This is a genomic window from Rubellimicrobium thermophilum DSM 16684 (assembly GCF_000442315.1).
GTDB lineage: Bacteria > Pseudomonadota > Alphaproteobacteria > Rhodobacterales > Rhodobacteraceae > Rubellimicrobium > Rubellimicrobium thermophilum.
The window spans coordinates 1-81,391 of sequence record NZ_KE557323.1 but is presented as its reverse complement, the minus strand read 5'-3'; the positions used below and the strand labels follow the sequence as shown (position 1 = coordinate 81,391).

Here is an 81,391-nt window from a genome sequence, read left to right as displayed (position 1 = left end):
CGCCCTGCTGCGGCCCGTGGCGGGGCGTGGCGATCTCCGTTCCGGTCAGGCGCGGCGCCGTCCGCCGGCGCGGCGCTGGCGGCCCTCGCCTTCGGCCTGCGCGGGACGGTTGAAGCGGATCCATTCGGCGCCCGAGGGATCGTTGTTCATGAGGAAATTCGCGGCGCGGATGGCCTGCATCTCGCCGCCGGGGCGGGGCGGGTGCTGCCCAGGCCGAACAGGCGCACGAAGGTTTCGTCATCCATGCCCTCGGGAAGGATGACACCGGCCGCTTCCACCTCGGCGCGCTTCTCGGCGATGGCCTTCTGCGTCACGGGCAGGGCGACGGGGTTCATGATGGCCGATGTCATGCCGGAGGCGATCGCCATCGGCAGGAAGGCGTTGTTGATCCCGTGCCGGTTGGGCAGGCCGAAGCTGATGTTGGAGGCGCCGCAGGTGGTGTTGACGCCCAGCTCCTCGCGCAGCCTGCGCACGAGGGAGAAGACCTGCAAGCCGGCGGTCGCCATAGCCCCCACCGGCATCACGAGGGGGTCCACGACGATGTCATGGGCCGGAATGCCGTGGTCGGCGGCGCGCTCGACGATCTTCTTGGCGACGGCGAAGCGCACATCCGGATCCTCGCTGATCCCGGTATCGTCGTTGGAGATCGCCACCACCGGGACGTTGTACTTCTTGGCCAGCGGCAGGACGAATTCGAGCCGCTCTTCCTCACCGGTGACGGAATTGAGCAGCGGCCGCCCCTTGCAGACCTGCAATCCCGCCTCGAGCGCAGCCGGCACCGAGGAATCGATGCACAGCGGCACATCCACGAGGCTCTGGACGAGCTCGATCATCTTCCGCATCAGGGGCGGTTCGGTTTCGTTGGGATTGGGGTTGGAATTGTAGACCACCCCGGCATTGACATCGAGCATCGAGGCCCCGCAGGCGACCTGGGCCAGGGCATCGGCCTCGACGGTGGAGAAATCCCCGGCCTCCAGCTCGGCGGCAAGCTTCTTGCGTCCGGTGGGATTGATGCGCTCGCCGATGACGCAGAACGGCTGATCGAAGCCGATGATGACGGTCTTCGTGGCGCTTTCGACGATGGTGCGGGTCATTCTCTCATCCGTTGATGGCGGGGGCGAGCGTGGTGCCCGTCCGCTTGTTGGCCCAGTCGGCGGCGGCCTTGATGCCACCCAGCGGGAAGATGTGGAGCTGTGCGATACCGAAGTCGGGGTTGGCGGCCTTGTGCGCGGCCACCGCCTCGACGATCTCGTCGGGTTCGTAGGGCAGCAGGAGCTTGGTCACATCCATGGCCCGCTTCTGAAGCACCTGGAGCGACGGCCCCACGCCGCAGGCGATGGCATACTTGATCAGGGTCTGGAGCTTGGCCGGCCCCGCGATGCCCAGATGGATGGGCAGGCCGACGCCCTCGCGCTTCAGCCGCTCGGCCCAGGCGATGACCGGTGCGGCCTCGAAGGCGAACTGCGTGGTGATGGCCATGGCAGCATCCGTGCGTTCGGCAAAGGCGGCCTTCCAGCGCAGCGCCTCCATCACCATGCGGTCCGATCCGTCGGGATCGATGTCGCGATTGCCTTCGGGATGGCCGGCGACATGGAGACGGCGGAACCCGTCAAAGGCCCCGCTCTCCAGAAGCTGCATGGAGGAGTGGAAATCCCCCAGCGGCTCGCGCCGCCCCCCGGCCAGCAGAAGGGCCTGATCCACCCCTGCCTCGCCCCGGTAGCGCGCCACGAGATCGAACAGCGCCTCGCGCGAGGGGATGGAGCGGGCGGGGACATGCGGCATCACCGGAAAACCTTCGCGGGCGATGCGCGCGGCGGTGCGCACCATGTCCTCGGTCTCGGTCCCGTCGATATGAGCGATGTAGACGCGGGTGCCGGGGGGGAGGATGGCGCGGAAATCCTCCACCTTCTCGGCGGTGCGCGGCATGACCTCGATCGACCAGCCCGACAGGAAGGCGGGAACGGCCCCGCCCGGTGCGGCGGCGCTCTCGGACTTGCGGCGCAGGAAGGGCAGCAGCGACATCAGGGCCTCCCGGATATGGCGGTGGACGGACAGGGTTCAGGCCCTGCCCTGGTTGTCGATCAGCGCCTTCAGGCGCGCGGCATCGTATTCCGATTCGATCCGCGCGGCTTCGGCGCGGGCCACGGCTTCGGGCTCGCCCTCGACGACATAGGGCGGGGCCTTGCGCCATTCTGCCAGATAGCTGTCGGTATCGCGGGCTCCCGCCTTCATGGCAGCGCGGTCGATCGCCTGCTCGAAGCGCTCGGAGAGCGGAACCTTGTGCCCGCGCCGCCCCGATCCGACGATGACCTGGGCGGGAATGTCGCGCCAGTAGACGATGGTCACCTCGGGCATGGGGGCGGATCCTGCGGCTTGTCGCAGCGGGTTCTACGCCGGAATGCGACGCATGCAAGGACGCATTCCGACATGACGCGAACAGGGAGCGACCGTCCTTCGCATCCATCGCGTCACCCTTGCGCGAGAAACCGCCGAAGGGCTAGGCTGGGGGCAAGTTCAGATCGGAGGGCGCGACGGATGGCGCCCAGGCGTCCCACCCGCGCGGGCGCATTCCCGGTCCCGGTCGAGTCGCCCGCGCCGAAGGCCCCCGATCCGGCGTCGCTCTATGCGGCACTGGATCTGGGGACGAACAGCTGCCGGATGCTGATCGCCCAGCCGAAGGGTTCGGGCTTTCACGTCGTGGACAGTTTTTCCAAATCCGTCCAGCTCGGGCAGGGGCTCGAGGCGACGGGGCGGCTGTCGCGTGCCGCCATGGATCGCACCATTGCCGCGATGCGCATCTGCCGTCAGAAGCTTCAGCGCCACGATGTGCGGCGGATGCGTCTGGTGGCGACCGAAGCCTGCCGCCGCGCGCGCAACGGGGCGCAGTTCCTCGATCAGATCCGCCGCGAAACGGGCCTTGCCCTCGAGATCATCCAGCCCGAGGAGGAGGCCCGCCTGGCCGTCATCTCCTGCGCGCCGCTGGTCAGCACGCGGACCGAACAGCTGCTCGTGGTGGATATCGGCGGGGGCAGCACCGAGCTTGTCTGGATCGACCTGACCGCCGTGCCGCGGCGCGATCGCCCACGCGCGATCATGCGCCTGCATGCGGGCTTCCGGCAGGATCCCGGCCCCTTTCCGGTGGCACGCGTGGTGGACTGGATCAGCGTGCCGCTCGGCGTGGCCACGCTGCGCGACCAGTTCGCGGACGTCGCCGACGATGCCGCACGCTATGCCCTCATGTCCTGGTATTTCGAGGAAAATCTTGCCAGCTTCGCCCCTTCGGCATCGAACAGTCGCGCGAGGGGTTCCAGATCATCGGCACGTCGGGGACTGTGACCACGGTCGCCGCATCCCATCTCGGCCTGCGGCGCTACGACCGTTCCAAGGTGGACGGGCTGCGCATGACGTCGGATCAGATCGACGCCGTCGTGAAGGATTATCTCGCCCTCGGCCCGGAAGGACGGCGCAAGGATCCGCGCATCGGCAAGGACCGTCACGAGCTGATCATGTCCGGCGCCGCCATCCTTCAGGCCCTCATGCGGCTGTGGCCGACGGACCGGCTCTCGGTCGCCGATCGCGGCCTGCGAGAGGGGCTTCTCTATGCGCAGATGTGCGCCGATGGCGTGCTGGAGGATGTCCTCTGACAGGGCGGGCGGCTGACAGGGCGGGCGGCGACCGGGGCCGCCGGGGCCGGCTCCCCCCGGGGGTGTTGCGCGAATCGGGGGAAGAGCGCGCGTTGCGCGAACCATCTGTTAACCTTTTCCTGCGAGAACGGACCCCGTCACAGCCGCAACCCGCGAGAAGGAGACCCCGAACCGCACAACCAGAACCATCCGGGATCCATCCGCACCCGCTCCGTCCGGGTGGGGGAATCCGGCAGGGAACGATCCCCAGGAGAAGGACAGAGAGAACAGGAAGACAGGACAGCAGACCCGTTGCACCGCCCTTCCAGGGCCTCTACCCCCTCGGCATGGCCAAGCTCCATTTCATGTATTCGACCATGAATGCCGGCAAGAGCACCGTGCTTCTGCAGGCATCCTACAACTACAACGAGCGCGGGATGCAGACCTATCTGCTGACGGCGCGGCTCGACACGCGGGCGGGCGAGGGCAGGATCCATTCGCGGATCGGGATCGATGCGCCTGCGGACACCTATGATGCGGGTGACGATCTGTTTGTTCGCATCCGCGACCGTCTGGCCCGCGGGCCCTGTGCCTGCGTCTTCGTGGACGAGGCGCAGTTCCTCAGCCCCGCCCAGGTGTGGCAGCTTGCCCGGGTGGTGGACGATCTGGGCGTGCCGGTCATGGCCTTCGGCCTGCGGGTGGATTTCCGGGGCGAGCTGTTTCCCGGATCGGCGGCCCTGCTGGCCCTCGCCGACGAGATGCGCGAGGTGCGCACGATCTGTCATTGCGGGCGCAAGGCGACGATGGTCGTGCGGCGCGATGCCACAGGCGCCGTCCTGCGCGAGGGGGCCCAGGTGGAGATCGGCGGCAACGAGCGCTACGAATCGCTCTGCCGCCGCCACTGGCGCGAGGCCATGGGCGACCGCTAGCCGGGCTCAGACCGGATTGGGCAGCGCCCGCCCCTCGGCAAAGGCGACCAGGTTGTCGAGCGCCATCCGCCCCATCGCCTCGCGCACGCTGTGCGTCGCCGTGCCCAGATGCGGCAGCAGGACGACATTCTCCATCGCGCAGAGCCGGGGCGATACCTCGGGTTCGCGCGGATGGACATCGAGGCCCGCCCCCGCGATCCGTCCCGCTTCCAGGGCGGCGATCAGGGCCTCTTCGTCCACCACATCGCCGCGGGCGACATTGATGAGAAAGGCCGTGGGCTTCATGGCGGCCAGTTCGGCGGCCCCGATCAGCCCCTGCGTTCCTGCCCCTCCCGGCACGCAGAGCACCACGGCATCGGCCGCCGCCATCAGATCGCACAGCCGGTCCACCGGTCGCGCGGGCAGATCCACCGCCCGGGGCGAGCGGTTGTAATAGAGCACCTTCATCCCGAAGCCGAAATGCCCCCGCCGGGCGACGGCCTGCCCGATCCGTCCCATGCCGACGATGCCGAGCGTCATGCCCGTGACACTGGGTGCCGAGCATCTGGGTCGGCTCCCAGCCGGTCCAGCGCCCGGCGCGCAGCAGCCGCTCTCCCTCGCCCAGGCGCCGGGCCGTCATCAGGATCAGGGCGATGGCGATGTCGGCGGTTGCGTCCGTGACGGCACCCGGTGTGTTGGTCACCGCGATCCCGGCCGCCCGCGCCGCCGCCACGTCGATATGGTTCACGCCGACCCCGAAATTGGCCAGGATGCGGCAGCGGAACGGTCCCCCGGCAAAGACGCTCGCGGGGAAGGCGTCGCCCAGCGTCGGCAGGATCGCGTCATAGTCATGCAGCGCCTGCGCGGCCTCCCCGGGGCTGAGGCCCGAGGCGCCATCGCGGAAGACCGTCTCGAACCGGCTTGCGGCGAAGGCGCGGTTCGCCTCGGGCAGCCGGCGGGTGACAAGCAGCCTCAATGCAGTCTTCCCCCTTCGGGCACGTCGCGGTCCGGGGCGATCAGGACGACCGCGCCATCGGCATCCGGCACGCCCAGAACCAGCACCTCGGAGCGGAAGCGGCCGATCTGGCGGGGCGGAAAGTTGACCACGGCGAGGACCTGGCGCCCGATCAGCTCCTCGGGCCGGTAATGGACCGTGAGCTGGGCGGAGGACTGCCTCTCCCCGATCTCCGGGCCGAAGTCGATCCACAGCTTGATGGCGGGCTTGCGGGCCTCCGGATAGGGTTCGGCGCGGATCACGCGGCCCACGCGGATATCGACCTTGAGGAAGTCGTCGAAGGCGATGGTCATGCGCGTCCCAGCTCCCGGCTGCGGGCCGCCGCAGCGGCGACCGTGCGGCGCATCAGATCCGGCAGCTCTGCCATCAGCACCTCCAACCCTGCCTGTGTGGTGCCACCCGGCGAGGTGACGTCACGACGCAGCCGGGCCGGGTCCTCACCCGTCTGCCGGGCAAGCGTCCCCGCCCCCGCCACCGTGGCCCGCGCCAGCCGGAGGGCGAGATCCGGCGGCAGCCCTTCTGCCTCTGCGGCAGCAGCCAGCGCCTCGATGAGGTGGAAGACATAGGCCGGTCCGGAGCCGGACACCGCGGTCACCGCATCCATCTGTGCCTCGGATCCGAGGCGGACGACCTCGCCCACCGCGGCCATCAGCCTTTCGGCGAGGGCGAGATGGCGGTCCGTTGCAGCGGCATTGCCGATGAGGGCGCTGATTCCGCAGCCCACGGCGGCGGGCGTGTTGGGCATCGCGCGGATGACGGGCGTGCCTGTCCCCAGCCTGGCCTCGAAGGAGGCCAGCGGCGTGCCGGCCGCGATGGACAGGATCAGCGTGCGCCCTCCGCCAAGGCGCGACAGGGTGGGCAGGGCCTCGTCCATGACCTGGGGCTTGACCGCGATGACGGCGACGGCGGGCGCCTCCGGCATCGGGGCGTTCACCGCCACGCCGCATCCCGACAGCCAGTCCGAGGGGCGCGGCTCCAGGACATGGACGGCCGTCGCCGGCAGCCCACCCGCAAGCCAGCCCCGCAGCAGCGCCGTGCCCATCCTGCCGCAGCCGAGGAGCACCAGCCCCCTTGCCGCCACATCGTCCAGCTCCATCCCGTCCCCCGTTCTCCGCTGCCGGAAGACCCTAAGAGGACGGGATCGAGGCTTCAAGCGATCCGGTCAGGCGCGGCCATAGGCCTCGGCGATGGCCACCTCCATCGCGTCCTTCGCACCCCTGCCGCCATGGACGGCAAGCTGCACCGCCGGATAGAAGCGGTCGAAGGACAACATGGCGGCCCGGATCATGGTGTCGATCTGTTCCGGCACGGCAACCTGATCCCCTGCGAGCACGAGCCCGTAGCGGAACACCAGCAGCTTCTCCTCTTCCCACCAGGTAAAGCCGCCGGCCCAGCACAGGTCGTTCATCCGGTTCAGCAGATCGTAAAACACGGCCATCCGGTCGGCCGGCGGGTCGAGCTCGCAGGTGGCGATCAGGCGCAGCGTCTCGTCCGACGGGTTCCAGGCCAGCGTCAGCGCATAGGGACGCCAGATCCCCTCGAGCGTCATGGTGATCTGGTTGTCGGCCACGCGGTCGAACTCCCACTCATAGTGGGTGGCGACCGTTTCCACCACGTCGATGGGGTGGATGTCGCCGTCATCGAGGAAGATCTCGCTGTTCGTCATGGCACGGGCCCCTTGTTGGCGCCACGGGGGGCCGCGCCGGCCCCCCGGGCACGTCGCCTGCTCGCAGGGAGGGCCGGGTTCCGGCCGCTCCCGAGGACATGGTGCCCCCTGAAGAGGGCAAGTTAAAGCGGATTCTTGCGGAGGCTGTCGCGTCCTCGCGGCACAGGGAGCGGCGGTCACGCTCCGCCGGTCCGGCTCTCTGCCTCCGGGCCGGCATCCCCCGGTCCTGCGCCCCCGATGGCGGACTGCCCTCCGTCCCCCGGCTGGCCAGCGGCGGCGATCCGGCCTTCCAGCGCCGCAAGACGGACCGCCAGCGCGTCATTCTCCTCGCGGGCCTTCTGCGCCATGGCGCGCACGGCCTCGAATTCCTCGCGCGTCACGAGATCGCGATCGGCCAGCAGGCGATCCACAAGGCCCTTGAGCGCATTCTGCGCCTCCTCCCGCGCGCCTTGTGCCACGCCCATGGCATTGGTCATGAGCTGCGCGAGGTCGTCGAGGATCTTGTTGCGGCTGTGCATGGGCCCATCTCCGGCATCTGTGCGGGGGCATATGGGGGACGGAGGGGACGGGGACAAGGTTGACACCCCTCGGCAGCCCCGGCAGGGAAGCACCATGACCGGCCTGCCCTTTCCCGACATCTCTCCCGAAGCCTTCGCCTTCGACCTGTTCGGGGTCCATATCGCGCTGCGCTGGTATGCGCTGGCCTATATCGTCGGGATCCTGCTGGGCTGGCGGCTGTCTGTGGCCGCGCTGCGGCGCCCCGCCCTCTGGCGTGGCAGCCCGGCCATGACGCCGGCCCAGCTCGAGGCGCTGCTGACCTGGATCATCCTCGGCATCATCGCCGGGGGGCGGCTCGGCTATGTGCTGTTCTATCAGCCCGGTTACTATCTGGATCATCCCTGGGAGATCCCCGCCATCTGGCAGGGGGGGATGTCCTTTCATGGCGGCTTTCTCGGCGTCTGCCTCGCGATCCTGCTCTTTGCGCGCCATCATGGCCTGCCTCTCGGCGGGGTGGCGGACACGATCGCGCTTGCCTCTCCGCCGGCGATCCTGCTGGGGCGCATCGCCAACTTCGTCAATGCCGAGCTCTGGGGCCGGCCCACGACACTGCCCTGGGGCGTGGCCTTTCCCGGAGAGGCCGCGCAAAACTGCCCCGGAATCGAGGGGATCTGCTTCCGCCATCCCTCCCAGCTCTACGAAGCGGGACTCGAAGGACTGCTGCTGGGGCTGCTGCTGATCCTCATGGCCTTCCGCTGGGGGGCCCTGCGGCATCGCTGGCTGCTCTGCGGCACTTTCCTGCTCGGCTACGGAGTCTCGCGCTTTCTTGTCGAATTCGTCCGCCAGCCGGATGCGCAGTTCGTCTCACCCGGCAATCCGCTGGGTCTGGCGCTGCACTGGAACGGCTGGGGCCTGACGATGGGGCAGGTGCTGACGCTGCCGCTGATCGCAGCGGGGCTCATCCTTGTGCTGCGGGTGCGCCGCAGCGGCCGGGTCGCACCGGCGTGACGCCGCTCGCCGGTCTGATCGCGGCGCGCATCGCCGAAGGCGGCCCCCTGACCGTCGCCGACTACATGGCCGAATGCCTGCTGCATCCGCGCCATGGCTATTACGTCACGCGCGATCCGCTGGGGGCGGGCGGCGATTTCACCACCGCCCCCGAGATCAGCCAGATGTTCGGCGAGCTGCTGGGGCTGGCCCTGGCGCAGGCCTGGCTCGATCAGGGGGCGCCGGCCCCGGTGATCCTGGCCGAACTGGGGCCGGGCCGGGGCACGCTGATGGCCGATGTGCTGCGCGCCACCGCGCATGTCCCCGGCCTGCATGCCGCGCTCTCGGTCCATCTGGTCGAGGCCTCGCCGGTGCTGCGCGCGCTGCAGGCCCGCCGCGTTCCGCAGGCCCGATGGCATGACCGCCTGGAGGATCTGCCCGAAGGGCCCCTGCTGCTGCTGGCGAACGAATTCCTCGATGCCCTGCCGATCCGCCAGTTCGTCCGCAAGGGAGGGGGCTGGGCCGAACGGGTCGTCGGCCTGCAGGATGGCCGGCTGACCTGGGGGCTGATGCCGCCCGTCCCGGTCCCTGCCCTGGCAGCGCGTCTTGCCGACACGGAGGACGGCGACATGGTGGAGCTCTGCCCCGCCCTGCCCGGCATCGTGGCCGAGATCGGCCGACGGATCGCGGCGCATGGGGGTGCGGCCCTGATCGTGGACTATGGCGACAGCCGCCCCTTGGGCGACACGCTTCAGGCGGTCGCGCGGCACAGAAGGGTCGATCCGCTTGCCACGCCGGGCGAGGCGGATCTGACCGCGCATGTGGACTTTGCCGCCGTGGCCGAGGCGGCCGCCCCGGCCTGTGCCACCGGACCGGTGCCGCAGGGGGTGGTCCTGCAACGCCTGGGAATCCTCCAGCGCGCCGCCGTCCTGGCCCGCCGCCTTTCGGGCCCGGCGCTCGAGAGCCATCAGGCCGCCCTCCACCGCTTGACCGCGCCCGAGGAAATGGGAACGCTGTTCAAGGTCATGGGCCTTCACCCTGTCTCTGCTCCTCCGCCACCCGGTCTTGTCCCGTGATGCTCGACATCATCACCTCCCCCCTTCTCGAACCGCTCCGGCACGGCTTCTTCGGCCGGGGGGGCGGAGCCTCTTCCGGTGTGTTCGCAGGGCTCAACTGCGGGCCCGGCTCCACCGATCAGGCCGAGGCCGTGGGCATCAACCGCGCCCGCGTGGCACAGGCGATGGATGTGGCGCCCGAAGCGCTGGTCGGGGTGCATCAGGTCCATTCCGCGGATGTGATCGTCGTGGATGGCCTGCCCTCTCTCCCCCGTCCCCGCGCCGATGCCCTTGTCACGCGGGTGCCGGGTCTCGTGCTCACGGTGCTGACCGCCGACTGCCAGCCGGTCCTTTTGGCCGATCATGAGGCCGGCGTGATCGGGGCGGCCCATGCCGGCTGGCGCGGCACGCTGGCCGGCATCCTCGAGGCGACGATCGAGGCCATGGAATCCCAGGGGGCCGTTCGCGGGCGGATCCGTGCCGTGATCGGCCCCACGATCAGCCAGCGTGCCTATGAGGTCGGCCCCGAACTGATGGACGAGGTCCTGGCCGATGAGGCGGGGGCGGCGCGATTCTTCGCCCAGGGGGCAGGCGACCGTCTCCAGTTCGATCTGCCGGGTTACGGCCTGTGGCGGCTGCGTCGTGCCGGCGTGGCCGAGGCCGAATGGACGCGCCACTGCACCTATTCCGATCCCGCGCGCTTCTACAGCTATCGCCGCTCCGTTCAGGGGCGCGAGGCCGATTACGGCCGCCTGATTGCCGCGATCCGGCTCTGATTGCGGCAGCAGGGGGCCGCGGAAATCCCATCTTCATCCCTTTGGCGTCAGAATGCCGACGCGATCGGCCTTCACTGTGGGGGGGCTGGATCCGTGCGAGTCGGATCCGTCACAGAAGGACGAGATCATGCGCCATCCCCCCCGCTGGATCCGCTCGGCCCTCGAGGCTGCCGCGCTGTGCCGCATCCGTCTGCCCTGGGAACGGGGCCTGCGCCGCGCCGCCATGATCGCCAGACGCGCCGCCACGCAGGCAGGTCCGCTGTCCCTCTCCGCCATGCCGGAGCCGGCCCTCGTCCCCGTCCCGATCCGCCGCGCCTCCTGAGGTGCCCTGGCCTCGCAGACCCGATCTGGTGCAGCCATGACCCGACACGACCCCGCCGTCGCGCTGCATGCCCCGATCGCAGTGCCCCCGCGCCGACCCGCCCCTCCCCTGCGCCGGGTCGAGATTGCCTGGCTTGCACCGGGCGGCAACCCGGAGGAGACGGTCCGGCTGGTTCCGGCCATTCCCCCCTTTGACGAAGCCTTTGCCGCCTTTGCCCGCGGCACGCTGATTCCGACGGCGCGGGGCCCCGTCGCGGTGGAGGATCTCTGGCCGGGGGACATGCTGCGAACCGCAGACGGGACGATGCGGCGTCTGGTCTGGCGGGGCGCGACGATGATCGTCCCCCAGGGGCCTGGGCAGGATCCGGCGATGACCCGCCTCATCCGCATCGCGGCCGATGCGCTGGGCGTGGCGCGGCCCGAACAGGATCTCGTGCTCGGCCCGCATGCCCGTCTGGTTCACCGCCATCCCGGCATCCGCATGCTGACCGGGCGCGAGATGGCCGCCATTCCTGCGGCCGACTTCGTCGATGACGACGGGATTGTCGTCATCACGCCACCGGCACCCGTTCAGGTCTTCCATCTTGGCCTCGAGCGGCAGGAACGTCTGCTCGCCAATGGCGTCGAGGTGGAGAGCTTCCATCCCGGTCCGGCCCATGCCACCCCGCTCCGGGGCGATCTGCTGGATCTCTATCTGTCCTGTTTTCCCGGCCGACTGACGCTTACCGATTTCGGCGAGGTCGAACTGCCGCGCCTGCGGCTGAAGGATCTCGACCTGTTCGATGCGGCCTGAAACGGCTCAGCTTCTCCGCACGGGCTCGCGCAGCAGGACGATCTCCTCCGCCATGGTCGGGTGGACAGCCAGCGTGCGGTCGAAGTCCTCCTTGGTGGCGCCCATGCCCATGGCGATGGCGGCAAGCTGGATCATCTCTCCTGCCTCCGGGGCCACGATATGGATGCCCAGCACCCTGCGCGTCCGGCGGCTGACCACAAGCTTCATGAGCACGCGGTCGGGCCGTCCGGCAAAGGCCGTGCGCATGGGACGGAAGGATGTCGCATAGACGTCGATCGGTTCCTGTTCGCGGGCCTGCTCCTCGGTCAGACCCAGCGTCCCCAGTTCGGGCTGGGTGAAGACAGCCGAGGGCACGAGGGCATGGTCCACCGGCGTCGGATTGCCACGGAACACCGTCTCGACAAAGGCCATGGCGTCGCGGATCGCCACCGGAGTAAGCTGGGGCCGGTCCGTCACATCGCCGAGGGCATAGATCGAGGGCACGGCCGTCTGCGAATAGGCATCCACCTCGACATGTCCGCGCCGTCCCAGCTTCACGCCGAGGCGTTCGAGACCCAGCCCCTCGGTATTCGGTGACCGTCCGGTGGCGAAGAGCACCGCGTCGAAGACCCGTTCGGTGCCGTTGGTCGCCTTGACCTTGACGGGGCCCCGGGGGCGGGAGGCAGGTTCGGGAGAGATCTCGCCTGCCGGCAGGTCGAAATCCTCCTCGGGATGGCCGAGGCAGATCAGATCCGTCCCCACATGCAGGTCGATCCCGCGTGCCTTCAGCGCCTCGGCGACAAGGCCCCGGGCTTCGTCGTCGAAGCCGCGCAGGATCTGGGCGCCGCGGTAGAACTGCGTCACGGCCACGCCCATGCCGTTGAAGATGGCGGCCATCTCGCAGGCGATGTAGCCGCCGCCGACGATGAGCAACGACCGCGGCAATGTCTCGAGGCCGAACATGTCGTCCGAGACGAGGCCGAGCGCGGCCCCCCGCAGTGCCGGCCGTGCGGGCCTTCCGCCTGTCGCGACAAGGATGTGGCGCGCACTCAGCCTCGTGCCATCCGCGAGCTGCACCGTATGGGGGTCCTCGATGGCCGCCCTCTGGTGATGGACGGTCACGCCCGCCGTCTCGAGGAGGCGTCCATAGACCCCCTCGAGGCGGTCCAGCTCGCGCTGGAGGCGGTCGCGGAAGCGTGCCCAGTCAAAGCGCGGTTCCCCCTCGAGCGCCCAGCCGTATTCAGGCGCAAGATCCAGCATCTCCTCGAACTGGGAGGCGAAGACCATCAGCTTCTTGGGCACGCAGCCGCGGATGACGCAGGTACCGCCCAGGCGGCTCGATTCGGCCAGGGCGACGCGCGCGCCGGTCTGCGCCGCCATGCGCGCGGCGCGCACCCCGCCCGAGCCGCCGCCGATCACGAAGAGATCGAGGTCGAAGGCCATGGCCGTCAATCCGCAATGTCGGTGAAGACGTTGTCGCCCTCGGCGAGGTCCACGCGTGTTTCCTCGGTCCCGCCGGAGGCGAGGTCATGCACCTCCACGCGCCCGTCGCCATGTCCCATCACAAGCGTGTCGCAGATATCGAGGAACAGCCCGTTCTCCACCACGCCGGGGATCTGGTTCAGCACCAGCGAGAGCTGACGGGCGTTGCCGATCCGGTTCAGATGCAGGTCGATGATGTAGTGCCCTTCGTCGGTGACGAAGGGCATGTCGCCATTCATGCGCAGGCTGGTCGTCCGTCCCAGCACATCCATCCCGACCAGCACTTCCTCGATCAGGGCACGCGTGGCTGTCCATCCGAAGGGCACCACCTCCACGGGCAGCGGGAAGGCGCCCAGCGTCTCCACGCGCTTGCCTGCATCGGCGATGACCACCATGCGGTCCGAGGCCGTGGCGACGATCTTTTCCTGCAGGAGCGCCCCGCCGCCGCCCTTGATCAGGTTGAGCGAGCCATCCACCTCGTCGGCCCCGTCGATGGTCAGGTCGAGCCAGCGGGCCTCCTCGAGGGAGATCACCTCGATTCCTTCCTCGCGGGCCAGATCCGCCGTGCGCGTCGAGGTCGGCACGCCCCGGAAGCGCAATCCCTCCTCGCGCCATCGCTCGCCCAGGCGGCGGATCAGGAAGGCGGCTGTGGAGCCGGTCCCGAGCCCGACCTTCATGCCTCCTTCCACGAAATCGGCGGCACGGCAGGCTGCGGCGCACTTGGCACGGTCGAGAGGGGTCAGGGTCATCGCGGGCCTCCGGTCGGGGGACAGCCCAAGGCTATAGGCCAGCTTCCCGCCGGGGGCGAGTCCCGCAGGGGGCGATGCCGCTTTTGCAGGCCAAGGGGACGCGGGCATGCGCCGTTTCCCGGTGACCGTGCCTATGATGCACCCGATCCCCTCCGGAGTCTGTGGCGATGTTCCTGTCCGTCTTCGACATGTTCAAGATCGGCATCGGTCCGTCCTCCTCGCACACGATGGGGCCGATGGTTGCTGCCGGCCGCTTTCTGGATCTGCTGCGCGCGCAACCGTTCCGCGTGGCCGGGCTGCGCGCCTCGCTGCACGGCTCTCTGGCCTTCACCGGCGTCGGCCATGCCACGGATCGCGCGGTGATTCTCGGGCTCGAGGGGTTCCTGCCCGAATCCTACGATGCCGACGCGGCCGAGGCCGCGCTGACCCGCATCCGCGAGGAACGGCTGGTCCGTCCCGCAGGACTGCCGCCGCTGCGCTTCGATCCGGCGACCGATCTCCGCTTCGACTACGGCCCCGCCCTGCCCGGCCATGCCAACGGGCTGATCCTGCGGGCCACCGATGCCCAGGGCGATGTCCTTGTCGAGGAGACCTATTATTCGATCGGCGGCGGCTTTGTCCTCACCGCGGCCGAACTGGCCCGGGGCCGCTCAGCCGATGAGGGGCCCCCCGTTCCCTATCCCTTCGACAGTGCAGAAAGCATGCTGCGGATGGCGCGCGAATCAGGCCTCTCGATCGCGCAGATGAAGCGCGCCAACGAACTGACCCGCCGGGATGCGGCCAGCCTCGACCGGGGCCTTGCCCGCATCTGGGAGGTGATGAATGCCTGCATCGAACGCGGCCTCTCGACCGAGGGAATCCTGCCCGGCGGCCTGAAGGTGAGGCGCCGCGCCGCGGCGATCCACCGTTCCCTGCTGGCCGAACGGGGCCTGAACCTGACCGCGCCCCACACGATCAACGACTGGATGTCGGCCTATGCGATGGCCGTCAACGAGGAGAACGCCAGCGGCGGGCAGGTCGTCACCGCGCCGACCAATGGCGCCGCCGGCGTGGTGCCCGCCGTGATCCGCTACTGGCTCGATCATGTTCCCGGCGCCACGGCCTCGCGGGTGGGGGAATTCCTGCTGACGGCGGCCGCGATCGGCGGTCTGATCAAGTACAACGCCTCCATCTCCGGGGCCGAATGCGGCTGCCAGGCCGAGGTCGGATCGGCCTCCGCCATGGCCGCGGCCGGGCTTTGCGCGGTCATGGGGGGCACGCCCATGCAGGTGGAGAATGCCGCCGAGATCGCGCTCGAGCATCATCTTGGCATGACCTGCGACCCGGTGAAGGGCCTCGTGCAGGTGCCCTGCATCGAGCGGAACGGCCTCGGGGCGATCAAGGCCGTCTCTGCGGCTTCCCTTGCGCTGCGGGGGGATGGCACGCATTTCGTTCCTCTCGATGCCGCCATCGAGACGATGCGCCAGACTGGCCAGGACATGCATGAAAAATACAAGGAAACCTCGCTCGGCGGGCTTGCCGTCAACGTGCCGAACTGCTGATTGGCCCGCGATGGCAGAAGGAAGACCCCATGACACCGCGCAGGATCATCATCGACACGGACCCCGGCCAGGATGACGCGGTGGCGATCCTGCTGGCCCTCGCCTCGCCCGAGCTGGAGGTTCTGGGCATCACGACGGTTGCGGGGAATGTGCCGCTGCCGCTGACGGCGCTCAATGCCCGCAAGGTGGTGGAGCTGTCGGGGCGCAGGGTTCCCGTCATGGCCGGCTGTGACCGCCCGCTGGCGCGGGATCTGGTCACCGCCGAATATGTCCATGGCAAGACCGGCCTCGACGGCATCGATCTGCCGGAGCCGGCGCTGCCGCTCGATCCCCGCCATGCCGTCGATTTCCTGATCGAGACGCTGCGGCAGGAGCCCGCCGGCACCGTCACCCTCTGCCCGCTGGGGCCGCTCACCAACATTGCCACGGCCTTCCGCCGCGCCCCGGACATCGTGGGGCGGGTGCAGCAGATTGTGCTGATGGGCGGCGGCCTGTTCGAGGGGGGCAATGTCACCCCGGCGGCCGAATTCAACATCTATGTGGATCCCGAGGCGGCCGACATCGTCTTCCGCTCTGGCCGTCCGCTCACCGTCCTCCCTCTCGACTGCACCCACCAGGCGCTGACATCACGGGCGCGCATTGACCGCTTCCGCGCGATGGGAACCCGCGTGGGCGAGGCCGTCGCCGCCTGGCTGGACTTCTTCGAGCGTTTTGACGTGGAGAAATACGGCTCCGAAGGGGGCCCCCTGCACGATCCCTGCGTGATCGCCTGGCTGCTGCGGCCCGATCTGTTCCGCGGGCGTCTGATCAATGTCGAGGTCGAGACCCGCAGTCCCCTGACCCGCGGCATGACCGTCGCCGACTGGTGGGGCGTCACGGACCGGCCGCGCAATGCCACCTGGCTGCGCGAGGTGGATGCCGAGGGGTTCTTCGATCTTCTGACCGAGCGGCTCGCCCGGCTGTGACCGGCCGGCCGCGCAGGGGGGCCGTCAGCTTCGCCGGTAGAGCACCACCACCACAGGGGCCAGCAGCACCGTCAGCAGGGCGGGTGCCATCAGCGCGAGCCCGATCCCGCCCGGCGTTGCCGTCCCGTCGAACAGCCCGCGCAGGGCTGTTGCGACATGCGACACCGGATTGTGCTCGACGAAGCTGCGCAGCCAGCCCGGCATTGTCTCGGGCGCGACCATGATATTGGAGGCGAAGACCAGCGGAAAGACGAAGGTGAAGCCGAAGGTCATCACCGTCATGGGCGTCCGCACCAGAAGGCCGATGACCAGAAAGATCCAGCCGGTGCCGAAGCCCACGGCGAGCAGCAGCAGGAAGGCCCCGGCCGTGCCGATCAGGCCGGCCGGCGAGCGATAGCCCAGAAGCAGGCCGATCCCCAGGATGATCCCCCCTGCAATCAGGTGGCGCAGGATATCGCCCACCATCAGCCCGGCAAAGGGGGCCAGCGACCAGATCGGCAGGCTGCGGAAGCGGTCGAACAGCCCCTTCTGGCGGTCGGTGCACAGACCGACCCCCGAATAGACGGAATTGAAGATCACCGTCTGCACCAAAATGCCGGGGAGGAAGAACTGCAGATAGTCCCGTGGACTTCCCGCGAGCGCGCCGCCGAACACGAAGGTGAACAGCAACGTGAACATGATGGGCGTCATCACGAGGTCGAAGAGCTGCTCGGGCACATGTCTGAACTTCAACACCGCCCGCCAGCCGAAAGTCAGCGCATGGGTCAGGGGCGAGGGACGCGGGGGACGCCCGACATGGCGCAGTGCGACAGAGCCGATCCGCGGCGGTTCCGTGAGATCCTTCATCTCCGTCCCTCCGGCTTGCCCGTGAGGGCGAAGAACACCTCGTCCAGCGTGGGCTGGCCCATGCGGAAATCCGCGATCCCGATCCCTTCGGCCAGCAGGACGGCCAGCACGGCATGGGCGCGGGCGGCATCGGGGGACGGGAACGGACAGCTCGGCCCCTTCGGCGGATCGCTGCACCGGCTGGCCCGTCGCACGCGTCAGCGCCGCTACCGCCCGGTCCGGATCGGCGAGCGGTGTCACATGAAGCACGCCCGAACCGGTCTGCAGCTTGAGCTGCCGGCTGGTGCCCTCGGCGATCTTGCGGCCATGGTCGATGACGGCGATCCGGCCGGCAAGCTGGTCCGCCTCCTCGAGATACTGGGGCGTCAGCAGGATCGTGACGCCCGTTGCCGCAAGATCCCGGATGAGCGACCAGACCCCTGCGCGCGCCGAAGGGTCGAGGCCGGTCGTCGGCTCGTCGAGGAACAGCAGTCCCGGCGTCACGACAAGCGAGGCCGCGATATCGAGACGGCGGCGCATCCCGCCCGAATAGCTCTTGACCTGTTTGCCGGCGGCCTCCGTCAGGTCGAAGGCCTGGAGCAGCTCATCGGCCCGCTCCCCTGCCGCGCGGCGGCCAAAGCCCCAGAGGCGGGCCAGCAGCACCAGATTCTCCCGTCCCGTGAGATCCTCATCGAGCGAGGCGAACTGCCCGGTCATGCTGATGACACCGCGCACCCCGTCGGGATCGCCGATCAGGTCATGACCCATGATCGTGGCCGAGCCCGCATCGGGGCGCAGCAATGTGGCCAGCATCCGCAGCAGCGTCGTCTTGCCGGCGCCATTCGGGCCGAGAACGGCAAAGATCGTGCCGCGGGGCACATCGAGATCGATGCCGTCCACGGCCGTCAGCCTGCCGAAGCGTTTGACCAGCCCGCGCGCGCAGATGGCCGGTGAGTCGGTCGCGTCGAGGGGCATGGATTCGGTCCGTCGGGGGGGGGAGGGAGAGATCAGAACAAAACGAGCACATTCGGGATGCCGAGTCAATCTCGATCGGCGTCAACCCCTGTGCAGACGTGTTGCGACGGTCACAATGGCAAAGATACCGACGGCCACCGCGACAATGGAGGGCCCCACCGCGGCATCCGCGAGCACGGCCAGCCCCAGCCCGCCCAGTGCCGCCCCCGCGCCGATCCCCGCAGGAAGCCCCAGGCCATGCCTTCGGGCGTGCAGGCCAGGCCCCGGGCGGCGGCGGCCGGGATGATGAGCAGGGCGATGACGAGCAGCGCCCCCACGATGCGGATGGCTGCGGCGACGACCACGGCCAGCAGCAGCGACAGCAGCAGGCTGCCCCGTCGCGGATCCATTCCCGCCGCCCGGGCCAGGTCCGGCGACAGGGTCGATGTCAGCAGCAGCCCCCAGTGCCAGCGCACCAGCCCTGCCACCAGCCCGGCACCCGCCCAGATCATCAGCAGGTCGCCGCGCCCGACCGTCAGGATGTCGCCGAACAGCCAGGCTTCGAGACTGATCCGCGGCCCCGGCAGGATGGCGGCTGCGAAGAGGCCGAGCCCGAGCGCCCCATGGGCGATCACGCCCAGCACCGCATCGGCGCCGATCCCCCGTTCGGCCAGCAGCCAGACCAGCAGGGCCGTCGCTCCGGCCGTGGCCAGGATGCCGGAGACAGGAGGCAGCCCGAGCCCCAGCGACAAGGCCACGCCCAGGATCGAGGCATGGGCGGTGGCATCGCCGAAATAGGCCATGCGTCGCCAGACCACGAAACAGCCCAGAATCCCCGAGGCCAGCGCCACCCCCAGCGCCCCCAGCGCCGCCCTCATCAGGAAATCGTCGAGCATCAGGCGCCCTCGGAAAGCGGCGAATGGTGATGGGCGGCGTGGTCCGTGTGGTCGTGACGATGCCGGTAGAGCGCCAGCGCGCCCTGCGTTCCGGTGCCGAACAGCTCGCGCCAGGCGGGCGCGGCCGAGACGACGGCCGGTGTGCCTTCGCAGCAGATATGGCCGTTGAGACAGATCACGCGGTCGGACGCGCTCATGACCACATGGAGATCGTGCGAGACCATCAGCACCGCGCAACCCAGCCGGTCGCGGATCGCCTCCAGGCGCCGGTAGAAGGCCGAGGCTCCCGGCTGATCGAGGCCCTGCGTCGGCTCGTCGAGGATCAGCAGATCCGGCTCGGGCAGGATCGCGCGGGCCAGCAGCACGCGCTGGAACTGTCCGCCCGAAAGGGCCGCCATCTGCCGTCCTTCCAGTCCGGAGGCCCCGGCCTCCTCCAGCGCGGCGCAGGCGTGTGTGTCCTCCACCGGATGGGGCAGATCGAGGAAGCGGCGCACCGTGATGGGCAGGGTCGGATCGATATGGAGCTTCTGGGGCACATAGCCGATGCGCAGGCCGGGTCTGCGCATCACGCGGCCTGCCGCGAGCGGGACGGCGCCGATCAGGGCGCGCAGCAGCGTGGACTTGCCGGAGCCGTTGGGCCCGACGATGGTGACGATCTCGCCGGGCCGGATGTGCAGCGTCACATCCTGAAGGACGCGCAGGCGCCCCTGCCGCACCGCGATTCCCTCGGCCGCGACCAGGGTCATGCCTTCCCGTTCCGGCAATCGGGGCAGAGTCCCTGCATCTCGACGACGCGGCGTTCCACGGCAAATCCCGGGGTGGTGGGGGTCTGATCCGGCAGGGGCTCCTCGGCGACGCGGCGGCAACGGCGGCAGACGAGAAAGGCCGCTTCATGGGTCTTGCCGGGCCGGGCGCAGGCGACAAAGGCCTGCAGCGCCTCGATCCTGTGCACGAGGCCCTGTTCGACGAGGAAGGACAGCGCGCGATAGGCCACGGGCGGCTGGCTGCCGAAACCATCCTCGCGCAGGCGTTCCAGGACGTCATAGGCGCCCAGTGCCCGATGCGATTCGAGCAGGATCTCGAGCGTCCGCCGCCGCACGGGGGTCAGCCGCTCGCCGCGTTCTGCGCAGGCGGCCTCGGCGGCGGCAAGGGCCTCGCGCCGGCAGGTGGCATGATCATGGCTGTCGAAGGCTCGGGTCATGGGGCGGGGAACTCCTATCAGCCGGTCCGGGGCCACCGCAAGGGTTCCGTTACATCGTAACAAGACGTCTTGTTATACCATAACATCCCCGATAGGAACCGGCCGAATCGACACGGAGGTCCCATGCGACTGCATCTGTCCGTCCTTGCCCTTCTGGCCACCCCTGCCATGGCGGAGAACGCGCCGCGTGTCCTGGCGGATATCGGGCCGGTTCACAGCCTTGTCGCCATGGTCATGGAGGGGGTGGGCGAACCCTCGCTCGTCGTGCCGCCCGGCACCTCGCCGCATGACATGGCGCTGCGTCCCTCCGATGCGGCCGCCCTGACCGAGGCGGATCTGATCGTCTGGACCGGGCCGGTCATGCTGCCCTGGCTGGACACCGCCATCGGAAGCCTGGCGCCGGAGGCCAGGATCCTCACCCTCCTCGAGACAGAGGGATGGGAGCCGCTGATCCTCGGCGCCCGTGCCGATCTGGCCGATCATGATCACGAGGATCACGACGATCACGATGATCACGGCGAACATGAGGATCACGAGGATCACGACGATCACGCCCATGCCGGCAGCCATGACCATGAGGGGGACGACCATGGCCATGACGGCCATCACGACCATGCTCATGGCGTGCCCGGCGAGATCGACCCCCATGCCTGGCTCGATCCGGCGGTGGCCGCCGTCTGGGTCGGGGCCATTGCGGGGGCCCTGTCGGATCTCGACCCCGCGCATGCCGAGACCTACCGGAGCAATGCCGAGGCCGCACAGGCCCGCCTGACGGAACTGGCTGCCGATCTGCGGGCCCGGATGGCCCCGCTCGGGGATCGCCGGTTCCTGGCCGGCCATGATGCCTATGCCTATTTCGAACGGGCCAGCGGCCTGTCCTCGGCCGGATCGGTGGCCGATTTCACGGGCGCGCCGCCCTCCCCCGCCACCATCGCGGCCTTGCGCGATACGGCCCTTTCCGGGGGCGCCTCCTGCCTTCTGCTCGATTCGGAAACCGATCCGGCCTGGGCCACGACCTTGGGCGAGGGGGCGGATCTGCGCACCGCCATGGCCGATCCGGAAGGGGTATTCCTGGAACCCGGCCCGGATCTCTATCCGGCCCTGATCGAAGGGCTCGCCGCAGCCCTGGAGGACTGCCTCGGCGGCTGACGCGACAGGGCCGCCAGGGCGGATGCCCGGCGGCCCCTTTCCTGTCCGCGTGGTCGGGAGGTCACGACGCGGGCAGCAGCACCTTGTCGATGACGTGGATGACGCCATTCGACTGATCCACATCGGCGATGGTCACCATCGCGGTGCCCCCCCTGCTCGTCGGTGAGCTGAAGGCCATCATCGGTCATGCGGGCCTCGATCACGCAGCCCCCCACCGTGGTCACCTTGGCCACACCCCCATTGGCGAGCAGTTCGGCGAATTCGGCCGAGAACAGCTCGTCGGCGACGACATGGCAGGTCAGGATCTTGCGGAGCTGCTCGATGTTCTCGGGCATCAGCAGCGTCTCGACCGTCCCTGCGGGCAGCGCGGCAAAGGCCTCGTTGGTGGGGGCGAAGACGGTGAAGGGGCCGGGGCCGGCCAGCGTCTCCACAAGGCCCGCGGCCTGCACCGCGGCCACCAGGGTCGTGTGATCGGCCGAATTGACCGCATTCTCCACGATGTTGCGTTCGGGGAACATGGGAGCCCCGCCGACCATCGGGTTCTCGCCATGCATTTCGGCCAGGGCGGCCGAGGCGGCGAGCGTCAGGACGGAGGCAGCAAGAAGGGTCTTCATCGGTCGTCTCCCATCGGATTTCTGTCCGGCCGGTCCGGTCCGGCTCCGATGGGCAGTCACGCGGGGCGATGGCCGGAGTTTCGCCTTTCGTCGGCGATCACGGAATCGTGTTCCCCGCCCGGCAGGCCTCGGGCCTTCAGAAATCGGTGGGGGCCCCACCCTCGCGCTTGCGCCGCTCGACGAATTCCGTGAGCTCCTGCCGGATGGCCGGGTCCATCGGCGGCTCCTCGAAATGATGCAGGATCTCCTTGTAGAGCCGATGGGCGCGTTCGGCCGTCCAGACGGCGCCGGCGGCATCGAAGGCCTCCCAGTTGCGCCAGTCGCTGACGAAGGGGGCATAGAAGGCCGTCTCGTAGCGGGCCTGGGTATGGGCGATGCCGAAATAATGCCCCGCGGATCCCACCTCGCGGATGGCGTCGAGGGCGATCGAATCGGGTGTGGTATCCCAGATGGCGGGCTCCATGTAGCGCTGGATCATCTGGAGCATCTCGCAATCCATGACGAACTTCTCGGGGCTGGCGATCAGCCCCCCCTCGAGCCAGCCGGCGGCGTGATAGACCATGTTGGTTCCCGACTGGACCGCCGACCAGAGCGAATTGCAGGTCTCCCACATGGCCTGGGCATCGGGGACATTGGCCGTGCAGGTGCCGCTGGCGCGCAATGGCAAGCCGTAGAAGCGGGCCATCTGGCCGGTCATCTGGGTCGCGCGCATGTATTCCGGGGTGCCGAAGGCGGGGGCGCCGCTGCGCATGTCCACATTCGAGGTGAAGGTGCCGATCACGCAGGGGCAGCCCGGCTGCACCCACTGGAACAGCGCGATGGCCGACAGCGCCTCGGCGATCGACAGCGTCACGGCGCCGGCCATCGTCACCGGAGCCATGGCACCGGCCAGAGTGAAGGGCGTGACGATCACCGCCTGACCCCGCCGGATCATGCGCAGGCAGCCATCGATCATCGGCTGGTCGTGCTTGAGCGGCGAGGTGGAGTTGATGTTGGTATACATCCGGGGCGTCGCGCGGAACTCCTCTTCCGTATAGCCCCCGGCGATGCGCACCATCTCCATCGCATCCTCGATGCGTTCCCGGCCCAGCGAATAGGCGTGGCAGACCTTGTCCGTCAGGGTCAGCTTGTCGAACAGGACATCGAGATGGCGCACCGAGGGATGCACATCCACCGGCTCCACCGGATAGCCGCCCGCGAAATGGATACAGTTGAAATGCTGGGTGAGCCGGAACAGGTTCGCGCAATGGGCCCGCGTGCCCGGCACCTTCCGTCCGATTTCCAGATCCCAGTAGTTGGGCGGGGACGAGACATTGCCGAACAGGAGATACCGTCCGCCGATGGGCAGCGTCCTTTCCGGGTTGCGCGGGGTGATGGAGAATTCGCGGGGGGCACGGGCGACCATCTCCATGACCCAGTCGCGGCCCATGCGGACATTCGTGCCCTCGACCGTGCAGCCGGCCTGGCGGAAGAGGGCCAGCGCTTCCTCGTTCAGGAATTCGATGCCGATCTCCTCGAGCACACGCATGGCGCCGTCATGGATCGCCTGCACGCCTTCTTCGGTCAGGGGTTCGGTCGGGCGGTCGTGGTTGACGGGGATGCGCCAGGACATCTGCTCATGGGCGGCACTGCCCCGCCGCTGGGCGTTGCCGGCGCGCCCGCCGCCGCGGCGCCGGGCCTTCGGGTTCGCGGCCTCTGTCAGATCATTCGCCATGCGCGCCTCCCCCTGTTGCAGGGCAAGCCTAACGCGCCCCCGGGCTGCCGGGCCGACCGGAACGCGACATGTGTCGTCGCGGACGGATCATGAGCAGGTGGCAATCCAGTCCGGCAGTGTCGCGATGCTTTCCAGCACCACCTCTGCCGCCGGGGCCAGCGTCTCGCGCCCGGCGACGCCGGTCAGGACGCCGATCCCCCGCATCCCGGCCGCCCGGGCGGCAGCCAGATCATGCAGGCTGTCACCGACCATGGCGCAGTCCGCCGGATCGAGGCCCGCGGATTCGGCAAAGGCGAGGAGCTGACCCGGCCCGGGCTTGCCGCCCCAGCCGCTGTCATAGCCGGCGACAAAGCCGAACAGATCGTCCACCCCGCCCCGGCGAGATGCACCCGCGCCGGGCCCTCGCTGTCATTGGTGGCGAGGCCCAGGGTCAGCCCCATCGCCTTCAGCCGGCCCAACACCTCGCGCAGGGGGGCGGCCTCGACCTGCGGCACCTGTGCGGCCAGCGCATCCATCCGCGCGCGAAGTGATTCGCCATCCGTCCAGGGCAGGAGCGGCAGCATCGCCGCGGCCACGGTCTCCGTGGTATGGGCGATGGCCAGGCTGTCGGGGCGGAAGCGGCCCGTGGCCAGGTCGTAACCCAGCACCTCGGCCAGTTGCGCCGCCAGGGCAGGATCCCCGCGTGATTCGACCTCGATCAGGCGGCGGGACCACAGGCCCCAGGTGGACTGGAAGTCGAACAGCGTGCCGTCCTTGTCGAAGATCACTCCGGCGATGCGCGGCATCCTGCCGATCTCCTTAACCGGTTCTATACAAAAGTTAGCCTGCTTTCAGGGCCATTCGTGGCGCCGTCCGCCCGGCAGCGCCATGAGCGCCTGCATCGGCGCCTCATAGGGCAGGCCATGCGCATCGCAGAAGGCCATCACCCAGCGATCCTCCTGCAGCAGGAACTCCAGCACGGATGCAAGGAAAACAGGATCTTGCAGGCGATCGCGGGCATCGGCCAGACTGGCCCCCGTGGCCCCGGCAAAGCGGGTGGCCATTTCCTCTTCGGCCGCCATCCAGGCGAGGGCCTGCAGGGCAAGCGTTTCTGCGCGATCCTGAGTCATCGAAACATGCTTACCGTCATCTAAACGGTTTCTTAACGATTTGCTGCCATGCTGCCGATCATGAAACCGATGCGGCCAGTGCGGAGAACCGAATCATGTCGGGCCACATCCTGATTGTCGAGGGCGACCCGCCCCGCCGCGCACGGCTGCAGGAGGCGGTCCGTCGCGCGCATCTGCCGCTGGAGGTCTGTGCGGATCCGGCCCGGGCCCCGGCACGGCTGCGGGCGGGGGGGCGGCACTGCTGCTGCTCGACGCGGGCGAGGGGGGGGAGAATCTCTCTCTGCTCGAGGCCCGGCCTGCCAATGTTCCGGCGATCGTCCTCGTCCCGGCGGGAGAGGGGGCGCTGCGCCTGGCCGCGCTGGCCCGCGGGGCCGAGGATGTGATGCCGCGCGAGCCGCGCGAACGCCTTCTTCAGGCCCGGCTGCGCAGCCTCCTGCGCGCGCGGGAGGCGCAGTTCGATCTCGCCCCGGCCGTGACCGGCCTGGCCGAGGGCGCCTCTCCCTTCGAGGCGGCGCCGACCGGGCGGATCGCCGTGATCGCCGCTTCGTCTTCGGCCATGGCGCCCCATGCCGCCCTGCCCGACCTTGCCGCGCGGCTCGGCTGCATGGAGGCGACAGATGATCGCGACAGCGGGCCGGATCTGGCCGTGCTCGATGCGCATGCCATCCGGGGCGATCTCGAGGAAGGGGCGCAGGTGCTCGAGCATCTCGCGGCACTGCGCGCGCGGGCGGCGGGCGCCATGCCGCGACACTGGTCCTTCTGCCCGAGGAGGCCGTGCAGACGGCTGCGCTCGCGCTCGATCTGGGGGCCGACGATGTGGTCACGGCCTGCGTCGCCCGGGACGAGGTGATCCTGCGCGCCCGGGCGCTGCTGCGCCGCAAGGCGCAGGCCGACCGGCTCCGCAGGGGTCTGCGCTCCCAGCTGGAGGCGGCGCTGCGCGATCCGCTGACGGGTCTGCACAATCGCCGTCATGCCGAACCCGAACTGCGCCGTCTGATGGCCGAGGGACGGCGCACGGGCCGGCCGCTGGCGCTCATGCTGGTGGACATCGACCATTTCAAGGGGGTCAATGACCGTCATGGTCATGCCGCGGGGGACCGCGTGCTGGCCGAAGTGGCACGCCGCCTGCGCAGCCGGCTGCGGCCCGGCGACCTGCTCGCCCGGATGGGGGGGGAGGAGTTCCTGGTGGCCCTTCCGGGAACCGATGCCGCCCAGGCCCGTGCCGTAGCCGAAGGGTTGCGCCGCGCCGTCGAAGACTGTCCGTTCCTGCTTGATGATACGCCGGTTGCGGCGCGGCGCGGCGGGGGCTGGATCGGGCCGGAGGGCGAGCCGGCCCCGCGGCAGGTGCGTGTGACCCTGTCGATCGGCGTGGCCACAGCCACGCCGGCGGATCTGGCAAGCGGGCTCACCGATCGCGGGCTTCAGGACCGTGCCGACATGGCGCTCTATGCGGCCAAGAACGGGGGGCGCAACATGGTCTCGGTCGCCGCCGGAGCCGCCTGAGGGGCGGGGCATAAGGACCGGCTCGGAACCGAAGCCGGCCGGGCCGGCGAGGGGGCGGGGATCATCCCCATGCGATTCGCAGCAGTGCCGCGGCCCAGGCGGCGCCGACGGCAAGCCCCGCCACGGCCACGGCGGCGCTGCCGGCATCCTTGGCCTGCTTGGCGCGGGGCCTTCGCGTCTCGGAGATGTCGTCCACGACGCGTTCGATCGCGGTGTTCAGGCATTCGAAGGCCAGCACCATGATGCCACCCATCAGGATCGCGGCCCGTTCGCCCGGCGTCAGCGGCAGCATCAGCGCGAGCGCGGCCGAAGCCAGATTCGCCCAGATCCACTGATGCAGGCTCCCTTCGGTGCGCCAGACATGCCTCCAGCCCTCCCAGGACCAGACGGCGCGGAGGCGCAGACGCTCCCATTGGCGGCGGATCATCGGCCCTCGTCCTCCCTGTCCCGACGCGACAGCATGACGCCTGTCCGCCGTTCTGTGAAGGCCGCAACCAAGGCCTGCCTGGCTGCGTTGACAGGCAGGATTGCTTCAGGGTTCCCGCGGATGAGCCAACCCCTCCCACCCTCGCCTTACCCCGTGCCGGTGCGGTCCGAACGGATCGCCGATGCGGTGGTCCATGCGCTTGGCGTGACCTTCGCGCTGATCGGGGCCCTGCTTCTGCTGATGGCGGGGTGGCAGACGGCCGATGGGGCGCGCATCGCCGCCCTCTCGGTCTATGCCGTCGCGCTGACGGCAACCTTCCTGGTCTCGGCGCTGTATCATCTGGCGCCATGGGACGGGCTGCGTCCGGCCTTGCGCCGGCTCGATCATGCGGCGATCTATCTCAAGATCGCCGGCACGGCGACGCCCTTCGCGGCCCTCGCGGGGGGAGCTTTCGCCTGGGGTGCCCTGGGTCTGCTCTGGGCGCTTGCCCTCGGAGGGGCGGCGGCCAAGCTGGTCCGCTGGCGCGATCCCTCGGCCAGAAGCACCGCGGTCTATCTGGGCCTCGGCTGGCTTGGCGTGCTGATCCTTCTTCCCGGGCTGCCGCTCCTGCCATGGGGGGCACTGGCCCTCGTCCTCGCGGGAGGGCTGCTCTATACCCTGGGCACCTTCTTCTTCATCCGGGAGTCGCTCCGATTCGCGACCGCCATCTGGCACGGCTTCGTCCTGGCTGCCTCGGGCTGCTTCTTTGCGGCCATCGCGCTGGGCACACTGGCCTGAGACAGGGCGGCCGGAAGGGGGGCGGACCGAAAGCCGCATGACCGCTGCTGCCGATCACTCGTCCCTGGCGCCCCTGCGCCTGCCCTTGTTCCGGAATGTCTGGATCGCCAGCCTGCTGTCGAATTTCGGCAGCCAGATCCAGGCGGTCGGCGCGGCCTGGCTCATGACGGCGATTGCGGGATCGGCCGACATGGTGGCGCTGGTGCAGTCAGCCGTCGCGCTGCCGGTGATGCTGCTCTCCCTGGTGGCCGGAGCGCTGGCCGACAGCCACGACCGGCGCATCGTGATGCTGACGGCCCAGACCGTCATGTTCGCGGTGTCCTTGACGCTGGCTCTTGTGACTTGGGCCGGACTGGCGACACCCTGGCTGCTGCTGCTCTTCACCTTCCTGCTCGGCTGCGGGGCAGCGCTGAACCTGCCAGCCTGGCAGGCCTCGGTGGGGGATATGGTGCCGCGCCCGACCCTGCCGCAGGCGGTGGCGCTCAACAGCATGGGATTCAACCTGGCGCGCAGTCTCGGCCCGGCGCTGGGCGGTGCGGTCGTGGCCCTGGCTGGCGCGGCAGCCGCCTTTGCTGTCAATGCCCTGAGCTATCTGGCCCTGATCGTCGTCCTGCTGCGCTGGCGGCCCGAGCGGCCCGACGACGCGCTGCCGCGCGAATCGCTCGGCCCGGCGATGCTGACAGGCGTGCGCTATGTGCTGCTCTCGCCGGCCGTGCTGCGGGTGCTGGCGCGGGGGGCGATCTTCGGCTTCGGAGCGGTCGCCGTGCAGTCTCTGCTGCCGCTGATCGCGCGCGGGCCTGTGGGCGGGGGGCCGCTGACCTACGGGCTGCTGCTCGGCGCCTTCGGGATCGGGGCGGTGGGCGGCGCGCTCGTCAGCACCCGCCTGCGTGCCCGCCTCTCGACCGAAGGCCTGGTGCGGCTGTCTGCGCTGGCCTTCGCCGCCTCGCTGGCGGTAATGGCACTTGTCTCTCATCCGGCAGCACTGGCGGCGGCGCTCCTGGTCGCGGGAACCGGCTGGGTGCTCGCGCTCTCGAGCTTCAACGTCTCGGTGCAGATGGCCACGCCGCGCTGGGTCGTGGCGCGGGCGCTCTCCCTCTACCAGATGGCAACCTTCGGCGGCATGGCAGGGGGCAGCGCGGTCTGGGGCCTTCTGGCCGAAGGAGCGGGGCTCGGAACGGCCCTTCTGACCGCAGCGGCGGTGCTTGCGCTCTGTGCCGCGATGGGGCTGCAGCTGCCCCTGGCCGAATCCGAGGGACGCGATCTCGGCCCCCTGCGCCGCTGGACGGCGCCCGAAACGGCCGTGCCCGTGGATGGGCGGACCGGTCCGGTCGCCGTGTCCATCGAATGGCGGATCGACCCTTCGGAGACCGAAGCCTTTCTCGCCGCGATGGCCGAACGCCGACGGATCCGCCGACGCGATGGTGCGCATCACTGGTCGCTGCTGCGCGATCTGGGGGATCCCACGCTCTGGGTGGAACGCTATGATGTCGCCACCTGGGCGGACTATGTGCGCCTCAACAATCGCCAGACGCGCGAGGATGCCGCCGTCTACGACCGGATCCGCGCCTTGCATCGCGGTCCCTGGCCGCCGGAAGTGCGCCGCATGATCGAGCGCGATCCCCGCGCGAGCGCAGCCGAGCCCGCCCGCACCGCGCGCGAACTGGCCGCGCCGCTGGCCGAATCGCAACGCCTGTCCTGATGGCAGGGTCCGCTCAGGGCAGCAGGCCGATCGCCGCGGCCGCCCGCCGCACCGTGGCGATCCGCTCGGCATTCGAGGGGTGGGTTCCCAGGAACCGGTTGCCGGGATCGGGGATGCGCAGGAAGAACTCCGCCCCCCGCAGCGGATCGAATCCCGCCCGCGCCGCGATCAGAGTCCCGAGGGCATCGGCCTCGAGCTCGAATTCCTTGGAATAGCTGCGCGCGCCCAGCTCGGCCCCCAGACGCTGGGCCTGGCGGATGGAGGACTCTGTCGCCCCGGCCCGCTGTGCCGCAAGATGCCCGAACACCGTGGCGCCGAGAATCGCATTCTCGTCCTGCCGTGCCAGATGACCGGCGATGTGGTGGCTCGCCTCATGCGCCATGACGAAGGCGAGCTCGTCTTCGTTGGCGATCTCGGACAGCAGGGCAACCGTGATGGCCAGGATCGGGCGCCCGTCACGGCCCAGCGTCTGGAAGGCATTGGGCGGCATGCCGGGACGGTCGTCCACCACGATCAGGAAATCGCAGTTGGCGCGGGGATTGCGGGCGATGCACTCGGCCTCGGCCACCGGCTCCAGTCGCTCCATCACGGAGACAAAGCTGCGGGCCTGCGCGACGACGCTGTCGGGCACCGGCGCGACCGCCGGCGCGGGGGGCATCTGGATCCGACCCGGCACCGGAGCAGGGGGCGCGGCGCAGCCGGCCAGGGCCAGAGCCAGCGCCGCCGCGATTCCCGCCGCCAGACCCCTTGCGTGCATGGTCCCTTCCGTCTCCTCGCGATCCCGTCTGACGGACAGAAGCCTACCCGCCCCGCCGGGCGGCGGCCAGCCGCCTGCCCTGATGCTCACGCAATCGGCACCCGGCAGCCGTTTCCGGGCGGCCCGTCTGGACGTCCCCCGGCCCACCGCCTACCCTGATCCGCATGGTCACCATCGAACATGACTTCGACGCCACCGTCATCACGCTGATCGACGAAGGGGCGGCCCCGCTGGCGGAGGATGTCGTCATCCGCGCCTATGAGGACCGCGTGACGGTCGAACAGTTCGATCCCCATTTCGACGAGGTCGTGACGGTCACCCTCACGCCGACGATGCTGCGCGACCTGCGCGCGGCGCTCGATCTGCCCGAGGGGGCCTACAGGACGCGGTTGCCCTGACAGGCAGGCGGAGAGGGGGAGAGAGCCGGACCCCTGCGGCCCTGCGCTGTCCTTCCGGAGCCACGCCCCCCGGGAATCGCGCCCCAGAGAGGGATTCCTCATTCCCCGGCCTGCAGGAAACCGCCGGCCTTCCAGCCGATCAGCATTGCCGGGGCATTGGTGTTGCCGCCCGGCAGCGTCGGAAAGGCCGAGGCATCGGCGACGCGGAGCCCCTCGACCCCCCTCACCCGCAGCCGCCCGTCGAGAACCGACTCCGCCGGATCCCGTCCCATCCGCGCCGTGCAGGACGGATGATAGACCGTGCCGGACCGGGCGCGGATATCGGCGATCAGGGCCGCGTCGTCCTGCACGGCGGGACCGGGGCGCAGTTCCTCGGCCGCGACCTCGGCAAAGGGGGGCTGGGCGGCGATGCGCCGCAGCATCTTCACCCCCTCCAGCATCTCGCGGATGTCGTCTTCGGTGCCGTAGGCATTGACCGTGATGCGCGGATGGACCAGCGGATCGGGACTGCGCAGATCGATCCGTCCCCGGCTGGTCGGGCGGCAGTTGGACAGCCCCAGCGACAGGCCGGGGAAGGGATCGGGCGAGAGGACGGGGCGTTCTCCCTCGCGCGGGATGAGGGTGGAAAAGGCCTGGATATAGAGCTGCATGTTCGGCCGCTCGCGGCCGGGATCGGTGCGGAAGAACCCACCGCCGTGATTGATCGACATTGCCAGCGGCCCCCGCCCGAGGAGAAGCCATTGCGCCCCGACCCACAGCTTGCCCCACCAGGGGCGGAGCACATCATTGTAGGTGGGTTCCCGCATCCGCCATGTGTAGTTCAGGCCCTGATGGTCGCTCAGATGACGCCCGACATTCGGGTTGTGATGCAGGACCGGCAGGCCCAGGGCGCGCAGCGCCTCGCCATCTCCGATCCCGGAAAGCATCAGGAGCTGGGGCGTTCCCACCGCCCCGGCCGACAGGATCACCTCGCGCCGCGTCCGCAGCGACAGCCGGGCGCCCGCGCGCATCACCTCGACTCCCACGCAGCGCCGCCCCTCCCAGATCAGACGCAGGGCCTGGGCATGGGTCATCACCGCGACCTGTCCACGCCGCATCGCGGGCCGCAGGAAGGCGCGCGCTGCGCTGTTGCGTCGCCCTCCACGGATCGTCATCTGGTAGAAGCCCACCCCGTCCTGCGTCGCGCCGTTGAAATCCGGGTTGAAGGGCAGACCGGCCATCTCTGCCGCCTTCAATGCCCGCAGCACCAGGGGATGGGGATCCCGTGCCCCGGTGGAGACGAAGAGCGGTCCGCCCGTGCCGCGCCAGGCGTCCGCACCGCCTTCGTAGTCCTCCATGGCCCGGAAATCGGGCAGCACATCCGCCCAGGACCATCCCGGCCCCGCCAACCGCCCCCAGTCGTCATAGTCGCCGGGATGGCCGCGGATCCAGACCATGGCGTTGATGGAGGAGGAGCCCCCGAGCAGCCGGCCGCGGGGCCAGTGATCGGCGGTCCCGGCCAGGCCCGGATCGGGCTCGGCCCGGTAGTTCCAGTTCACGCGCGGATCGTAGAACAGCTTGCCATAGCCGAGCGGCATCTGCACGAAGAGCCGCCGGTCGCTGCCCCCGGCCTCGATCACGAGGACCCGGCAGGACGGATCCTCCGACAGGCGCCAGGCCAGCGCGCAGCCGGCCGATCCTGCCCCCACGATGATATAGTCCCAGTCCCCGTCCATAGGCGCAGATCTAACGCTCCGGCAGGGGCCAGGTATGCAGGGAAGCGACCCTCCATGTCGCTCTTGGCGGGCTTCGGCCAGCCTCTCCGATGGGCCGACGGCATCGGCCCTTCCCTCTGCCTCTGCAAAGGCCTAACCCGGGCGCGATCACGGAGCTCATGACCCTCATGCCTGCCAATCCTGCCGCCCTCGACTTCCTCCTGTCGCGCCGCTCGCGACCGGCGCGCACGCTGACCCTGCCCGTCCCCTCTCGCGAGGAGCTTGTGACGCTGCTCACGGCGGCGGTCCGCGTCCCCGACCACGGCAAGCTCGAGCCCTGGCGTTTCCTGGTGTTGACACGTCCGCGCACGGATGCCCTGGCCCGTCTGGTCGAGGAGCGGGGGGCGGCGCTGGGCCTCGCGCCCGAGGCGATCGCCAAGGCGGCCTCCCAATATGCACAGGCCGATCTCGCCGTGGCGGTGATCCAGGTTCCGCGCCCCACCGACCGGATTCCGCGTCTCGAGCAGACCCTCTCCTGCGGAGCGGTCTGCATGCAGCTTCACAATGCCGCGACAGCCGCCGGCTGGGGCGCGAACTGGCTGACCGGCTGGCCGGTCGAGGACGAGATCTTCCGGCGCGACGGGCTGGGTCTGGCCGAAGGCGAACGGGTTGTGGGCCTCATCCATATCGGCACGCCCCGGACGGACACGCCGGACCGTCCCCGCCCCGATCTGGACCGCCTGGTCACCTGGTCGTGATCGGGCACAGCCTCATCCTCGCCCTGTCCCAGATGGGCGATCCCGCCTTTCGCCGGGTTCTGTGGAAGGGCGCGGGGCTTGCGGCGCTGCTGCTTGTCCTCTCGGGCGCCGGGCTTCTGTGGCTCCTCGCCCATCGGCTGCCCGAGACGGTCTCGCTGCCCTGGCTGGGCGAACTGGGCTGGATCGACGAGGCGGGCCTGTGGGTGGCCCTGCCGGTCCTGATCCTCCTGGCGGCGCTGCTGATGCTGCCCCTCGCCGCGGCCATGACCTCGCTCTTTCTCGACGAGGTGGCCGCCGCCGTCGAGGCACGACATTATCCCCATCTCCCCCCGGCCCGTCATCAGGGCTGGGCCGAATCGGTGCGCGATGCCATCCGCTCCTTCGGGGTGGTGATCGGGGCCAATCTGGTCGCGCTGGCGGCCTATCTGCTGCTGGCCCCGCTGGCCCCGCTGATCTGGATCCTGCTCAACGGCTGGCTGCTGGGACAGGAGGGGTTCCGCAGCGCCGCCTTGCGCCGCACGGATCCGGCCGGGGCCGGGGCGCTGGCCCGCCGCCACCGGGGCCTGATCTGGGCGCTGGGAGCCCTGACGGCCCTGCCGCTGGCCGTCCCCGTGGTGAACCTGTTCGTGCCGGTGCTGGCGGCGGCGGCCTTCACGCATCTCCATCACCGCCTTGTCGCCGCCGACTGACCGCGCCGGCCTCAGCCGGAGGGGGGCGACATGCGCCCGAACCAGTCGAGATCGCGCACCCCCCCAGGGCCCCCAGACCACCAGCGACGCGATGACGACCCACAGCACCACGGCGATGGCCGTCGTGATCCAGGCCTTCCTCTTCAGATGGGTGACATGGGGGGCGCCCTCATGCGTGCCGGGCACCACCTCGCCAGCCTCGCCCTGCGTGACGATCCGGATCGGCAGCACCACGAAGAAGGTCATGAACCAGATGACCGCAAAGAGGACAAGGGCGGATGTGATCGTCATGACGGGGGTCTCCGGAACGGGACAGAAGCGGCTCTAGCGCCCTCATCCCCGCGGCGAAAGGGGCGGCAATGCCGCAGCCGTCAGACCTCCTCCAGCTCGATCAGCGTTCCGAGGAAGTCCTTCGGGTGCAGGAACAGGACCGGCCGGCCATGGGCCCCGGTCTTCGGCTCTCCGTCGCCCAGAACACGGGCCCCAGCGGCCAGCAGATGGTCGCGCGCGGCGCGGATGTCCTCAACCTCATAGCAGAGATGATGGAGGCCGCCCGCCGGATTGCGGCTCAGGAAGGCGGCGATCGGACTGTCCTCGCCCAGCGGCTCCATCAGTTCGACCCGGCTGTTGGGCAGATCCACGAAGGCGACCCTCACTCCGTGGGCGGGCAGAGCCTGGGCTTCGCCCACCGAGGCGCCAAGGGCATCGCGATAGCGGGCCGCGGCGGCGGCCAGATCGGGGACGGCGATGGCGACATGGTTGAGACGGCCGATCATGCTTCCCTTCTCGCCCTGCGGCGTCAGCCTGTCCAGATCGTCGTTAACCGCGCATCAACCTTTCCCTGCGATCCTGTCCCCGCAACCATCCGTCAGACAGGGATTCGCGCCATGACCGGTTCTGATCCTCTCCCCCCGCGGCACGCCTGCGCAGGTCAGCCTCTGCTTGGCCTCACCCTTCTTCTGGTGGAGGACAGCCGCCTGGCAAGCGAGGGGGTCCGCCTGCTTGCCACGCGTTCGGGCGCCCGTCTGCGGCGGGCCGATTCGCTGGCCAGTGCGGAACGCCATCTGCGCGCCTGGCGCCCCTCTGCCGCTCTTGTCGATCTGCATCTGCCGGATGGCTCGGGCCTCGATCTGCTGGCCCGCCTGGCCGCTGTCAGACCCCGCATTCCCGCGATCGTCGCCATCAGCGGCGATCCCGCCCTCGAAGCGGCCGCGCGCGATGCCGGCGCCGACACCTTCCTGACCAAGCCTGTCCTGTCGCTGTCCCAGTTCCAGAGGGCATTGCTGGGCCATCTGCCGGCCGACCCGCCTGTCCCTCTCTCCTCCGACTGCGTGAGGCCGGACCCTGCGGCTCTGCATGACGATCTGGCCATGGCGCAGGCCCTGATCCACCGGGCCGGGCGGCAGGCCTATGTCGCCGCCTTCCTGCGCGGCGTTGCCCGCACGGCAGGGGACATCCCCCTGTCCGATGCGGCCGAGGATCTTGCCACCCATCCCGGGGATCGCGCGGCCCTTGTCCGCCTCACCCGCATGATCGAAGGGCGTCTCGATGCCGTGCCTGCCTTCTAGGACCGGATCAGGAGAGGGCGGGATCGCGGGCAACCAGCAGGGGCGCCGTGAGGGTGGACAGCGCCTGCCGCTGCCGCCCGTCGGCATCGAAATTCGCAGGGGCCAGCCAGGCCTCGAAGGCGGATCGCAGCCCTGGCCAGTCCCGGTCCGTGGCCGCGAACCAGGCCGTGTCGCGGTTTCGCCCCTTGACGATCAGATGCTGGCGGAAGGTGCCTTCGTAACTCAGCCCCAGACGCTGCGCCGCCCGGCGCGAAGGCAGGTTGAGGGCATCGCATTTCCACTCGATCCGGCGATAGCCGGCCTCGAAGGCCCATCGCATCATCAGACACAGGGCTTCGGTGGCGGCACGGGTCTGCTGAAGCGCGGGCGAGAGGTTGATATGCCCGATCTCGATCGTGCCATGATCCGGCACGATCCGCAGAAAGCTCGCCACGCCCCCCGCACGCCCTGTCTGCCGATCGCGGATCGCATAGAAGAAGGGGTCCTCCCCCCCGGCGACGCTGTCGGCCCAGGCGCGCCAGCCGGCCTCGTCGTCGAAGGGGCCATAGGGAAGCCAGTCCCAGATCCTGTCCGATTCGCGATTGGCCGCGTGGATTTCGGGGGCATGGCGTGCGGGATCCAGCCGTTCGAGGCGCGCCCAGGCCCCCTCCATCGTCTCCGGTCCCGGCCTCGGCGGAACACGCCAGCCCTCGACCGGGTCGCCTTGCCGCCGCTCCATGTCTGTCTCCCTTTGCTGCGACGCCCCCACGCGCGCTGCACAAGCCGCAGGTCGTGGATTCCGCCCTGTCATCCTGCTGCCATGGCGGATGTCACGACGGCCCCTGTGATCGAGGCCGCCGATCTGCCCTGCCCGGCGGAGCTCATGCCCGAGGCATCAGAGCACACGGCCCTGTCAAGGGTCCCGGTCCGGATTGCGGGCGACGGCTGCGGCCCGGCCACCATCAGGGGGCAGCGCACTGCACCATCCCTTGCCAGTCCGACGGGTTGCCGGTCCGAGGGGGCGCGATGGGCACAGCCTCACCGATGCCGGGTGACCGGGGACAGGAAGCCCTCGGCGATGGGGCCGCATCCCATGCGGCCATGGCCGCCACCGGCGAAGGCCGGACATGAAACGGGCCGCGCGATCACCGCACGGCCCTCCAGGAGGCAAGGGGCCCCGGCCGCGGGGGGACCGAAGACCCTACTTGATCTTGCCTTCCTTGTATTCGACGTGCTTACGCACGACAGGATCGTATTTCCGCACGGTCATCTTTTCGGTCATGGTGCGGGCATTCTTCTTGGTGACGTAGAAATGCCCGGTCCCGGCCGAGGAATTGAGGCGGATCTTGATCGTGGTCGGCTTGGCCATGCTGATCTCCGTCGCGGGCCACCGGCCTGCGTGACTTTCCGTGAAGCCCGCCTTCTATCCGCCATGCCGGAACTGTCAACCGCCCTGCTGCACATCAGGCCAGCGGAAAGTCGAGCGTGAACACCGTGCCGCCGCCCTGGCGCGGCGACCAGCGCGCCTCGCCCCCGATCTCGCCGGCCTTTGACAGGACAACCCTCGTCCCGAGGCCTGATTGCCCCGTCCTCTCGGGCATGCCGCAACCGTCATCTTCGACCACAAGCTGTGCGCGACCGGGCCCTTCGGCAGCGAGGCGGACATGCACGGCGTTGTCAGGCCCCAGCCGGGCATGCCGGAAGGCGTTGGCCACGACCTCGGCCAGGATCAGCCCCAGTGCCACCGCGCGATCGGGCGTGACGGACAGGGGGGCGAGCGTCGTCTCGATCCGTGCACCATCCCCATTGCGCAGGGCGGCGGCGAGATCCGTGCAGAGATGGCCCAGATAGTCGTCGAGCAGGACCGCATCGGGCATCTCGGCGCGGTAGAGCTGGTCATGGACTGCGGCCACGGTCAGCACGCGCTGTGCCGCCTCCGACAGGCAGGCCTCGGCCTCGCCCGCGCTCTGGCGGGCCTGCATCCGCAGCAGCCCGACGATCAGCATCAGGCTGTTCTTGACGCGATGATCGATCTCGCGCAGCAGGAGCCGGCTCTGCGCGAGCGCAACCTCGGCCTCGGCGCGGCGGGTCTCGATCTCCTGCAGGGCCTCCATCTGGGCCGTCACATCGCGCGAGACGGACAACAGGGCCGTGACGCCATCGGCGCCCTCGGCGATCTTGCCTTGACGGATGGGCGCAACCGTCACCTCCCACCATTTGGGCGTGCCCTTCGCTGTCGGGCAGAAGGCCGTGAAGCGCGCCGTCTCTCCTGCCCTGGCGCGGGCAACGGCGCGGCGCAGCTGGTCCTCGGCCTCGGACGGCCAGAGCGTCCACCAGTCGCATCCCCGGATCGCCCCGAAATCGTCGATCTCCATCAGGCAGAGGCCGGCATGGCTCATCGCGATGAGCCGTCCGTCAAGGTCCAGAAGCTTGACGCAATCGGGCAGCGCCGAGAGCAGCGAGACGGCCAGCCCCACCCCGCCTGCCGCTCCGCCGGGAATGCCGGCGACAAAGCCCAGATCATGGGCAAGGGACAGACCGGTTCCATGAGCAAGAGCGGCATCGGCCTGCGGCATGATGACATGGTCCTTTCCGTCCTGCGGCGTGTGGAGCATGATCCCATCGCCCTGCAAGGCGCAAGCCGTGTCGGGCCAACGGACGGAAAGACAAGGCGCGGACGGCCTGTAAGCCGGATTCTGTCCGGGGGGTTGCCCCCCCTGGATGACCATTCCTCTGGGCCCGTCGTTGCCGGCGGGCTCGTGCTGCCTACCCGGGTTCCTCGGGCTCAGGCGACCCTGCCGACCACCCCCTTCGGGGCGGCCGACGCGGAACCCCTATTCGGCATTGCTCCCGGTGGGGCTTGCCGTGCCGGTCCGGTTACCCGTCCCGCGGTGGGCTCTTGCCCCACCGTTTCACCCTTGCCGCCGGCCCCTGTCAGGGGCGTCCGGCAGGCGGTCTGTTCTCTGTGGCGCTTTCCCTCGGGTTACCCCGGCCGGGCGTTACCCGGCACCGTGCCTTGTGGAGTCCGGACTTTCCTCGGGCAGCGCTGCCCGCGGTCATCCGGCCATCCGCGCGTTCCCGATCTAGGGGCCGGGGCGGGCAGGGTCAACCGGAAAGCGGCGGGCCAGATCGCAGGCCATGCCCGCATCGAGCGGGTCCGGCGCCCCTTCGCCCCAGGGCCGGAATCGCAGGCGGAAGGCCCTCAACAGCACCGCCGGCGGCTGCGCAGGATCATAGCCAAAGGCATGAAGCGCGGGGAGAAACTGCGCCGGATCGGCCTTGGCGCCCTCCTCGGGCCAGACCGAGAGCCCCGCCCGTGCCAGGCGCCGCCAGTCGAAGCGGGGGCCGGGATCGGCCTTGCGCGCGGGGGCCATGTCGCTGTGGCCGATGACCCGCTCGGGCGGGATGGCCCAGCGGTCGAGGATCCCCTCCAGAAGCCTTTCGAGCGCTGTCATCTGCGCGGCCGCGAAAGGATGATCGCCACGGTTCTGCAGCTCGATTCCGATCGAGCGGGAGTTCACATCCGTCACCTCTCCCCAGCGGCCGGATCCGGCATGCCAGGCCCGGCGCTCCTCGGGGACCAGGGCCGTGACGGTGCCGTCCGTGTCGATCAGCCAATGGGCCGAGACCTGGGCCGCCGGATCGCAGAGCCGGGCCAGCGAGAGCGCAGCCGATTCCATCGCCGTGTAATGGATCACGACAAGGTCCGGACGCGCGCCCCCGCGCCGCTCACCGTGATTGGGCGAGAGGCTCAGCCGCGAACCGCCGCGCGGAAGGGGGCGGGATCCCATGCGCAGGCGAACCCGTCCCCGTCCGGATCGAGACCGCGGGGATCACGCCGGGGCCCCCCGCGGGCAAGGAAGTCCCGCTGGGCGTCATCGGCGCTGGCGTAATCGGCGCAGTTGCGCTGCATCCGGGCCTGGGTCGAGAAGATGAAGCGCGAATAGAGCGGCTCGCCGCGCTGATTGGTGGTCGAAAGCGCGTATTCGACGATGTTCGGCCCGGTGGGCACGGCCGGCGCGGTGGCGGCCGCGCCGGGCACGATCACCGGCGCCGCATTGGAGGGGCGCGCCTCGAGCCCGCTGTCGCGCAGCGGGTCCGCCTGGGGGTTCCAGGCCGGTTCGGTCGTCGGCGCCGCCGCGGGGGCAGAGGCCGTCGTCACGGCAGGGGCCGATGCGGCAGGCCAGCCCGCAGCAGGGATGGCGGGGGATGTGGCGGGCAGAACGGCCCCGCCCGTGCCGATTCCGGCCGCTGCCAGATCGGCCGAGGTGACCGATCCGCTGCCCGTGGCCATCCCGAAGCTGCCCGACGCCCCGACCGGGGCCGGATTGTAGGCCGGGCCGTAGGCTGCGGGGCCGGCCGTCACTGGATAGGTGGCCGCCGGCATGGACAGGGGCGCCAGTCCCCCGGCGGGTGCACCGGTCAGCGCCGCTTCGCGCCGCGCACGCTCGAGCTCGTATTGCGCATAGTCACCGAAGCCGACGCCCGCCCCGCTGTCGGGGATGGGCTGGGCGCAGGCAGAGAGGAGCACCCCGCCAGAGAGCCCGATTGCGAGGATCGCACGCATGGTATCCCCCGTTCCGTCGTGTCAGCGTCCCGCCCCCTGGACAGGGCTGCCTACCACCACTTCGCCGGCCTTGCCAAGAACCCTGCCCGGGCTTCGATCGCCTGGGCGATGTTCAGCAGATCCCCCTCCTCCCAGGGACGCCCGATGAGCTGGAGACCGAGCGGCAGCCCCTCGGCATCCAGCCCCGCCGGCACGCTGATCCCCGGCAGACCGGCGAGATTGACGGTCACCGTGAACACGTCGTTGAGATACATCTGCACCGGATCCTCGAAGCGCTGCCCGAGGGGGAAGCGGCCGAGGGGGTGCCGGGGTCAGGATCGCATCGACGCCGCTGGCAAAGGCCTGTTCGAAATCCCGCCGGATGAGGGTGCGGACGCGGCGTGCCCGGTTGTAATAGGCGTCGTAGAAACCGGCCGACAGGACATAGGTGCCGATCATCACCCGGCGCTGCACCTCGGGGCCAAAGCCTTCGGCGCGGGTCTTCTCGTACATCTCGATGATGCCGTCACCCTGGGCGAGGCGCGCGCGGCGCCCGTAGCGCACCCCGTCATAACGCGCGAGATTGGACGACGCCTCGGCCGGCGCGATCACGTAATAGGCCGGCAGCGCATACTTCGTATGCGGCAACGAGATGTCGCGGATCGTGGCCCCCGCATCGGCCAGCATCTCGCGCCCGCGCGCCCAGAGGGCCTCGATGGCCTCCGGCATGCCGTCCATGCGGTATTCGCGCGGGATGCCGATGACCTTGCCGCGGATGTCCCCCGTGAGCATCGCCTCGTAGTCGGGCACGGGCAGGTCGGCCGATGTCGAATCCAGGGGGTCATGCCCGGCCATCGCCGACAGCAGGATGGCCGCATCGCGCACGGTGCGGGTCATCGGCCCGGCCTGATCGAGCGAGGAGGCGAAGGCCACGATCCCCCAGCGCGAGACGCGCCCATAGGTGGGCTTGAGCCCGACGATCCCGGTAAAGGCCGCCGGTTGGCGGATCGATCCGCCGGTATCCGTCCCCGTCGCCGCCAGGCACAGCCCCGCCGCCACTGCCGCCGCCGACCCGCCCGAGGAGCCGCCGGGCGTCAGCGGGGTGTCGTCACCCCGCCGCCGCCAGGGATTGACCGCCGGGCCGTAGACAGAGGTCTCGTTGCTGCTCCCCATGGCGAACTCGTCCATGTTGAGCTTGCCCATGGTCACCGCGCCGGCCTTGCGCAACTGCTGTGTCACGGTCGATTCGTAGGGGGGGCGGAACCCCTCGAGAATGCGCGAGGCGGCCTGTGTCGGCACGCCCTCCATGCAGAACAGGTCCTTGATGCCGATCGGGATGCCGCACAGATCGGGGGCCATGCCTGCATCCAGCCGCCGCTGCGCGGCCTCGGCCTGCTGCCGAGCAAGGTCGAAGGTCTCGTGCACGAAGGCGTTGAGAGGACGCCCGGCCTCGATGGCGGCGATCAGGGCTTCGGTCAGATCGGGCGCCGTAATCGACCGGTTGCGGAGCGCATCGCGCGCTTCGGCGATGGTGAGAGCGGTCAGATCGGTCATTCCACCACCTTCGGGACGGCAAAGAAACCCTCGCGGGCATCAGGAGCGTTGAGCAGGACCTCGGCCTGCCGGTTGCCATCGGTGACGACATCGGGTCGCCGCTTGAGGCGCATGGGCGTGACCGATGTCATCGGCTCCACGCCTTCCACATCGACTTCCTCGAGCTGGGCGACAAAACCCAGGATGGCGTCGAACTCGCGGGCCAGTGCCGGAAGGCGGTCCTCCTCGACGCGGATGCGGGCCAGGCGGGCGATCTTGCGAGCGGTGTCGGTGTCGATGGCCATCGGGCTGCGGCTCCCTGCGGGGGCGGGCATGTCGCGCCCGCTTAGCGCCGGCTTGCGGGGGCGGCAACCCCGTGTCGGCCCAGCAGCTCGATCATCCAGCCCAGCATCAGCGCATTGAGAAGATGCCACAGGACATGCGTCCCCATCGGAACCGCCCCGCACAACACCCCATCGAGCGAGCGGAAGACCAGAGAGAGGCACAGGATTCCTGCCCCCGCCGCCAGCCCCTGCGCGAGCGCCGGCCGCCGGCGATACAGAAGCCCGGCATGGATCAGGATCAGCAAGGGCACCGGCCAGTAGACCGCCGAGATGCGAAATCCCGGAAGAGCCGCGAAAACCGGCGCCAGGGCCGCGATCCAGGGCAGGGTCGCCGCCGTCAAAAGCCCCGAGACAAGCCGCCCCTGCCCCCAGAAGCGGCGCTGCGCGGCCCAGACATAGAGCAGGATGAAACCGAGGATCGGCAGGACATCCGCCGCCGCCGCCCAGGATGTGGCGAGGGTGTGGAACAGGAAGCTGCCGATGCCGATCACACCCAGGACCATGGCCAGCGCCGCGCAGAGCGGGTCCTTCCCCCAGCGGCGCCAAGCGAGGAACGCGGCGAGAAGAAACGCCGCATTCGACAGGGCATTGACCGGCTCGGCCCAGAATTCCGGCCCGTCCGTTCGCAGTAGAGATCGACAGGCTCCATACTGTCCCCTTTCATCTCCGACCAGCGGCCGCCTGCCGCTCCGCCGATCCGGAGCGCTTGGCATCTGTCTGACAGGCGCTAGGCTGAAGGCATCCCCGCCCGAGGCCTTCCATGTTTCCCATCCGCGATCACAATCCCTCTGCCGGCACACCCTTCGTGACCTGGGCGTTGATCGTGCTCAATGTGGGCATCCATCTCTGGGTCGTGTCGAGTCTCCAGACCCCGCGCGAACTCTGGGCCCTCTATGACGCCTATGCCCTCGTGCCGGCGCGGCTCAGCGCAGGGGATGGCTGGGGGACGCTCCTGACCTCCACCTTCCTTCATGGGGGCTGGATGCATCTGATCGGGAACATGCTGTTCCTGTTCGTCTTCGGTGACAATCTCGAGGACGTGCTGGGCCATGCGGGCTTTCTGGCCTTCTATCTCGCATCCGGCGTGGGGGCGGGGCTCGTGCACTGGTGGGCGGCGCCCTTCTCCTGGGTGCCGACGATCGGCGCCTCCGGGGCCATCGCCGGAGTGATGGGGGGCTATCTGCTGCTGTTCCCGCGCGCCCGGGTGGATGTGCTGATCTTCATCGTCATCCTGATCCGCATCGTCCCGGTCCCGGCCTGGCTGATGCTGGCGCTGTGGTTCGGGCTGCAGCTTCTGGGCGGCGTGGGGGCCGATCCGGAGGCCGGCGGTGTGGCCTACTGGGCCCATGCGGGGGGATTCGTCGTGGGGCTCGGGCTGATCCTGCCGATCTGGCTCGCGCGGGGCGGTCCGGCCTTCTGGGAGCGCACCCATGGCCACCCGCCCCATCCCGATGCGGCCTATGGAGCGCTCAGCCCGACACGGGTGCCGCGGGTCCGTCGGCGGCGCTGAGGAGGGGTCGGGCGGCCCCTGCCCGCTGCCCCCTTTGCCTGCTGTCAGCCCCGTGCCCGGATGATGGCGGCGAACTTCTCGAAGATGCCGGCATTGGCGGCGATGACATCGCCATGCTCCAGCGGTCTGTGGCCGTCGCGGATAGCCCCGACAAGGCCCCCCCGCCTCCTGCACGATCAGCAGACCCGCCGCCATGTCCCAGGGGTTCAGGCCCCGTTCCCAGAAGCCATCGTAGCGTCCCGCGGCGACATAGGCGAGGTCGAGCGCCGCCGATCCCAGCCGCCGCACCCCCGCGCATTCGGGCATCAGCCGCGCCAGATCCTGCAGCGTCGCAGGCAGGGTGTTGCGCGGGCCGAAGGGGATGCCGGTAGCGAACAGCGCCTCGGACAGGCGTGTGCGCGCACTCACCCGGATGCGGCTTTCGTTGAGCCAGGCCCCCTCACCCTTCTCGGCCCAGAAGGTCTCGTCCTTGACGGGATCGTGGATCACCCCGGCCACGATCTGCCCTTTGTGCTCGAGAGCGATGGAAACGGCCCAGTGCGGCAGGCCGTGAAGGAAATTCGTCGTCCCGTCCAGCGGGTCGACGATCCAGCGCCGCGTGGGATCCTCGCCGGCCGTCCCGCCGCCCTCCTCGCCGAGAAAGCCGTAGGTGGGGCGTGCCTCGGTCAGCATCTGGCGCAGGGTCTGTTCGGCCTGCCGGTCAGCGCGGCTGACGAAATCGCCCGGCCCCTTGATCGAGACCTGAAGCTGCTCGACCTCGGCGAAATCCTTCAGAAGCTGGCGGCCTGCCTTGCGGGCGGCCCGGACCATGACATTGAGATTGGCGCTGGGCATCCGGGGGCCTCCTGTCGGGTCAGGGGGGGGCTATAGGGGGCGCGGCCGTCCCCTGCAAGCGCCTCAGCCATGGCCGATCCGCACTCCCTCCTCCCGGGCCAGACGGATCAGATGGGCCACATAGGGCAGACTGGCCTCCTCGCTGCGCACCGCAGCATGAAGGCGCCGAATCACCGGCCGCCGTCGCGCCGCAGCGGCCGCACCGCCAGACCGCCCGCCGTGCCGCCGGTTCGGGCCGCGCGCATCACCCAGTCCGGCAGCACCGTCACCCCCCGCCCAGCCGCGACCAGAAGCAGGATCATCGCCGTCAGTTCCACCTTCCGCACCGAGGCCGGCTCGACCCCTGCAGGTGACAGAAGTTCGGTGAACAGATCGAGCCGCGAACGCTCCACCGGATAGGTCAGCAGGGCCTGCCCTCGGAAATCCGCCGCCTCGACCCAGTCCTTGGCAGCCAGCGGATGGGTTTCGGCGCAGACCAGGACGGGCTGATAGTCGAAGAGCGGCAGGAAGGTCACACCCGGCAGATCCTCCGGGTCTGAGGACACCACGAGATCCACATCGCCCCGCCGCAGCGCCGGCAGCGCATCGAAGGCCAGGCCGGGGCGGATGTCGATATCCACCTCCGGCCAGGCCCGGCGAAACCGGTCGAGCACGGGCAGCAGCCATTCGAAACAGGCATGGCATTCGATGGCAACATGCATCCGACCTGCCCGCCCCTGCGCCAGTCCCGAGAACTCGGCTTCGAGAGCGGCGATCTGCGGCAGGATCACCTCGGCCGCTGCCAGCAACCGCCGCCCCGCAGGCGACAGGCGCAGCGGCTTGGTCCCGCGCAGGAAGAGCGGCGTGCCCGCCTGCTCCTCGATCGCCCGCACCTGATGGGACAGCGCGGATTGCGTCAGACCCAGCCGCTCGGCCGCCGCAGCCAAACTGCCGGTTTCGTGGATGGCCTGGATCGTTCGGAGATGGCGGAACTCGATATGCAAATTCGCCTCATGAAGATCGTGAGAATTATGAATTTGTCTCATGGGAGAGGATATGGGACAAGCAGCCCGTCACAGGAGTTCGCCGATGTCCGTCGCCGTCAGTTACGAATTCTTTCCTCCCCGCGATCTGGCCGCGTCCTTCCGCCTGTGGGACACGCTTCAGGCGCTGGCCCCCTTCGAGCCTGCCTTCGTCTCGGTCACCTATGGGGCGGGGGGGACGACCCGGACGCTGACGCATGAGGCCGTGACGACCATCCGTCAGACCACCGGCCTGCCGGTGGCCGCGCATCTGACCTGCGTGGAGCAGACGCGGGAGGAGACGCTGGCCATCGCCGAATCCTATGCGGCGGCTGGGGTGAAGGACATCGTTGCGCTGCGCGGCGACCCGCCCGGGGGTGAGGCACGCTTCGTGCCGCATCCGGAGGGTTTCGCCTCCTCGGTGGAGCTGATCGAGGCCCTGGCCGCAACGGGGCGCTTCCGCATCCATGTGGGGGCCTACCCCGAAACCCACCCGGAGGCGCCTGATGCACAGGCCGGGATCGACTGGCTGCGGCGCAAGTTCGATGCGGGGGCTTCGTCGGCTATCACCCAGTTCTTCTTCCGGCCCGAGACCTTCTTCCGCTTCCGCGATGCCTGTGCTGCAGCAGGCCTGCCGGCCGAACGGATCGTGCCCGGCATCCTGCCCGTCCAGAGCTGGGCCGGCGCCCGCCGGTTTGCCGAACGCTGCGGCACGGCGATTCCCCCCGCCACCGCCCAGGCTTTCGAGAATGCCGAACGCGACGGGACGACGCGGCTTCTGGCGCTGGCCACGGCCACCTCGCTCTGCGAAAGGCTGATTGCGGGGGGGGTGGAGCACCTCCACTTCTACACGCTCAACCGGCCGGATCTGACGCGCGACATCTGCCTTGCGCTCGGCCTGCGCCCGCGCGTGCGGCTTCAGGCGGTGGCCTGACGGGCCGGCCTGCCGGGGGGCGGCCTTCACCGGGCCGTTTCAGCCCGTCAGGATATCGAGGCCGAGATCCAGCGTGCCTGCTGAATGGGTCAACGCCCCGACCGAGATGTAATCCACACCCGTTGCGGCGACCGCTGCGATGCGCCCGGGACGCATGTTGCCCGAGGCTTCGGTCGTCATCCGGCCGGCCACCATCCGCACCGCCTCGCGCAGCATGGCTTCGTCCATGTTGTCGAGCAACACCGCATCGGCACCCCCGACAGCCAGCACCTCCTCGAGCTGAGCGAGGCTGTCCACCTCGATCTCGACGCGCAGCGCATGGGACAGGCGGGCGCTCACCGCCATGAGCACGGGCCGGATGCCGCCCGCGGCGGCGATGTGGTTGTCCTTGATCAGGACCATGTCCGAGAGCGAAGCGCGGTGGTTGTATCCCCCGCCATGCAGGACAGCCTGCTTCTCCAGAAGGCGCAGGCCGGGCGTTGTCTTGCGGGTGCAGGTGATACGGGCGCGGGTTCCCTGCGCTTCGGCCACGCAGCGAGCGGTCAGCGTCGCGATGCCTGACAGACGGCCGGCGAAATTCAGTGCCACCCGTTCGGCAGCCAGGATCGAGGCGGCATCGCCGCTGACCTCGAGAAGCCGATCCCCCGGACCGCAGGCCGAGCCATCGGGCCTGTGGATGGTGACGCGCAGTGCCGGATCGACCAGCCGGAAGGCCAGCGCTGCCACCTGCATGCCGGAGACGACCCCCCCTTCGCGGGCATTCAGACAGGCCGTGGCAACGGTTCCGGGGGGAATCACGGCGCGGCTCGTGACATCCCCACCTGCCCCCAGATCCTCGAGCAGCGCCGCCCGCAGCAATGGTTCGATCAGCAGATCCGGCAAGGGGGGGTGAAGGGTCATGTCATCTCCCTCTCGCACTGGCGGCGCAGGGCCAGGGCCTCGTCCAGGGTCAGGCGGCTGCGCTGACCGATCTCGCCCCGGGGGGCGGGAAAATCGCTGCGGAAATGCGCGCCGCGGCTTTCCTCCCGCAGAAGGGCGGCCGCCGCGATCAGCGTCGCCGTGGCACAGATGTTGCGAAAGGCCTCGGACGGCGGCGGCGCCGCAGCCTCGAGCCCGGCGATGGCGGCCAGGGCCCGGCGCAGGCCCGAACCATCGCGCACCACGCCGACATGATCGGTCATCATGCGCCGCAGCGCCCGCAGGCGAGCATCCTCCTGCGCGGCCAGGGCATGGCCCTGCGGCAGGGGCCGCAATGCGGGCAGTCGCAGCGGGGGGGCACCGAGGCAACCCGCAGGGCCGATCGCATCCCGGATGTCGCCGGCACAGGCACGGGCGAAGACGAGCGCCTCCAGCAGACCGTTCGAGGCCAGACGATTCGCCCCGTGCAGGCCGGTCGAGGCACATTCCCCACAGGCCCAGAGACCGCGCAGGCTTGTCCGGCCCCGCTCATCGGTGGCGATGCCGCCCATGTGGTAATGGGCGGCCGCGGCCACCGGCACCGGCTCCTGCACCGGATCGATGCCCGCCCTCGCGCAGGCCGCGACCAGCGCCGGGAACTGCTCTCGCAGGCGCGGGCCGAGGGATGTGGCATCAAGAACCGGGCGCAGGCCGGCGCGGCTCTGGAGGAAGATCGCCCGGGCCACCACATCGCGGGGGGCCAGCTCGGCATCGGGATGGACAGAGAACATGAAGCGTTCCCCGTCCCGGTTGCGCAGCACGGCCCCTTCGCCGCGCAGCGCCTCGGTCGCCAGCGGGGCAGGATCCTCGCCGATGTCGATCGCGGTCGGGTGGAACTGGACGAATTCCGCATCGGCGATCACGGCGCCGGCCCGGGCGGCCAGGCCGATCGCCTCGCCCCGGATGCGGCGCGGATTCGTCGTCAGGGCATAGAGCCCTCCCGATCCGCCACCCGCCAGCAGGACAGCCGGAGCCCGGAGGACGACAGCCTCCGATCCGCCTGGGGCCGCACTCTCGAGGCGAAGGCCGCAGACCTCTCCGCCCGCGGTCTCGAGTGCCACGGCCCGCACCCCTTCGAGCACCTGCACGGAGGGCGTTGCGCGCACCGCTGCCGCCAGATGCCGCATGATGGCGGCCCCGGCTTGATCGCCCCGCACCCGCACGACGCGGGCAAAGCTGTGTGCCGCCTCGCGCGAGAGGACATAGCCGCCCTCCGCGCTGCGGTCGAAGGGGGTCCCGAGATCGGCCAGGATACGAACATGCTCGCCCGCCTCCTGCACGACGCGATGGGCGACGACGGCATCGACCAGCCCGGCCCCGGCCCGGATCGTGTCGGCGGCGTGGATCGCAGGACTGTCCGGCGCCTTCAGCGCCGCGGCCACACCGCCCTGGGCCCAGGCGGAACTGGCCCCCTCGCCCAGCGGTTCGGGAGACAGCACAAGCACCGGAAAGGGGGCCAGTGCGAGAGCCGCCGAGAGCGCGGCCAGGCCGGCCCCGACGATGACGACCCGATCCGTGGCAGCCCCGCCCATGCCCTCAGCCGCGTCCCGTCACAGCCCGAGCCGGCGGCTCAGATCGATCATGCGCTGCACCGCCTGGCGCGCCGGGGCGGCGATCTCGGGCGGCACCTCGACAGTGCCGGTCATGCTGTGCAGCGACCACAGGACCTTTTCCAGCGTGATCCGCTTCATGTGCGGGCAGAGATGGCAGGGGCGGGCGAATTCCACCTCGGGCAGCTCGTCGGCGATGTTGGCGGCCATCGAACATTCGGTGACGAGCAGGGCCCTGGCCGGGCGGCGATCCCGGACCCAGCGGATGATCCCGGCCGTCGATCCGGTGAAATCCGCCTCGGCGACCACCTCGGGCGGGCATTCGGGATGGGCGATGATCGTCAGATCCGGCTGATCCTGGCGGTAGGCGCGCAGCTCCTCGGCGGTGTAGAGTTCGTGCACCATGCAGGAACCCGGCCAGTAGACGATCCGCTTGCGGCTCTGCCGGGCGACGTTCTGGGCCAGATAGCGGTCCGGCGTCATGATGACGGTATCGGCCTCCAGCGCCTCGACGATCTGCAGCGCATTGGCCGAGGTGCAGCAGATGTCGGAGACGGCCTTCACCGCGGCGCTGGTATTGACATAGCTCACCACCGGCGCGCCCGGATGGCGCAGCCGCAGCGCCTCTACGCCCTCGGGAGTGATGCTCTCGGCCAGAGAGCAGCCTGCATCCCTGTCGGGAATCAGGACGGTCTTGTCCGGGCTGAGGATCTTGGATGTCTCGGCCATGAAATGGACGCCGCACTGGACGATGACATCCGCCTCGGTCTCGGCCGCCCGGACAGCCAGCTGCAGGCTGTCGCCGACGACATCGGCGATCCCATGATAGATCTGGGGCGTCATGTAGTTATGCGCGAGGATGACGGCATTCCTCTCGCGCTTGAGGCGGTTGATGGCGACGACATAGGGCGCATGCATCGCCCAGTCCGCGAAGGGCACGACGCGCTTCATCCGTTCGTAGAGGGGCCGGGTCTCCTCGGCCAGGGTCAGGCTGGGCGCCAGGTCGTAATGGCGGCCGAGCTCTGCCCGGATATCGGTGATCTGGTCCATGAGCGGTCCGCCTTCTGCCCCCGTGACCGGACGCGTAGCTCGGGCCCGGCCTTCCCCCAGGGCAGGCTTTCTATCCCCCCTGCGCGGCGACTGCAAATCTGCGTGGACGGCGGCAGGGCCGACCGGCCTCATCCCCCCCGCTTCCGCAAGGCGGGCGAGAGCGCTGCGGATCTGTTCGATCTCGGCCTCCCGCGCGGCCAGGCTGCCCCGCGTCTCCTCCACCACCTCTTCGGGAGCCGAAGCGAGGAAGCCGGGATTGCCGAGGCGGCCACGCAGGGCCGCAGCTTCCGTCTCGGCCTTCCGGAGCGCCTTCTGCATGCGGGCTGTCTCGGCGGCGATGTCGATCAGCCCCTGCAGCGGCAGGGCAAAGACCGCGCCCGGCACGGGCACCGTGACCGACCCGCGCGGCACCGCCCCCTCGACCGGCTCCTCGATCCGCGCGAGCCGCCGGATCAGCGCGCCGTTGCGGGCCAGCGCCGTCCGGGCGGCGGCGTCCGCCTCGGCCATGACCACCGGCACGGTGAGCCCGGCAGGCACGTTCATCTGCGCCCGGACGGAGCGGATCCCCTCGATCAGGGCGACGGTCCAGCGCATCTCGGCCTCGGCCGCCGGATCGACAAGGTCGACCGCGCGCAGATCCGGCCATTCCGCATGCGCCAGGAGGCCCTCGCGCGGGCCGGTCTGCTGCCAGAGCGTCTCGGTCACGAACGGCATGAAAGGGTGCATCAGGATCAGGCAGCGGTCGAGGACCCAGCCCATCACGGCCTGCGTCTCCGCCTTCAGGGCGGCATCTCCGCCGCCCAGAAGCGGCTTGGAGAATTCGACATACCAGTCGCAGACAACCCCCCAGACGAAGGCATGGAGAGCGCGCGCCGCCTCGTCGAAACGGAAGGCGCCCAAAGCCGCCTCGACAGCCTCGGCGGCGCGGGCGGTCTCGCCCAGGATCCAGCGGTTGACAGGGGCGGTCGCAGCCGGCGGAGCGGCACGGCGCGGAATCTCGAAGACCCCGTTCATCTCGGCGAAGCGATGGGCGTTCCACAGCTTGGTGCCGAAATTGCGGTAGCCGGCCACACGATCCTTGGACAGGCGCAGGTCGCGCCCCATCGCCGCCATCGCGGCCAGGGTGAAGCGCACCGCATCAGCCCCGTATTCATCGATCAGCTCGATGGGGTCGATGACATTGCCCACCGACTTGGACATCTTCCGCCCCTTCTCGTCCCGCACGAGGGCATGGACATAGACGGTGCGGAACGGCACCTCGCCCACCAGCGCAAGCTGCATCATCATCATCCGGGCGACCCAGAAGAAGATGATGTCGAACCCCGTCACGAGGACGGATGTGGGATAGTAGCGGCGCAGCGCGGGGGTGTCCGCAGGCCAGCCCAACGTGCCGATCGGCCAGATGCCGGAGGAGAACCAGGTATCGAGCACATCCGGATCGCGCCAGACCGGATAGACGAGGCGCGTGGGATCCTGCGAGAGATTGTAATCGGCGAGCGCGCGGGCAAAGGCCTCGGCCGCGGCATGGCGATCCTCGACCTCGATCACCCGCGCGTGATTGAGGGGCGCCGGCAGATCGGCGATCTCGGAGAGGAAGGATTCGGCCACCGCCTCGAAGGAGCGTCCGCAGCGGTGCACCGGCGTTTCGGCCACGAAATCGCGGTCGAGCAGCAGATCCATGATCTCGATCTCGTCGAGCGCATCGTCCCCCTGTTCGTCGCGGAAGGCACCGGGCGAAAGGTCGAAGCCATACCAGACCGGAATGCGGTGCCCCCACCAGAGCTGGCGCGAGATGCACCAAGGCTCGATGTTCTCCAGCCAGTTGAAATAGACCTTCGCATCGCGCTCGGGCAGGATGGCGGTGCGTCCCTCGCGCACGGCGTCGATGGCGGGCCGGACGATGCGGGCCGTGTCCACGAACCACTGATCGGTCAGCATGGGTTCGATCACGACGCCGGACCGGTCACCGAAGGGCTGCATGATGACCTTCGATTCGACCAGCGGCACCGGCCCATCGGCGCTGTCGGTCATCACCGACAGGCCTTCTGCCTCGATCTGGCTGACGATGAGGCGGCGCGCCTCGAACCGGTCGAGCCCCCGCATCTCCTCGGGGACGAGATTGACCTGCGAGACATCCCCCGCCGGCCGCTCGCCCCGGGCGATGGCCACGGCGATGGCGACGGAGTCCTCATAAGGCAGGCCATCGCTCCGCATCCGGCCCTTCGTGTCCATCAGGCGATAAAGGGGAAGGCCGTGGCGCTGGGCCACCTTGTAGTCGTTGAAGTCATGGGCGCCGGTGATCTTGACTGCGCCCGATCCGAAGGCAGGGTCGGGATAGTCGTCGGCAATGATGGGGATCAGGCGACGCTGCCCCTTGGGGCCCACCGGAATCTCGCAGAGCTTGCCGATGATCGGGGCATAGCGCGCATCCGACGGGTGCACCGCCACCGCCCCGTCGCCCAGCATCGTCTCGGGCCGCGTCGTGGCGATGGCGATCCAGTCGCGTTCCTCCTCGAGGAGGATGCGGCCCTCCGCATCGCGTTCGACATGGAGATAGGTCTCCCCCCCCGCGAGCGGATACCTGAAATGCCACATGTGGCCCTGGATCTCGCGGTTCTCGACCTCCAGATCGGAGATCGCAGTCTCGAAATGCGGATCCCAGTTCACGAGGCGCTGACCGCGGAAGATCAACCCCTCTTCATACCAGCGGACAAAGACCTCGAGCACCGCCTCCTGAAAGGAGGGGTCCATGGTGAAGGCCTCGCGCGACCAGTCGCAGGAGGCGCCGAGCCGGTCGAGCTGGGCACGGATCGCGCCGCCCGAACGGGCCTTCTGCTGCCAGACGAGATCGACAAAGGCCTCGCGCGTGAAATCGGTGCGCCGCCGTCCCTGCTTCGCCAGCTCGCGTTCGACGACCATCTGCGTGGCGATGCCGGCATGATCGGTGCCCGGCTGCCAGAGGACATCGTGCCCCTTCATGCGGTGCCAGCGCACCAGGATGTCCTGAAGCGTGGCGTTGAAGGCATGGCCCATATGCAGGCTGCCGGTGACATTGGGCGGGGGCAGGACGACGGAGAAGGCCTCGGCCCCCGGCCGGGCATTGACACCGGCGCGGAAGGCGCCCGCCTCCTCCCACAGCGCACGAATCCGGGCCTCGGCCTCGGCCGCCGCGAACGTCTTGTCCATGCCCATCGCGCGACTCCTTACTCCTGGCCTGCGCGGGATAGCGGAAGGCGCGCGCGACGGGAAGTCCGGGGCACGAACGGAGCGTTCTCATCGGGGAACCCGAGCGTGCGCCAATTCTTTGACCTTCTGTCAACCGGATCATGCGACACTGGTCGGGCAGACCCGCGTGGGGAAAGGCATCGCAGATGAACCGCGCCGCATCGCGCAGACCCCCCTCCTCCCCCCCTGCGGGGGGCGAGGCGCTGGACCGTCTGTTCGGCCTGTTCGACCGCCGGCCCCGCCACAAGGAACGCCCCGCCCGTCACCGCGGGCCCGCGATGCATGTGATCATCCTCGACGGGACGATGTCCTCGCTCGCGCCGGGCTGGGAATCGAATGCGGGCCTGATCTACAAGCTGCTGCGCGAACAGGGTCTGCGCGCCAATCTGTCGCTGTATTACGAGGCCGGGATCCAGTGGCGCGACTGGCGCTCCTGCCATGAGGTGATCCTGGGCAAGGGAATCAGCCATCAGATCGAGCGCGCCTATGGCTGGCTGGCCAGCCGCTACCGCCCCGGCGACCGGATCATCCTGATCGGCTATTCGCGGGGCGCCTATGCGGTGCGCAGCCTGGCCGGCGTCATCGACCGGGTGGGGCTTCTGCGGGCCGAATCGGCCACGGCGCGCCATGTGCGCACGGCCTGGCGCCACTACCGCCGCGGCCTCGCCGGCCCCGCGACGGAAGCCTTTCGCCGCCATCATTGCCATGAGCATGTGGAGATCGCGGCGATCGGCTGTTTCGACACGGTCAAGGCCCTGGGCCTGCGCCTGCCTGTCCTCTGGCGCTGGGCCGAGGCCCGCCATGCCTTCCACAATCATGCCATCGGCCCTCATGTCGCCCGGGCCTTCCATGCCCTCTCCCTGCACGAGACGCGCGCCGCCTTCGCCCCTGTCCTGTGGCAGACGCCACCGGGCCGCGAAGGGGCGGTGGAACAGGTCTGGTTCCGCGGCGCTCATGGCGATGTCGGGGGGCAGGTCGGCATCCATCCGGCCAGCCGCCCGCTCTCCAACATCCCGCTGGTCTGGATGCTGGAGCGGCTCGAGAGCTGCGGTCTGCCGTTGCCCCCGGGCTGGCAGGCGCGTTTTCCCTGCGATCCCTCTGCCCCGCCTGTCGGCACCTGGCGCGGCTGGGGCAAGCTCTTCCTGTCGCGCCGCCGCCGCCGTCCCGGTTCGGATCCGTCAGAGCGGCTGCATCCCACGGCCCTGTGCGCCCCGCCGCCGCTCGGCCCGCTGCGGCAGGCGCTGCGATCCCTGACGGCGGCAGGACCGTTCCGCAAAGGATCCGGCGGCCCCGACGACGGTCATGGATGCGCGGATGCAGGCCCGTCGTGAGAAAGGGGCCCTTGCGCAGCCAGCCTTTTTCTCTCAAAGCTCTCGCGGCGGCGGTTCGGGCCCGTTCCGGCCCCTGCTGCTGTCGTCTGGTTTCTGAGGATACCGCCTCCGCAGGACGGAACCGGCTTGTCGCGGGGCTTCTGCCCCCGGACCGGGCCGGGGGCGGATCGTCCCTGCCTTCGGAGACGCCATGACCCAGGATGCTGCCTCCCTCTTCGCGCCCCGCCTGCGGGCCGAGCTCGAGGAACTGCGCGCCGCCTCGGCCGGGACGGCCGCCGATCGCGTGCCCGTCGCACTCGATCAGCAGAGCATCGGCCGCCTGTCCCGTCAGGATGCCCTGCAGATGCAGGCGATGGCGGCGGCCCAGGAGGCGCGACGCCTTGCGCGGATCCGCGCCATCGAGGCCGCGCTGCGGCGGATAGCGGCAGGGGAATACGGTTTCTGCGAATCCTGCGCCGCCCCCATCCCGGAGCGGCGCCTGGCCATCGACCCTGTCCTGACGCGCTGCGTCGGCTGTGCCCGCTGAGCTGATCGGACTGCACCATGCCCCTTGCCACGGTTTCCCCTGCCCCGCCCCTGTCCGCGCTGACCGGCCGGCAGATCGCCTGGATCCTGGGCGGCGCCTTGATGACGATGGCGACGATGCCCGGGCAGACGGTCTTTATCGCCCAGTTCAACACCGCCCTGAGGGGGGAATTCGGCCTCTCGCACGGGGAATTCGGCGGGCTCTACACGCTGGCGACACTGCTGAGCGCCTCTGGCCTCGTCTTTGCGGGAAGCCTCGCGGATCGCCTGCCCCTGCGCCGTCTGTCGGTGGCCTGTCTGCTCGGCCTGGCGGCCACGACCCTGCTGATGGCACAGGTGGGCAATATCCCGCTGCTGATCCTGGCGCTGGCAGCGCTGCGCTTCTTCGGACAGGGCATGCTCTCGCATGTGGCGCTGACGGCGATGGCGCGCTGGTTCAACCGCTTCCGGGGGCGTGCGCTGTCGCTGGCCGGGCTGGGCTTCACCCTCGGCGAAGCGATGCTGCCGCTCGGCCTGACGCTGGCGATCGGCGCCTGGGGCTGGCGCAGTGTCTGGGCCGGGACGGGTCTGGTGCTGGTTGTGGCGGTGCTCCCGCTTCTCCTGCTGCTGCTGCGCGATGCGCCGGACGGCCGGCGGGCGCGTGCGGCAGGACATGTCAATCCCGATGCGCTGCCGGCAGATCAGGCAACGGGCGCCGGCTGGACACGCCCGCAGGTGCTGCGCGATCCGCTGTTCTGGGGGCTGCTGCCCGGTATCATGGGGCCGCCGGCGATCGGCACGCTGCTGATCTTCCATCAGGCCCATCTGGCGGCGCTGAAGGGCTGGGATCTGACCACCTTCACCACCTTCTACCCCGTCCTTTCGGCCGCCGTGGTCACGGCCTCGCTCGGGGCGGGGGCTCTGGTAGACCGGTTCGGGGCCTGGCGTCTGCTGCCCTTCGTGCTGATGCCGCTGACGGCGGCCTGCCTGACCGCGGCCCTGCTTCAGCCGGTCTGGGCCATCCCGCTGCTTCTGGCCTGCCTCGGTCTGTCCACCGGCCTCGTCAATCCGGTGACCGGCGCGCTCTGGGCGGAACTCTACGGCACGGCCCATCTGGGGGCGATCCGGGCGCTTGTCACGGCAGCGCTGGTGGCGGCCTCGGCGCTCGGGCCGGGGCTGGCAGGGCTGCTGATCGATCTCGGCCCGGATCTGGATCGCCAGGCCTGGGGTTATGCCGGCTGGTGCCTGCTGTGGGTGCTGCTCTATCTGGCTCTGCGGCCGGTGCTGCGCAGGCGCACGGCCCGGCTCGGCTGATCCGGCCGGGCTTCCGGCGCGCGCGGGGTCTGGACTCCTTCGGGGCGGGGTGACGCGGCCTGGCGCAGGCGCTAGAGGGACAGGACAGGAGGTGCCCCGATGACCCAAGCTCCCACCCCCGCGCGCGAGGTGCGCGTGGGCGATGTCCTGTTCGGCAACGACCATCCCCTTGTGGTGATCGCCGGCCCCTGCCAGATCGAGACCCGCGATCACGCCCTGCGCATCGCCGAGCACATGGCCGCGGTCTGCGCCAGAGCGGGGGCGGCCTATGTCTTCAAGTCCAGCTACGACAAGGCCAACCGCACCTCGCTGGCAGGCCGGCGCGGACCGGGCATGGAAGAGGGCCTGCGCATCCTCTCGGATGTGCGCGCGGCCGTGGGTTGCCCGGTGCTGACCGATGTGCATGCCCCCGACCAGTGTCCCCCCGCCGCCGAAGCCGTGGACATCCTGCAGATTCCCGCCTTCCTGTGCCGGCAGACGGATCTCCTGCTTGCGGCCGGTCGGACGGGCGCGGCGATCAACATCAAGAAGGGCCAGTTCCTGGCCCCCTGGGACATGGCCCATGTCGCGGACAAGGTGGCCAGCACCGGCAACAGCCGCATCCTTCTGACCGAGAGGGGCGTGAGCTTCGGCTACAACACCCTGATCGCCGACATGCGCGCCTTGCCGATCATGGCGCGGACGGGCTGGCCGGTGGTGATGGATGCGACGCATGCGGTGCAGCAACCGGGGGGACTGGGGGGGGGCATCGGGCGGGCAGCGCGAATTCGCCCCGGTGCTTGCACGTGCAGCCGTGTCGATCGGCATCGCGGCAGTCTTCCTGGAGACGCATGAGGACCCCGACCATGCCCCATCGGACGGGCCGAACATGATTCCCCTTGACCGCATGGAGGCGCTGGTGACCTCGCTCATGGCCTTCGACCGGCTGGCCAAGGCCGATCCCCTGCATGTCTGAGGGGGCTTGCGCCCGCCCGGGGGCCGGGCTAGATGAGCCCCGCTGCTGGGGCGTCGCCAAGCGGTAAGGCAGCGGTTTTTGGTACCGCCATTCCCAGGTTCGAATCCTGGCGCCCCAGCCAGCCTTGCCTCATCCTCGCTGCTTCCCTGCCGGGGAACTCCGTCAGGGCAGGCTGATCAGAAGATCGTCTTGTTCGGCGGCAGCCCGACGGAATCGGCACAAGGGGCCGCGCAATCGACAGCCGGACGACGCCGAGCGACGGCGTTTCCGAAGGCCGGGTCAGATATCCGCGAATTGGATCTGGACCTTCACCGCGCGGCTACGATCGGCAGCCCGGGCGAAGGCCGCCTGCGCGTCCTGCAGCGGAAAGGATGCGGTGATGAGCGGCCGCACGTCGATCACATGGTCATCGATCAGACGGACGGCCTGGACGAACTCGGCATCGAAGCGATGCGTGCCGACAAGGCGGATCTCCTTGCCGACCAGCAGATTGACCGGCAGCGGCAGATCGCCGGTCACGCCGACCTGCACGATGGTACCCTGAGGTCGCACGGCCGCGATAGCGGTCCGCAGCGCCGGCGCGGCGGCAGAACATTCAAAGGCGACATCGAAGCAGCCCTTGTCCGTGCAGTAGGGGTCGAGCGCCTGTGGGGCCTCTGCGACATTCAGCACCGTGGTCGCGCCCATGGCGGAAGCCACCGCCAAGGGCACTTCGTGCAGATCGGTGGCTATGATCTCGGCTGCGCCCGCATACGCGGAGACGGCAACCATGAGGGCGCCGATGGGCCCGGCGCCGCAGACCAGCACCCGCCGACCTGAAAGCGGCCCTGCCTGATTGAGCGCGTGCAAGCATACAGCCAGCGGCTCTGCAACTGCCGCTTCCGCCAGGCTGGTGGTCGGCCCGATCCGCTCACACTGTGCAGCCTGTACCACCATCAGGTCGCGAAAGCCCCCTTGTTCATGAGGGAACCGAAGCGCCGAACCGTAGAACCGCATCGACAGGCAGTGCTGCCGCAGATTGTTGCAGCAGTAGCGGCATTCGCCACAAGGACGGCTCGGATTGACCGCGACCTTATCGCCGGGGGCAATGCCATGGACCCCCGGGCCCACCGCCTCGACTGTGCCGGAGAGCTCATGGCCCAGAATGATGGGTTCCCGCAGCCTGATCGGGCCGAAGCCGCCGTCATGGTAATAGTGCAGATCGGAGCCACAGATCCCGCCCGCACCGATCCGCAGCAGCACCTGGCCCGCCGAGGGATCCTGCACCTCTTCATGCTCGATACGAAGGTCATGGGGACCATAAAGACGGCAGACGCGCGTGCGCATGGCGGGTCCTCAATTGAACAGCAGTCCCGGCAGCCAGGTTGCCAGGGGTGGAAAATAGGAAACCAGGAACAGGACAAGAATATTCGTCAGCAGGAAGGGCACGATGGCTCGCACCACACGGGCCAGCGGCAGCCGGGCAATCCCCGCGCAGATGAACAGGCAGACCCCCACCGGCGGCGTGGTCAGGCCGATCATCAGGTTGAGCACCGCGAAGGTGGCGAAATGCAGTGGGTCGATGCCAACACTCTGGGCAAGTGTCAGCAGCGGCACGAACAGGACGATCAGCGCGGCGATCGTCTCCATGAACATACCGATGAACAGCAGGAAAAGATTGATCAACAGGATCACGAGATACTTGTTCTCGGTCAGCGAGAGAACGGCGCCGGCAATCATCTGCGGAATGCGTTCGGAGACAAGAATCCACCCGAAGACATTGGCGAAACCGACCAGCACCAGAATGGCCGCCGAAGAGACGGCACTGTCGACCAGAACCTTCGGAACGGCTCTCAAAGGCAGGTCACGATAGATGAAGGCCCCAACGATGAAGGCATAGAGACTGGCCACAATTGCCGTCTCGGTCGGGGTCATCATCCCCGAAAGCAGCCCGCCGACAATCAGCGCCGTCATCGCCAATGCCCAGAAGCCCCCCAGAAAGGCGCGAAGCAGCTCGCCCATGCCCTGCCAGGGCTGCCGCGGAAAGTTCCGGCGCACGGCGATGATATAGGCCGTCATCATCATCGACAGGCCCAGAAGGATGCCGGGAACCGCCCCTGCGATGAACATCTGCCCTACCGAGATACCGGAGAGAGACCCCACGATGATCATCGGCACGCTAGGCGGAATGATCGGCCCGACGGTAGAGGATGCAGCAGTGACCGCGGCCGAGAAGTCGGCCGGATAGCCAGCCTGTTTCATGCCCGGAATCATCACGCCACCGATCGAGGCGGCATCGGCGACCGCCGTGCCCGAGATGCCGCCGAACAGCATCGAGCCGGCTACATTCGACAGGCCGAGCCCGCCGCGCATCCAGCCCACCAGGGCATTGGCCAAGCGGATAATGCGTCCTGTGATGCCCCCATGGTTCATCAGGTTGCCAGCCAGGATGAAGCCAGGGATTGACAGCAGCACGAAGACATCAATGCCCGCATACATCTTCTGCGGCATGACAACCAGCGGAATGCCTGCAGCAAGGAGATAGCACATCGAGGCCAGCCCCAGCGTCACCGCCACAGGGATTCCCGCCGCCAGTCCGCCGATGAAGACGCCGATGAGGATTGCCAGATTCATTGCGATGTCTCCCCATCGGCAAGGGGACGTCCGTCGTTCGTCCCGACCACCATGGCAACGACCCGGGCGAGGGCGAAGACCAGGATCGAGAACAGCATGACCAGGACGCTGGCGTGGATGTAATGCATCCGCCAGCCGAGTGCGGGCGATGTCTGCAGGCTGCCGATGACGGTGAAGCGCCACGCCGGCAAAAGTAACGCTGCACACAGGGTGCTCGTGGCCAGCGCTGAAACGAATCGCAGGATCAGAGGCAATCGCCCCGGAAGAGATTCACAAATGACATCAACATTGACGAGGTCTCCCGAGAGATAGGACAGTCCCGCTGCAAAGGCAGCCAGATAGAGGAGGGCAAAGCGCGTCAGTTCCTCGGTCCAGACGGGGGCACTCGCAAAGACCGAGCGACCCATGACCTGCACCAGGACGGCCAGGATGAGGACTGTGAAAGACAGGCCGGCAGCCAATCGGCACAGGAAGAGAAGAGCTTTGTAGAGGTGCAAGGCCATGCGCGAACTCGGCTCGTGATCCTTGGACGGGGCCGGCGACTCAGGCCGGGACGGAACGGAGGGCGCATAACCGTGACCGGCAATTCCGGTGCGGAGCAGCCTCCTCTGCCCCGCGGAGGCGCAGCCGATACAATCAGGCCGCCACCTCCTGCATGTCGAACGGGCCGCTAGTCCGCGAACAGCTGCTCCACGATCGGTCTGATCTCATCGTTCACATTGGCCAGAACGGCATCCCGAGCCCTTGCCGCAAAGGCGGCCTTGTCGACATCGACAAAAGTCATACCCCTTTCCTGCAGAAGGGCTGCCAGACGTTCCTCATCGGCCAGGAACAGCTCGCGCTCATAGGCCTGGGCACGACGGGCCGCTTCCAGCACTGCCTCGCGGTCCGCCTCGGACAACCTGGACCAGGTCAGATCAGAGATCGTGAGATAGATCCAGGACCGCACGTGCTCGGTCAGATTCACATGACTTTGCACTTCGTTGAAGTTGGCCGAATGAATCAGTGCCAACGGATTTTCCTGTGCATCGATGGTTCCATTCTGCAGGGCCGTGAACACCTCGGAGAAAGCCATCGGAACCGGCTGTGCACCCAGCGCGCTCCAGACATCCACGAATAGCGGCACGTTGGGTACACGCAACTTCAACCCGGCCAGATCGTCGGGACTGGTGATCGGCCGGTTCGACGTCAGGTTGCGCGGTCCGCGCGCGAAATAGGCAATGGGACGGACCCGCGCCATTTCGACGATCTGCTGCTCAATCCGGTCGCCGATTTCGCCGCCGGCCACGGCATCCATATCCTCAAGCCTTTCATAGGCATAGGGCACTGCCAGAAGGGCGGCCATCGGCGCCCAGTTCTGAAGGGTTTCCCCGGTGATGGTCATATCGACCGTTCCAAGCTGCATGCCATTGATCAGGTCCATCTCCTTGCCCAAGGATTCGTTGGGATAGACCTCGACGGCGATGCGCCCGTCGGTCAGCGCGGCAAGCTCCTCTCCGAATCGCACAGCGGCCTTGTGCCAGGTGCTCTCTTCATTGGCGAGATGACCAAGCTTCAGCGTCACCTCCTGCGCCACGGCTGGCCCGGCCAGCAGAACACCGGCCAGCATCAGCGCGGCAACCCTGGACAATGCATTCATTCCGTTTCCCCTTTGCCGGCTTGTCCACTTGCGTGGACGGTTTCGAAGAATTCCGGGCGTGCCGCAGTGATCTCGGGAAGATCGGCCAGAATCCTGCGCAAATGCCCGCGCATGGCCTTCTCGGCAGCCTGTTCATCCCGCCGGGCAATCGCCTCGACGATTTCCGCATGCTGGGCGATGAGCGCTTGCTTGGGAAAGTGCAGGGCAGTCAGATAACGCACCCGGTCCATCTGTGCCTTGACGTCCTCGATCACCTTCCAGGCGTAGGTCTTGCCGGCAGCCTCGGCCAGAGTGCGATGGAACAATTCGTCAAGTGTCAGAAAATCTCGGGCGTTGCTGTCCGCCACGGCACGCTGACGCGCGATCTGCGCGTTCAGCTCCTTCGTCAGGGCCTCATCAGCAGAACGGGCGACCAGCCTGACGATATCGGCCTCGATCGCCTCGCGGACGAAGCGCGCATCCATCACAGCTGCGGGCGCGATCCTGCGGACCAGCGTGCCGCGTTGAGGCCGGATCTCCACCAGACCGGCCTCGGCCAGCTTGATGAAGGCTTCGCGCACCGGCTGGCGGCTGATGCCATAAGCGGAAGCGATCTCGCCCTCCGACAGGCGGCTCCCGGGCGGCAGGTCTGCAGCAATGATTCGTTCGCGCAGGATGCGGTAGAGCTGCGGCCCGATAGGCGCCCCCTGCTCAAGCCTCCAATCTGCGCGCAGCTCCGCTGGCATCGGTTGCGCTCCTCCCATGGAATCTCTTTCTCCACACTTCCATACTAGTCAACATAAAACTGCTCTGCTATCGGCATCGCTGCCAGACCGGTTGCCGGCGGGCAGCCGTCGGCCGCCGCCGCCGCCGGCTTCAATGGTCAGACGAGAGAACATGCTGGGGGAAGCGATGCGGCAGACATGGCGCTGGTTCGGACCGGGGGACCGGGTCTCGTTGGATGACATCCGGCAGGCGGGGGCGGAAGCTGTCGTGACGGCCCTGCATCATGTGCCGACCGGCGCGGCCTGGACGCCCGAAGCTATCGCCTGTCGCCAGCGCGAGGTGGCAACACGAGGCGACGGTTCGCCCTCGGGACTGGCTTGGGAAGTGGTAGAAAGCCTGCCTGTTTCCGAGGATATCAAGCGCCAGACCGGCGATTGGCGCGAGCATGTCGCGAATTACAGGACCAGCCTGCGCAACCTGGCCGCTGCGGGCATCCAGGTGGTCTGCTACAATTTCATGCCGGTACTCGACTGGACGCGAACCGATCTTGCCTGGCGCCTTCCCCATGGCGGCACCTGCATGCGCTTCGATCTGGTCGATTTTGCTGTCTTCGACATTCATATCCTGAAGCGCGGCGGCGCGGCGGCGGATTTCCCGCCCGAGGTGGTCGAGGCCGCCGGGGAGCGTTTCGCGGTCATGGATTCAGCGCGTCAGCGCAACCTGGTGCGTAACATCGTCTGCGGGTTGCCCGGCGCGGCAGAGCAGCTGACGCTGGATGGACTGCGGGCACATCTCGAGGCCTATGGCACTCTGTCCCCCGAAAGGCTGCGCAGGCATCTCGTGGCCTTCCTGGAAGAGGTGGTTCCGGTGGCCGAGGAGGTCGGCATCAGGCTTTGCTGCCATCCCGACGATCCGCCCTTTCCGCTGCTGGGGCTGCCGCGGATCATGTCCACCGAAGCGGATTACGCCGCAGTCATGACAGCGGTGGATTCGCCGGCCAACGGCATCACGCTGTGTTCGGGCTCGCTGGGGGCCAGACCGGACAATGATCTGCCCGGCATGATGCGCCGGCTGGGAAGCCGCGTGCATTTCCTGCATCTTCGCAATGTCACGCGCGAGGGCGATGGAATCATGTCGTCATTCTTCGAGGATGAGCATCTGCGCGGGGGCACCGACATGGTGGCCCTGATCGCCGAGGTGCTGCGCGAGGAGGCCCGCCGCCGTGCAGGCGGACGGGCGGATCATTCGATCCCCATGCGCCCTGATCATGGGCAGGACATCCTTGACGATCTGAAACGCCATGCACAGCCGGGCTATCCGGCAATCGGCCGTCTGAAAGGCCTGGCCGAGCTGCGCGGCATCATGACGGCGCTGTCTCATCCGCAACACGGAATCCGGGCATGAGCGACAGACTTTCCCCAGCCAGTCTTGCGCAACTGCCCGCCAGCGTGGCGCGGCCCCGCCATGTTCCGGCGCGTCATGGTGCGGGCATCGTCCACCTGGGTGTCGGTGCCTTTCACAGGGCGCATCAGGCAGTCTATACCGATGCCGCCCTGGCCGCAGCCGGCGGAGACTGGCGGATCGACGGCATCGCCCTGCGGAGCCCGCGCATCGCCGATGAGCTGAACCCGCAGGAGGGGCTCTATACGCTCATCGAACGCGGCGAGGATGGGGCCGCGGCGCGGATCATCGGCAGCATCCGCCGGGTGATCGCGGCGGCGCGCGACCCGGATGCCACCCTGGCAGCCCTGAGCGCGCCCGAAACCCGCATCGTCAGCCTGACCGTGACCGAGAAGGCCTATGGGATCGACAGGGCGCGCGGCTGCGTTGACCCGAACCATCCCGCCGTCGCCGCCGATCTGTCCAGACCGCACAGACCGAAGGGCGTGCTCGGCCTGCTGTGCGAGGGGCTGCGGCTGCGCCGGGAGCGGGGCCTGCCGCCCTTCACCGTTCTGTGCTGTGACAACCTGCCGGACAATGGCGGCCTGCTGCGCCTCGGCCTGACGGATTTCGCGGCCCGGCTTGATCGCGCCCTCTCCGCCTGGATCGAGGCGGAGGTCGCCTGTCCCTCCACGATGGTCGATCGCATCACCCCCGCACCGACCGGGGAAACCCGTGCCCTGGCACAGACGCTCACCGGGCTTGTCGATCTGGCAGCGGTCGAAACGGAACCCTTCGCGCAATGGGTGATCGAGGATCGCTTCCCCTCCGGCCGACCCGCCTGGGAACAGGCCGGCGTCATCTTCACCGCTGATGTGAGGCCGTTCGAGGCCATGAAGCTGCGGATGCTCAACGGCAGCCATTCGCTGATGGCCTATGCAGGACTCCTGTGCGGGCACAGGCATGTGCGCGACGCGATGCGCGATGCGGCGCTGGCCGGTCTGGTGCGCCGCCATCTGGCGGCGGCGGCGACGACGCTGGATCCGGCGGTGGGGATCGACCTCGGCCACTATGCCGATGCCCTGATGCGGCGTTTCGCCAATCCGGCCATCGCCCATGAACTCGCCCAGATCGCCATGGACGGCACCGAGAAACTGCCCCAGCGGATCCTCGAACCGGCGCTGCATGCGCTGACGCATGGCCAGCCTCTGCGGCCCTTCGCCTTCGCGGTCGCGGCCTGGATGCGCTACTGCCTCGGCCGGCGCGACGACGGCACGCACCATGACCTGCAGGACCCGCGCGCCGAAGCCATCGCCGCCGCGACACGGGGTGCAGGGGGCGATGCGCGGGCCATCGTCCGCGGCCTGTCCGCCCTGCCGGGCCTGTTCCCGGCACGACTGGCGCAGGATGCCGGCTGGCAGCAGGCTGTCGAAGACAGCCTGTCCGGAATGCTGAAACAGGGAATGGCGGCGGTGGTCCGGGCCGAAGCAGCGGCCATGCCTGCCGGTGGTCTCTGAGGCCGTCCCCCCTGTGGCCTTCTTCGCCTGCCGCCATCGCCACCGCCGCCGGATCAGCCGGTGCAGCGCGCAGGCCGGGCGGCGGCTGACATCGGATCGACGGGTCAGAGCCCGTCGCGGCAGGCGCGCAGCAGTCTCCCGCTCTGCTGACCGGATCCCAGCCGGTCCCGGTTCGCCCAGACCTGACCGGGCCTGCGTTCATCCTGAGGCCGCACGCCAAAGACCTCGGCATAATGCCGCACCATCGGACCGGCCCGCGTATAGCCCACGGAGCTTGCGATCTCGGGCAACGGCGCATTCGTGTACAGGACCCGTTGGCGAGCCTTCGACAGGCGCATCAGGCGATAGTAACGCAGCGGGCTCTGCCCCGTTTCGCGCTTGAAGACCCGTTCGAAATGCCGTCCGGACAGGCCGAGGGCTGCGGCGATGTCGCCAATGCGCAACGGATCCTCCAGATGCGTCTCGAAGAGCCGGATCGCCTCCCGGACAACCGGCGAGAGGGCGTCATCGGTGCTGGCCGACCGTGCCACCGGAACCCGCTGGCGGGCATCCTCGCCGTGCAGGCAGGGATGCTGGAACCAGCAGGCCACCTCGGTCATGCATTCCCGGCCGAGCCGTTCCTCCACGAGGCGCAGCATCAGGTCGAAGACCGCCCCGGCGCCCGATGCGGTGATCCGCCGCCCATCCTTCACGATCACCTGCTCACTGGCCCGGACATCCGGGAATTCGGCCCGGAAGGCCGCCTCGTAGCACCAGTGGACCGAACAACCTCGCCCCTCCATCAGGCCCGCCCGTGCCAGCGGGAAGATCCCGCCCGAGAAGGCCCCGAGGACAACCCCGGTCCTGTCCAGCCAGCGCAGCCGCGCCGGGCTGTGGCGGGGGTCCGCAAAGCGGCCTGTCGGCGGAGACAGCAGATAGAGCTGATCGACCCCCCGGCATTCGGCGAGCGGCATGTCCGGCTCGAAGCGCAGCTCGGCCGAGGCGCGGACAGGCCTTGCCGTCTCGGCCAGCAGGATCCAGCGGAACTCCCTGCGGCCGCAGATCTCGTTGGCCGCGCGCAGGGGCTCGATGGCCGAAGTCAGGCAGGCCATCGGAAAGCCGGGAAAGAGCAGGAAGCCGAGGGTCAACCCCTCTCGACAGGCTCTGGCAGAGCCGGACCAGCCGGACCGTTCCTCCGTCATCGCCGCGCACCCGCCCTGTGTCCCCCTAGATGTCGAGCGTGTGCTCCATCTCCCAGCGCGAGAAGTGCGAGGCGTAGCTGTCCCATTCCTGTTGCTTCAGCTTGATGTAGGCTGCGGAGAATGCTTCTCCGAGCAGGGATTTCAGCGTCCGGTCGCGATCGAAGGCGCGCAGGGCATCGAGCAGGTTGAGCGGCAGTCTGGGCGCCCCCTTCACCTTCCAGCCCTCGGCATACATGTCGATGTCGTAGCGCCTTCCGGGATCGGCCTTGGTGCGCAGCCCGTCGAGGCCGGCGGCGATGATGGCTGCCTGAAGGAGATAGGGGTTGGCTGCCCCGTCCGGCAGGCGCAGCTCGAACCGGCCCGGCCCCGGCACACGGACCATGTGGGTGCGGTTGTTGCCCGTCCAGGTCACCGTGTTCGGCGCCCAGGTCGCGCCGGATGTGGTTCGTGGCGCATTGATGCGCTTGTAGCTGTTCACCGTGGGGTTGGTGATGGCGGCCAGGGCCGGGGCATGGCGCATGATCCCGCCCAGGAAGTGGCGTCCCTGCTCGGAAAGACCGAGTTCGGCCTGCGGATCGGCAAAGACATTCCTCTCTCCATCCGGCGACCAGACCGAGATATGGGCATGACAGCCCGATCCGGTCAGCCCCCTGAAGGGCTTGGGCATGAAGGTGGCGCGGAAGCCGTGTTTTTCGGCCACCGACTTGACCATGAACTTGAAGAAGGAATGCTTGTCGGCCGTGGCCAGGGCGTCGTCGTATTTCCAGTTGATCTCGAACTGGCCGGTCGCGTCCTCGTGGTCGTTCTGGTAGGGCTCCCAGCCCATTTCCAGCATGTAGTCGCAGATCTCGGAGATGACATCATAGCGGCGCATGATGGCCTGCTGATCATAGCAGGGTTTCTCGGCGGTGTCGTAGGGATCCGACACCGCGCCGCCGTCGGCCGACAGGATGAAGAACTCGGGCTCCACGCCGGTCCTCACGCGCAGGCCGTCGCGGGAAGCCTCGGCGATGACATGTTCGAGGACATTGCGCGGGGCCTGATCGACAAGACGGCCCTCCATCGTCGCCCGCGCCGCAACCCAGGCGACCTCCTTCTTCCACGGCAGCTGGATGACCGAATCCGGATCGGGAACGGCCATCAGGTCAGGATGCGCGGGCGTCAGGTCGAGCCAGGTGGCAAAGCCGGCAAAGCCCGCGCCTTCCACGGCCATGTCGCCGATCGCCTGCGCCGGCACGAGCTTGGCCCGCTGTGCACCGAACAGGTCGGTGTAGGAGATCATGAAATACCTGACGCCCCGGTCCTTGGCCCATTTGGCAAGGTCCTTCACCATCGTCGTCGCTCCCTGTTGACCTTCTTGTTGTGATGCGGCGGGGAGGGGGCCCTACCAGCCGCCGCTCCGCCCCGGGATCCAGTTGGTGCCCGCCAGGGGAACCCCGGCCATCGCCGCTGCCTCGATGGTCAGGGCAACCAGATCCTCCGGCTCCAGATTGTGCAGATGGCTCTTGCCGCAGGCCCGCGCGATGGTCTGCGCCTCGAGCGTCATCACCTTGAGGTAGTTCTTCAGCCGCCGCCCCCCCAGGATCGGGTCGAGCCCGCTTGGAGAGCTCGGGATCCTGGGTGGTGATGCCGGCCGGATCGCGGCCTTCGTGCCAGTCGTCATAGGCATCCGCCGTGGTGCCGAGCTTGCGGTATTCCTCTTCCCATCTCGGATCGTTGTCGCCGATCGCGATCAGCGCCGCGGTGCCGATGGCCACCGCATCGGCCCCCAGCGCCAGAGCCTTGGCCACATCCGCGCCCGAGCGGATCCCGCCCGAGACGATGAGCTGCACCTTGCGGTGCATCCCCAGATCCTGCAGCGCCTTTACCGCCTGTGGAATGCAGGCGAGGATCGGCATGCCGACATGTTCGATGAACACCTCCTGCGTCGCCGCCGTGCCGCCCTGCATGCCGTCCACCACCACGACATCCGCGCCGGCCTTCACCGCCAGCGCCGTGTCGTAATAGGGCCGCGCCCCGCCGACCTTCACATAGATCGGCTTCTCCCAGTCGGTGATCTCGCGCAGCTCGAGGATCTTGATCTCGAGGTCGTCGGGGCCCGTCCAGTCCGGGTGGCGGCAGGCCGAGCGCTGGTCGATGCCCTTGGGAAGGTTGCGCATCTGCGCCACGCGATCCGAGATCTTCTGGCCCAGCAGCATTCCCCCGCCGCCCGGCTTTGCCCCCTGCCCGACAACGATCTCGATCGCATCCGCCCGGCGCAGGTCATCGGGATTCATGCCATAGCGGCTGGGAAGAACCTGGTAGACCAGCGTCCTGGAGTGGCTTCGCTCCTCCTCGGTCATGCCGCCATCGCCCGTGGTGGTCGATGTGCCCGCCGCTGTCGCCCCGCGGCCCAGCGCCTCCTTGGCCGGGCCGGAGAGAGCCCCGAAGCTCATGCCCGCAATGGTGATCGGGATCTCCAGATGAATCGGCTTCTTCGCATGGCGGGTGCCGAGCCAGACATCGGTGGCGCATTTCTCGCGGTAGCCTTCCAGCGGATAGCGGCTGATCGAGGCACCGAGAAACAGCAGGTCGTCGAAATGCGGCAGGTGCCGCTTGGCGCCGCCGCCGCGGATGTCATAGATGCCGGAGGCGGCCGCCCGGCGGATTTCCGCATTCACCGCCGGCGTGAACGTGGCCGAGAAGCGGGGCGGCGTTCGGGGGAATTCGGTCATGTCCGTGCCTCAGTAGGCCGACGCATTGTCGATGTTGAAGTTGTAGAGCCTGCGGGCCGAGCCGTAGCGCCGGAACTCCTCGGGCCGGGCCTTGTGCTCCGCCTCTCCCCGGCGGAGCAGATCTTCGAGAAGGGCGTAATGCTCATCCCGCATCTCCTTCTCGATGCAGTCGGCGCCCAGTGATTTCACCTTGCCGCGCACGAAGATCCGCGCCTCGTAGAGGCTGTCGCCCAGCGCCTCGCCGGCATCGCCCAGCACCACGAGGTTGCCCGACTGCGCCATGAACGCCGACATGTGGCCGATATTGCCATGCACCACGATGTCGATGCCTTTCATCGAGATGCCGCAGCGGCTCGAGGCATTGCCCTTGATGACCAGCAGCCCCCCACGCCCGGTGGCCCCCGCATACTGGCTGGCATCGCCCTCCACGATCACCGTGCCCGACATCATGTTCTCGGCGACGCCCGGCCCGGCCGAGCCCTTGATGCGGATGGTCGCCTGCTTGTTCATCCCCGCGCAGTAGTATCCTGTGGAGCCCAGCACGGCGATGTCCACCGGCGCATCCACCCCCGCGGCGATCGCATGGGCCCCCCTGGGATTGAGGATCTCCCAGTCGGTCATGTTGGACTGCCCCCTGAGGTCGTGCAGCGCCTGGTTCAGTTCACGCAGACTGCCCGTGGCAAGGTCGTAGCTTGGCATTCCCCTCAGTGCTCCCAGAAATAGACGGTCGCGGGCTCCGGTTCCCAGATGCGGGCGCTCTCGATCCCCGGCAGGCCGACCAGCGCCCGGTATTCCGATCCGAAGGCCACATAGGCATCGGTTTCCGCCATCACGGCGGGCTTGCAGGCGATCGGGTCGCGCACCACGCCAAAGCCGTTCCGGGTGCCGACGACGAAGGTGTAGAAGCCGTCAAGCTCCTCCAGCGTCGCTTCCAGGGCCTGCCCGAGGCTTTCGCCGCGCCGGAGGCGATGGGCGAGGAAGGCCGCGGCCACCTCGGTATCGTTCTCCGTCTCGAAGCGCAGGCCGGCATGGATGAGATCGCGGCGGACATTGTTGTGGTTCGACAGGGACCCGTTATGCACCAGGCACTGGTCGGGGCCGGTGGAGAAGGGATGCGCCCCGAGCGTGGTCACGGCCGATTCGGTCGCCATGCGGGTATGGCCGATGCCGTGGGTGCCCTTCATCTTCGACAGCTCGAACCGGGCGGCCACATCCCTGGGCAGGCCCACCTCCTTGAAGATCTCGATGGCATCGCCCACGCTCATCACCTTCACGCCGGGGCGCAGCTGCGCCAGGGCTGAACGCGCGGCCTCCATCTGCCCCAGCGGAACCTCGAGAACGGCGTGGGTGGATTTCACCAGCATGGCGACCGGCTGGCCGATGGCGGCGCGCAGATCGGCGTCGAGATTCCGGAAATCGCTCTGGGGCTGTGCCGACTGGACGGTGATCTTGCCCAGACCGTCCTTCGCCCCGCCATAGATCGCGATGCCAGCCGAGTCCGGACCGCGGTCGGTCATGGTGATCAGCATATCCGAAAGAAGGGCGCCGAGCTGCGGCTCCAGCGTCCGATCCTTCAGGAAAAGCCCGACGATGCCGCACATGGATTCCTCTCCTCCGGTTGGCGTCCCGAAGCTAGCACCGCTCTCCGGACCCATCAACTGGCAAGAAACATTTTTCACCTTAGAGGAAAAGCGGCGCCACCCGGTCCGCAGACGCGCTTGTTCTTGACAGATGGGGCAAACTGTATTTCCCTCAGGAAAAAAATTTGCCGTTCAGAGAAAAGGCGTCCGGGCTGCGCCGGAACGGCCAGACATCAGCCCAAGGGAGGAGACTCGTGGGAGACCTTGGTCGAAGGATTGAGGCGATGCACCGACGCGACGTTCGTGTCGCATGGGCATTCGTGATCGGCCTCTGGTTCGCCGTGATCTTCGTGGCCGCGGCCACCTGGAGCCTGGCACCGAACATGCAGGCCCGGGCCCTGCTGCTGTGCGGCGGGGCGATCGTGCTGATCTTCAACACGGCAGCCATCCGGGCGATGCTGCGGCATTACCGTGAGGACCGCGACTTCATGTACGGCCTCGACATCAGGTTCCTTGACGAAGCCCGCAGGCGGAGGGTGTGATGAGGGCTCATTACCGCCCCCCGCAACAGGGCAAGATCAGCCAGTTGATCGACGTGATCGTGCTGGTGGTCCTGACCATCGGCGCGCTGTTCGTGCCCTTGTGGCTGAACATGGCCGGGGCCGCGAAGTCGGTGGCGCAACCGATCGAGAACCCGACATGGGAGGCTCTGGGCCAGACGCCTGCACAGGCGGCAAAATACGAAGCCCTGGGCCATACGCCCCAGACCGCTCATGACCTGATCCTGGCCCGCTTCGACTACAGCTTCCCGGTCGGTGCGCTGGTGACGATGATCGCGGTCATCCTGCTCTACTATTTCCTGCTCCTGCGGTTCTCCGAGGCGGAATACCGCGACGTCATCGCAGAGAAATTCGGGGAGTAAGCCGCGATGGACCTGTGGAACTGGCTCGAATACGGCGCCTGGGGACTTTCGGCACTGCTGGCGCTGTACATGCTGGTGGACTGGCTGCGAACCGACAGCACCTATCCCGAGGATGTCCTGACCTCGTCCCGCGAAGGCGAGATCGAGGCCCTGGCCGAACAGCACAAGGCACGGGAGGCGCATCATGGCTGACGTGGACATCACCTCGCAGACCATGGACGGCATGGGGCCGCATGGCACCCGGGTCGGCCTCCTGCGGGTCCTTGGTCCGGCCCATGTCTGGGCGCTGGGTGTCGGGATCGTGCTGGTCGGCGAATACATGGGCTGGAACTTCGCCGTCGGCAAGGGCGGCGCCTATGCCGCGCTGATCGCCTGCTGGTTCGCCGGTCTCCTCTACACCTGCGTCGCCATGATCGACAGCGAGGTCACCTCGACCGTCGCCTCGGCAGGCGGGCAATACACCCAGGCCAAGCACATCATCGGGCCGCTGATGGCCTTCAATGTCGGCCTCTACCTCGTCTTCGCCTACACGATGCTCGAGGCCGCCAACGCGATCACCGCGGGCTACCTGTTCTCGGTCGTGGCCTCGATGACCGGGCATGCGGCCGAACTCGACCAGCGGCCCTTCATCATCCTGGTCATCATGTTCCTGGCCTGGCTGAACTATCGCGGCGTGCTCGCGACGCTGACCTTCAACCTGGTCATCACCGCCATTGCCTTCGGCGCCATCATCATCCTGTTCCTGTCCACATCGGGAATCCTGGGCGGCGGAATCATGGACCATGCCGCCCTGTTCGAGGGGCACGAGCTGCCCTATGGCTGGATCGGCGTCCTCGCGGCCATGCATTTCGGCCTCTGGTACTACCTCGGCATCGAGGGCACCACGCAGGCGGCCGAGGAAGTCCGCTCCCCGGCTCGCGCACTGCCCTTCGGCACGCTCGCCGGAATCATGACACTGCTGATCGCGGCGACCCTCACCTGGTATGTCTGCTCGGGCATCCTGCCCTGGGAATATCTGGGCGACGGCGTGGACGGAGCCGTGGCGCCGCTCTTCGATGCCGCGCGACTGTCCGGGTCCACGGGCCTGGTCTGGCTCCTGGGGTTCGGAACCCTCTTCGCCACGCTGGCCAGCGCCAATGGCTGCATCAACGACGCCAGCCGCGCCTGTTTCGCCATGGGCCGCGACAAGTATCTGCCCGGGTGGTTCGGGGCGGTTCACCCGCGCCATCGCACGCCTTACCGGGCCATCATCTTCCTGGTGCCGATCGCGCTGATCTTCGCCCTTGGCGCCCCCTTGGATCAGGTCATCACCTTCTCGATCCTGTCGGGCCTTCTGGGCTATACTTTCATGCCGCTGAACATCATCCTGTTCCGCCGCAAATGGCCGCTCGAGACGATCAAGCGGGGCTATGAACACCCGTTCCACCCGATCCCCGCGATCACGCTGCTGACCCTGTGCGGGATCACCTTCTTCGCGGTCTTCCTGGGCTATGGGACACAGCTGGTGGCGATGATCGGCTTCTATATCGTGGTGTCACTCTGGTTCCACTTCTGGCGCTACCGCTTCGTGAACCGGGGGGCGCAGTTCACCATGCCCTGGCCGAAACCCCGGGGCTACTGAGCCACATGGCCCGCCCCGGAAGGGGCGGGCATCTTCCCCATGTCCCCGCTTGTCCCTCCCGGCCTTGCCCTTGCACTCCTGTGGCTCTGGCTGGCCCTGCGGCTGGCCCGTGAAAGCCATGCCCGGACCATCGCCCGCGCCGCCTATTTCGATGCGGTCCGGCCCCTGTTCCAGAGCGCGGAGAACCGGCTGCAACCCACCGGCTTTCCCCGGATGACCGGGCGCCGCGGCGGCCTGGCCTTCGACCTTCAGGCGATCCCCGACACGCTGACCTTCCGCAAGCTGCCTGCGCTCTGGGTCCTCGTCACCCTGCCGGAACCCCTGCCCCTTCACGCCACGCTGGACCTGATGGCCCGCCCCTCGGGCAACGAACCCTTCACCCGCTTCGCCGCCCTGCCGCAGTCTCTGCCAACCCCGCCCGAACTGCCGCGCGATGTGGCGATCCGCACCGACGACACCACCCGCATCCCGCCGCCTGACCTGATCGCCGCCCATGCCGACCTGTTCCATGACCCCCGCGTGAAGGAACTCGTCCTCTCGCCCAGGGGGCTGCGCATCGTCATCCTGGCCGAGGAAGCCGACCGTGGCCGCTACCTGATCTTCCGCGAGGCCGAGATGGGCCGGATGCCCCTGCCCCCGTCGCGGCTGGAACCGCTGCTCGACAGGCTGGCCGCGCTCCGTCAGGATGTGACGGCATGGGGGGATCCCCGATGACAAGGCCCCTGAACCCCCATCTTGTCCTGGCCATCGCGGCGATCCTGCCCGGGATGGGTCAGGTGCTGAACCGCCAGCCGGTGCGCGGGCTGATCTTCGCATGCTTCGCCCTGCTTCTGGGCGGTTTCACGCTGAAGACGGCGGCGCCGGAGGTGTCCTTCGTCGGCAAGGTCTCGGGCGGGCTCTTCGTCTGGGCCATGGCCCTGCTCGACGCCTACAGGGTTGCCCGCATCCGCCGCGCCATCTGGGAGAGGGCGCAGGCAGCCCCGGCCCCGAGATGAGCGCGCGGGGCCTGAAGCAAGCCGCTCATCGTTGGGGATAGGCGATCACCGACAGATAGCGCGCCGGAAGCCTGACCAGCACCTCCGGCCCATGCGGCGCATCGGCATCGAAGAACAGGCTGTCGCCGGGCTTCAGCGGATAGACCCGGTCGCCATGGCGGTAATCCACCTCGCCCTCCAGCATGTAGAGAAGCTCCAGCCCGTCATGCTGGAAGGTGGGGAAGGTGTCGCTCTCGGTGGTGAGGGTGATCAGATAGGGCTCGACCACCACACCCGAGCTGTTCGACCCGATGTGACCCAGCAGGTGATACTGGTGCCCTGCGCGCGTGCCGCGACGTTCGATCTCGAGATGCTCTCCGGCCTTCACATGCTGTGCCTCGCGCCGTTCCTCGTAGCTGCGGAAGAAGGCGGTGAGGGGAACGGAAAAGGCATGGCTGAGGATCTGGAGGGTCGTCAGCGAGGGCGAGGTGTTGCCGTTCTCGATCTTCGACAGCATGCCGATCGACAGGCCGGTCACATTGGCCAGATCGGCCACGGTCATCCCCTGCTGGCGGCGGAAATTGCGCACCTCGCGCCCGATGGCAGCCTCCAGGTTGCGCTCGGCGATCTCGCGGACGCGGTGGGGATCCTGATCGAATGCGGGCTTGCCGCGGGGAAGAACGGGCCGGGCAGGGCCGTCGGACATGAGAAACCGTCCCGATGAAACCGATACCTGAGAATTTCACTAACAGGAAACATGGCCTGCATCAAGCAGAAGTCCTAGAAGACGGAACGGGCCGCCGTTTCAAGCGCATGCAGCAGGCTTTGCGCGCTGGAGCGGGGACCGTAGAGGCGCACCGCGCCCGCTCCGTGCTTGATCAGGTAGACACCCAGATGCTCCATCACCGTGCGGGTGGCATACCCGGCCGGGACGACCGGGAAATCCACATTGCACAGCCGTTCCAACAGCGGCGCGAGGTCAGGCGCGGCGAGGTCGAAGGCGACCCAGGCATCGGTCTGTTCGGTGATGCTGGCGGCCTCGCCGAGGGCGGATTTCAGCATCTCGGCGATCAGTTCGTGGCTGGCGAAGGGCGCCTCGACGAACCACATCTCGGGCGCGATCCAGAAGGCGCTGTAGGGCGTCCCGCTCTGGTGGGCCGCAGGCGCCGGAAGGGGCACCCCGGCCGCCCGTGCCGCGGCCGCAAGATCGGCCATCCGCCCCTTGCGGGCGGCGACCGAGGCCAACGCGACATCGGTCCGTTCGGCGATGGTCAACGGTCCGTGCGTGACGGTGACGGGCTCGCGCCTGCCGAGGGCGGTGAGGGGCTGGAGACTAGCCACGGAGACGCTCTCCTTCGGGGTCGAACATGTGGGGCGAGAGGATCTCGACTTCGGTATCCTGCCCGGAAAGCAGGTTCACCGCGCGCATGCGCTGGCCGATCCGGCGGTCGCCGGCCTTGAGATAACCCAGCGCGATGTCGTGGCCGAGATGGGGGCTGTAGACCTTTGATGTCAGCCAGCCCAGATCGTTCGCCGCCACCGGGGCGGCACCCTTTTCCAGGAAATGGCTGCCGGCGGTCAGCTTGCCGTTCCGGTCAACCGGCTTCACGCCCACCAGGCGGTAGCCCTCCGGGTCGGTCAGCCCCTCGCGCTGGCTGAGGACCATGCCGATGGAGTCCTTCTTCTTTGACACCATCCTGCCCAGCCCCATGTTGAGCGCGGTGGATTGTCCGTTGAGTTCCCCGCCTGCGACATGGCCCTTCTCGACGCGCATCACGCCCAGCGCCTCTGTGCCATAGACGATAGGGTCGAATTCGGCCCCCCGCGCCAGCATCTCGCGCAGAAGCGCGTCGCCATAGCGCGTGGGCACCGCGATCTCGTAGGCCAGTTCGCCCGAGAAACTGATGCGGAAGAGCCGCGCCCTGAGACCCCCGCAGACGGTGATGTTGCCCGCGGCCATGTAGGGGAAGGCCGCGTCCGAGATGTCCTGATCGACGACCTTCTCCAGCAGCTTCCGCGCGTTGGGGCCCGCGACCGAGAACTGCGCCCAGGCCTCGGTGGTCGAGATGAGCTGCACGTCCATCTCGGGCCAGAGGCACTGGCGGCAGAATTCCAGATGCCGGAAGACCGCGACCGCGTTGGCCGTGGTGGTGGTCATCACATATTCATGTTCACCCAGCCGCGCCGTGGTGCCGTCGTCGAAGACGATCCCGTCCTCGCGCAGCATCAGGCCATAGCGGCATTTGCCGACGGGCAGGGTGCTGAACGTGTTCGCATAGACCCGGTCGAGGAAGGCGCCCGCATCGGTGCCCTGGATGTCGATCTTGCCCAGCGTGGTGACGTCGCAGATGCCCACCGACTTGCGGGTCGCCAGGACCTCGCGGTCCACCGACTGGCGCCACTCGGTTTCGCCCGCCTTCGGGATCCATTGGGTGCGGAGCCACATGCCGACCTCGACGAAGACCGCGCCCTGTTCCTGTGCCCAGTAGTGGCTGGGGGTCAGGCGGTAGGGTTTGAATTCCTTGCCGCGTGACCGTCCGGCGAGGGTGCCGAGCGCAACCGGCGTGTAGGGCGGGCGGTAGATCGTGGTGCCGGTTTCAGGGATCGACCGGCCGGTGAGTTCGGCCATGATGGCAAGACCGATCACGTTCCCGGTCTTGCCCTGGTCGGTCGCCATGCCCAGCGTGGTGTAGCGCTTGAGGTGTTCGACGCTGGTGAAGTTCTCCTGCTTCGCCAGCTTTACGTCCTTGACGGTGACATCGTTCTGCTGGTCGATCCAGGCGCGGCCCCTGCCGTGATCGACGTGCCAGAGCGGCGAGATGCGGACGGGCGCGTCCTCGGCCTGCGGCAGATCGGGGGCGGCACCGGTCAGGTCGAGAGCGGCCCTGGCGGCATCGCAGCCCGTGCGCAGTGCGCCGTGGGTCGAGAGAACCCCCGCCGCCGCCCCCGCGACCAGAAGGCCGGGCGGGCCTTCCGGGCCGGGGACGAAAGCAGCGATGGCGGCATCCCAGACCGGCCGCGCACGGTGATGGGAATGGATGTTCACATTCGGGTTCCAGCCGCCCGAGACTCCCAGCGCCTCGACGGAGAAGCTGCGCGTGCGGCCCGCGCCGTCGCGGATCGTGATCGCCTTCAGGCCCAGCCGGCCCCGCGTGTCGATGACCACCTCGCCCTTGCGGCTGTCGATCACCGCCACGACCTCGACGCCCTTGGCCTTCAGGTCGGCGGCCGTGCGCAAACCGTCATCATTGTTGGTGAAGACCGCGACCCGCTGCCCCGCGGCAACGCCCCAGCGGTTCGCATAGGCCCGCAGGGCACCGGCCAGCATGATGCCGGGGCGGTCGTTGTTCGCAAAGGCGATGGGGCGTTCGGTGGCCCCTCCGGCGAGGATTGCGCGCTGGCTGTAGATCCGCCACAGGATCTGGCGCGGTTTGCCCGGCGGAGGGACCGCCAGGTGATCGCTCACCCGCTCGACCGCGCCGTAGATGCCGTGGTCGAAGGCGCCGATGACCGCGGTGCGGGTCATCAGGCGGACATGGGGCATCGAGGCCAGTTCGGCCACCGTCGCCGCCGCCCAGTCGGCGCCAGCCGTATTGCCGATGGCGAAGGTCTCGGCATTGAGCCGCCCGCCCATGCGGAAATCCTCGTCGGCAAGGATCACGCGCCTGCCCGCCCGCCCCGCCGTCAGCGCGGCCATCAGGCCGGCGGGCCCCGCGCCGATCACCAGCAGATCGCAATGCAGAAAGCCCTTGTCGTAGGCGTCCGGGTCCTCCTCGCGGCTGACCGAGCCGAGGCCCGCCGCGCGGCGGATCATCGGCTCGTAGACCCTTTCCCAGAAGGAGCGGGGCCACATGAAGGTCTTGTAGTAGAACCCCGCCGTGAAAAAGGCGTTCAGGCGGTCGTTGATCGCCATCGCGTCCAGGCGCAGGCTGGGCCAACGGTTCTGGCTTTTGGCCTCGAGCCCGTCGAAGAGCTCGGCCACTGTGGCGCGCGTGTTCGGCTCCTGCCGCGCGCCGCTGCGGAGCTCGACCAGCGCGTTCGGCTCTTCCGACCCCGCCGAGATCGGCCCGCGCGGGCGGTGATACTTGAAGCTGCGGCCCATCAGGCGGACGCCGTTGGCCAGAAGCGCCGAGGCGAGCGTGTCGCCCGGATGGCCCGTATAGGGGATGCCGTCGAAGGTGAAGCGGAGCGTCCGCGTGCGGTCGATCTGGCCGCCGGCGATGCGGTTCGGCTGGGTCATTTCGTCCGCCCCCGGGCCCGGGCCACATCGCGGGCGAGTTCGACCTTCAGGATCTCGTGGGTGACGGTGTTGCGGGTCACCACCAGCCAGGACCGGTCGCCCTGTTCGTGATACCAGAGTTCCTGATGCTCTCCCGCCGGATTGGTCCGCTGGTAGAGGTAGTCATGGAATTCCTCGATGCCTGCGGTCATGCCGTCGGGCCGGTCGATGAGGGAGGCATCGCCCAGATAGACGAATTCCTGCGCGTCGCGCGGCCCGAGGATCGGATGGGGAATGATCATTCGTCTTCGCCTTCAATGCAGGTTCGGGGTCGCGCCCTGGCCCTTTTCGTCGATCATCAGGCCCTTGAGGAACCGGTCGAAGCGGTAGGCCCTGGCGGTCGGATGCGGTTCGTCGCGGGCGAGGAGATGGGCGAAGCACCAGCCCGAGGCCGGGGTGGCTTTGAACCCGCCGTAGCACCAGCCGCCGTTGAAATAGAGGCCCTCGATGGGGGTCCGGTCGATGATCGGCGAGCCGTCCATCGACATGTCCATGATCCCTCCCCAGATGCGCAAGAGGCGCACCCGCCCGATCGCCGGCATCAGTGCCATGCCGCCCTCGGCCACATCCTCGATCACCGGCAGGTTGCCGCGCTGGGCATAGGAGTTGTAGCCGTCGATGTCGCCGCCGAAGACGAGGCCGCCCTTGTCGGACTGGCTGATGTAGAAATGCCCGGCACCGAAGGTGATGACGCCATCGATGAAGGGTTTGAGCCCCTCGGTGACGAAGGCCTGCAGCACATGGCTTTCGATCGGCAGGCGCATTCCGGCATGGGCCATGACCTTCGAGGAAGACCCCGCGACGGCCACGCCGACCTTCCTCGCGCCGATGAAGCCACGGGTGGTTTCGACCCCCCGGATGCGCCCCTGCTCGATCCGCATCCCGGTGACTTCGCAGTTCTGGATCAGGTCCACGCCACGCTGATCGGCCGCCCGCGCATAGCCCCAGGCCACCGCATCATGCCGCACCGTGCCGCCGCGCGGCTGCATCAGCGCGCCCTTGATCGGGAAGCGGGCATTGTCGAAGTTGAGCCAGGGATACATCCGGCGGACCTCGTCGCGGCTCAGCAGCCGCGCGTCCGCCCCGTGCAGGATCATGGCATTGCCGCGCCGGGTGAAGGCGTCGCGCTGCGCATCCGTGTGGATCAGGTTGATGATCCCCCGCTGGCTGACCATCGCGTTGTAGTTGAGCTCCTGCTCCAGCCCCTCCCAGAGCTTCAGGCTGAATTCGTAGAACGGCTCGTTGCCGTCGAGCAGGTAGTTCGACCGGATGATCGTGGTATTGCGGCCCACGTTGCCGCCGCCGAGCCAGCCCTTCTCCAGCACCGCGATGCGCGACTGGCGAAATTCCTTGGCGAGATAATAGGCCGTGGCCAGCCCATGCCCGCCGCCGCCCACGATGACGTAGTCATACTCCGCCTGCGGGGCGGGATCGCGCCAGACCGGCTTCCAGCCCCGGTGGCCGGTCAATGCCTCGGCAATGACGCGAAAACCCGAGTAACGCATGCCCTGCTCCCCTTCGACAGGGCGACGATAAGGGTTCAGGAAAGCGGCAGTTGCAGGATTCCCGACATGGCCGTGATGGTTTCGGCCATCCCCTTCGTTCCGGGGGAAGGCAGACGGCGGCAGGGCCTCCAGTCATGACGGATTCGCGCCGCCCATGGCGGGGGCTGTCGCCCCATCGCCCGTCATGCCCCCCTGGTTTGCCGGATGATCACGCTCTGCTGTCGCAGGACGCGCCGCGCGGCGGAGAGAACGGCACGGGACAGCTCCCGAAGCGGTTCGGCAGCCAGGCGGTTGATCTGCCAGAACAGCCGCCGCTGCAGGATCTGGCCGGGCACCAGCTCGACCAGATTGCCGCGCTCCAGATGGGGCCTCGCCAGCGGGACCGGATTGAGCGCCCATCCCATGCCGGCGAGACTGCCCTCGAGAAAGCCCTGCGTCGAGGGAAGCCAGTGGGTCGGGAAGGAGACGTCATGCCCAAAGATGTCTCGCACCCAAGCCTTCTGAAGCCGGTCCTTCTGGCTGAAGGTCAGCGCGGGCGCATGCCGGAAGGCCTCCTCCGTGAGGCCATGCGGGAAATGGCGGGCAACGAAATCGGGACTGGCTGTCGCCACATAGTCAAGCGATCCGAGGGGCGTGACCCGGCATCCCTGCACGGGTTGTTCCAGGGCGGTCACCGCAGCGAGGACCTGCCCGCGGCGGAGCCAGTCGGCCGTATGATCCTCATCGTCGATCGCCACATTCACGAGATGGCCGGTGGTCCTGGCAAAGGTGGCGATGGCTTCGAGGAACCATGTTCCAAGACTGTCTGCATTCGTGGCCAGGTTGACGGTCACCTGCCCGACGGATTCGCCGAAGAGCGCAAGCTGGGGCAGCTGCTCCATGAGAGCCTGCTCGAGCAGGCCGACGCGGTCCATGTGACGGCAGAGTGCCAGACCTGTCTCGGTTGCCGTGCAGGGGGCGCCCCGTTCGATCAGCACCGTACCGAGGCGCTCCTCGAGGCGCCTGACGCGTTGCGAGACGGCGGATGGCGTCACATGAAGCGCGACTGCGGCCTGCTCGAAACTTCCGGTGCGGACCACCTCGGCAACGGCGCGCAGGGCCGCATAGTCGATCATGCCTTAGTCTTTCTTCATCAGGATCAGAAACCTTAATTTGTCTAATCCCACCCGGAGCCTTAGCTCAAGGCGAACCCTGCCGGATGGAGCTTCTGCCCCATGAATCTCGCCGTCCTTCTCACCGGAATGATGACGAGCCTCAGCCTCATCATGGTCATCGGGGCGCAGAACGCCTTCGTGTTGCGTCAGGGCCTGCGCGGGGAACATGTCCTTGCCGTCTGCCTGGCCTGCGCGATCTCGGACGCGATCCTCATCACCATCGGCGTGACCAGCTTTCATACTGTTGCGTCATGGATGCCCTGGCTCGAGCCGGTCATGCGCCTTGCCGGCGCCGCCTTCCTCATCGGCTATGGCCTGAAGAGCCTCCGCTCGGCGCTGCGCTCGGAGGAGGCGCTGGCGGCTGATGTCTCGCTGGCGACGACCGGTCTGCGCCGCACGCTGTTCGCCTGCCTCGCCATCACCTGGCTGAACCCGCATGTATATCTGGACACGGTGGTCCTGCTGGGCACTGTCTCGACCCGGTTCGGGGATGATCGGCCGGTCTTCGCGCTGGGCGCGATCCTCGGATCCTTCGTGTTCTTCCTGTCGCTGGGCTTCGGCGCCGCCCGGCTGCGCCCCGTGTTCGAGAACCCGAAGGCCTGGCGCCTTCTCGAGGCGCTCATCGCGCTGGTGATGTGGGGCCTTGCCGTCAGACTTCTGACCGGACCCTGACGGAAGGGGCGGATGACGGCCATCGGTTCGCCACCTCTCTTCGCTTGACCCGATGGCAGAACGCGTCGGGCTTTTCCGTCCGCTCCCACAGATTCCGGCCATCGGGTGCCCTGCGCCGGATCGAGGCCGGCATCTCGCGCCGCCGGTTCCCGGGCGACACGACGGCGTTCCGAGGCCTGTTCGCGGGCTCCAGCCCGGCCCCGCACGAGCTTGGAACAGCTCTGTTGTGCAAATCAAATCGGGTGATGGACAGGATTGCCCCATTCCCGGCAGACCTG

General features: G+C 68.6%; 74 protein-coding genes, 1 tRNA gene, 1 other RNA gene and 12 pseudogenes. 34 read left to right on the top strand and 54 right to left on the bottom strand.

The annotated features are described in order from the left end of the window. Window positions 1-45: 45 nt before the first annotated feature. From RUTHE_RS12100 to RUTHE_RS12090, 3 genes and pseudogenes are all read right to left on the bottom strand, one after another. Window positions 46-1,094, bottom strand: a pseudogene (locus RUTHE_RS12100) (methyltetrahydrofolate cobalamin methyltransferase). Window positions 1,095-1,098: 4 nt separating this feature from the next. Further along, window positions 1,099-2,022 (bottom strand): methylenetetrahydrofolate reductase, encoded by a 924-nt coding sequence (locus tag RUTHE_RS12095; RefSeq protein ID WP_021098716.1) that lies wholly within the window; start codon window positions 2,020-2,022, stop codon window positions 1,099-1,101. A 36-nt stretch (window positions 2,023-2,058) separates the two neighbouring features. Next, window positions 2,059-2,355: a virulence factor gene (locus tag RUTHE_RS12090; protein WP_021098715.1), complete on the bottom strand. Its 297-nt coding sequence runs from the start codon at window positions 2,353-2,355 to the stop codon at window positions 2,059-2,061. 180 nt (window positions 2,356-2,535) lie between these two features. Here RUTHE_RS12090 and RUTHE_RS12085 point away from each other — a divergent pair. Further along, a pseudogene (locus RUTHE_RS12085) lies at window positions 2,536-3,644 on the top strand (Ppx/GppA phosphatase family protein). A gap of 326 nt (window positions 3,645-3,970) precedes the next feature. Next, window positions 3,971-4,552, top strand: a complete 582-nt coding sequence (locus tag RUTHE_RS12080) for a thymidine kinase (protein WP_021098712.1) — start codon at window positions 3,971-3,973, stop codon at window positions 4,550-4,552. Between the two features lie 6 nt (window positions 4,553-4,558). Here RUTHE_RS12080 and RUTHE_RS12075 read toward each other — a convergent pair. The 5 genes and pseudogenes from RUTHE_RS12075 to RUTHE_RS12055 all read right to left on the bottom strand — a co-directional run. Continuing rightward, a pseudogene (locus tag RUTHE_RS12075) lies at window positions 4,559-5,507 on the bottom strand (2-hydroxyacid dehydrogenase). Beyond that, window positions 5,504-5,839 (bottom strand): tRNA-binding protein, encoded by a 336-nt coding sequence (locus RUTHE_RS12070; RefSeq protein ID WP_021098710.1) that lies wholly within the window; start codon window positions 5,837-5,839, stop codon window positions 5,504-5,506. The pseudogene RUTHE_RS12075 and the gene RUTHE_RS12070 overlap by 4 nt, the downstream one beginning before the upstream one ends. Continuing rightward, window positions 5,836-6,642 carry a pyrroline-5-carboxylate reductase gene (gene proC / locus RUTHE_RS12065; RefSeq protein WP_021098709.1) on the bottom strand — a complete coding sequence of 269 codons (807 nt, stop codon included), beginning with the start codon at window positions 6,640-6,642 and terminating at the stop codon, window positions 5,836-5,838. Before proC ends, RUTHE_RS12070 begins: the two co-directional genes overlap by 4 nt. Window positions 6,643-6,708: 66 nt before the next feature. Beyond that, window positions 6,709-7,212 carry a type III secretion system chaperone family protein gene (locus RUTHE_RS12060; RefSeq protein WP_021098708.1) on the bottom strand — a complete coding sequence of 168 codons (504 nt, stop codon included), beginning with the start codon at window positions 7,210-7,212 and terminating at the stop codon, window positions 6,709-6,711. Between the two features lie 281 nt (window positions 7,213-7,493). After that, window positions 7,494-7,730, bottom strand: a pseudogene (locus RUTHE_RS12055) (accessory factor UbiK family protein); the annotation flags it as partial. Window positions 7,731-7,824: 94 nt separating this feature from the next. Here RUTHE_RS12055 and lgt point away from each other — a divergent pair. The 5 genes from lgt (at window position 7,825) to RUTHE_RS12030 (ending at window position 11,642) form a co-directional block, all read left to right on the top strand. Further along, window positions 7,825-8,718 carry a prolipoprotein diacylglyceryl transferase gene (gene lgt, locus RUTHE_RS12050; RefSeq protein ID WP_021098706.1) on the top strand — a complete coding sequence of 298 codons (894 nt, stop codon included), beginning with the start codon at window positions 7,825-7,827 and terminating at the stop codon, window positions 8,716-8,718. Beyond that, window positions 8,715-9,773: a class I SAM-dependent methyltransferase gene (locus tag RUTHE_RS12045; protein ID WP_021098705.1), complete on the top strand. Its 1,059-nt coding sequence runs from the start codon at window positions 8,715-8,717 to the stop codon at window positions 9,771-9,773. Before lgt ends, RUTHE_RS12045 begins: the two co-directional genes overlap by 4 nt. Beyond that, complete coding sequence (gene pgeF, locus RUTHE_RS12040) at window positions 9,773-10,528, top strand: peptidoglycan editing factor PgeF (RefSeq protein ID WP_021098704.1); 756 nt, start codon at window positions 9,773-9,775, stop codon at window positions 10,526-10,528. The genes RUTHE_RS12045 and pgeF overlap by 1 nt, the downstream gene beginning before the upstream one ends. 127 nt (window positions 10,529-10,655) lie before the next feature. Then, the gene (locus tag RUTHE_RS12035; RefSeq protein ID WP_021098703.1) at window positions 10,656-10,850 is read left to right on the top strand and encodes a hypothetical protein; all 195 of its coding nucleotides are present in this window, start codon (window positions 10,656-10,658) and stop codon (window positions 10,848-10,850) included. Between the two features lie 36 nt (window positions 10,851-10,886). After that, window positions 10,887-11,642 (top strand): Hint domain-containing protein, encoded by a 756-nt coding sequence (locus RUTHE_RS12030; protein ID WP_021098702.1) that lies wholly within the window; start codon window positions 10,887-10,889, stop codon window positions 11,640-11,642. Between the two features lie 6 nt (window positions 11,643-11,648). On the opposite strand, the gene gorA is transcribed toward RUTHE_RS12030, so the two are convergent. Both gorA and rpiA read right to left on the bottom strand, forming a co-directional pair. Next, complete coding sequence (gene gorA / locus RUTHE_RS12025) at window positions 11,649-13,064, bottom strand: glutathione-disulfide reductase (RefSeq protein ID WP_021098701.1); 1,416 nt, start codon at window positions 13,062-13,064, stop codon at window positions 11,649-11,651. A 5-nt stretch (window positions 13,065-13,069) separates the two neighbouring features. Beyond that, window positions 13,070-13,852: a ribose-5-phosphate isomerase RpiA gene (gene rpiA / locus RUTHE_RS12020; protein ID WP_021098700.1), complete on the bottom strand. Its 783-nt coding sequence runs from the start codon at window positions 13,850-13,852 to the stop codon at window positions 13,070-13,072. Between the two features lie 167 nt (window positions 13,853-14,019). Between rpiA and RUTHE_RS12015 the strand changes: the two genes are divergently transcribed. Together RUTHE_RS12015 and RUTHE_RS12010 are read left to right on the top strand one after the other, a co-directional pair. Beyond that, entirely contained in the window at window positions 14,020-15,393 is a 1,374-nt protein-coding gene (locus RUTHE_RS12015; protein WP_021098699.1) for an L-serine ammonia-lyase, read from the top strand. Window positions 15,394-15,422: 29 nt separating this feature from the next. After that, window positions 15,423-16,358 (top strand): nucleoside hydrolase, encoded by a 936-nt coding sequence (locus RUTHE_RS12010; RefSeq protein ID WP_021098698.1) that lies wholly within the window; start codon window positions 15,423-15,425, stop codon window positions 16,356-16,358. A gap of 24 nt (window positions 16,359-16,382) precedes the next feature. Here RUTHE_RS12010 and RUTHE_RS18390 read toward each other — a convergent pair whose 3' ends face one another. The 4 genes from RUTHE_RS18390 to RUTHE_RS11990 all read right to left on the bottom strand — a co-directional run bounded on the left by RUTHE_RS18390 (window position 16,383) and on the right by RUTHE_RS11990 (window position 20,234). Continuing rightward, window positions 16,383-18,158 carry an ATP-binding cassette domain-containing protein gene (locus tag RUTHE_RS18390; protein ID WP_021098697.1) on the bottom strand — a complete coding sequence of 592 codons (1,776 nt, stop codon included), beginning with the start codon at window positions 18,156-18,158 and terminating at the stop codon, window positions 16,383-16,385. Window positions 18,159-18,268: 110 nt separating this feature from the next. Then, window positions 18,269-19,033: a metal ABC transporter permease gene (locus RUTHE_RS12000; RefSeq protein WP_021098696.1), complete on the bottom strand. Its 765-nt coding sequence runs from the start codon at window positions 19,031-19,033 to the stop codon at window positions 18,269-18,271. Continuing rightward, window positions 19,033-19,779, bottom strand: a complete 747-nt coding sequence (locus RUTHE_RS11995; protein ID WP_021098695.1) for an ATP-binding cassette domain-containing protein — start codon at window positions 19,777-19,779, stop codon at window positions 19,033-19,035. Before RUTHE_RS11995 ends, RUTHE_RS12000 begins: the two co-directional genes overlap by 1 nt. After that, window positions 19,776-20,234, bottom strand: a complete 459-nt coding sequence (locus RUTHE_RS11990) for a Fur family transcriptional regulator (protein ID WP_021098694.1) — start codon at window positions 20,232-20,234, stop codon at window positions 19,776-19,778. Before RUTHE_RS11990 ends, RUTHE_RS11995 begins: the two co-directional genes overlap by 4 nt. 123 nt (window positions 20,235-20,357) lie before the next feature. Between RUTHE_RS11990 and RUTHE_RS11985 the strand changes: the two genes are divergently transcribed. After that, entirely contained in the window at window positions 20,358-21,383 is a 1,026-nt protein-coding gene (locus RUTHE_RS11985; RefSeq protein WP_021098693.1) for a zinc ABC transporter substrate-binding protein, read from the top strand. A gap of 61 nt (window positions 21,384-21,444) precedes the next feature. Here RUTHE_RS11985 and RUTHE_RS11980 read toward each other — a convergent pair. From RUTHE_RS11980 to RUTHE_RS11965, 4 genes and pseudogenes are all read right to left on the bottom strand, one after another. Continuing rightward, a pseudogene (locus RUTHE_RS11980) lies at window positions 21,445-21,997 on the bottom strand (fasciclin domain-containing protein). Window positions 21,998-22,133: 136 nt separating this feature from the next. Then, window positions 22,134-23,711: a trimethylamine methyltransferase family protein gene (locus RUTHE_RS11975; protein ID WP_021098691.1), complete on the bottom strand. Its 1,578-nt coding sequence runs from the start codon at window positions 23,709-23,711 to the stop codon at window positions 22,134-22,136. 87 nt (window positions 23,712-23,798) lie between these two features. Continuing rightward, window positions 23,799-24,080, bottom strand: coding sequence for an HAD family hydrolase (locus RUTHE_RS18385; protein WP_342662245.1), 282 nt, complete (start codon window positions 24,078-24,080; stop codon window positions 23,799-23,801). Between the two features lie 461 nt (window positions 24,081-24,541). Next, window positions 24,542-24,820, bottom strand: a complete 279-nt coding sequence (locus RUTHE_RS11965) for a DUF3572 domain-containing protein (protein ID WP_021098689.1) — start codon at window positions 24,818-24,820, stop codon at window positions 24,542-24,544. Between the two features lie 382 nt (window positions 24,821-25,202). On the opposite strand from RUTHE_RS11965, the gene RUTHE_RS15560 reads away from it, so the two are divergent. Both RUTHE_RS15560 and RUTHE_RS11960 read left to right on the top strand, forming a co-directional pair. Then, window positions 25,203-25,670: a hypothetical protein gene (locus RUTHE_RS15560; protein ID WP_051150462.1), complete on the top strand. Its 468-nt coding sequence runs from the start codon at window positions 25,203-25,205 to the stop codon at window positions 25,668-25,670. Then, window positions 25,595-26,323 (top strand): diguanylate cyclase, encoded by a 729-nt coding sequence (locus RUTHE_RS11960; RefSeq protein ID WP_021098687.1) that lies wholly within the window; start codon window positions 25,595-25,597, stop codon window positions 26,321-26,323. Before RUTHE_RS15560 ends, RUTHE_RS11960 begins: the two co-directional genes overlap by 76 nt. Window positions 26,324-26,384: 61 nt before the next feature. Here the strand turns inward: RUTHE_RS11960 and RUTHE_RS11955 are convergent, their stop codons facing one another. Further along, a complete protein-coding gene (locus RUTHE_RS11955) occupies window positions 26,385-26,750 on the bottom strand; it encodes a diacylglycerol kinase (RefSeq protein ID WP_021098686.1) in 366 nt (121 codons plus the stop codon). Between the two features lie 120 nt (window positions 26,751-26,870). Between RUTHE_RS11955 and trhA the strand changes: the two genes are divergently transcribed. Both trhA and RUTHE_RS11945 read left to right on the top strand, forming a co-directional pair. Continuing rightward, complete coding sequence (gene trhA, locus RUTHE_RS11950) at window positions 26,871-27,527, top strand: PAQR family membrane homeostasis protein TrhA (protein ID WP_021098685.1); 657 nt, start codon at window positions 26,871-26,873, stop codon at window positions 27,525-27,527. 37 nt (window positions 27,528-27,564) lie between these two features. Further along, a complete protein-coding gene (locus tag RUTHE_RS11945; protein ID WP_021098684.1) occupies window positions 27,565-29,226 on the top strand; it encodes an MFS transporter in 1,662 nt (553 codons plus the stop codon). A gap of 13 nt (window positions 29,227-29,239) precedes the next feature. Here RUTHE_RS11945 and RUTHE_RS11940 read toward each other — a convergent pair whose 3' ends face one another. Continuing rightward, complete coding sequence (locus RUTHE_RS11940) at window positions 29,240-29,983, bottom strand: M48 family metallopeptidase (RefSeq protein ID WP_021098683.1); 744 nt, start codon at window positions 29,981-29,983, stop codon at window positions 29,240-29,242. 164 nt (window positions 29,984-30,147) lie between these two features. Here RUTHE_RS11940 and RUTHE_RS11935 point away from each other — a divergent pair, with 164 nt between their 5' ends. Continuing rightward, a complete protein-coding gene (locus tag RUTHE_RS11935; protein WP_021098682.1) occupies window positions 30,148-30,381 on the top strand; it encodes a hypothetical protein in 234 nt (77 codons plus the stop codon). Between the two features lie 98 nt (window positions 30,382-30,479). Here the strand turns inward: RUTHE_RS11935 and RUTHE_RS11930 are convergent, their stop codons facing one another. After that, a complete protein-coding gene (locus tag RUTHE_RS11930) occupies window positions 30,480-32,096 on the bottom strand; it encodes a GMC family oxidoreductase (RefSeq protein ID WP_021098681.1) in 1,617 nt (538 codons plus the stop codon). A gap of 167 nt (window positions 32,097-32,263) precedes the next feature. On the opposite strand from RUTHE_RS11930, the gene RUTHE_RS11925 reads away from it, so the two are divergent. Together RUTHE_RS11925 and RUTHE_RS11920 are read left to right on the top strand one after the other, a co-directional pair. After that, complete coding sequence (locus RUTHE_RS11925; RefSeq protein ID WP_021098680.1) at window positions 32,264-32,833, top strand: nitroreductase family protein; 570 nt, start codon at window positions 32,264-32,266, stop codon at window positions 32,831-32,833. Continuing rightward, window positions 32,830-33,522 (top strand): EI24 domain-containing protein, encoded by a 693-nt coding sequence (locus RUTHE_RS11920; protein WP_021098679.1) that lies wholly within the window; start codon window positions 32,830-32,832, stop codon window positions 33,520-33,522. Before RUTHE_RS11925 ends, RUTHE_RS11920 begins: the two co-directional genes overlap by 4 nt. 129 nt (window positions 33,523-33,651) lie before the next feature. Here RUTHE_RS11920 and RUTHE_RS18380 read toward each other — a convergent pair. Both RUTHE_RS18380 and mce read right to left on the bottom strand, forming a co-directional pair. Beyond that, a pseudogene (locus RUTHE_RS18380) lies at window positions 33,652-33,768 on the bottom strand (DUF1467 family protein); the annotation flags it as partial. Window positions 33,769-33,893: 125 nt separating this feature from the next. Beyond that, window positions 33,894-34,298 (bottom strand): methylmalonyl-CoA epimerase, encoded by a 405-nt coding sequence (gene mce, locus RUTHE_RS11910; RefSeq protein ID WP_021098677.1) that lies wholly within the window; start codon window positions 34,296-34,298, stop codon window positions 33,894-33,896. 111 nt (window positions 34,299-34,409) lie between these two features. On the opposite strand from mce, the gene RUTHE_RS11905 reads away from it, so the two are divergent. After that, the gene (locus RUTHE_RS11905; protein ID WP_021098676.1) at window positions 34,410-35,090 is read left to right on the top strand and encodes a response regulator; all 681 of its coding nucleotides are present in this window, start codon (window positions 34,410-34,412) and stop codon (window positions 35,088-35,090) included. Between the two features lie 7 nt (window positions 35,091-35,097). On the opposite strand, the gene RUTHE_RS11900 is transcribed toward RUTHE_RS11905, so the two are convergent. The 9 genes and pseudogenes from RUTHE_RS11900 to RUTHE_RS11865 form a co-directional block, all read right to left on the bottom strand. Next, window positions 35,098-35,808 (bottom strand): GNAT family N-acetyltransferase, encoded by a 711-nt coding sequence (locus RUTHE_RS11900; RefSeq protein WP_021098675.1) that lies wholly within the window; start codon window positions 35,806-35,808, stop codon window positions 35,098-35,100. Window positions 35,809-36,270: 462 nt separating this feature from the next. Next, window positions 36,271-36,438, bottom strand: a complete 168-nt coding sequence (gene rpmG / locus RUTHE_RS11895) for a 50S ribosomal protein L33 (RefSeq protein WP_021098674.1) — start codon at window positions 36,436-36,438, stop codon at window positions 36,271-36,273. A gap of 94 nt (window positions 36,439-36,532) precedes the next feature. Then, a complete protein-coding gene (locus tag RUTHE_RS11890) occupies window positions 36,533-37,684 on the bottom strand; it encodes a PAS domain-containing sensor histidine kinase (protein WP_021098673.1) in 1,152 nt (383 codons plus the stop codon). A gap of 54 nt (window positions 37,685-37,738) precedes the next feature. Continuing rightward, window positions 37,739-38,141: RNase P RNA component class A (gene rnpB, locus RUTHE_RS15580), an RNA gene on the bottom strand. An 11-nt stretch (window positions 38,142-38,152) separates the two neighbouring features. After that, on the bottom strand, window positions 38,153-38,824 hold the full coding sequence (locus RUTHE_RS11885; RefSeq protein WP_144079668.1) for an N-acetylmuramoyl-L-alanine amidase: 672 nt from the start codon (window positions 38,822-38,824) through the stop codon (window positions 38,153-38,155). Further along, window positions 38,821-39,636, bottom strand: a complete 816-nt coding sequence (locus tag RUTHE_RS11880; protein ID WP_021098671.1) for a hypothetical protein — start codon at window positions 39,634-39,636, stop codon at window positions 38,821-38,823. The genes RUTHE_RS11885 and RUTHE_RS11880 overlap by 4 nt, the downstream gene beginning before the upstream one ends. Window positions 39,637-39,686: 50 nt before the next feature. Continuing rightward, window positions 39,687-41,169, bottom strand: a pseudogene (gene gatA / locus RUTHE_RS11875) (Asp-tRNA(Asn)/Glu-tRNA(Gln) amidotransferase subunit GatA). Then, entirely contained in the window at window positions 41,166-41,453 is a 288-nt protein-coding gene (gene gatC / locus RUTHE_RS11870; protein WP_021098669.1) for an Asp-tRNA(Asn)/Glu-tRNA(Gln) amidotransferase subunit GatC, read from the bottom strand. The pseudogene gatA and the gene gatC overlap by 4 nt, the downstream one beginning before the upstream one ends. Before the next feature lie 41 nt (window positions 41,454-41,494). Further along, entirely contained in the window at window positions 41,495-42,205 is a 711-nt protein-coding gene (locus RUTHE_RS11865) for a ceramidase domain-containing protein (protein WP_342662244.1), read from the bottom strand. A 47-nt stretch (window positions 42,206-42,252) separates the two neighbouring features. Between RUTHE_RS11865 and RUTHE_RS11860 the strand changes: the two genes are divergently transcribed. Continuing rightward, a complete protein-coding gene (locus RUTHE_RS11860) occupies window positions 42,253-43,002 on the top strand; it encodes a rhomboid family intramembrane serine protease (RefSeq protein WP_021098667.1) in 750 nt (249 codons plus the stop codon). Window positions 43,003-43,046: 44 nt separating this feature from the next. Here the strand turns inward: RUTHE_RS11860 and RUTHE_RS16160 are convergent. Beyond that, window positions 43,047-43,836: pseudogene (locus RUTHE_RS16160) on the bottom strand (inositol monophosphatase family protein). A 63-nt stretch (window positions 43,837-43,899) separates the two neighbouring features. Continuing rightward, window positions 43,900-44,819 (bottom strand): annotated as a pseudogene (locus tag RUTHE_RS11850) (LysR family transcriptional regulator). Window positions 44,820-44,904: 85 nt separating this feature from the next. Between RUTHE_RS11850 and RUTHE_RS11845 the strand changes: the two are divergent. Further along, entirely contained in the window at window positions 44,905-45,771 is an 867-nt protein-coding gene (locus RUTHE_RS11845; RefSeq protein ID WP_021098663.1) for a methylenetetrahydrofolate reductase, read from the top strand. 39 nt (window positions 45,772-45,810) lie between these two features. Here the strand turns inward: RUTHE_RS11845 and nadC are convergent, their stop codons facing one another. The 4 genes and pseudogenes from nadC to RUTHE_RS11830 all read right to left on the bottom strand — a co-directional run. Beyond that, window positions 45,811-46,671: a carboxylating nicotinate-nucleotide diphosphorylase gene (gene nadC, locus RUTHE_RS11840; RefSeq protein ID WP_021098662.1), complete on the bottom strand. Its 861-nt coding sequence runs from the start codon at window positions 46,669-46,671 to the stop codon at window positions 45,811-45,813. Continuing rightward, complete coding sequence (locus tag RUTHE_RS11835) at window positions 46,668-48,260, bottom strand: L-aspartate oxidase (RefSeq protein ID WP_021098661.1); 1,593 nt, start codon at window positions 48,258-48,260, stop codon at window positions 46,668-46,670. The genes nadC and RUTHE_RS11835 overlap by 4 nt, the downstream gene beginning before the upstream one ends. Before the next feature lie 18 nt (window positions 48,261-48,278). Further along, entirely contained in the window at window positions 48,279-49,328 is a 1,050-nt protein-coding gene (nadA, locus tag RUTHE_RS17645) for a quinolinate synthase NadA (protein ID WP_169578842.1), read from the bottom strand. A 135-nt stretch (window positions 49,329-49,463) separates the two neighbouring features. After that, window positions 49,464-52,520: pseudogene (locus RUTHE_RS11830) on the bottom strand (valine--tRNA ligase); the annotation flags it as partial. A gap of 179 nt (window positions 52,521-52,699) precedes the next feature. Between RUTHE_RS11830 and RUTHE_RS11825 the strand changes: the two are divergent. The 5 genes and pseudogenes from RUTHE_RS11825 to RUTHE_RS11805 all read left to right on the top strand — a co-directional run bounded on the left by RUTHE_RS11825 (window position 52,700) and on the right by RUTHE_RS11805 (window position 56,778). Next, window positions 52,700-53,884, top strand: a complete 1,185-nt coding sequence (locus RUTHE_RS11825; protein WP_021098659.1) for a DUF2235 domain-containing protein — start codon at window positions 52,700-52,702, stop codon at window positions 53,882-53,884. Window positions 53,885-54,074: 190 nt separating this feature from the next. Next, the gene (locus tag RUTHE_RS11820) at window positions 54,075-54,410 is read left to right on the top strand and encodes a TraR/DksA family transcriptional regulator (protein ID WP_021098658.1); all 336 of its coding nucleotides are present in this window, start codon (window positions 54,075-54,077) and stop codon (window positions 54,408-54,410) included. 17 nt (window positions 54,411-54,427) lie between these two features. Then, a complete protein-coding gene (locus tag RUTHE_RS11815) occupies window positions 54,428-55,702 on the top strand; it encodes an MFS transporter (protein ID WP_021098657.1) in 1,275 nt (424 codons plus the stop codon). 99 nt (window positions 55,703-55,801) lie between these two features. After that, window positions 55,802-56,657 (top strand): annotated as a pseudogene (gene kdsA / locus RUTHE_RS11810) (3-deoxy-8-phosphooctulonate synthase). A gap of 46 nt (window positions 56,658-56,703) precedes the next feature. Continuing rightward, window positions 56,704-56,778: transfer RNA gene (locus RUTHE_RS11805), tRNA-Gln, on the top strand. Between the two features lie 158 nt (window positions 56,779-56,936). Here the strand turns inward: RUTHE_RS11805 and RUTHE_RS11800 are convergent. From RUTHE_RS11800 to RUTHE_RS11780, 5 genes are all read right to left on the bottom strand, one after another. Beyond that, window positions 56,937-57,983 carry an L-idonate 5-dehydrogenase gene (locus tag RUTHE_RS11800; protein WP_021098654.1) on the bottom strand — a complete coding sequence of 349 codons (1,047 nt, stop codon included), beginning with the start codon at window positions 57,981-57,983 and terminating at the stop codon, window positions 56,937-56,939. Between the two features lie 9 nt (window positions 57,984-57,992). Then, a complete protein-coding gene (locus tag RUTHE_RS11795) occupies window positions 57,993-59,270 on the bottom strand; it encodes a TRAP transporter large permease (RefSeq protein ID WP_021098653.1) in 1,278 nt (425 codons plus the stop codon). Next, entirely contained in the window at window positions 59,267-59,773 is a 507-nt protein-coding gene (locus RUTHE_RS11790) for a TRAP transporter small permease (RefSeq protein WP_021098652.1), read from the bottom strand. Before RUTHE_RS11790 ends, RUTHE_RS11795 begins: the two co-directional genes overlap by 4 nt. A 167-nt stretch (window positions 59,774-59,940) precedes the next feature. Then, window positions 59,941-60,909: a TRAP transporter substrate-binding protein gene (locus tag RUTHE_RS11785; RefSeq protein WP_021098651.1), complete on the bottom strand. Its 969-nt coding sequence runs from the start codon at window positions 60,907-60,909 to the stop codon at window positions 59,941-59,943. Beyond that, entirely contained in the window at window positions 60,906-61,634 is a 729-nt protein-coding gene (locus tag RUTHE_RS11780; protein ID WP_021098650.1) for a GntR family transcriptional regulator, read from the bottom strand. Before RUTHE_RS11780 ends, RUTHE_RS11785 begins: the two co-directional genes overlap by 4 nt. A gap of 166 nt (window positions 61,635-61,800) precedes the next feature. Between RUTHE_RS11780 and uxuA the strand changes: the two genes are divergently transcribed. Further along, window positions 61,801-63,018: a mannonate dehydratase gene (gene uxuA / locus RUTHE_RS11775; RefSeq protein WP_021098649.1), complete on the top strand. Its 1,218-nt coding sequence runs from the start codon at window positions 61,801-61,803 to the stop codon at window positions 63,016-63,018. Beyond that, window positions 63,015-64,511: a mannitol dehydrogenase family protein gene (locus RUTHE_RS11770; protein ID WP_021098648.1), complete on the top strand. Its 1,497-nt coding sequence runs from the start codon at window positions 63,015-63,017 to the stop codon at window positions 64,509-64,511. The genes uxuA and RUTHE_RS11770 overlap by 4 nt, the downstream gene beginning before the upstream one ends. 104 nt (window positions 64,512-64,615) lie before the next feature. On the opposite strand, the gene RUTHE_RS11765 is transcribed toward RUTHE_RS11770, so the two are convergent. The 5 genes and pseudogenes from RUTHE_RS11765 to RUTHE_RS11745 all read right to left on the bottom strand — a co-directional run bounded on the left by RUTHE_RS11765 (window position 64,616) and on the right by RUTHE_RS11745 (window position 70,007). Continuing rightward, window positions 64,616-65,638, bottom strand: coding sequence for a GlxA family transcriptional regulator (locus RUTHE_RS11765; protein ID WP_245542236.1), 1,023 nt, complete (start codon window positions 65,636-65,638; stop codon window positions 64,616-64,618). Between the two features lie 79 nt (window positions 65,639-65,717). After that, complete coding sequence (glnT, locus tag RUTHE_RS11760; protein ID WP_021098646.1) at window positions 65,718-67,025, bottom strand: type III glutamate--ammonia ligase; 1,308 nt, start codon at window positions 67,023-67,025, stop codon at window positions 65,718-65,720. Window positions 67,026-67,076: 51 nt separating this feature from the next. Beyond that, a pseudogene (locus tag RUTHE_RS11755) lies at window positions 67,077-68,406 on the bottom strand (FMN-binding glutamate synthase family protein). Between the two features lie 9 nt (window positions 68,407-68,415). Then, a complete protein-coding gene (locus tag RUTHE_RS11750) occupies window positions 68,416-69,105 on the bottom strand; it encodes a GltB/FmdC/FwdC-like GXGXG domain-containing protein (protein WP_021098643.1) in 690 nt (229 codons plus the stop codon). Between the two features lie 5 nt (window positions 69,106-69,110). Continuing rightward, entirely contained in the window at window positions 69,111-70,007 is an 897-nt protein-coding gene (locus RUTHE_RS11745) for a class II glutamine amidotransferase (protein WP_021098642.1), read from the bottom strand. A 263-nt stretch (window positions 70,008-70,270) separates the two neighbouring features. Between RUTHE_RS11745 and RUTHE_RS11740 the strand changes: the two genes are divergently transcribed. Genes RUTHE_RS11740 through RUTHE_RS11710 form a run of 6 tightly spaced genes read left to right on the top strand, consistent with a single transcriptional unit; the run spans window position 70,271 to window position 73,524 of the window. Further along, window positions 70,271-70,528, top strand: a complete 258-nt coding sequence (locus tag RUTHE_RS11740) for a hypothetical protein (protein WP_021098641.1) — start codon at window positions 70,271-70,273, stop codon at window positions 70,526-70,528. Further along, on the top strand, window positions 70,528-70,908 hold the full coding sequence (locus tag RUTHE_RS11735) for a hypothetical protein (protein ID WP_021098640.1): 381 nt from the start codon (window positions 70,528-70,530) through the stop codon (window positions 70,906-70,908). The genes RUTHE_RS11740 and RUTHE_RS11735 overlap by 1 nt, the downstream gene beginning before the upstream one ends. Window positions 70,909-70,914: 6 nt before the next feature. Beyond that, window positions 70,915-71,100, top strand: a complete 186-nt coding sequence (locus RUTHE_RS11730) for a hypothetical protein (protein ID WP_021098639.1) — start codon at window positions 70,915-70,917, stop codon at window positions 71,098-71,100. Beyond that, window positions 71,093-72,529: an APC family permease gene (locus RUTHE_RS11725; RefSeq protein WP_021098638.1), complete on the top strand. Its 1,437-nt coding sequence runs from the start codon at window positions 71,093-71,095 to the stop codon at window positions 72,527-72,529. The genes RUTHE_RS11730 and RUTHE_RS11725 overlap by 8 nt, the downstream gene beginning before the upstream one ends. Before the next feature lie 39 nt (window positions 72,530-72,568). Beyond that, entirely contained in the window at window positions 72,569-73,243 is a 675-nt protein-coding gene (locus tag RUTHE_RS11715) for a hypothetical protein (RefSeq protein ID WP_021098637.1), read from the top strand. Continuing rightward, a complete protein-coding gene (locus RUTHE_RS11710) occupies window positions 73,240-73,524 on the top strand; it encodes a hypothetical protein (protein ID WP_144079667.1) in 285 nt (94 codons plus the stop codon). The genes RUTHE_RS11715 and RUTHE_RS11710 overlap by 4 nt, the downstream gene beginning before the upstream one ends. A gap of 25 nt (window positions 73,525-73,549) precedes the next feature. Here RUTHE_RS11710 and RUTHE_RS11705 read toward each other — a convergent pair whose 3' ends face one another. The 6 genes from RUTHE_RS11705 to RUTHE_RS11680 all read right to left on the bottom strand — a co-directional run bounded on the left by RUTHE_RS11705 (window position 73,550) and on the right by RUTHE_RS11680 (window position 80,402). Further along, window positions 73,550-74,209, bottom strand: coding sequence for a helix-turn-helix domain-containing protein (locus RUTHE_RS11705; RefSeq protein WP_021098635.1), 660 nt, complete (start codon window positions 74,207-74,209; stop codon window positions 73,550-73,552). A 74-nt stretch (window positions 74,210-74,283) separates the two neighbouring features. Continuing rightward, the gene (locus RUTHE_RS11700; RefSeq protein WP_021098634.1) at window positions 74,284-74,844 is read right to left on the bottom strand and encodes a sarcosine oxidase subunit gamma; all 561 of its coding nucleotides are present in this window, start codon (window positions 74,842-74,844) and stop codon (window positions 74,284-74,286) included. After that, on the bottom strand, window positions 74,837-77,743 hold the full coding sequence (locus tag RUTHE_RS11695; protein ID WP_021098633.1) for a sarcosine oxidase subunit alpha family protein: 2,907 nt from the start codon (window positions 77,741-77,743) through the stop codon (window positions 74,837-74,839). Before RUTHE_RS11695 ends, RUTHE_RS11700 begins: the two co-directional genes overlap by 8 nt. After that, window positions 77,740-78,024, bottom strand: a complete 285-nt coding sequence (locus RUTHE_RS11690; protein WP_021098632.1) for a sarcosine oxidase subunit delta — start codon at window positions 78,022-78,024, stop codon at window positions 77,740-77,742. The genes RUTHE_RS11695 and RUTHE_RS11690 overlap by 4 nt, the downstream gene beginning before the upstream one ends. Before the next feature lie 12 nt (window positions 78,025-78,036). Beyond that, window positions 78,037-79,287: a sarcosine oxidase subunit beta family protein gene (locus RUTHE_RS11685; protein WP_021098631.1), complete on the bottom strand. Its 1,251-nt coding sequence runs from the start codon at window positions 79,285-79,287 to the stop codon at window positions 78,037-78,039. 182 nt (window positions 79,288-79,469) lie between these two features. After that, entirely contained in the window at window positions 79,470-80,402 is a 933-nt protein-coding gene (locus RUTHE_RS11680; RefSeq protein WP_021098630.1) for a LysR family transcriptional regulator ArgP, read from the bottom strand. 99 nt (window positions 80,403-80,501) lie between these two features. Between RUTHE_RS11680 and RUTHE_RS11675 the strand changes: the two genes are divergently transcribed. Beyond that, window positions 80,502-81,113 carry a LysE/ArgO family amino acid transporter gene (locus RUTHE_RS11675; protein ID WP_021098629.1) on the top strand — a complete coding sequence of 204 codons (612 nt, stop codon included), beginning with the start codon at window positions 80,502-80,504 and terminating at the stop codon, window positions 81,111-81,113. The last annotated feature ends 278 nt before the right edge of the window (window positions 81,114-81,391 follow it).

Excerpts from the sequence above, each read along its gene's own strand:
- RUTHE_RS12095 (WP_021098716.1), bottom strand. The coding sequence starts at position 2,022 with ATGTCGCTGCTGCCCTTCCTGCGCCGCAAGTCCGAGAGCGCCGCCGCA.
- RUTHE_RS12090 (WP_021098715.1), bottom strand. The coding sequence starts at position 2,355 with ATGCCCGAGGTGACCATCGTCTACTGGCGCGACATTCCCGCCCAGGTC.
- RUTHE_RS12080 (WP_021098712.1), top strand. The coding sequence starts at position 3,971 with ATGGCCAAGCTCCATTTCATGTATTCGACCATGAATGCCGGCAAGAGC.
- RUTHE_RS12070 (WP_021098710.1), bottom strand. The coding sequence starts at position 5,839 with ATGACCATCGCCTTCGACGACTTCCTCAAGGTCGATATCCGCGTGGGC.
- proC (WP_021098709.1), bottom strand. The coding sequence starts at position 6,642 with ATGGAGCTGGACGATGTGGCGGCAAGGGGGCTGGTGCTCCTCGGCTGC.
- RUTHE_RS12060 (WP_021098708.1), bottom strand. The coding sequence starts at position 7,212 with ATGACGAACAGCGAGATCTTCCTCGATGACGGCGACATCCACCCCATC.
- lgt (WP_021098706.1), top strand. The coding sequence starts at position 7,825 with ATGACCGGCCTGCCCTTTCCCGACATCTCTCCCGAAGCCTTCGCCTTC.
- pgeF (WP_021098704.1), top strand. The coding sequence starts at position 9,773 with ATGCTCGACATCATCACCTCCCCCCTTCTCGAACCGCTCCGGCACGGC.
- RUTHE_RS12035 (WP_021098703.1), top strand. The coding sequence starts at position 10,656 with ATGCGCCATCCCCCCCGCTGGATCCGCTCGGCCCTCGAGGCTGCCGCG.
- RUTHE_RS12030 (WP_021098702.1), top strand. The coding sequence starts at position 10,887 with ATGACCCGACACGACCCCGCCGTCGCGCTGCATGCCCCGATCGCAGTG.
- gorA (WP_021098701.1), bottom strand. The coding sequence starts at position 13,064 with ATGGCCTTCGACCTCGATCTCTTCGTGATCGGCGGCGGCTCGGGCGGG.
- rpiA (WP_021098700.1), bottom strand. The coding sequence starts at position 13,852 with ATGACCCTGACCCCTCTCGACCGTGCCAAGTGCGCCGCAGCCTGCCGT.
- RUTHE_RS12015 (WP_021098699.1), top strand. The coding sequence starts at position 14,020 with ATGTTCCTGTCCGTCTTCGACATGTTCAAGATCGGCATCGGTCCGTCC.
- RUTHE_RS12010 (WP_021098698.1), top strand. The coding sequence starts at position 15,423 with ATGACACCGCGCAGGATCATCATCGACACGGACCCCGGCCAGGATGAC.
- RUTHE_RS18390 (WP_021098697.1), bottom strand. The coding sequence starts at position 18,158 with ATGCCCCTCGACGCGACCGACTCACCGGCCATCTGCGCGCGCGGGCTG.
- RUTHE_RS12000 (WP_021098696.1), bottom strand. The coding sequence starts at position 19,033 with ATGCTCGACGATTTCCTGATGAGGGCGGCGCTGGGGGCGCTGGGGGTG.
- RUTHE_RS11995 (WP_021098695.1), bottom strand. The coding sequence starts at position 19,779 with ATGACCCTGGTCGCGGCCGAGGGAATCGCGGTGCGGCAGGGGCGCCTG.
- RUTHE_RS11990 (WP_021098694.1), bottom strand. The coding sequence starts at position 20,234 with ATGACCCGAGCCTTCGACAGCCATGATCATGCCACCTGCCGGCGCGAG.
- RUTHE_RS11985 (WP_021098693.1), top strand. The coding sequence starts at position 20,358 with ATGCGACTGCATCTGTCCGTCCTTGCCCTTCTGGCCACCCCTGCCATG.
- RUTHE_RS11975 (WP_021098691.1), bottom strand. The coding sequence starts at position 23,711 with ATGGCGAATGATCTGACAGAGGCCGCGAACCCGAAGGCCCGGCGCCGC.
- RUTHE_RS11965 (WP_021098689.1), bottom strand. The coding sequence starts at position 24,820 with ATGACTCAGGATCGCGCAGAAACGCTTGCCCTGCAGGCCCTCGCCTGG.
- RUTHE_RS15560 (WP_051150462.1), top strand. The coding sequence starts at position 25,203 with ATGCCGCGCGAGCCGCGCGAACGCCTTCTTCAGGCCCGGCTGCGCAGC.
- RUTHE_RS11955 (WP_021098686.1), bottom strand. The coding sequence starts at position 26,750 with ATGATCCGCCGCCAATGGGAGCGTCTGCGCCTCCGCGCCGTCTGGTCC.
- trhA (WP_021098685.1), top strand. The coding sequence starts at position 26,871 with ATGAGCCAACCCCTCCCACCCTCGCCTTACCCCGTGCCGGTGCGGTCC.
- RUTHE_RS11945 (WP_021098684.1), top strand. The coding sequence starts at position 27,565 with ATGACCGCTGCTGCCGATCACTCGTCCCTGGCGCCCCTGCGCCTGCCC.
- RUTHE_RS11940 (WP_021098683.1), bottom strand. The coding sequence starts at position 29,983 with ATGCACGCAAGGGGTCTGGCGGCGGGAATCGCGGCGGCGCTGGCTCTG.
- RUTHE_RS11935 (WP_021098682.1), top strand. The coding sequence starts at position 30,148 with ATGGTCACCATCGAACATGACTTCGACGCCACCGTCATCACGCTGATC.
- RUTHE_RS11930 (WP_021098681.1), bottom strand. The coding sequence starts at position 32,096 with ATGGACGGGGACTGGGACTATATCATCGTGGGGGCAGGATCGGCCGGC.
- RUTHE_RS11925 (WP_021098680.1), top strand. The coding sequence starts at position 32,264 with ATGCCTGCCAATCCTGCCGCCCTCGACTTCCTCCTGTCGCGCCGCTCG.
- mce (WP_021098677.1), bottom strand. The coding sequence starts at position 34,298 with ATGATCGGCCGTCTCAACCATGTCGCCATCGCCGTCCCCGATCTGGCC.
- RUTHE_RS11905 (WP_021098676.1), top strand. The coding sequence starts at position 34,410 with ATGACCGGTTCTGATCCTCTCCCCCCGCGGCACGCCTGCGCAGGTCAG.
- RUTHE_RS11900 (WP_021098675.1), bottom strand. The coding sequence starts at position 35,808 with ATGGAGCGGCGGCAAGGCGACCCGGTCGAGGGCTGGCGTGTTCCGCCG.
- rpmG (WP_021098674.1), bottom strand. The coding sequence starts at position 36,438 with ATGGCCAAGCCGACCACGATCAAGATCCGCCTCAATTCCTCGGCCGGG.
- RUTHE_RS11890 (WP_021098673.1), bottom strand. The coding sequence starts at position 37,684 with ATGCTCCACACGCCGCAGGACGGAAAGGACCATGTCATCATGCCGCAG.
- RUTHE_RS11880 (WP_021098671.1), bottom strand. The coding sequence starts at position 39,636 with ATGCGTGCGATCCTCGCAATCGGGCTCTCTGGCGGGGTGCTCCTCTCT.
- gatC (WP_021098669.1), bottom strand. The coding sequence starts at position 41,453 with ATGGCCATCGACACCGACACCGCTCGCAAGATCGCCCGCCTGGCCCGC.
- RUTHE_RS11865 (WP_342662244.1), bottom strand. The coding sequence starts at position 42,205 with ATGCCAAGCGCTCCGGATCGGCGGAGCGGCAGGCGGCCGCTGGTCGGA.
- RUTHE_RS11860 (WP_021098667.1), top strand. The coding sequence starts at position 42,253 with ATGTTTCCCATCCGCGATCACAATCCCTCTGCCGGCACACCCTTCGTG.
- RUTHE_RS11845 (WP_021098663.1), top strand. The coding sequence starts at position 44,905 with ATGTCCGTCGCCGTCAGTTACGAATTCTTTCCTCCCCGCGATCTGGCC.
- nadC (WP_021098662.1), bottom strand. The coding sequence starts at position 46,671 with ATGACCCTTCACCCCCCCTTGCCGGATCTGCTGATCGAACCATTGCTG.
- RUTHE_RS11835 (WP_021098661.1), bottom strand. The coding sequence starts at position 48,260 with ATGGGCGGGGCTGCCACGGATCGGGTCGTCATCGTCGGGGCCGGCCTG.
- nadA (WP_169578842.1), bottom strand. The coding sequence starts at position 49,328 with ATGGACCAGATCACCGATATCCGGGCAGAGCTCGGCCGCCATTACGAC.
- RUTHE_RS11825 (WP_021098659.1), top strand. The coding sequence starts at position 52,700 with ATGAACCGCGCCGCATCGCGCAGACCCCCCTCCTCCCCCCCTGCGGGG.
- RUTHE_RS11820 (WP_021098658.1), top strand. The coding sequence starts at position 54,075 with ATGACCCAGGATGCTGCCTCCCTCTTCGCGCCCCGCCTGCGGGCCGAG.
- RUTHE_RS11815 (WP_021098657.1), top strand. The coding sequence starts at position 54,428 with ATGCCCCTTGCCACGGTTTCCCCTGCCCCGCCCCTGTCCGCGCTGACC.
- RUTHE_RS11800 (WP_021098654.1), bottom strand. The coding sequence starts at position 57,983 with ATGCGCACGCGCGTCTGCCGTCTTTATGGTCCCCATGACCTTCGTATC.
- RUTHE_RS11795 (WP_021098653.1), bottom strand. The coding sequence starts at position 59,270 with ATGAATCTGGCAATCCTCATCGGCGTCTTCATCGGCGGACTGGCGGCG.
- RUTHE_RS11790 (WP_021098652.1), bottom strand. The coding sequence starts at position 59,773 with ATGGCCTTGCACCTCTACAAAGCTCTTCTCTTCCTGTGCCGATTGGCT.
- RUTHE_RS11785 (WP_021098651.1), bottom strand. The coding sequence starts at position 60,909 with ATGAATGCATTGTCCAGGGTTGCCGCGCTGATGCTGGCCGGTGTTCTG.
- RUTHE_RS11780 (WP_021098650.1), bottom strand. The coding sequence starts at position 61,634 with ATGCCAGCGGAGCTGCGCGCAGATTGGAGGCTTGAGCAGGGGGCGCCT.
- uxuA (WP_021098649.1), top strand. The coding sequence starts at position 61,801 with ATGCGGCAGACATGGCGCTGGTTCGGACCGGGGGACCGGGTCTCGTTG.
- RUTHE_RS11770 (WP_021098648.1), top strand. The coding sequence starts at position 63,015 with ATGAGCGACAGACTTTCCCCAGCCAGTCTTGCGCAACTGCCCGCCAGC.
- glnT (WP_021098646.1), bottom strand. The coding sequence starts at position 67,025 with ATGGTGAAGGACCTTGCCAAATGGGCCAAGGACCGGGGCGTCAGGTAT.
- RUTHE_RS11750 (WP_021098643.1), bottom strand. The coding sequence starts at position 69,105 with ATGCCAAGCTACGACCTTGCCACGGGCAGTCTGCGTGAACTGAACCAG.
- RUTHE_RS11745 (WP_021098642.1), bottom strand. The coding sequence starts at position 70,007 with ATGTGCGGCATCGTCGGGCTTTTCCTGAAGGATCGGACGCTGGAGCCG.
- RUTHE_RS11740 (WP_021098641.1), top strand. The coding sequence starts at position 70,271 with ATGCACCGACGCGACGTTCGTGTCGCATGGGCATTCGTGATCGGCCTC.
- RUTHE_RS11735 (WP_021098640.1), top strand. The coding sequence starts at position 70,528 with ATGAGGGCTCATTACCGCCCCCCGCAACAGGGCAAGATCAGCCAGTTG.
- RUTHE_RS11730 (WP_021098639.1), top strand. The coding sequence starts at position 70,915 with ATGGACCTGTGGAACTGGCTCGAATACGGCGCCTGGGGACTTTCGGCA.
- RUTHE_RS11725 (WP_021098638.1), top strand. The coding sequence starts at position 71,093 with ATGGCTGACGTGGACATCACCTCGCAGACCATGGACGGCATGGGGCCG.
- RUTHE_RS11715 (WP_021098637.1), top strand. The coding sequence starts at position 72,569 with ATGTCCCCGCTTGTCCCTCCCGGCCTTGCCCTTGCACTCCTGTGGCTC.
- RUTHE_RS11710 (WP_144079667.1), top strand. The coding sequence starts at position 73,240 with ATGACAAGGCCCCTGAACCCCCATCTTGTCCTGGCCATCGCGGCGATC.
- RUTHE_RS11705 (WP_021098635.1), bottom strand. The coding sequence starts at position 74,209 with ATGTCCGACGGCCCTGCCCGGCCCGTTCTTCCCCGCGGCAAGCCCGCA.
- RUTHE_RS11695 (WP_021098633.1), bottom strand. The coding sequence starts at position 77,743 with ATGACCCAGCCGAACCGCATCGCCGGCGGCCAGATCGACCGCACGCGG.
- RUTHE_RS11690 (WP_021098632.1), bottom strand. The coding sequence starts at position 78,024 with ATGATCATTCCCCATCCGATCCTCGGGCCGCGCGACGCGCAGGAATTC.
- RUTHE_RS11685 (WP_021098631.1), bottom strand. The coding sequence starts at position 79,287 with ATGCGTTACTCGGGTTTTCGCGTCATTGCCGAGGCATTGACCGGCCAC.
- RUTHE_RS11680 (WP_021098630.1), bottom strand. The coding sequence starts at position 80,402 with ATGATCGACTATGCGGCCCTGCGCGCCGTTGCCGAGGTGGTCCGCACC.
- RUTHE_RS11675 (WP_021098629.1), top strand. The coding sequence starts at position 80,502 with ATGAATCTCGCCGTCCTTCTCACCGGAATGATGACGAGCCTCAGCCTC.